Source organism: Sphingomonas sp. Leaf22 (genome assembly GCF_001421715.1).
Taxonomy (GTDB): Bacteria; Pseudomonadota; Alphaproteobacteria; order Sphingomonadales; family Sphingomonadaceae; genus Sphingomonas.
This window is the reverse complement of record NZ_LMKP01000012.1, coordinates 98,745-213,198: the sequence shown is the minus strand read 5'-3', so window position 1 is coordinate 213,198 and position 114,454 is coordinate 98,745. Positions and strand designations below refer to the sequence as shown.

General features: G+C 66.7%; 106 protein-coding genes (2 of these 106 only partly in view). 46 read left to right on the top strand and 60 right to left on the bottom strand.

Features of this window, described 5'->3' with window-relative positions; all coding sequences use genetic code 11:
- Positions 1–676 carry the 3' portion of an aromatic amino acid transaminase gene (locus ASE70_RS07680; protein WP_056503555.1) on the top strand. It extends 512 nt beyond the left edge of the window, so the window shows 676 of its 1,188 coding nt (coding positions 513–1,188); its start codon lies off the left edge, out of view; the stop codon is at positions 674–676.
- Here ASE70_RS07680 and ASE70_RS07675 read toward each other — a convergent pair.
- Positions 673–1,518: a DMT family transporter gene (locus ASE70_RS07675; RefSeq protein ID WP_327196824.1), complete on the bottom strand. Its 846-nt coding sequence runs from the start codon at positions 1,516–1,518 to the stop codon at positions 673–675. The genes ASE70_RS07680 and ASE70_RS07675 overlap by 4 nt on opposite strands.
- A gap of 123 nt (positions 1,519–1,641) precedes the next feature.
- Between ASE70_RS07675 and ASE70_RS07670 the strand changes: the two genes are divergently transcribed.
- Complete coding sequence (locus ASE70_RS07670; RefSeq protein WP_056503120.1) at positions 1,642–2,730, top strand: alkene reductase; 1,089 nt, start codon at positions 1,642–1,644, stop codon at positions 2,728–2,730.
- A 285-nt stretch (positions 2,731–3,015) separates the two neighbouring features.
- Here ASE70_RS07670 and ASE70_RS07665 read toward each other — a convergent pair whose 3' ends face one another.
- From ASE70_RS07665 to ASE70_RS07645, 5 genes are all read right to left on the bottom strand, one after another.
- A complete protein-coding gene (locus tag ASE70_RS07665) occupies positions 3,016–3,711 on the bottom strand; it encodes a head GIN domain-containing protein (protein WP_056503117.1) in 696 nt (231 codons plus the stop codon).
- 120 nt (positions 3,712–3,831) lie between these two features.
- The gene (locus ASE70_RS07660) at positions 3,832–4,365 is read right to left on the bottom strand and encodes a CarD family transcriptional regulator (protein ID WP_055998829.1); all 534 of its coding nucleotides are present in this window, start codon (positions 4,363–4,365) and stop codon (positions 3,832–3,834) included.
- A 266-nt stretch (positions 4,366–4,631) separates the two neighbouring features.
- Entirely contained in the window at positions 4,632–4,970 is a 339-nt protein-coding gene (gene fdxA, locus ASE70_RS07655) for a ferredoxin FdxA (protein WP_055998827.1), read from the bottom strand.
- A gap of 39 nt (positions 4,971–5,009) precedes the next feature.
- Positions 5,010–5,333: a S4 domain-containing protein gene (locus tag ASE70_RS07650; protein WP_235519668.1), complete on the bottom strand. Its 324-nt coding sequence runs from the start codon at positions 5,331–5,333 to the stop codon at positions 5,010–5,012.
- Positions 5,333–7,843 carry a helicase-related protein gene (locus ASE70_RS07645; protein WP_056503549.1) on the bottom strand — a complete coding sequence of 837 codons (2,511 nt, stop codon included), beginning with the start codon at positions 7,841–7,843 and terminating at the stop codon, positions 5,333–5,335. Before ASE70_RS07645 ends, ASE70_RS07650 begins: the two co-directional genes overlap by 1 nt.
- 198 nt (positions 7,844–8,041) lie before the next feature.
- Here ASE70_RS07645 and ASE70_RS07640 point away from each other — a divergent pair, with 198 nt between their 5' ends.
- Positions 8,042–9,496: a M23 family metallopeptidase gene (locus ASE70_RS07640; RefSeq protein WP_056503546.1), complete on the top strand. Its 1,455-nt coding sequence runs from the start codon at positions 8,042–8,044 to the stop codon at positions 9,494–9,496.
- Here ASE70_RS07640 and ASE70_RS07635 read toward each other — a convergent pair whose 3' ends face one another.
- From ASE70_RS07635 to hemE, 10 genes are all read right to left on the bottom strand, one after another.
- Complete coding sequence (locus ASE70_RS07635; protein WP_056503112.1) at positions 9,497–11,146, bottom strand: ATP-binding protein; 1,650 nt, start codon at positions 11,144–11,146, stop codon at positions 9,497–9,499.
- A 193-nt stretch (positions 11,147–11,339) separates the two neighbouring features.
- On the bottom strand, positions 11,340–12,266 hold the full coding sequence (locus tag ASE70_RS07630) for a ParB/RepB/Spo0J family partition protein (protein WP_056503110.1): 927 nt from the start codon (positions 12,264–12,266) through the stop codon (positions 11,340–11,342).
- Complete coding sequence (locus ASE70_RS07625) at positions 12,263–13,042, bottom strand: ParA family protein (RefSeq protein ID WP_055998819.1); 780 nt, start codon at positions 13,040–13,042, stop codon at positions 12,263–12,265. The genes ASE70_RS07630 and ASE70_RS07625 overlap by 4 nt, the downstream gene beginning before the upstream one ends.
- The gene (rsmG, locus tag ASE70_RS07620) at positions 13,039–13,659 is read right to left on the bottom strand and encodes a 16S rRNA (guanine(527)-N(7))-methyltransferase RsmG (RefSeq protein ID WP_056503105.1); all 621 of its coding nucleotides are present in this window, start codon (positions 13,657–13,659) and stop codon (positions 13,039–13,041) included. Before rsmG ends, ASE70_RS07625 begins: the two co-directional genes overlap by 4 nt.
- Positions 13,656–15,482 carry a tRNA uridine-5-carboxymethylaminomethyl(34) synthesis enzyme MnmG gene (gene mnmG / locus ASE70_RS07615; protein WP_056503102.1) on the bottom strand — a complete coding sequence of 609 codons (1,827 nt, stop codon included), beginning with the start codon at positions 15,480–15,482 and terminating at the stop codon, positions 13,656–13,658. Before mnmG ends, rsmG begins: the two co-directional genes overlap by 4 nt.
- 22 nt (positions 15,483–15,504) lie before the next feature.
- Positions 15,505–16,797, bottom strand: coding sequence for a tRNA uridine-5-carboxymethylaminomethyl(34) synthesis GTPase MnmE (gene mnmE, locus ASE70_RS07610; RefSeq protein ID WP_056503099.1), 1,293 nt, complete (start codon positions 16,795–16,797; stop codon positions 15,505–15,507).
- The gene (locus ASE70_RS07605) at positions 16,787–17,017 is read right to left on the bottom strand and encodes a DUF6489 family protein (protein WP_055998811.1); all 231 of its coding nucleotides are present in this window, start codon (positions 17,015–17,017) and stop codon (positions 16,787–16,789) included. Before ASE70_RS07605 ends, mnmE begins: the two co-directional genes overlap by 11 nt.
- A 275-nt stretch (positions 17,018–17,292) precedes the next feature.
- Positions 17,293–18,549 carry a transcription termination factor Rho gene (rho, locus tag ASE70_RS07600; RefSeq protein WP_056503097.1) on the bottom strand — a complete coding sequence of 419 codons (1,257 nt, stop codon included), beginning with the start codon at positions 18,547–18,549 and terminating at the stop codon, positions 17,293–17,295.
- 144 nt (positions 18,550–18,693) lie between these two features.
- Positions 18,694–19,149: a CopD family protein gene (locus tag ASE70_RS07595; protein ID WP_056503095.1), complete on the bottom strand. Its 456-nt coding sequence runs from the start codon at positions 19,147–19,149 to the stop codon at positions 18,694–18,696.
- Positions 19,146–20,180, bottom strand: a complete 1,035-nt coding sequence (hemE, locus tag ASE70_RS07590; RefSeq protein WP_056503091.1) for a uroporphyrinogen decarboxylase — start codon at positions 20,178–20,180, stop codon at positions 19,146–19,148. Before hemE ends, ASE70_RS07595 begins: the two co-directional genes overlap by 4 nt.
- A gap of 307 nt (positions 20,181–20,487) precedes the next feature.
- Here hemE and ASE70_RS07585 point away from each other — a divergent pair, with 307 nt between their 5' ends.
- The 11 genes from ASE70_RS07585 to ASE70_RS07535 all read left to right on the top strand — a co-directional run bounded on the left by ASE70_RS07585 (position 20,488) and on the right by ASE70_RS07535 (position 27,354).
- The gene (locus ASE70_RS07585; RefSeq protein WP_055998804.1) at positions 20,488–21,306 is read left to right on the top strand and encodes a pyruvate, water dikinase regulatory protein; all 819 of its coding nucleotides are present in this window, start codon (positions 20,488–20,490) and stop codon (positions 21,304–21,306) included.
- Positions 21,303–21,899, top strand: coding sequence for a Maf family protein (locus ASE70_RS07580; RefSeq protein WP_082450844.1), 597 nt, complete (start codon positions 21,303–21,305; stop codon positions 21,897–21,899). Before ASE70_RS07585 ends, ASE70_RS07580 begins: the two co-directional genes overlap by 4 nt.
- Positions 21,896–22,705 (top strand): shikimate dehydrogenase family protein, encoded by an 810-nt coding sequence (locus ASE70_RS07575; protein WP_056503088.1) that lies wholly within the window; start codon positions 21,896–21,898, stop codon positions 22,703–22,705. The genes ASE70_RS07580 and ASE70_RS07575 overlap by 4 nt, the downstream gene beginning before the upstream one ends.
- Positions 22,706–22,835: 130 nt before the next feature.
- Positions 22,836–23,432, top strand: coding sequence for a dephospho-CoA kinase (coaE, locus tag ASE70_RS07570; RefSeq protein ID WP_056503085.1), 597 nt, complete (start codon positions 22,836–22,838; stop codon positions 23,430–23,432).
- Positions 23,433–23,439: 7 nt separating this feature from the next.
- Positions 23,440–24,126 carry a DNA polymerase III subunit epsilon gene (gene dnaQ, locus ASE70_RS07565; protein WP_056503083.1) on the top strand — a complete coding sequence of 229 codons (687 nt, stop codon included), beginning with the start codon at positions 23,440–23,442 and terminating at the stop codon, positions 24,124–24,126.
- 58 nt (positions 24,127–24,184) lie between these two features.
- The gene (gene hpf, locus ASE70_RS07560; protein ID WP_055998798.1) at positions 24,185–24,781 is read left to right on the top strand and encodes a ribosome hibernation-promoting factor, HPF/YfiA family; all 597 of its coding nucleotides are present in this window, start codon (positions 24,185–24,187) and stop codon (positions 24,779–24,781) included.
- A 1-nt stretch (position 24,782) separates the two neighbouring features.
- The gene (locus ASE70_RS07555; protein WP_056503080.1) at positions 24,783–25,250 is read left to right on the top strand and encodes a PTS sugar transporter subunit IIA; all 468 of its coding nucleotides are present in this window, start codon (positions 24,783–24,785) and stop codon (positions 25,248–25,250) included.
- Complete coding sequence (locus tag ASE70_RS07550) at positions 25,201–25,701, top strand: PaaI family thioesterase (protein ID WP_082450842.1); 501 nt, start codon at positions 25,201–25,203, stop codon at positions 25,699–25,701. Before ASE70_RS07555 ends, ASE70_RS07550 begins: the two co-directional genes overlap by 50 nt.
- Complete coding sequence (locus tag ASE70_RS07545; RefSeq protein WP_056503073.1) at positions 25,698–26,033, top strand: DUF1491 family protein; 336 nt, start codon at positions 25,698–25,700, stop codon at positions 26,031–26,033. Before ASE70_RS07550 ends, ASE70_RS07545 begins: the two co-directional genes overlap by 4 nt.
- Positions 26,034–26,185: 152 nt before the next feature.
- Positions 26,186–26,794: a cell wall hydrolase gene (locus ASE70_RS07540; RefSeq protein ID WP_082450840.1), complete on the top strand. Its 609-nt coding sequence runs from the start codon at positions 26,186–26,188 to the stop codon at positions 26,792–26,794.
- A gap of 62 nt (positions 26,795–26,856) precedes the next feature.
- Positions 26,857–27,354: an MmcB family DNA repair protein gene (locus ASE70_RS07535; RefSeq protein ID WP_056395745.1), complete on the top strand. Its 498-nt coding sequence runs from the start codon at positions 26,857–26,859 to the stop codon at positions 27,352–27,354.
- 80 nt (positions 27,355–27,434) lie between these two features.
- Here the strand turns inward: ASE70_RS07535 and ASE70_RS07530 are convergent, their stop codons facing one another.
- The 6 genes from ASE70_RS07530 to ASE70_RS07505 all read right to left on the bottom strand — a co-directional run bounded on the left by ASE70_RS07530 (position 27,435) and on the right by ASE70_RS07505 (position 33,009).
- Positions 27,435–28,196 carry a TIGR02186 family protein gene (locus tag ASE70_RS07530; RefSeq protein ID WP_056395742.1) on the bottom strand — a complete coding sequence of 254 codons (762 nt, stop codon included), beginning with the start codon at positions 28,194–28,196 and terminating at the stop codon, positions 27,435–27,437.
- Positions 28,193–29,107 (bottom strand): sulfite exporter TauE/SafE family protein, encoded by a 915-nt coding sequence (locus ASE70_RS07525; RefSeq protein WP_056503069.1) that lies wholly within the window; start codon positions 29,105–29,107, stop codon positions 28,193–28,195. Before ASE70_RS07525 ends, ASE70_RS07530 begins: the two co-directional genes overlap by 4 nt.
- Before the next feature lie 137 nt (positions 29,108–29,244).
- The gene (locus ASE70_RS07520) at positions 29,245–30,231 is read right to left on the bottom strand and encodes a hypothetical protein (protein WP_156356083.1); all 987 of its coding nucleotides are present in this window, start codon (positions 30,229–30,231) and stop codon (positions 29,245–29,247) included.
- Entirely contained in the window at positions 30,228–31,607 is a 1,380-nt protein-coding gene (locus tag ASE70_RS07515; RefSeq protein ID WP_056503061.1) for a glycosyl transferase family protein, read from the bottom strand. The genes ASE70_RS07520 and ASE70_RS07515 overlap by 4 nt, the downstream gene beginning before the upstream one ends.
- Positions 31,608–31,858: 251 nt before the next feature.
- A complete protein-coding gene (locus ASE70_RS07510; RefSeq protein ID WP_056395730.1) occupies positions 31,859–32,359 on the bottom strand; it encodes an RcnB family protein in 501 nt (166 codons plus the stop codon).
- A gap of 173 nt (positions 32,360–32,532) precedes the next feature.
- A complete protein-coding gene (locus ASE70_RS07505; RefSeq protein ID WP_056395727.1) occupies positions 32,533–33,009 on the bottom strand; it encodes an outer membrane protein assembly factor BamE in 477 nt (158 codons plus the stop codon).
- A 116-nt stretch (positions 33,010–33,125) separates the two neighbouring features.
- Here ASE70_RS07505 and ASE70_RS07500 point away from each other — a divergent pair, with 116 nt between their 5' ends.
- Positions 33,126–33,638 (top strand): ubiquinol-cytochrome C chaperone family protein, encoded by a 513-nt coding sequence (locus tag ASE70_RS07500; protein WP_056395724.1) that lies wholly within the window; start codon positions 33,126–33,128, stop codon positions 33,636–33,638.
- Positions 33,635–34,153 carry a YceD family protein gene (locus ASE70_RS07495; protein ID WP_056503058.1) on the top strand — a complete coding sequence of 173 codons (519 nt, stop codon included), beginning with the start codon at positions 33,635–33,637 and terminating at the stop codon, positions 34,151–34,153. The genes ASE70_RS07500 and ASE70_RS07495 overlap by 4 nt, the downstream gene beginning before the upstream one ends.
- Before the next feature lie 268 nt (positions 34,154–34,421).
- On the opposite strand, the gene ASE70_RS07490 is transcribed toward ASE70_RS07495, so the two are convergent.
- Positions 34,422–35,069: a TetR/AcrR family transcriptional regulator gene (locus ASE70_RS07490; protein WP_056503057.1), complete on the bottom strand. Its 648-nt coding sequence runs from the start codon at positions 35,067–35,069 to the stop codon at positions 34,422–34,424.
- Between the two features lie 115 nt (positions 35,070–35,184).
- On the opposite strand from ASE70_RS07490, the gene ASE70_RS07485 reads away from it, so the two are divergent.
- Both ASE70_RS07485 and ASE70_RS07480 read left to right on the top strand, forming a co-directional pair.
- On the top strand, positions 35,185–37,422 hold the full coding sequence (locus ASE70_RS07485) for a TonB-dependent receptor (RefSeq protein WP_056503055.1): 2,238 nt from the start codon (positions 35,185–35,187) through the stop codon (positions 37,420–37,422).
- A gap of 146 nt (positions 37,423–37,568) precedes the next feature.
- The gene (locus ASE70_RS07480; RefSeq protein ID WP_235519666.1) at positions 37,569–38,795 is read left to right on the top strand and encodes a spinster family MFS transporter; all 1,227 of its coding nucleotides are present in this window, start codon (positions 37,569–37,571) and stop codon (positions 38,793–38,795) included.
- A gap of 327 nt (positions 38,796–39,122) precedes the next feature.
- Here the strand turns inward: ASE70_RS07480 and ASE70_RS07475 are convergent, their stop codons facing one another.
- The 7 genes from ASE70_RS07475 to rpmI form a co-directional block, all read right to left on the bottom strand.
- Entirely contained in the window at positions 39,123–40,694 is a 1,572-nt protein-coding gene (locus ASE70_RS07475) for a peptide chain release factor 3 (RefSeq protein WP_056503050.1), read from the bottom strand.
- Between the two features lie 301 nt (positions 40,695–40,995).
- Complete coding sequence (locus ASE70_RS07470) at positions 40,996–41,865, bottom strand: aldose 1-epimerase family protein (RefSeq protein WP_056503047.1); 870 nt, start codon at positions 41,863–41,865, stop codon at positions 40,996–40,998.
- Entirely contained in the window at positions 41,862–44,225 is a 2,364-nt protein-coding gene (gene pheT, locus ASE70_RS07465; RefSeq protein ID WP_056503044.1) for a phenylalanine--tRNA ligase subunit beta, read from the bottom strand. Before pheT ends, ASE70_RS07470 begins: the two co-directional genes overlap by 4 nt.
- On the bottom strand, positions 44,222–45,370 hold the full coding sequence (pheS, locus tag ASE70_RS07460) for a phenylalanine--tRNA ligase subunit alpha (RefSeq protein WP_200925608.1): 1,149 nt from the start codon (positions 45,368–45,370) through the stop codon (positions 44,222–44,224). Before pheS ends, pheT begins: the two co-directional genes overlap by 4 nt.
- A 54-nt stretch (positions 45,371–45,424) precedes the next feature.
- Positions 45,425–45,739 carry a GIY-YIG nuclease family protein gene (locus tag ASE70_RS07455; protein WP_056503038.1) on the bottom strand — a complete coding sequence of 105 codons (315 nt, stop codon included), beginning with the start codon at positions 45,737–45,739 and terminating at the stop codon, positions 45,425–45,427.
- 202 nt (positions 45,740–45,941) lie between these two features.
- Positions 45,942–46,313: a 50S ribosomal protein L20 gene (gene rplT, locus ASE70_RS07450; RefSeq protein WP_055757215.1), complete on the bottom strand. Its 372-nt coding sequence runs from the start codon at positions 46,311–46,313 to the stop codon at positions 45,942–45,944.
- Between the two features lie 13 nt (positions 46,314–46,326).
- Positions 46,327–46,530 carry a 50S ribosomal protein L35 gene (gene rpmI, locus ASE70_RS07445; RefSeq protein ID WP_055757212.1) on the bottom strand — a complete coding sequence of 68 codons (204 nt, stop codon included), beginning with the start codon at positions 46,528–46,530 and terminating at the stop codon, positions 46,327–46,329.
- A 157-nt stretch (positions 46,531–46,687) separates the two neighbouring features.
- Here rpmI and ASE70_RS07440 point away from each other — a divergent pair, with 157 nt between their 5' ends.
- Positions 46,688–48,808, top strand: a complete 2,121-nt coding sequence (locus tag ASE70_RS07440; protein ID WP_056503035.1) for an AsmA family protein — start codon at positions 46,688–46,690, stop codon at positions 48,806–48,808.
- 255 nt (positions 48,809–49,063) lie between these two features.
- On the opposite strand, the gene ASE70_RS07435 is transcribed toward ASE70_RS07440, so the two are convergent.
- The 6 genes from ASE70_RS07435 to ASE70_RS19105 all read right to left on the bottom strand — a co-directional run bounded on the left by ASE70_RS07435 (position 49,064) and on the right by ASE70_RS19105 (position 54,216).
- Positions 49,064–49,843, bottom strand: coding sequence for an SDR family oxidoreductase (locus ASE70_RS07435; RefSeq protein ID WP_056503031.1), 780 nt, complete (start codon positions 49,841–49,843; stop codon positions 49,064–49,066).
- A 10-nt stretch (positions 49,844–49,853) separates the two neighbouring features.
- On the bottom strand, positions 49,854–50,621 hold the full coding sequence (locus ASE70_RS07430) for an ABC transporter permease (RefSeq protein WP_056503029.1): 768 nt from the start codon (positions 50,619–50,621) through the stop codon (positions 49,854–49,856).
- Positions 50,618–51,553 carry an ABC transporter ATP-binding protein gene (locus tag ASE70_RS07425; protein ID WP_056503026.1) on the bottom strand — a complete coding sequence of 312 codons (936 nt, stop codon included), beginning with the start codon at positions 51,551–51,553 and terminating at the stop codon, positions 50,618–50,620. Before ASE70_RS07425 ends, ASE70_RS07430 begins: the two co-directional genes overlap by 4 nt.
- A 55-nt stretch (positions 51,554–51,608) precedes the next feature.
- The gene (locus ASE70_RS07420) at positions 51,609–52,340 is read right to left on the bottom strand and encodes a DsbA family protein (protein WP_056503023.1); all 732 of its coding nucleotides are present in this window, start codon (positions 52,338–52,340) and stop codon (positions 51,609–51,611) included.
- A gap of 2 nt (positions 52,341–52,342) precedes the next feature.
- Entirely contained in the window at positions 52,343–53,698 is a 1,356-nt protein-coding gene (locus tag ASE70_RS07415; RefSeq protein WP_056503022.1) for a M48 family metalloprotease, read from the bottom strand.
- Between the two features lie 71 nt (positions 53,699–53,769).
- Complete coding sequence (locus ASE70_RS19105; RefSeq protein WP_162235943.1) at positions 53,770–54,216, bottom strand: response regulator; 447 nt, start codon at positions 54,214–54,216, stop codon at positions 53,770–53,772.
- A gap of 169 nt (positions 54,217–54,385) precedes the next feature.
- Between ASE70_RS19105 and ASE70_RS07405 the strand changes: the two genes are divergently transcribed.
- The 3 genes from ASE70_RS07405 (at position 54,386) to ASE70_RS07395 (ending at position 58,477) form a co-directional block, all read left to right on the top strand.
- Positions 54,386–55,516: a phosphoserine transaminase gene (locus ASE70_RS07405; RefSeq protein ID WP_056503017.1), complete on the top strand. Its 1,131-nt coding sequence runs from the start codon at positions 54,386–54,388 to the stop codon at positions 55,514–55,516.
- 126 nt (positions 55,517–55,642) lie between these two features.
- Positions 55,643–57,220 carry a phosphoglycerate dehydrogenase gene (gene serA, locus ASE70_RS07400; RefSeq protein ID WP_056503015.1) on the top strand — a complete coding sequence of 526 codons (1,578 nt, stop codon included), beginning with the start codon at positions 55,643–55,645 and terminating at the stop codon, positions 57,218–57,220.
- 153 nt (positions 57,221–57,373) lie between these two features.
- Positions 57,374–58,477 carry an ATP phosphoribosyltransferase regulatory subunit gene (locus ASE70_RS07395; RefSeq protein ID WP_056400110.1) on the top strand — a complete coding sequence of 368 codons (1,104 nt, stop codon included), beginning with the start codon at positions 57,374–57,376 and terminating at the stop codon, positions 58,475–58,477.
- Positions 58,478–58,512: 35 nt separating this feature from the next.
- Here the strand turns inward: ASE70_RS07395 and ASE70_RS07390 are convergent, their stop codons facing one another.
- Positions 58,513–59,022 carry a MucR family transcriptional regulator gene (locus tag ASE70_RS07390; RefSeq protein ID WP_056400106.1) on the bottom strand — a complete coding sequence of 170 codons (510 nt, stop codon included), beginning with the start codon at positions 59,020–59,022 and terminating at the stop codon, positions 58,513–58,515.
- A 329-nt stretch (positions 59,023–59,351) separates the two neighbouring features.
- Here ASE70_RS07390 and ASE70_RS07385 point away from each other — a divergent pair, with 329 nt between their 5' ends.
- A complete protein-coding gene (locus tag ASE70_RS07385; protein ID WP_235519664.1) occupies positions 59,352–60,668 on the top strand; it encodes a sensor histidine kinase in 1,317 nt (438 codons plus the stop codon).
- A gap of 156 nt (positions 60,669–60,824) precedes the next feature.
- Here the strand turns inward: ASE70_RS07385 and ASE70_RS07380 are convergent, their stop codons facing one another.
- The gene (locus ASE70_RS07380) at positions 60,825–63,596 is read right to left on the bottom strand and encodes an Rne/Rng family ribonuclease (RefSeq protein WP_235519661.1); all 2,772 of its coding nucleotides are present in this window, start codon (positions 63,594–63,596) and stop codon (positions 60,825–60,827) included.
- Between the two features lie 462 nt (positions 63,597–64,058).
- On the opposite strand from ASE70_RS07380, the gene ASE70_RS07375 reads away from it, so the two are divergent.
- The gene (locus tag ASE70_RS07375) at positions 64,059–65,345 is read left to right on the top strand and encodes an N-acetylmuramoyl-L-alanine amidase (RefSeq protein WP_056503004.1); all 1,287 of its coding nucleotides are present in this window, start codon (positions 64,059–64,061) and stop codon (positions 65,343–65,345) included.
- Between the two features lie 170 nt (positions 65,346–65,515).
- On the opposite strand, the gene ASE70_RS07370 is transcribed toward ASE70_RS07375, so the two are convergent.
- From ASE70_RS07370 to ASE70_RS07355, 4 genes are all read right to left on the bottom strand, one after another.
- Positions 65,516–66,049: a SixA phosphatase family protein gene (locus ASE70_RS07370; protein WP_056503001.1), complete on the bottom strand. Its 534-nt coding sequence runs from the start codon at positions 66,047–66,049 to the stop codon at positions 65,516–65,518.
- Positions 66,046–68,748, bottom strand: coding sequence for an ATP-dependent DNA helicase (locus tag ASE70_RS07365; RefSeq protein WP_056502998.1), 2,703 nt, complete (start codon positions 68,746–68,748; stop codon positions 66,046–66,048). The genes ASE70_RS07370 and ASE70_RS07365 overlap by 4 nt, the downstream gene beginning before the upstream one ends.
- A gap of 183 nt (positions 68,749–68,931) precedes the next feature.
- The gene (locus ASE70_RS07360; RefSeq protein WP_082450835.1) at positions 68,932–69,258 is read right to left on the bottom strand and encodes a hypothetical protein; all 327 of its coding nucleotides are present in this window, start codon (positions 69,256–69,258) and stop codon (positions 68,932–68,934) included.
- A gap of 43 nt (positions 69,259–69,301) precedes the next feature.
- Positions 69,302–70,195: a bestrophin family protein gene (locus ASE70_RS07355; RefSeq protein WP_056502994.1), complete on the bottom strand. Its 894-nt coding sequence runs from the start codon at positions 70,193–70,195 to the stop codon at positions 69,302–69,304.
- 81 nt (positions 70,196–70,276) lie between these two features.
- On the opposite strand from ASE70_RS07355, the gene ASE70_RS07350 reads away from it, so the two are divergent.
- On the top strand, positions 70,277–71,845 hold the full coding sequence (locus ASE70_RS07350) for a lysine--tRNA ligase (protein ID WP_056503534.1): 1,569 nt from the start codon (positions 70,277–70,279) through the stop codon (positions 71,843–71,845).
- A gap of 175 nt (positions 71,846–72,020) precedes the next feature.
- Here the strand turns inward: ASE70_RS07350 and ASE70_RS07345 are convergent, their stop codons facing one another.
- Positions 72,021–72,884, bottom strand: coding sequence for an LOG family protein (locus tag ASE70_RS07345; RefSeq protein WP_056502991.1), 864 nt, complete (start codon positions 72,882–72,884; stop codon positions 72,021–72,023).
- Positions 72,885–72,932: 48 nt separating this feature from the next.
- Positions 72,933–73,625 carry an extensin family protein gene (locus ASE70_RS07340; protein WP_327196823.1) on the bottom strand — a complete coding sequence of 231 codons (693 nt, stop codon included), beginning with the start codon at positions 73,623–73,625 and terminating at the stop codon, positions 72,933–72,935.
- 203 nt (positions 73,626–73,828) lie between these two features.
- On the opposite strand from ASE70_RS07340, the gene ASE70_RS07335 reads away from it, so the two are divergent.
- Genes ASE70_RS07335 through ASE70_RS07325 form a run of 3 tightly spaced genes read left to right on the top strand, consistent with a single transcriptional unit; the run spans position 73,829 to position 75,821 of the window.
- Complete coding sequence (locus tag ASE70_RS07335; protein ID WP_056395260.1) at positions 73,829–74,488, top strand: GntR family transcriptional regulator; 660 nt, start codon at positions 73,829–73,831, stop codon at positions 74,486–74,488.
- Positions 74,489–74,529: 41 nt separating this feature from the next.
- Positions 74,530–75,384, top strand: coding sequence for a glycosyl transferase family 1 (locus ASE70_RS07330; protein ID WP_056502987.1), 855 nt, complete (start codon positions 74,530–74,532; stop codon positions 75,382–75,384).
- Positions 75,384–75,821 carry a c-type cytochrome gene (locus ASE70_RS07325; RefSeq protein WP_082450884.1) on the top strand — a complete coding sequence of 146 codons (438 nt, stop codon included), beginning with the start codon at positions 75,384–75,386 and terminating at the stop codon, positions 75,819–75,821. The genes ASE70_RS07330 and ASE70_RS07325 overlap by 1 nt, the downstream gene beginning before the upstream one ends.
- A 120-nt stretch (positions 75,822–75,941) precedes the next feature.
- On the opposite strand, the gene ribA is transcribed toward ASE70_RS07325, so the two are convergent.
- From ribA to glpX, 4 genes are all read right to left on the bottom strand, one after another.
- Entirely contained in the window at positions 75,942–77,003 is a 1,062-nt protein-coding gene (gene ribA / locus ASE70_RS07320; RefSeq protein ID WP_056395264.1) for a GTP cyclohydrolase II, read from the bottom strand.
- Entirely contained in the window at positions 77,000–77,794 is a 795-nt protein-coding gene (locus ASE70_RS07315; RefSeq protein WP_056502984.1) for an exodeoxyribonuclease III, read from the bottom strand. The genes ribA and ASE70_RS07315 overlap by 4 nt, the downstream gene beginning before the upstream one ends.
- 340 nt (positions 77,795–78,134) lie before the next feature.
- Entirely contained in the window at positions 78,135–78,755 is a 621-nt protein-coding gene (locus ASE70_RS07310) for a LolA family protein (protein ID WP_156356081.1), read from the bottom strand.
- 193 nt (positions 78,756–78,948) lie between these two features.
- Positions 78,949–79,908 (bottom strand): class II fructose-bisphosphatase, encoded by a 960-nt coding sequence (gene glpX, locus ASE70_RS07305; protein WP_056395276.1) that lies wholly within the window; start codon positions 79,906–79,908, stop codon positions 78,949–78,951.
- Positions 79,909–80,020: 112 nt separating this feature from the next.
- Here glpX and ASE70_RS07300 point away from each other — a divergent pair, with 112 nt between their 5' ends.
- Both ASE70_RS07300 and ASE70_RS07295 read left to right on the top strand, forming a co-directional pair.
- Positions 80,021–80,380 carry a hypothetical protein gene (locus tag ASE70_RS07300; RefSeq protein WP_156356080.1) on the top strand — a complete coding sequence of 120 codons (360 nt, stop codon included), beginning with the start codon at positions 80,021–80,023 and terminating at the stop codon, positions 80,378–80,380.
- Positions 80,381–80,435: 55 nt separating this feature from the next.
- Positions 80,436–80,711: a hypothetical protein gene (locus ASE70_RS07295; RefSeq protein WP_056502980.1), complete on the top strand. Its 276-nt coding sequence runs from the start codon at positions 80,436–80,438 to the stop codon at positions 80,709–80,711.
- Between the two features lie 82 nt (positions 80,712–80,793).
- Here ASE70_RS07295 and ASE70_RS07290 read toward each other — a convergent pair whose 3' ends face one another.
- Complete coding sequence (locus ASE70_RS07290; RefSeq protein WP_056502977.1) at positions 80,794–81,309, bottom strand: YciE/YciF ferroxidase family protein; 516 nt, start codon at positions 81,307–81,309, stop codon at positions 80,794–80,796.
- 73 nt (positions 81,310–81,382) lie between these two features.
- Complete coding sequence (gene hisN / locus ASE70_RS07285; protein WP_056502975.1) at positions 81,383–82,165, bottom strand: histidinol-phosphatase; 783 nt, start codon at positions 82,163–82,165, stop codon at positions 81,383–81,385.
- Positions 82,166–82,263: 98 nt separating this feature from the next.
- On the opposite strand from hisN, the gene ASE70_RS07280 reads away from it, so the two are divergent.
- From ASE70_RS07280 to ASE70_RS07270, 3 genes are all read left to right on the top strand, one after another.
- Positions 82,264–83,274 (top strand): phospholipase A, encoded by a 1,011-nt coding sequence (locus ASE70_RS07280; protein WP_056502972.1) that lies wholly within the window; start codon positions 82,264–82,266, stop codon positions 83,272–83,274.
- A 44-nt stretch (positions 83,275–83,318) separates the two neighbouring features.
- Positions 83,319–83,870: a peroxiredoxin gene (locus ASE70_RS07275; RefSeq protein WP_056395295.1), complete on the top strand. Its 552-nt coding sequence runs from the start codon at positions 83,319–83,321 to the stop codon at positions 83,868–83,870.
- Between the two features lie 142 nt (positions 83,871–84,012).
- Positions 84,013–85,050 (top strand): GGDEF domain-containing protein, encoded by a 1,038-nt coding sequence (locus tag ASE70_RS07270; RefSeq protein WP_162235942.1) that lies wholly within the window; start codon positions 84,013–84,015, stop codon positions 85,048–85,050.
- Between the two features lie 260 nt (positions 85,051–85,310).
- Here the strand turns inward: ASE70_RS07270 and ASE70_RS07265 are convergent, their stop codons facing one another.
- Positions 85,311–86,936: an NAD(P)/FAD-dependent oxidoreductase gene (locus ASE70_RS07265; RefSeq protein ID WP_056502967.1), complete on the bottom strand. Its 1,626-nt coding sequence runs from the start codon at positions 86,934–86,936 to the stop codon at positions 85,311–85,313.
- 78 nt (positions 86,937–87,014) lie between these two features.
- Here ASE70_RS07265 and ASE70_RS07260 point away from each other — a divergent pair, with 78 nt between their 5' ends.
- Positions 87,015–89,405, top strand: a complete 2,391-nt coding sequence (locus ASE70_RS07260; protein WP_056502965.1) for a DUF3772 domain-containing protein — start codon at positions 87,015–87,017, stop codon at positions 89,403–89,405.
- The gene (locus tag ASE70_RS07255) at positions 89,402–90,154 is read left to right on the top strand and encodes a dienelactone hydrolase family protein (RefSeq protein WP_056502961.1); all 753 of its coding nucleotides are present in this window, start codon (positions 89,402–89,404) and stop codon (positions 90,152–90,154) included. Before ASE70_RS07260 ends, ASE70_RS07255 begins: the two co-directional genes overlap by 4 nt.
- Positions 90,155–90,315: 161 nt before the next feature.
- On the opposite strand, the gene ASE70_RS07250 is transcribed toward ASE70_RS07255, so the two are convergent.
- Both ASE70_RS07250 and ASE70_RS07245 read right to left on the bottom strand, forming a co-directional pair.
- Positions 90,316–90,738, bottom strand: a complete 423-nt coding sequence (locus ASE70_RS07250) for a CoA-binding protein (RefSeq protein ID WP_056502958.1) — start codon at positions 90,736–90,738, stop codon at positions 90,316–90,318.
- Between the two features lies 1 nt (position 90,739).
- Positions 90,740–91,711: an Mrp/NBP35 family ATP-binding protein gene (locus ASE70_RS07245; protein ID WP_056502957.1), complete on the bottom strand. Its 972-nt coding sequence runs from the start codon at positions 91,709–91,711 to the stop codon at positions 90,740–90,742.
- Between the two features lie 114 nt (positions 91,712–91,825).
- Here ASE70_RS07245 and hflK point away from each other — a divergent pair, with 114 nt between their 5' ends.
- The 5 genes from hflK (at position 91,826) to ASE70_RS07220 (ending at position 98,171) form a co-directional block, all read left to right on the top strand.
- A complete protein-coding gene (hflK, locus tag ASE70_RS07240; protein WP_235519659.1) occupies positions 91,826–92,899 on the top strand; it encodes a protease modulator HflK in 1,074 nt (357 codons plus the stop codon).
- Positions 92,896–93,765, top strand: a complete 870-nt coding sequence (gene hflC, locus ASE70_RS07235; RefSeq protein ID WP_056395321.1) for a protease modulator HflC — start codon at positions 92,896–92,898, stop codon at positions 93,763–93,765. The genes hflK and hflC overlap by 4 nt, the downstream gene beginning before the upstream one ends.
- Before the next feature lie 93 nt (positions 93,766–93,858).
- The gene (locus ASE70_RS07230; RefSeq protein WP_056502951.1) at positions 93,859–95,388 is read left to right on the top strand and encodes a Do family serine endopeptidase; all 1,530 of its coding nucleotides are present in this window, start codon (positions 93,859–93,861) and stop codon (positions 95,386–95,388) included.
- 183 nt (positions 95,389–95,571) lie between these two features.
- Entirely contained in the window at positions 95,572–97,242 is a 1,671-nt protein-coding gene (locus tag ASE70_RS07225) for a helicase HerA-like domain-containing protein (RefSeq protein ID WP_056502948.1), read from the top strand.
- A 5-nt stretch (positions 97,243–97,247) separates the two neighbouring features.
- A complete protein-coding gene (locus ASE70_RS07220) occupies positions 97,248–98,171 on the top strand; it encodes a hypothetical protein (RefSeq protein ID WP_156347260.1) in 924 nt (307 codons plus the stop codon).
- 125 nt (positions 98,172–98,296) lie between these two features.
- Here the strand turns inward: ASE70_RS07220 and ASE70_RS07215 are convergent, their stop codons facing one another.
- From ASE70_RS07215 to queF, 3 genes are all read right to left on the bottom strand, one after another.
- Positions 98,297–99,577, bottom strand: a complete 1,281-nt coding sequence (locus ASE70_RS07215) for a glycoside hydrolase family 130 protein (protein ID WP_056502946.1) — start codon at positions 99,575–99,577, stop codon at positions 98,297–98,299.
- A gap of 37 nt (positions 99,578–99,614) precedes the next feature.
- Positions 99,615–101,882 (bottom strand): glycosyltransferase family 4 protein, encoded by a 2,268-nt coding sequence (locus tag ASE70_RS07210; protein WP_156356079.1) that lies wholly within the window; start codon positions 101,880–101,882, stop codon positions 99,615–99,617.
- Positions 101,883–102,025: 143 nt separating this feature from the next.
- Positions 102,026–102,469 carry a preQ(1) synthase gene (gene queF, locus ASE70_RS07205; RefSeq protein ID WP_056502937.1) on the bottom strand — a complete coding sequence of 148 codons (444 nt, stop codon included), beginning with the start codon at positions 102,467–102,469 and terminating at the stop codon, positions 102,026–102,028.
- 30 nt (positions 102,470–102,499) lie between these two features.
- Here queF and ASE70_RS07200 point away from each other — a divergent pair, with 30 nt between their 5' ends.
- The 5 genes from ASE70_RS07200 (at position 102,500) to ASE70_RS07180 (ending at position 108,660) form a co-directional block, all read left to right on the top strand.
- Positions 102,500–104,047: a cryptochrome/photolyase family protein gene (locus ASE70_RS07200; protein WP_056502934.1), complete on the top strand. Its 1,548-nt coding sequence runs from the start codon at positions 102,500–102,502 to the stop codon at positions 104,045–104,047.
- A gap of 32 nt (positions 104,048–104,079) precedes the next feature.
- The gene (locus ASE70_RS07195; protein ID WP_056395351.1) at positions 104,080–104,901 is read left to right on the top strand and encodes a sulfurtransferase; all 822 of its coding nucleotides are present in this window, start codon (positions 104,080–104,082) and stop codon (positions 104,899–104,901) included.
- On the top strand, positions 104,898–106,091 hold the full coding sequence (gene metC, locus ASE70_RS07190) for a cystathionine beta-lyase (RefSeq protein WP_056502931.1): 1,194 nt from the start codon (positions 104,898–104,900) through the stop codon (positions 106,089–106,091). Before ASE70_RS07195 ends, metC begins: the two co-directional genes overlap by 4 nt.
- The gene (locus ASE70_RS07185) at positions 106,088–107,368 is read left to right on the top strand and encodes a mechanosensitive ion channel family protein (RefSeq protein ID WP_056502928.1); all 1,281 of its coding nucleotides are present in this window, start codon (positions 106,088–106,090) and stop codon (positions 107,366–107,368) included. Before metC ends, ASE70_RS07185 begins: the two co-directional genes overlap by 4 nt.
- Before the next feature lie 161 nt (positions 107,369–107,529).
- Positions 107,530–108,660 (top strand): GNAT family N-acetyltransferase, encoded by a 1,131-nt coding sequence (locus ASE70_RS07180; protein ID WP_056502924.1) that lies wholly within the window; start codon positions 107,530–107,532, stop codon positions 108,658–108,660.
- A 138-nt stretch (positions 108,661–108,798) separates the two neighbouring features.
- Here ASE70_RS07180 and ASE70_RS07175 read toward each other — a convergent pair whose 3' ends face one another.
- The 3 genes from ASE70_RS07175 to ASE70_RS07165 are packed head-to-tail and all read right to left on the bottom strand — an operon-like array spanning position 108,799 to position 112,569.
- Positions 108,799–109,116, bottom strand: a complete 318-nt coding sequence (locus ASE70_RS07175; RefSeq protein WP_056395360.1) for a hypothetical protein — start codon at positions 109,114–109,116, stop codon at positions 108,799–108,801.
- 12 nt (positions 109,117–109,128) lie between these two features.
- On the bottom strand, positions 109,129–110,769 hold the full coding sequence (locus tag ASE70_RS07170; protein ID WP_056502922.1) for a hypothetical protein: 1,641 nt from the start codon (positions 110,767–110,769) through the stop codon (positions 109,129–109,131).
- A 9-nt stretch (positions 110,770–110,778) separates the two neighbouring features.
- Positions 110,779–112,569, bottom strand: a complete 1,791-nt coding sequence (locus tag ASE70_RS07165; RefSeq protein WP_056502919.1) for a hypothetical protein — start codon at positions 112,567–112,569, stop codon at positions 110,779–110,781.
- Between the two features lie 102 nt (positions 112,570–112,671).
- Between ASE70_RS07165 and ASE70_RS07160 the strand changes: the two genes are divergently transcribed.
- The gene (locus ASE70_RS07160) at positions 112,672–113,886 is read left to right on the top strand and encodes a glycosyltransferase family 2 protein (RefSeq protein ID WP_056503522.1); all 1,215 of its coding nucleotides are present in this window, start codon (positions 112,672–112,674) and stop codon (positions 113,884–113,886) included.
- A gap of 18 nt (positions 113,887–113,904) precedes the next feature.
- Here ASE70_RS07160 and ASE70_RS07155 read toward each other — a convergent pair whose 3' ends face one another.
- Positions 113,905–114,454: the 3' portion of an argininosuccinate synthase gene (locus ASE70_RS07155; RefSeq protein ID WP_055998610.1), read on the bottom strand. It continues 668 nt past the right edge of the window; the window shows 550 of its 1,218 coding nt (coding positions 669–1,218); the start codon falls outside the window, past its right edge; it ends in the stop codon at positions 113,905–113,907.

Genomic DNA, 114,454 nt, shown 5'->3' with positions numbered 1-114,454 from the left:
GATCCTGCTGCACGGTTGCTGTCACAATCCGACCGGCATCGATCCGACCGCCGCCGATTGGCAGGTGATCGCCGCCGCCATCGCCGACAGCCGGATCGTGCCGTTCATCGACCTCGCCTATCAGGGGCTGGGCGACGACATGACCACCGACGCGGCAGGGACCCGGGCGGTGCTGGACGCGGTACCGTTCGCGCTGGTCGCCTATTCCTGCGACAAGAATTTCGGGCTGTACCGCGAACGCACCGGCGCGCTTTGGGCGACCGCACCCGACGCGGAGGCACGCGACATCGTCCTGTCCAACCTGCTGGCGCTGGCCCGCGCCAACTGGTCGATGCCGCCCGATCATGGCGCGGCGGCGGTGCGGATCGTGCTGGAGGACGAACATCTCGCCGCCGACTGGCGACGCGAACTCGATGCGCTGCGCACAAGGTTGCAGGGGCTGCGCAGCGAACTGGCGGCGATCGGGCAAGCAGGTTCGGTCGATCTGGCCCCGCTGGCGCGCGGCAAGGGCATGTTCGCCACGCTGCCGCTGTCGCCGACCCAGATCGAATGGCTGCGCGCGACGCACGGCATATACATGGCGGGATCGGGCCGGATCAACATCGCCGGCTTCGCGCCGGGCGACATCGCCCGCTTCGGCGAGGCGCTGGTCGATCTGGGCCGGGCGGGAGTTTAAGCGCGCGCCGCCGGCCGCTGCGCGCTGACCACTGCCAGCGCGGCGGCGACCAGCACCGCGCCGACCGCGTCGAGCATGGTCAGGCGCTCGCCATAGGCCGCCCAGCCGATCGTCGCGCCGACCAGCGGCTGGACCAGCAGCGCAAGGCCGACGACCAGCGGGCTGAGATGGCCCAGCGCATAGATCATCAGCCCCTGCCCCGCGATCTGGCTGACCAATGCCAGTGCCAACAGTGGTCCCCACTGCGTCGGCAGGATCGTTTCCCCCAATGCCATCGCCAGCAACAGCAGCGGCAGGACGCTGGCGATGCTCGACAGCGCGAGCGCGGGCACGGGTGCCATCGTCTGGCGCACCCGCCGCATCGCGATGAAATACCCCGCATACAGGATGCCGGCGAGCACGCAGAACAGATCGCCGGCCAGATGGCGCGACGACAATTCGGCCGAGCGCCCGAGCAGCAACACGCCGCCGACCGCCGCCAGCAGCAGCGCGGCCCCCTGCCCCCGTGTCGGCCAGCGGCGGATCGCGAAAAAGCCGTAGATCGGGAAGATCAGCACCGCGCAATTACCGAACAGCGTCGCATTGGCGAGCGTCGTGCGCAGGATACCGATATGCCATGCGCCCAGATCGACGGCAAAGGCGATACCCGCGATCAGCAGCGGTGCCAGCATCGACCCCGCCCGCCCGAACGCACGGCGATCGGTCCATAGCGCGGCGACCAGCAGCACCGGCAACGCCAGCGCGATCCGCCAGAATGCGGCCGCGACCGGTCCGGTATCGGCCAGCCGCACGAACCATGGTCCGAACGCCAGCGCGACGTTCGCGACGATGACCGCGGCCACTGCCCGACGGGGTGTTCTATGGGGCGGCATAATTTTTGTTTCAGGCGGTACCGGCTGCATGCCGCCCCCTACCGCCCTATCTCCGCATCGTCGCCTGAATTACAATATCCCGGAGTTTATTGCATGCTGACCCTGTTCGATCCGATCACGCTGGGCGATATCGAAGCGCCCAACCGGGTGCTGATGGCACCGCTGACCCGCGGTCGCGCGACGCGCGAACACGTCCCAACCGCGATCATGGCCGATTATTATGCGCAGCGTGCCTCGGCCGGCCTGCTGATTTCCGAAGGCACCGGGATCAGCCGCGAAGGGCTGGGCTGGCCGTTCGCGCCGGGGCTGTGGACCGACGAACAGGTCGAAGCGTGGAAGCCGGTCACCGCCGCCGTCCATGCCGCCGGTGGCCGGATTGTCACCCAGCTCTGGCATATGGGTCGGGTGGTGCATCCCGATTTTCTGGACGGGGCCGCGCCGCTGTCGGCGTCGGATACCACCGCGCCGGGACAGGCGCACACCTATGACGGCAAGAAGCCCTATGGTGCGGCACGCGCCGCAACGCTGGACGATATCGCCCGCGTGCTCGACGATTATTCGCGTGCCGCCCGCAATGCGAAGGCCGCCGGGTTCGACGGGGTGCAGTTGCACGCCGCCAATGGCTATCTGATCGACCAGTTCCTGCGCGACGGGGCCAACACCCGTGACGACGCCTATGGCGGGTCGCCCGAAAACCGCATCCGGCTGCTCGGCGAGGTCGTCGACCGGCTTATCGCGGAGGTCGGTGCCGGGCGGACGTCGGTGCGCTTCTCGCCCAATGGCGATACGCAGGGGGTGATCGACAGCGATCCGGCATCGGTGTTCGTGCCGGCCGCAAAACTGCTGTCGGACAAGGGCATCGCGTTCCTCGAACTGCGTGAACCCGGCCCCGACGGCACCTTCGGCAGCGCGACCCAGCCCCGCGTCTCGCCCGAGATCCGCAAGGTCTTCACCGGTCCGCTGGTGCTGAACCAAGATTATCGCGGCGACAATGCGCAGGCCGAACTCGACGCCGGCATCGCCGACGCCATCGCCTTCGGTCGGCCGTTCCTCGCCAATCCCGATCTGCCTCAGCGGTTGCAGGCCGGTGCCGAGCTCAATCCTGACAATATGGCAACGTGGTATTCGCGTGGAGCCGAGGGCTATACCGATTACCCGACGCTGGCGCGCGAAGCGGCGTGATCTAGCCGCCTGACCGAAGTTCGTACCTATCGTGATCGTCATCCGCGCTTGACCGGGGATCCCGCTGTTCTTCGTTTGGAGCCAGCAAAAAGCGGGACCCCGGGTCAAGCCGGGGTGACGATGATGAAGCGGACTTCGGTTCCGGGATATTAGGGTCGCTTTCGATCGAACGTGATCGCCCTCACCCTTCCGCGGCTGCGCCGCTTCCTCCCTATCCCGCTGAGAGAGGGAAAGACGCCGAAGGCGGCGAAGGGTGAGGGTAACCAAATGCGGCAGAGTTTGGCTCTAGCCGCAGTCGACGGTTCCGGTGCCGACCCGGTTCACCACGCAGCGCGCGTCGCGGCCCAGCGTCGCCGATCCGGCCCCGACCAGCGACACCTCGACCGGGCCATGGATGTCGGCGCTGACATCGCCGGTACCGGCAATCGATACGCTCGCCTCGCTCGCCTTGACCTGTCGGGCATCGATATCGCCGGTTCCTGCCACCGATAGCGTCAGGTGCCGCACCGCGCCTGCCGCCGCGATCGTGCCGGTGCCGGCGACGGTCAGCGCCGCGCGATCGCCACGCAACTGGCCGATCGTCATGTCGCCCGATCCACTCAGCGTCGCGGCAAAGTCTTCGCCGGTTCGGTCGATACTGATATCGCCCGATCCGGCCAGCACTGCGGCGGCGATCGTCGGCATGGTGACGCGGATGCGCGCGCCGTCGTGGCCCCTTCCCCAGAAATTGCCCTGCTTGCGGCCGATCTTCAGCATGTCGCCGTCGCGTTGGATGTCGAGGCCGTCCTGCGCGGCCTTGCCGCCCTCCACCCACACGGCGAAGGCCGGTCCCTGGACGATCTCGACCCGATCGTCGCTCGCCAGCGCAACGCCGGTAAAGTCACGTAGGGCAGCGTCGTCGCGCGGAGCGGCAACGGTCTGTTCGGTGTTACTCGCGCCGCATCCTGCCAGTCCCAGCGTCATTGCCAACATCCACCGCATCTGCGTTCCCCCTGTATTGCTGATACGATACAGCAAGGCGGTTCGGAACGCCAGCACCTCGAACGAAGAAGGGGCGACCGTTTCCGGCCGCCCCCTCGTTCGATCCGACTGCCTGCCCGGTCAGGCGGCGGTCTTTTCCTTGTTATAGATCGCGGCGGCCTCGCGCAGGATCTCGATGATCCGCTCCAGCGCCTTCGGCTCGTCGACCTGTTCCATCGCCGCCAATTCGCGGGCAAGGCGGCTGGCCGCCGCTTCGAAGATCTGACGCTCGGAATAGCTCTGCTCGGGCTGATCGTCGGCGCGGAACAGGTCACGGACCACTTCGGCGATCGACACGAGGTCGCCCGAATTGATCTTTGCTTCATATTCCTGCGCGCGGCGCGACCACATGGTCCGCTTGACCTTGGGCTTGCCCTTCAGCGTTTCCATCGCTTCGCGCATCGTCTTGTCCGACGACAGCTTGCGCATACCGACGCTTTCCGCCTTGTTGGTCGGAACGCGCAGGGTCATCCGCTCCTTCTCGAAGCGCAGCACATAGAGTTCGAGTTGCATGCCAGCGATTTCACTACGCTGGAGTTCAATCACACGGCCGACGCCGTGTTTCGGGTAAACGACATAGTCGCCGACATCGAAGGACAATGCCTTGGCAGCCATTGGTAACCTTTCCGTGGTCGTCGTTCCGATACCATCGTCCTCCGCCAATCGCTGTTCGAACGGCGGCTGGCGGGGTGGTCAGGGAACGGTGCTAAAGGTGATCTCCGGGCGGGGAGCTAGGTAAATAGCTTCCGTCGCCGCAGTCTATAACATCTTGGTAAGAAAATTACCAGTGCAAAGCCCGACCATCCGGCCGCCCTGTCCGAGCGGCCGCGGTTCCACGTGAAACGATTTGGGACAGCCCCGGTTCGGCCGGAGCGCGCCGGTCAGTCGCCGGCGCCAGGTTCGGCGGAGAAGTGCTCCATCTTGTTCTCGACGCCCTTCCACTTGTCGGCATCGGGCGGGGTCTGGTTGGCGTTGCGCGTAACGTTAGGCCACTGGGCCGAATAGGTATTGTTCAGCTCCAGCCACTGCTCCAACCCGCTTTCGGTGTCGGGCAAGATCGCCTCTGCCGGACATTCCGGTTCGCATACGCCGCAATCGATGCATTCGCTAGGGTTGATGACGAGCATGTTCTCGCCTTCATAGAAGCAGTCGACCGGGCACACTTCGACGCAGTCCATGTATTTGCAGCGGATGCAGGCGTCGGTGACGACGTAGGTCATGGGTCGAACAAGCTCCGGGAAAATCGAATCGTACCCGCGTTATGCCGGGTCTTCGCCTCCGTCAACGGGGGCGGCCCCCGTCGGTTCCAGCCTGGTATAGTGTGTCAGCGCTTCGGCAGGCGGCCCGCGCCGGTGTGGCAGGGCATCGACCCGCAAGATCTGGACGCGTCCGTCGTTCGGAAAGGCGATGACCATGCCGACCCGGACCGGGCAATGAGCACGTTCGATCCGTCGTCCGTCGATGCGCAGCAGCCCGCGGACGGCGATCGCCTGCGCCGCACTGCGCGTTTTCGCCAAGCGCACATACCAGAGGAACAGGTCGATCCGCATCTGCGGAAGCAGTTCGGGCGCGCGTGCCGCCATCAACGGCGAAACGCCAGCTCCGCGAGCGCGGCAAAGGCGTTGCCGGGACGCGGCGGACGAGGAGCGGGCGTCGGCGGCGAGCCGTGGCGACGCGGCGGATGCCAGCGCCATTGCGGTGCTTCGCCCTCAGCGGTGATCGGTCGAAAACCCAGCTGCGCCATCATCCGTGCGATCGTCTCGACCTTCAGCCCGATCGAGGTCGCCAGTGCCGGGTCGGGCGCGAACGGGGCGTTGCCCTGTCGCGCGTCATGCGCCGCGCGGGCGAGTCGCTCGACCAGATCGACACGCACCGCCTGCGGACCGAAGCGGCGATAGCCCCACGCCCCCTGCCCCGCCGGCAATACCGTCGCGGCGTTGGGGGCCAGCGGCTCGACAGGATGCCCGTCGCGCGCCGCCAGCAGCGCTGCCCGCCACCGCGCCGCTGCCGGCTTGAACAGCCGCGCATCGAACAGGTCGAGCGTACCGATCGCGACCCCCGCCTTGCGCAACCGCCGCCGATCGTCACCGCTCAGCGGCAGCAGCATTGCCTCGAACCCGTCGCGCGGCGCGATGCCGCCGACCTCGGTCAATGCCGCCGCCACCGCCCGCAACGCACCGCCCGCCGCCGGGTCCCGCGCCAGCGCCGCCAGCGCGCCGAGTGTCGGCGCTCGCTTCGTCATCTCGCCCTGCAGCCATGCCGTCAGCCGCTCGCGCACCTGCCCCTGCGCAGCCCGGTCGAGTACCTGCAGGCTACGGTCGAGCGTCACCACCGGCCGGTCGAGCGTCGTTCCGCCGGTCAGCGTCGCGACCGGCAGCCCGTTCCACGTCAGCGCCGGCACGCCACCCGGGTCGGCGACCAGCGCCAGTTCGGCATCGCCAGCGACCGCCAGTTCGGCCCCCCGTTTGCGCAACTCGCCTGCAAGCCCCTTTTCGGCAGCGGCGATCAACAGACGTTTGTCGGCAACCCGCGTGTCAGGCGACACGTCGAACCGGAAACCGGTCAGCCGCCCCAGCGCATGGCCGTCGACGCTGACCGCGCCATCGCTGGCGACGTCGACCGGCAGGTCCGCCGCGCCGGCCCCGATCCGACGCAGCAACAGCGTCGTCCGTTGATCGACGAAACGTTGCCGCAACCGGTCGTGGAGCGCGTCGGACAGCTTTTCCTCGACGCCGCGCGTCCGTGCCGCCCAATGTTCGGGATCGAGCAACCAGTCGCTGCGGTGCGCGATATAGGCCCAGCTCCGCGCCGCCGCGATCCGGCCGGCGATCGTCTCGACATCGCCGCTCATCTGATCGAGCCGTTGCAGTTCGTCGGCGAACCACTGGTGCGGGATATGCCCCGCCCCTTCGCTCAGATAACTGAAGATCCGCCCGACGAAGCGGCTGTGCGGATCGGGGCCGAGCTTGCGGAAATCGGGCACGCCGCACGCCGCCCATAACCGCCGTACCATCATCGGCGATCGGGTCCGCGCGCGCACCCAATCCTCCTCGGCCAGTCGCTTGAGCACGATCAGGTCGATCGCCTCCGGCGCGGCGGTCAGCACCGGATCGGTCGGCCGTTCGGACAAGCTGTCGATCAGCGCATCGATGCTGGAGAAATCGGGTTCGCCGCGCCGCCAATAGAGCCGTTCGAGCGGGGGGACATGATGCCCCTCGATCGCCAGCACTTCTTCCGGGGTGAAGGCGTTCGGCCCTTCCTCGACCAGCGCCCCGAACGTCCCGTCACGGTGGTGCCGCCCTGCCCGCCCGGCGATCTGCGCCATTTCGGCGACGGTCAATCGCCGCTGCCGTCGCCCGTCGAACTTGCGTAAGGAAGCAAAGGCGACATGCGCGACGTCGAGGTTCAGCCCCATGCCGATCGCGTCGGTCGCGACCAGATAATCGACCTCGCCCGACTGGAACATCTCGACCTGCGCATTGCGCGTGCGCGGCGACAGCGCCCCCATCACCACCGCCGCCCCGCCACGCATCCGGCGGATCGCCTCCGCCACGGCGTAGACCTCTTCGGAAGAGAAGGCGACGATCGCCGAGCGGCGCGGCAACCGCGACAATTTGCGCGCACCGGCATAGCTGAGCGTCGAGAAGCGCGGGCGTGAGATGATCTCGGCATCCTTCACCAACGCCCGCACCATCGGCCGCAGCGAATCGGAGCCGAGGATCATCGTCTCCTCCCGCCCGCGAGCGCGCAGCAGCCGGTCGGTGAACACATGGCCGCGTTCGGGATCGGCCCCCAATTGCGCCTCGTCCAGCGCGACGAACGCCGTCTCCCGTTCGAGCGGCATCGATTCGGCGGTACACAGGAACCAGCGCGCCTTGGGCGGAACGATGCGTTCCTCACCGGTGACCAGCGCGACATTCTCGACGCCTTTCAGCGCGACGACCCGGTCGTAATTCTCGCGCGCCAGCAGCCGCAGCGGAAAGCCGATCATCCCCGACGCGTGACCGCACATCCGCTCGATCGCGAGATAGGTCTTGCCGGTATTGGTCGGTCCCAGCACAGCGGTGACCGGGCTACGCGCGAACTGGCTCATCCTCCGCAACATCGGGACTGTCGACGCGCGGCGCAACGGCTTTCGGCGGTTCCGCGCACAGCTTTCGTCCCGCCGCTTCCACCCCACGCCCCGGCGCAGCTTCGCCGGCGATATCAGATGGTTCATTTGACTTTAAAACCTTGGCTTCACAGGGGGGAATACCGGGCCGGGTGGGTCGGCCGAAACTGGGGGTTGGGCGTGTTCCTGCGCACCGATGAAGGACTGGAACTGGCCGGCGGCACCAGCGCGCTGCGCTTCGGTCGCGCGCCGATCACCGCCGCTCCCGCCGCCGCCGCGTGGCGCGGCCGGATCGAATCCTTCGACTGGACTCCCGATCTGGGTGCTGACATCGGCTCGCGCACCTGGTGGCGTGGCCTCGCCACCTGCACCGCGATGTGCGGCGCGGTGTGGATGCTGTCGCCCGGCTTCGATCGTCCGATCTACAGCGCCGTCCCCGCCACGCTCGACGGTACCGCCCTCGACGAGGCGCGCAGCCTGTCGTTCGGGGCCAGTGCCCTTGGCGGCACCAGCGGGATGCGCCTTGCCGCGACGTCGCGCGTCCGCCCACTGGCCAACACCCCCGAACGGCCTGTCGTCGAGGCGACGGCGACGCTCGGCAACGGCGTGGCCGGTGCCTTGCAGCGGACCGGCGTCGGGGCCGGCGAAGCGCAGCAGGTCGCAGCGATGATCGCCGGCCGGGTCGATCCCGCCGACCTGACGCCCGGCACCCGGCTCGACATCACGCTCGGCCGGCGTGACGCGCCGACCCAGCCGCGTCCGCTCGAACGCCTTTCCTTCCGCGCCAGATTCGATCTCGCCCTCGACGTCGTGCGCGAAGGCGGCACGCTGCGCCTCGACGCGCGGCCGATCGCGATCGACCACACGCCCTTGCGGATTCGCGGCCGCGTCGGGGCCAGCCTGTACCGTGCCGCGCGCGCTGCGGGTGCCCCGGCCAAGGCGGTCGAATCCTATATCCGCACCGTCTCCGGTCTCGTCCCGATGGGACAGGTCGGGCAGGACGACCGCTTCGACATCATCGTCGAACAGGATCGCGCCGCCACTGGCGAGGTACAGCTCGGCCAGCTGCTCTATGCCGGTCTGGCCGGACGGCGCGACGTCCGCCTCGTCCGCTGGCAGGATGGCAGCCGCACAGAATGGCTCGATCCGGCGGGTGTGGGCGAGCGCAAGGGATCGATGATCTGGCCGGTCGCCGCGCGCATCTCGTCCAACTTCGGCTGGCGCGTGCATCCGGTGCTCGGCTTCCGCCGCCTGCACAAGGGCATGGATTTCGCCGCCACCTATGGCAGCCCGATCCGGGCGACGACCGATGGTCGCGTCGCGATCGCCGGACGACATGGCGGCTATGGCAATTTCGTGAAGCTCGATCATGGCGGCGGTCTTGCCACCGGCTATGGCCATATGAGCCGGATCGTCGTCGCACCCGGTACCCGCGTTTCGCGCGGTCAGGTGATCGGCTATGTCGGATCGACCGGCCTGTCGACCGGGCCGCACCTGCATTACGAACTGTGGAAGAACGGCGTACCGGTCAATCCACGCTCGGTCGCCTTTGCGACGGTGCAGCGGCTGCAGGGTCAAGAGCTGGGCAAGTTCCGGTCGCTGGTCGGCCGGTTGATGGGTGTCGCCGCGCGCTGATCAGCGTCCCGTTCGCCAGCGGCGGATGGTTTGTTCGACCAGCGCATCCGCGCCGCCCGGCTCCTGCCATAGCGAGGTGAACGAGGGCGATCCCGAAGCCGGGCAGCGTTCGGGTTCGAGCGGATCGAAGGCGACGCGGATCGGCGTCGTCACCCCTTCGCCGACGATGATGCATTCGCGATTGCGCAGCGCCGGGATCGAATCGAGAAACCCGCGCGCATCTTCCGGCATCGCCGCGCGCACGAACGCCTGATCGCGTTCGTTGTTCAGCCGCATGGTCAGGATCGTGCCGCACTGCGACAGCACCCCTTCGGCAAGATCGGATGGCCGCTGCGTGATCAGCCCCAGCGACACGCCATATTTGCGCCCCTCCTTGGCGATCCGCCCCAGAATGGTCGCCGCCGACGAATTGGCGCCCGACCGTTCGTTCGGAACATAGCGATGCGCCTCTTCGCAGACGAGCAGGACCGGCCGCGACGCGCCGCCGCGCGACCATAGCGCAAAGTCGAACACCAGCCGGCTGAGCACCGCGACCACGACCGACGTGATTTCCGACGGCACGCCCGATACGTCGATGATCGAGATCGGCTTGCCCTGCGCCGGCAGGCGGAACACGCGTTTGATGAATGCCGCCATCGTATCGGCGACCAGCATGCCGGAAAACATGAAGCTGTAGCGCGGATCGCCGCGCAATTCCTCGATCCGGGCCTTCAGCCGCAGGAACGGGGCATTGTCGCTGGCACGATCGAGCCGGGCCATTTCCGACTGGACGATGTTCGACAGGTCCGTCAGCAGATAGGGGATCGGCGTATCGACGGTCAGCCGGGCGACGTCCTGCGCCATGCGGCTTTTCCCCTTGGCCGCGAGCAGGCACCGGGCGAGGATATCCGCCTCCACCTGTCGCGCCGCGCCGCCCGGCGACAACAGGATGTCGCAATGCTCCTGAAAATTGAGCAGCCAATAGGGCAGTTGGAGATTCGTTACGTCGAGCAATTCGCCGGTATCGGCAAAGGCCGCACCATATTCGCCATGCGGATCGATCACGACGATATGCCCATGCGGACTGGCTTCGCAAATCCGGTGCAGGATCAATGCGGCGCTGGTCGACTTGCCGGTACCGGTCGATCCGACCAGCGCGAAATGCTTGCCGAGTAGCGCATCGACATACAGCGCCGCTCGCATATCGGGTGCCATATGCACCCGACCGATCGTGATATGCGGTCGATCCTGCTTGGCATAAATCTGTCGCAGGGCATCGCGCGATACCGGATAGACCGGGCTGCCGGGTAACGGGTAGCGGGTCACCCCGCGCCGGAACCCCCGCAGTCCCTGCGTCGGATCGGGCTGATACGCCTCCCCCATCAGGTCGACGTCCGCAACCAGGTTGATGCCGTCATCGGCCAACCGGATCGACCGGATGGCGGCGACGATCCACATCCGGCCGACCTGCATCGTCACCAGCGATCCGACCTGCCCCACCTGTCCCGCCGGGTCGTCGGGATCGGTCGCCAATGCCTGTAACGACGGCAGGTCGAGCAACAACCGGCTCGACGCCCCGGCGATATCGAGAAGAACCCCGATCGGTGCCGCCACATCGTGCGAGGCTGCCGTTTCCGGGACGGGCAGTGGCGGGCGGGTCTGGAACGTCATGCCCGCTAACCTACGGGCGACGCGTAAATTTTGGGTGTCAGTGGCTATTTGAAAACTCGCGGAAGAGCGAGTTTTCAGGCAGTGCCGGCCCGCTCCCCCGCCCGGCCACCCACAGCGTATCCTGAATGGGTGGCCGGGAGGGGGAGCGGGCCGGCACCGCAGAACGCGCAACCGCGCGTTTCCAAACGGACCCTCAGATCCGCTCGCCGCTCAACCTCTGACACACCATGTCGAGCTGATCGAGCGTCGAATAGCCGATGGTGATCGTTCCGCCCTTTTCGCTGAAGACGATGTCGACGTTCAGCCCGAGCACGTCGCCCAATTGGCGTTCGAGCGCGCGCAGATCGGCATCGCCTTCACTATCGCCCTCTGTATCGTTCGATGACGGACGCGGCGTCCGCGCCGGCTTGCTGTCGCGCGGTTCGCGGGCATTACGCGCCAGTCGTTCGGCATCGCGCACCGACAGCCCCTTCGCGACGACCTTTTCGGCGATCGTCTCGGCACCCGGCACGTTGATGAGCGCGCGGGCATGGCCCATGCTCAATCGCTGGTCGCCGACCATGTCCTGAATCGGCTTGGGCAGGTCGAGCAGCCGCAACAGGTTGGTGACGTGACTGCGCGACTTGGCGACCAGATTCGCAAGCGCCTCCTGCGTATGACCGAATTCGTCGATCAGCCGGCGATAGCCCTCCGCCTCCTCGATCGCGGTCAGGTCGCGACGCTGGATGTTTTCGACCAGCGCGATTTCCATCGTCTCGGCATCGGTGAAGTCGCGGACGACCACCGGCACCTCATGCAGATGCGCCCGCTGCGCCGCACGCCAGCGACGCTCACCGGCAACGATCTGAAAGCCCTTGCCATGCGGACGGACGACGATCGGCTGGATGACGCCGCGCGCCGAGATCGATTCCGCCAGCTCGTCGAGCGCCGATTCATCGAAGAAGCGACGCGGCTGTCCGGGCAACGGCGATAGGGCGGTCACTGGCATCTGCCGCACCCCGCTCGGCGGACCGGCATGGCGCGGGGTCGAACCCTCGCCATCGGGTTCGCCCAACAGCGAGCTGAGACCGCGGCCGAGTGCGCCCGAGCGTGGGCGGCGCGGAACTGCCTGTTCGCTCATGCCGCCTCCGCCAAACCAGGCAGCCGGGCGATCACTTCGCGGGCCAGCGCGATATATGCCTCCGACCCTGCGCAACGATAATCATAGATCAGCGCCGGCATGCCGTGGCTCGGTGCTTCGGACAGCCGGACGTTGCGCGGGATCACCGTATCGAACACTACTTTCCCCAACACCGCGCGCACATCGTCCGATACCTGGTCGGTCAGCCGGTTGCGGCGGTCATACATTGTCAGCACCACGCCGAGGATCGCCAGCCCCGGATTGAACCGGCCACGGATCCGCTCGACGGTCGTCAGCAACTGGCTGAGCCCTTCCAGCGCGAAGAACTCGCATTGCAGCGGCACCAGCAGCGCGTGGCTCGCCACCATCGCGTTGATCGTCAACAGGCCCAGCGACGGCGGGCAATCGATCAGGATCACGTCCCATTTCCCGCCGCTCGCCTCCACCACCCGGTCGAGCCGGTGGGTGCGCGCTTCGAATTCGATCAGCTCGATTTCGGCACCCGACAGATCGACCGTCGCGGGGACGATCGACAGGCGCGGTACCCGCGTCGGGATCGCCGCTTCATGCAGCATCATGTCGCCGACCAGCAGGTCATAGGTCGAATATTCACGATCGTTGCGACCGATGCCCAACCCGGTCGAGGCATTGCCCTGCGGATCGAGGTCGAGAATCAGCACATCCAACCCGGTCGCGGCCAGTGCCGTACCGACGTTGATCGCCGTGGTGGTCTTGCCGACGCCCCCCTTCTGGTTCGCGATGGCAATGCAAATCATGCTTGGTGCACTCCCCTGGCGACCACGATCGACGATGTCGGATCGGTAATACTGTGTTCCACGTGAAACGTCCCGCGCCATGCGGCGCGCGCTTCGACCAGTTCCTCGGTCGCCGAACGTCCCTTGGGCAACACCCATATCGTATCGCCGTCGCTATGCCGATGGCCGATCGCGAATAAGGCGGCGAGTTTTGCGACGGCGCGCGCACTGATGATCGACGCCGGACGGGTGGTCGGCAGCTTCTCGATCTTCGCCTGATGAACGACGATATTGGCCAGATCGAGATCGTCGGCGATCGCCGCCAGCAGCGCAGCGCGGCGTGCGCGCGGTTCGACCAGCACGACCCGCCGGTCGGTGAGGATCGCGGCAACAATCCCGGGAAAGCCGGCCCCCGATCCGATATCGATCCAGTCGCCGGCATTTGCCGTTTTCGCCAACGGGATCAGCTGCGCCGAATCCAGCACATGCCGTTGCCAGATACGATCGACCGTCGATGCCGCAATGAGGTTCTGGTTCTCGGTCTCGGCAACGACCCGATCGGCAAAGCGCGCCAGCATGGCCGTCCGCTCCGCCCCGAACCGTTCGTCGATCCACGCCCGCGCTTCGGCTTCGGTCATGCCGCCAGCTTGCCCGAACGATGGTGCAGCAGGATCGCGACCAGTGCCGCCGGGGTCACGCCCTGAATGCGCCCGGCCGCCGCCAACGTATCGGGTGCCGCCGACGTCAGACGCTCCACCATTTCATTGGAAAGGCCGGGCACCGCCCGATAGGCGAAGTCGTCCGGCAGCTGCACATGATCGACCTTCGCCGCCGCCAGTTCCGCTGCCTGTCGTTCGAGATACGGGGCATAGCGCGCGTCTTCGATCAATTCACCCAACACGTCATCCTGTCCGTCGATCCCGAGATGGTCCGGCCGAACGCCCGACACCAGCAGCCATTCACCGCCGCTGCGGGTATCGGTCCCTACGACCGGCGCACCATTGGCGGCCAGCGCGGTCGCGGAATGCCGGGCCGACAGCTGCTCCAGCAACGCCGATCGCCGTTCGCTCCGCTCGGCCTGTTGCGCGATCCGCCCGGCCGACAACAGACCCGCAGCAGCACCGATCGCGCCAAGCCGGGTCGCCGCATTGTCCGACCGGAGATGCAGCCGATATTCGGCACGCGCGGTCATCATCCGGTACGGCTCCGACACGCCCTGCAATACCAGATCGTCGATCATCACGCCGATATAGCTGCTCTCCCGCGACAGGATCAGCGGCTCAAGCCCCAGCGCCTCACCAGCGGCATTCGCACCGGCGATCAGCCCCTGCCCGCCCGCCTCTTCATAGCCGGTCGTGCCGTTGATCTGTCCCGCGAAGTACAGCCCGCCCAGCGCCCGCAACGCGAGCGTGGCCCCAAGCGCACGCGGATCGATATAGTCATACTCGACCGCATAGCCCGGCGTAACGATCTCGACGCGTTCCAGTCCGGCGACACTACGCAGCATCGACAACTGCACGTCGGTCGGCAACGAGGTCGACACGCCGTTCGGGTAGACCAGATGTGTGTCCAGGCCCTCGGGTTCGAGGAATATCTGATGCCCGTCACGGTCGCCGAACCGATGCACCTTGTCCTCGATCGACGGGCAATAGCGGGGACCACGCCCCTCGATCGATCCGCCGAACAGCGGCGACCGGTCGAGCCCGGCGCGGATGATATCATGCGTCTCGGCCGTCGTCCGGGCGATCGCGCAAGCCAGTTGCGGCAATCGCTTCGCCGGATCGGACAGCGGCGACATCGTCCATATATCCGCATCGGACGGCTGTTCAGGAAGTGCCGCCCAATCGATCGTCCGGCCATCGAGCCGCGGCGGCGTCCCCGTCTTCAACCGGGCGATCGGCAACGACAGATCGCGCAGCTGCCGACCCAGTCGGGTTGCCGCCTGCTCGCCGACCCGGCCCCCGATCGCCCGCTCTTCGCCCCGGAACATCGTACCGCCAAGGAACGTACCCGTCGCAAGAACGACTGTCCGCGCCGCGATCCGGGTACCGTCAGCCAGTTCGACCCCGGTGACCCGGCCCGCGTCGGTCGTCAGCGCGGTGATATCTCCCGCCAGGATCTTTAGCTTGGGGTGCGCCAGCAATCCCCGCACCGCCTGCGCATAGCGGACCCGATCGGCCTGAACCCGGGGCCCCTGCACCGCCGATCCCTTCGACCGGTTGAGCATACGGTGATGGATCGCCGCAGCATCGGCGGCGCGTCCCATCAGCCCGTCGAGCGCATCGATCTCGCGAACGATATGCCCCTTGCCCAGCCCGCCGATCGCCGGGTTGCACGACATTGCCCCGATCCGCGTCGGATCAAAATCGATCAACAGCGTCGTTGCGCCGCGTCGCGCCGCTGCCGACGCTGCTTCGGTACCGGCATGGCCGCCACCGACGATGATTACATCAAAGGTCATGTACTGGGTTCCACGTGGAACATCATTTGCCGATACAGAAGCGCCCAAACAGATCGTCAAGAACCGCTTCGGTCGCGCGCATTCCGGTCAGCGCCGCGAATGCCTGAACGCCATAGCGCAATTCTTCGGCCAGCAACAGCGGGTCGAGTTGCGTTGCAGCACGTCGCAGCGCCGCCGCCGCTGTCCGGGCGTGGCTTGACTGCCGCTGGTTTAGTGCCAGATCATCGACCTTCGGCAGCATCGTCGACGCCCGATCGGCCAGCGCCTGCCAAAGTTCGGACAGCCCCTCCCCCGTTTCGGCGGAAACCGCGACACGATCCGCCGGAACAGCTTCGCCACGGACGTCGCTGCGTGGATGTAAGGCAAGAACCGATGCGGCTTGCGGCGGCGCGTCGTCGCCCAACCACAGCACGATATCCGCAGTCGCGATCGAGTCCGTCGCACGATCGATTCCGATCCGTTCGACCGGATCGATGGCTTCGTTCCGCAACCCGGCCGTGTCGAGGAACAGCCATGCGATCCCCTCGCGCGTCACCGGAATCTCGATCACATCACGCGTCGTTCCCGCGAGCGGCGACACGATCGCTGCCTCGCGACCGACCAGCGCGTTCAGCAATGTCGACTTGCCGGCATTGGGCGGTCCGGCCAGCACGACGCGAATGCCATCGCGCAGCCGCTCGACCGGTGGCACCGCCAGCACCGCATCGATCGTGTCGGCCAGCATCGCCGCTTCACGCCGGACTCCAGCCAGCACGTCGTCGCCGGCATCGACATCATCCTCATCGGCATGGTCGAGCACCGCCTCGACCATCGCCGACAGCCGCGTCGCAGTGGCCGTCCAGTCCGCCACCGCGCGCCGCAATCGTCCGTCGCTATTGGCCAACGCCATCCGCCGCTGCGCATCGGTTTCGGCCGACAATAGATCGCCAAGCCCTTCGGCTTCGGTCAGGTCGATGCGACCCTGCGCCAGCGCACGCCGGGTGAACTCGCCGGGCTCGGCCACCCGCAGCCCGTCCATGCCGGACAGCGCCCGCTCGACACCGGCGACGACCGCCCGCCCGCCATGCAGATGCAGTTCGACCAGATCTTCGCCGGTCGCGGTCATTGGTCCCTGGAAGACCAGCACCAGCGCACGATCGAGCAACTGGTTATCCGCAGGGTCGCGTAGCGCACGGACGCCGGCATGCCGTGGTCGCGGGAGGTTACCCGCCAACCGGGTGGCCGCACCGATTGCACCGGCACCGGAAATGCGCAGTACGGCGATCGCGGCGGGCGGACGTCCGCTCGACACCGCGAAAATCGTGTCAGCCGCCACGGCCCGCCGTTTCGAACATCTTGCGCCAGAACGTCATGCCCGCCTCGCCCATCGGTGCCCAGCTCTGCATCAACTGGTTGAGCAATTCGGGGCTGGCCCCCTTTTCCATCGTCTCGCCCAGCATGGCGACATAGCGTTCATGGATCGGCGTGAAGTCCGGCAATCCCATCGCGCGCCGGGCTTCCTCCGGGGTGCACTCGACTTCGACGTTGATCTTCATGGCAGCCCTTCGCGTGGGAGTGATACGGGTACGATAGGGGGAAAAGCGGTGGATGGCGATAAGGCGTAACGCCATTACGTCACCCCAGCGCAGGCTGGGGTCTCCGTCCGCACCAGCGCCGGTGCGTGGATACGACAACGCCCGCCTCTTCCGATGGAAAGGCGGGCGGTTCGTTGTTGGCGGACGCGGGCAAAGCCCGCGTCGTCGGTCGGGCTGGCAGCACGCCGGCCGGATCGATGCGACCCCTGCGACGGCATGTCGCAGGGCGCATTCGATCACTGGTTCATGCTGTCGAAGAAGTCCTCGTTGGTCTTCGAATTCTTCATTTTGTCGAGCAGGAACTCCATCGCGTCGATCGTGCCCATCTGCATCAGGATGCGGCGCAGCACCCACATCTTCGACAGCTTGGTCTTGTCGACCAGCAGCTCTTCCTTGCGGGTACCCGACTTGCCGACGTCCAGCGCCGGGAAGATGCGCTTGTCCGCCACCTTGCGGTCGAGGACGATTTCCGAATTGCCGGTGCCCTTGAACTCTTCGAAGATCACTTCGTCCATGCGGCTGCCGGTATCGATCAGCGCGGTGGCGATGATCGACAGCGACCCGCCTTCCTCGATGTTACGCGCCGCACCGAAGAAACGCTTCGGCCGCTGGAGCGCATTGGCGTCGACACCGCCGGTCAGCACCTTGCCCGACGACGGCACGACGGTGTTATAGGCCCGGCCCAGACGCGTGATGCTGTCGAGCAGGATCACGACGTCCTTCTTGTGCTCGACCAGCCGCTTGGCCTTCTCGATCACCATTTCGGCGACCTGGACGTGGCGCTGCGCGGGTTCGTCGAAGGTCGAGGAGACGACCTCGCCCTTCACACTGCGCTGCATGTCGGTGACTTCCTCGGGGCGTTCGTCGATCAGCAGGACGATCAGGAACACCTCGGGGTGGTTGTCGGTGATCGCCTTCGCCATGTTCTGCAACATGACGGTCTTGCCGACGCGCGGCGGCGCGACGATCAACGTGCGCTGGCCCTTGCCCTGCGGGCTGACGATGTCGATCACCCGTGCCGACTTGTCCTTGACCGTCGGGTCGAGCTGATCGAGCGTCAGCTTGGCTTCCGGATAGAGCGGCGTCAGGTTGTCGAAATTGACCCGGTGACGCACCGCATCGGGATCGTCGAAATTGACCGAGACCAGCTTGCTCAGCGCGAAATAGCGTTCGCCATCCTTCGGCGCGCGAACCTCGCCCTCGACGGTATCGCCGGTGCGCAGGCCGTGCTTGCGAACCTGGTTCGGCGAGACATAGATATCGTCCGGCCCGGCCAGATAATTGGCCTCCGGGCTGCGCAGGAAGCCGAAGCCGTCCTGCAACACTTCGATCGTGCCGACGCCCATGATCTGCTCGCCGTTCTCGGCGCGCGCCTTCAGGATCGCGAACATCAGGTCCTGCTTGCGCATCGTCGACGCGCCTTCGACCCCCAGTTCCTCGGCCATCGAGACCAGTTCGGCGGGGGCGTGTTTCTTTAAATCTTTGAGATGCATCGGGGGGTGGTCCAGATCAGCGATGAGGAGGCAAGGTCGGCAGAGAAGGCGGACGCAAGCGGCTGGGACGGGCGCACCGAGGACCGGGCACCACTGCCGGACGGACTAGGTCGCGGCTCGCTGCAAGTCAAGCGTGTCGCCCTGCTAAAACGGCTTCACCACCGCCAGCACCACTACCGCGATCGCCGCCAGCGCCGGCAGTTCGTTCGCCAGCCGCAACTGCTTGGGCGTCAGCGTCGGCCGCCCCGCCGCCAGCTTGCGCGCATAGCCGACCGCCCAGCTATGATAGGCGCTGAGCAGCACAACGACCAGCAGCTTGGCATGGAGCCACCCCAGCCCGGCCCCGCCGTCAAACAACCCGACATTGGCGGCAAGCAGCAGCCCGAGCACCCAGACGATCACCATCGCCGGGGTCAGGATCATCCGCCGGAGCAACGCCTCCCGCCGGATCCAGCGCGGCGGCTCGGCAGGGTCGTTCAACCCCTCCTGATGATGCACCAGATAGCGCGGCAGCATGAACAGCCCCGCCATCCAGAAGATGACGAACACGATATGCGCCGCCTTCACCCAGGGATACGCGCCGCCCAGAAACCCGCTCATGCCCCCCGCACCCGCGCCACCAGCCGTTCGACATGCGCGATCGGCGTGTCCTGCTGGATGCCGTGGCCGAGGTTGAAGACATGCGGCCGGTCGGCGAATGCCGCCAGCACCCGGTCGACCCCGGTATCGAGCGCCTCGCCCCCGGCGATCAGCAACAACGGATCGAGATTGCCTTGCACCGGCAATCTCGCCGGCAATGCCTCGTTCGCCCAGACCGGATCGATGGTCTCGTCCAGACCGATCGCATCGACTCCGGTCTCGCGCGCATAGGCGGCAAGCTTGCCCCCCGCCCCCTTCGGAAAGCCGATGATCGGCACGTCGCAACGCGCGCGCAGCCCCTCGACGATCGCCACGGTCGGCGCGATCACCCAGCGTTCGAACTCGGCCGGGGCGAGACTGCCCGACCAGCTGTCGAACAGCTGCACCGCCTCGACCCCCGCTGCGACCTGCCCCGCCAGATAGTCGATCGTCATCGCGACGATCCGATCGATCAGCGTCTGCACCGCGACAGGATCGCCATAGGCCATGCGCCGCGCCTCGGCCTGCTCGCGACTGCCCTTGCCCACGATCATGTACGTCGCGACCGTCCATGGCGATCCTGCAAAGCCGAGGAAGGTGGTCGTGGCGGGCAGGGAAGCCGCGACGCCACGCACCGTCGCATAGACAGGGTCGAGGATCGTCGCATCGGGCACCAGCGCGTCGATCGCCGCCCGCGTCCGCAATTCAGGCGCCAGCCGCGGCCCCTCGCCCGCTTCGAACCACAGCTTCTGCCCCAGCGCATTCGGCACCATCAGGATGTCACTGAACAGAATCGCGCCGTCGAACGCGAACCGGCGCAGCGGCTGCAACGTCACTTCGGTCGCGGCGGCCGGATCGTTCACCAAGTCGAGGAAACCGCCCTTCTCGGCACGCAGCGCGCGATATTCGGGCAGATACCGCCCGGCCTGCCGCATGAGCCACAGCGGCGGCACGGACGGCTTTTCCCCGGCCAGCACCTGGAGAAGCGGTTTCGGGGATGCAGGACCGGTCAGCGTCGTCGCTCCTCTACCAAGAAGTAGAATCTAATAGGGTTGTTGGAAGTGGTTGGGCGGTGGGTAACGGGGCTTATGGTGGATTGCCCGAAATGCCAACAGATTGACGGGACCAAACCTACGCGAGTCCGCCGATTCCCCGACTGTCATCCCCGTTATCCACAGGCTGTGGACAAAATCGCCGCCTGTGTCGGGATTGTGGATAAGTCGGGACGGATATCGGGCTTTTCCACAGCTTGGCGGCGGGGGCGAGTTACGCTAGCCCCTGCCCCCGAGTTATCCACAGCCTTGTGCAGAAAGGCCCGGTATGCGGCTGCACCTCCACCTTCTGTCCGACTCCACCGGCGAGACGCTGGAGAATATCGCCAAAGCGGCGCTGGCGCAGTTCGACGATGTCGATACGATGCGCCATTTCTGGCCGATGGTGCGATCCGAAGCGCATCTCGAACGCATTCTGACCGAGATCGCGGTCAATCCCGGGCTGGTCCTCTACACGCTGGTCAATCCGGCGATCCGGCGGATGCTGGAGGCACGCTGCGCTGCGCTGGGCCTGCCGATCGTCGCGCCGATGGACGCGGTGAGCCACGCGCTGTCGAGCCTGCTGGGGCAGGAAGCGAAGGCGCGTCCGGGGCGGCAGCACAGCCTCGACGCCGCCTATTTCGCGCGCGTCGATGCGATCCAGTGGACCATCGCCCATGACGACGGCATCGCGTCAGAGGATTGGGAGGAAGCCGATATCGTCCTTGCCGGCGTTTCGCGGTCGTCCAAGACGCCGACGTCGATCTATCTCGCCAATCGCGGCTACAAGACCGCCAATATCCCGATCGTCGTCGAAAGCCCGCCGCCGCCGATCCTGTTCCGGCTGAACAGCCCGCTGGTCGTCGGGCTGACGACCAGCGCCGACCGGCTGATCGCGATCCGCCGCAACCGGCTGTTGTCGCTCAACCAGATGCCCGACACCGATTATGTCGAACAGGATGCGGTGGTGCGCGAGTTGTCGTTCGCGCGGCGGATGTTCGCCGACAATGGCTGGCCGGTCATCGACGTCACCCGCCGTTCGATCGAGGAAACGGCGGCGGCGATCATCACCCTGTGCAACGAACGCCGTATCGAGCCGCGCGCATGAGCTTCGTACTCGCCTCGATGAGTGCGACCCGCCGGGCGATGCTCGACGCCGCCGGCATCCCGCACGACGCGATCCCGAGCGGCCTCGACGAGGAAGCAGCCAAGGCGGCGTTGGCTGGCGAAAATCTGAAACCCCGCGACCTCGCCGATGCGCTGGCCGAGATGAAGGCGATGCGCGCCGCCACCCGCGTCGGTGGGGCAATGGTGCTGGGTGGTGACTCGGTCGTGGCACTGGCCGATGGCACCGTGCTCGACAAGCCGGTCGACCGCGCCGATGCTGCCGCGCATCTCCGCGCCTTGTCCGGCGGACGCCACGACCTGTTCAGCGCGGCGGTGTTCGTCGAGGGTGGTCGTCCGGTCTGGCGCCATATCGGCCATGCGAAGCTGACCGTCCGGCCGCTGTCCGACGCCTTTATCGAAACCTATCTCGACGCCGAGTGGCCGGCGATCGCCGGATGCGTCGGCTGTTTCCGGATCGAGGGGCCGGGGGTGCAGTTGTTCGACCGGATCGACGGCGATCACTGGACGATCCTCGGCATGCCCTTGCTCGAAATCGCGCGCTATCTGCGCCAACGGGGAATGTTGCCCGCATGAAACCCTATGCCGAAGTGATCGGCGATCCGATCGCCCAGTCCAAATCGCCACTGATCCACGGTTTCTGGCTCGACCAGCTTGGCATCGATGCCGAGTATAAAAGGTTCCACGTGAAACCGGAGGCGCTGGCCGATTTTTTCGCCACGCGCCGGGCCGATCCGAACTGGCGCGGCTGCAACGTTACCGTGCCCCACAAGCTGGCCGCGCTCGATCATGTCGCCGATCCCGGCGATGTGCGTGGGTCGATCGGTGCGATCAACACCGTGTTCCGCGGCGAAGGCGGCGACTGGATCGGCACCAACACCGACGCCGCCGGTTTCCACGCTCCGATCGCCGGTCTCGACCTGACGAAGCAGCCGGTCGCGGTGATCGGTGCCGGCGGGGCCGCGCGCGCGATCCTGTTTGCACTGTCGAAACTGGGCGTCGGCCGGGTGACCGTCCTGAACCGTAATCCGCTCAAGGCCGCCGCGCTGTTGGCGACCTTCGGGTTGAAGGGCGACGCGCTGCCGCTCACCGCCCCCTTGCCGGCGGTAAAGCTGCTGGTGAATGCCAGCACGCTCGGCATGACCGGCCAGCCGCCGCTCGATATCGATCTCGCCCCGCTACCGCACGATGCGGTCGTCTATGACGCGGTCTATGCGCCGATCGAAACGCCGCTGCTGGCGCAGGCGCATGATCGCGGGCTCGACACCGTCGATGGCCTCGAAATGCTGGTCGGACAGGCGGCGCTGGCGTTCGAGCTGTTCTTCGGTGCCGCCCCGCCCCGCGATCGCGACGACGAACTGCGCGAACGACTGGTGGCGTGAAGCGCACTACCCTGCCTCGACCACACCGTACCCCCGCGCAGGCGGGGGGCCAGGGTTGCCAAACGCAACTGTCGGTCTGTAAAACCCTGGACCCCCGCCTGCGCGGGGGTACGCCGATGTCAGCGACACCATGACCCATATCCTCGGCCTGACCGGCTCGATCGGCATGGGCAAATCGACCGTCGCTGGCATGTTCCGCGACCTCGGCGTGCCGGTATTCGACGCCGATGCCACCGTCCACGCGCTGCAAGGACCCGGCGGCGCGTTGCTTCCGGTCATCGAAGCCGCCTTCCCCGGCACCACCGGCCCGGCCGGGGTCGACCGCAGGGCGCTGCGCGACCGGATTTTCGCTGACCCCGCAGCGCGCCATCGACTCGAAGCGATCGTCCATCCCGCCGTCGCGGCGGAACGGCAACGCTTCCTCGACACCCATGCCGACGCGCCGTTGGTCGTGCTCGACGTCCCGCTATTGTTTGAAACCGGCGGCGACGCGCGATGCGACTCGGTCGCCGTCGTCACCGCCGCCCCGGAGGTTCAGCGCGCGCGCGTTCTGGCGCGCCCGACCATGACCGAGTCGGCTTTCGCCGCGATCCTCGCCTCGCAACTGCCCGACGCCGAAAAACGGCAGCGCGCGACGCATCTTATCCGCACCGACACGACACTCGCCGCGACCAGGGCGCAGGTCGCCGCGCTCGTCGCTTGCATGGGGGGCGGCGAAGGCGGATAAGGTCGCAATGCGCGAGATCGTGTTCGATACCGAAACCACCGGCTTCAAATTTTCGGAAGGCGACCGGCTGGTCGAAATCGGCTGCGTCGAACTGGTCAACCGGGTCGAGACGGGCAATGTCTATCATGCCTATTTCAACCCCGGCCGGTCGATGCCGAAGGAAGCGGAAGCGGTCCATGGCCTGTCCGATGCGTTCCTTGCCGACAAACCTGCCTTCCATACCGCGATCGACGATCTGTTGGCATTCATCGGCGACAGTCCGCTGATCGCGCACAATGCGACGTTCGATTTCAGCTTTCTGAACGGCGAACTGGGCGGGTGCGGACGCGATCCGATCTGCCTTTCCCGCATGGTCGATACGCTGGCGATGGCGCGCAGCCGCCATCCCGGGGCCAAGCATACGCTCGACGCGCTGTGCGTCCGCTTCGGCATCGACCGCAGCCGTCGCGTGCTGCACGGCGCATTGCTCGACGCCCAGTTGCTCGCACAGGTCTATGTCGAGCTGATGGGCGGTCGCCAGATCGGCTTCGGCCTCGATACGTCGCCGACGATCCTCGTCGAGACGGTCGGCATCACTACGCCGGCAACGGCGCGGCCGCCGCGGCATTTCGCGCCGAGTGCCGACGAACGTGCGGTTCACGCCGCCTTCGTCGCAACGTTGAAGGACCCGTTATGGGGCCAGTTGCCGACGTGAGGCGTTGACACTCCCCGCTTTCAGCGGCTCACACGATTTCACAATGACGGAGGATTACATGGACATCCGGGTTTCGGGGCACCAGGTCGACACTGGGGACGCACTGAAGGAGATGGTCCAGGAGCGTCTCCAGGGCATCGCCGACAAATATTTCCAGCGCGCGATTTCGGCGAACGCGACCTTCAGTAAGGGGCCGCACGATAACGGCTTCGTGTGCGACATCGTCTGCCACGTGACGCAGGGTCTCGTCCTGAAGGGGCATAATAGCGGACAGGAGGCGCAGGGTGCGTTCGTCGGTGCCGCCGACAAGATCGAAAAGCAGCTGCGCCGCTACACCCGCCGCCTCAAGGATCGCAACGCCGCACAGGTCGTCGCGATGAACGAGGCCGGCGGCTATGACAACGGTTTCGACAATGCCGGCTACACCGTCTTCGGCGGCGAGCAGGAGGAAGAGGAGGTGCCCGACGCCCCCCTCATCATTGCCGAAACCCGGGTCGACGTGCCCGATGCCAGCGTGTCCGACGCGGTAATGATGCTCGACCTGCGCAATACCAACGCGCTGCTGTTCAAGAATAGCGGCACGGGATCGTTCAACATGGTCTATCGCCGCCATGACGGCACGATCGGCTGGGTCGAGCCCAATCGCGCAGCCTGATTTGTACGATTTCCATGACCTTTTGACGCCCGAAACGGTGCTGGCGGATAGCTCTGCCGGCACCCGCAAGGCGTTATTTACCCACATCGCCTCCGTCGCCGCACCGGCGACGGGGATCGATGCGAAGCTGCTTGCCGATCGCATGGCCGATCGGGAGAAGCTGGGCACGACCGCCTTTGGCGGCGGCATCGCCATCCCGCATGTCCGGTTCGACCCGCCGGGCGCGGTGCGCGGCGTCTTCGTACGGCTGGCACGCCCGATCGATTTCAGCGCGGTCGACGAACTGCCGGTCGATCTGATTTTCGCATTATTCTCCCCGGCCGATGCCGGCGGTGACCATCTCAAGGCACTGGCCCGCGTCTCGCGCGCGCTGCGCGATGCGACGTTCCGGGCAAAACTGCGCGGGGCCGGTTCGGCCGATGCGCTCTACGCATTGTTGTCGGGTGTCGAGGCGCGTGACGCTGCCTGACACGCCCGCCGGCGAAGCGGCGCATTTCCGGGCGTTGGAGGCACTCTATGCCGTCGCGCCGATTAACCGCCTGTTCGATTCCCGGCTGGAGATCGTCGAGGCCGGCGTGGCCCGCATCCACTTCACCATCGACGAACGCCATTTCCATGCCGCCGGCGCGGCGCATGGCACGACCTATTTCAAGATGCTCGACGATGCGGCCTTTTATGCCGCCAACAGTCTGGTGACTGACCGCTTCCTGCTGACCACCGCGTTCAACCTGTTGCTGCAACGGCCGCTGGGGCCCGGACGGGTCGTTGCGGAAGGACGCTGGGTCAGCGGCAGGCGGCGCGTGTTCATCGCCGATGCGCATCTGATCGATGGTGAGGGTGAGGAGGCGGCGCGCGGTACCGGCACCTTCATGAAAAGCCGCATCCCGCTCGCCACCCTGCCCGGCTACGCGCAGGCATGAGCGACTGGCCGACGGCGCTCCGCGTCAACGCCTTTGCGCGCGCCGTGGAGAATGCCGGCGGCAGCGCGATGGTACTGGCCCGGGGCGATCGGGATTCCGGCGTCGTCCTGCTGCTCGCCATCGACCGCGACGGGACCGTCCGCCTGTTCGAGCGCGAACGCGATCTCGACGGGCGATCACGGATCGTCCAGCGCAAACCGGAGTTGGGGGGTGAAGCGGCGCTGACCAACTATTGGCAGGCACGTCGCATCCGCGACCCGGATCTATGGGTGGTCGAGGCGATCGTCGCAGCAGTCGAACCGTTGGCCGCTGAAACGCTGTGGACGAATTGACCTGTTAACCTTTGGGACCGTACCCGCCTTGCAACGAAGACAAGCGCCGGTCCGGTCAGGATTTCGATCGGTGGCGCAGTCGGGGGGCAGGCGCACAGGTTCCACGTGGAACGGGTTTGAAGTGCCGGTTCACCGCATGAAGCGGACGACGGATGAAGCTGCGCTTCCCCATGGCGGTTCTTGCCGCCATGACCTTTTTCGCCGGAACGGGCGCACCACTATCGGCCGAGGAAACCGCCTCGCCCGGACACGTCACCAACCTGTCGATCCCGGCAAAGGTTCCGGTGCATTTTGCCGCTCCCGCTGAAATCGTGCAAGAGATGGCACCCGCAACCGACACCGACGCCGATTTCTCGACGCTTGACGCCGCAGTCGCTGCGCAGACCGCCACGATCGACGACGCGGAACTCAACTGCCTCGCCATCGGCGTCTATTATGAGTCCAAGGGTGAACCACTCGCCGGCCAACTCGCCGTCGCCGACGTAATCCTCAACCGCACCACGTCGGGTCGTTTCCCGGCCTCGGTCTGCGGCGTCTTGACCCAGCGCGGCCAGTTTTCGTTCGTGAAGGGCGGCCGCCTGCCCGACGTCGACACCAGCCGCGCCGCATGGAAGACCGCCGTCGCCATCGCCCGCATCGCCACGCAGGATCTGTGGGACAGCCCGGCCGAAGGTGCCCTGTTCTTCCACGCCCGTCGGGTCAGCCCGAAATGGAGCCGCACCCGCGTCGCGTCGCTCGGGAACCACATCTTTTATCGCTGAATTGCCGGGACGATTACCGGAAGGTGCTTCCATCGTTCGCACAATGTTCTTATGATCGGCCGATGGCCAGTCTTGCCCTTGGTGCCCTGCCGCCCGCACCCGACCCCTATCCGCTGATCGCTGCCGAGGTTGCACGCGGCGTCACCCGCATGTTGCTGGCCCATGATCTGACCGCGATGGCCGAAGTCCCGCTGGATGGCGGACGTCGCGCCGACCTGATGGCGATCGATGCCCGCGGACAGATTGTCATCGTCGAGATCAAGGTTTCGCGCGCCGACCTGCTCGGTGACGGCAAATGGACCGACTATCTCGGCTCCTGCGACCGCTATTTCTGGGCGGTCCCGGCCGGTTTCGATGTCGCACCGCTGCGCGGCGAGGCGTTCCTGCCCGATCGCACCGGCATCATCGTCGCCGACCGCTACGAAGCGACGATCCTGCGCGAGGCATCGACGACCCCCCTGCCCGCCCATGTCCGCAAACGCTGCACCCTCGCCTTCGCCCGCCGCGCCGCGCGCCGCCTGATCGGTGCGATCGACCCGGACGCGATTCAGGGGTTCTAGTTTCACCATATCCGTCCAGTTCGAGCAGCTTCGAGCGCAGTCGAGAAGCGTCCGTTGAGAACGGCCAGTGGAGGAACGCGTCAAAACCGCCGCCACAGTGCTCCCGCCGCCCAGCCGAACCCGACCGACAGCAGCACCGCTGCCAGCCCGTACAGCACCGACGCCTGCTGCGCCGCCATCGCCACGAACCGCTCGAACCCCGATTTGCGGATATCGATCTCGCGCACGGCGGCGGCCAGCACGCGCCCGTCGCGGATCAGAAACGTTTCCGCCGTGAATGTCCCCACCGGCACCCGTGCCGGAATGGTGATGTTGGCGCGGTACAGCACGTCGTCGGTGATCTCGACCGCGTTCGGTGCCTCGACATACAGCCCGGCACGCTGCCGCACCGTCACGAACCCCTTGGCAAAGCGTGCCTGATCCTCGGCGGACGTGCCCGCGCTGGGCGATAACTGCAGGCTGTCGAGCCCCAGTTCGTAGATCGCCCGCGTCCGTTCGTCGACGATCCGCTCGATCGGGCGCGCCGATGCGATCGCGTAGAAGGATGGGGCGGAGCGATACCGCATCTGGTCGGCGTTGACCCAGATGCCGGCGACCTTTTCCTTTTCGCGCACCACGATCGATTCGGGGGGGCCCTTCACCACCACCACGACCTCGGCCGGGGTATCGCCCTGCGGCACCCGCCCGCCAGGATAGAGGATCGCGCCGAACAGCAGCAGTTCGGCCCCGGTAAAGCTGTACGCGATCCGCACGTCGCGGGTCGACACGTCGGGGACCAGCACCGGTGCCGCCGCCGCCATCGTCAGCGGGGCCAGCAGCGCCAGCGTCAGCGCGCGCTTCATACCGGTTGCACCGAAAAGATATCGTCGGGCCGCCACCCGAGCCCCAGCGCCATGCGAAACGCCACCGCCAGCACGATGATCGCCAGCGCGAGCCGCAGATATTCGGGCTTGGCCTTTTGCGCGAACCGCGCGCCGATCTGCGCACCGGTCACCGATCCGATCAGCAACAGCACCGCCAGCACGATATCGACCGCCTTGGTCGTCAGCGCATGGATCATCGTCGCCGCCGCGGTGACGAACAGGATCTGGAACAGCGACGTGCCGACCACCACCCGCGTCCCCATGCCGAGCAGATACAGCATCGCCGGCACGAGGATGAACCCGCCGCCGACCCCCAGCAGCACGGTCAGGATGCCGGTCGCGAACCCCAGCAGCAGCGGCGCGAACGGCGAGATATACAGCCCCGACGCATAGAATCGCCACCGCAGCGGCAGCGCCGCGACCAGCGGATGGTGGCGCCGCCGCGCCGGTCGGGGCGGAATCGCGCCACGCAGCACCCGTACCGCGACGATCGCCTCCTTGAGCATCAGCGCGCCGATCGACCCGAGCATCACCACGTACAGGATGGCGATGACGGTATCGATCTGCCCGCTCGATTGCAGCAGCCGGAAGATGCCCGCGCCCGCGATCGATCCCAGCACGCCGCCGGCGACCAACACCCATCCCATGCGGAAATCGACGCCGTCGCGCCGCAGATGCGCGAACACGCCCGACACGCTGGCCCCGGTCACCTGGCTGGCGGCCGACGCGGCGGCGACGGTCGGCGGAATGCCGTAGAAGATCAGCAGCGGCGTGGTCAGGAACCCGCCACCGACGCCGAACATCCCCGACAGGAACCCCACCCCGCCGCCCAGCAGGACGATGACCAGCGCATTGACCGACAGGTTGGCGATGGGAAGGTAGAGATCCATGGTCGCCCCGGTTACCGCGTTCGTGGCGCTTCGGCCAGCCAGACGCCTTAGACCCTGTCTGAAAACGCGCGGATGCGCGTTTTGCGGTACCGGTACCGCCTTGAAACTCGCTCTACCGCGAGTTTCCAAACGCGCCCTTAAAAGTCGCTGCCGAGCGTCAGGGCCAGCCCCGATCCCGGCGCGGCGCGTCCCGCCACGCGTTGCCGCCAGTCGAGCGACAGCCGCACCGCCTGCTTCGCCACCGGCAGTACGACGACCGCCGATGGCCCGACATCGACCCGCGCGCCTTCGCGTTGCGCCACGCCCCAGCTGCCGACGCCGATCCGCAACCGCCCCGATCCAACCCGGTACAGCGCGCGCGCCGCGCCATCGGCGTAGGGCTGCGTCCCCGCGCGCAGGACGACACCTGCCTGGCCGTAGCCTTCGATGACGATCCGCTCGCCGATCATGCGGTCGAGTCCGGCGATCACCCCCAGCCCGGTGCCGCTCGCGCCGCGATCGAGCGCGACCCGCCGTTCGGCGACGATCGCCACCGGCCCCCCGCCCGGCCGCCATTCGACGCCGAGTACCGCTTCGCTCCCCTGCCCTGCCAGCGGCGCGGCGACACGCCCGACGACCGCAAGCCGATCGTTCGGGGCAACCGGCAGCCGCAGCCGCACCCCGGCCTGTCCGCCGCCCAGTTGCACCGGTCCGCCCGTCGCCGACCCGCCGCGCACCGCCAGCCACGCGCTACCGGTCAGTCCCGGCCGGACAACTGTCGGCGGCAGATCGGGTCGCGGCAGGATAAGAGGGTCCGAAACCGCATTACCGGGCAATGCGACCGCTGCTGCGACCGGCGAGACCAACGCGAAATCCACCCGGCCGAGCGGCGCGGCGGCGACCATGGTGCGACCCGGCTGTGGATGAAACCGGGGATAAAGGGACTCGGAGACCTGTGGATAACTCGTGGGGAACCCCTGCACAGTCGTCACCGGTGCCGCCACGACGCGGGGCACCCCCAGCACCGCCGCTCCCCGTGTCACCGACTCCACCGCATCGGGCAGCAACAGCACCACCCGCATACCGATCCAACCGGCGGTGACGACCGCCAGAAATCGCACCGGTCGCCCCCGCCCCGGTGTCATCGGGCGGCCAGATCGGTTGGAAAATGATGCGCGGTCTTGTCCCAGCGGACCGGCTGCCCGCGCAGCAGCGCGGCATAGCGGACCATCGCCCGCCGCGCCGCGAACAGCGCGACGAAATTGCCGACGAAGACGCGCGGAATCGACCGCAGCGCCTCGCCCCGGCCATAGGCGCGCCGCACCATTTCGAACCGGACCGCCATCCGCCACCCGAACAGCGCGACATTGGCGAACAACACCCACAACATGCCCGTTTCGACCGACGCCGGTTCGCTGCCGCGCCACCAATGCAGCGCTTTGTCGATGCCCCATGTCACCAGCGCGATATAGGCGATCGCCAATACCGGGATCGCGAGGATGGTGCGCCGGTCGCGCATCCGCATCCAGTGATCGCGCCATCCGCGATGCCAGCCGGTACGGTCCCATTCCGCCAGCGCGATCCCGGTCATCCAGCGCGCCTTCTGCCGGATCGCGGTGCCAAGCGTCGCCGGAAAATAGGCCCGCACCGCGACCGGTGGCCCGTCCGGCGTTTCGAGCGCGCGGACGAACACCCCCCGCCCGCCCAGTGCGCGCACGGTCAGGCCCAGCTCGTAATCCTCGGTCAGGCTGGCATCGTCGAACGGGACCCCACCGCGCGATTCGGCGATCCGCGCCAGCATCGCGATCGAGATCGCGCAGCCGACCCCGGCGAACGGCAATCCCGCGCCCAGCGCATCGCGCACCGGCAATTGCCGGCCATGCGATTCGGCGAATTCGTCGATATAATGGCCCGATACCCAGCGCGATGCCGGATCGGGCAGCGGCAGCACCGGGATCTGCACCGCATCGGCGCGGCGCAGCAGATGATCGTACAGCCGCAGCTCGCCGGGATGCACCACATCCTCCGCATCGTGCAGGACGATCGCGGTGAACGCCCTGCCCTCCGCCGCGCTATCGGCCAGCACCGCCCGCCACAGCGCGTTGAGGCAATCGGCCTTAGTGGTCGGGCCGGGATGCGGGTTCAGGACCAGCCGGACGCGCGCGTCCTGTGCCGCCACCGCCGTGATCGCATCGATCGTCGCCCGGTCGTTGGGATAGGCACCGGCATAGAGCCGCCAGTCGGGATGCTCGAATCGGCCGAGCGTCGCGCGCAGCATCGCGCCGATGACCGCCGCCTCGTCCCATGCCGGCACCAGCACCGCGATCCGCCCGCAACAGGTCGCGACCGGGAAATCGGCCATGACCGGCACACCCGATCGACGCCACCGCATCCGGATCGCCCGCACGATATAGGCGAGGTCGACCGCCAGATCGTCGATCCCGCCGATCATAAATCCGATCGCGGCAAACAACATGGTTTCGCGCGCGATCCCGTCGATCCACGCGATCGCCGCGTCCATGACAGCCCCCGATATGCCCCGGCCGCGACGCTAGTCGGCGGCGTGGCGGATCGGCAAGCGGGCTCAGACTAAGGCATGAGTGGGATGGTCAACTATTTGTGCACTGCAATTGAACCCTTGCGAGTCCCGGACGTTCGCAAAAACGGTCCTAAATCCCCTTTCGGGACTGGTGCCCCTGCGCACCGGCCGCGCCGAGCGTACCGACGGCGCGGCCGAACCGCGGGCCGGGCATAAGGCCCAGCCCGTTGTTTTTACCGATAGAAATTACGGACTACGTCGATTACCCGCCCACGCCGGGCATCGACCAGCACGACGTCGTCATAGTGACGGACCCAGCGCTGATACCCGCGCGCGGGCGGCAGGCGATAACGGCCGGGATCGTTCACCCAATAACGCTGTCCATAAAAGGGACGCCCGATCGCCGCGCCGGGGCGAAATGCCTGATAGCGGAACGGCGCGTTCCAGTTGCCGCGCGCATATGACCGGCGATGTGCGCCGTGCCCCGCGTCGCGCCGCCATTGCCGCTCGCGCAGCGTCTGGCGATAATCGGCACGGGCGCGTTCCAGATCGCGGCGCTCGTCGCGAATGTCGCGGCGGTCGCCATGGCGCAACGCCTGTCGATATTCGTGCCGGGCATCCTGATAGTCGGCCCGGTCGCGCCGCAATTCGCGCGTCGATTGTGCAGCGGCTGGTGCTGCCATGGTCGGTACGGCGACCGTCGCGGCCAGCACGGCCAGAATCATCTTACGCATATACGCTCTCCCGTCATCGGTTGATGACGACGGGATGGGCGATTCGCGCTGAACGATCGGCGAATGCGGTTGTCAGCGTTCCGAAAGGCTTGGGCGGAAGCGATCGTCCACGCCCCGTACCGTCATCCCCGCCTGCGCGGGGATCAGGAAGAGAGCAACTCGGCCTTCAGCCCTTATTGCTGGCCCGGTCCCGGCCCACCCGTGCCCGGCGCACCGACCGTGCCGATATTGCCGAACAGGTCGCTGAAGAAGTTCGATTCTCGGCCCAGCGTCGGCGTCTTCTTGTCCGACGGGCTGATGCCGACGACCTGATCGACGCCGGTCCGGTCGATCTTGGACACGTTGCCGGCCTGATCGAAGGTGATCTTCAACGTCGTCTGGTCGACGGCGCGCGGGCGGTTGAACGCCAGATTGCGGCTATCGCGCGACAGATAGAACCATTCGCGGTCCGAAAACTGCCCGACGAAGGTCGGCGTGCCCAGCGTCTGCAACACCGACTGGCGGGTATCGACGCCCGGCTGCACCGCGTTGACCAGATCGGGATCGATGACATAGCCCTGATGGCTGCGCAGCTTCGTGCAGCCTCCCAGGCCCGCCGCGGCACAGGCGATCATCAGCGCCACTGCGCCACGGGTGGGGAAGCGAACCATAAAATCTCCGTCCAGCGAACGCGCGACCGGGCCACACCCGATTGCATCGCGCGGCCACGCGTTCAATATGACGGACCCGCGCCATCCACAAGCGCGCCCTTGCCTTCCGGAGAACCATGCGTCTGCCTCGCCTGTTCCGTCGTGCGCCGCCCCCGCGGGTCGCCGCCTCCCTGTACGACGCGGTCGTCGCGCGCGGGCGGCAACCTGCATGGTATCTCGACGGACAGGTGCCCGACACGCTCGACGGGCGGTTCGACATGATCGCCGCCATCCTGTCGATGGTCATGCTCCGGCTGGAGGGCGAGGGGGCAGGGGCCGCACCCGCCGCGTCGCTCGCCGAATGTTTCGTCGACGACATGGATGGACAGCTTCGCCAGATCGGCTTTGGCGACATGGTCGTCGGCAAGCATATTGGGCGGATGATGGCGATGCTCGGCGGGCGGATCGGCGCGTATCGCGACGGGCTGGTCGACGGAACGTTCGAATCGGCGCTGGTCCGCAACCTCTATCGCGGTGTCGAACCCGATGCCCATGCGCTCGTATATGTCGCCGCGCATCTGCGGCGGCTGCGCGCCGCGCTCGACGCCGTGTCCGTCGACGATCTTCTTGCCGGAAAGCTGCCCGAATGACCCCCGAATTCCACCGCCCCGTCCGCATCGACCAGATCGGCGAGGGCGAAACCCGCCAGCATATCACCGCCGATGCCGACGAACGTCGCCGGCTGATGGGGCGATTCGGCCTGCTCGCGCTCGATTCGCTGGAGGCAGACTATAGCCTGCACCGCGATGCCGCCGGCATCGTCGCCACCGGCCGTCTGAAGGCGCAGGTCGCGCAGCCCTGCGTCGCCAGCGGCGAACCGGTCCCCGAATCGGTCGACGAACCCTTTACCCTGCGCTTCCTGCCCGAAGGCAGCGTCGATGGCGGTGAGTTCGAGCTCGACGACGAAGCGATGGACACGATGTTCTATGCCGGCGCGTCGATCGATCTGGGCGAGGCGGCGGCCGAAACGCTGGCACTGGCGCTCGATCCGTACCCGCGCAGCCCCCGTGCCGAGGAAGTGTTACGCACGGCCGGCGTGCTGAAGGAGGAAGAGGCGGGGCCGTTGCCGGCGCTGGGTGCGCTGAAGGATCTGCTAAAGAAATAGGGGCGGGAAGGGCGCGAAGGAAAAATTTCGCGCAGAGACGCGGAGCCGCAGAGAGCGAGCCTCCCGTCACCCCGGGCTCGACCCGGGGTCCCGCTTCTTCTTTCAGCGGGCAGTGAAAGAAGCGGGGCCCCGGATCAGGTCCGGGGCGACGACGTTGCGCCCGAAGCGCTCGAAAACAGCCGCCACGCCAGCGTCCACATCGCGAAACAAGGCCACCCGGCCCACCCAAAGCAAAACCCTCCGCGCCTCCGCGCCTCCGCGCGAACCCCTAATCTTCCTTCGCGCCCTTCGAGCCGTCGCGCGAATCAACCATCCCCCGCGCCAGCAACGAAGCAATCGCGTCCGCCACCGCCTCCGGCGTCCGATCCTCGTCCCACACCCCGTAGCGTAGCCCCAGAAACACGTTCATGCCCATGATCGCCCAGGCATGGACCTCCGACACGTCCGCCGACACCTCGCCCCGACCCGCCGCCGCGCGCAGCCGGGCGGCGATCCGGTCCGCCGTCGTCGAATAATGAAGCCGAAAGCTGGCCGGATCGACGAACTCGGCTTCGTCGATGATGCGGTAGATTTCCTTGTGCGCGCGAACGAAGCGGATGAATTCCAGCAACCTGGCCCGCTCCGCCGCGATCTGCCCATCGGCCTGCGCGATCGCCGGTGCGACATGATCGCGCACCTGTGACGACATATCGGCGACCAACGCACGGAACACCGCGTCCTTCGAATCGAAATAGGTGTAGAAACTGCCGAGCGCCACGCCGGCCCGCCGCGTGATCGCGCTGATCGATCCTTCGTGAAATCCCTTTTCCCCGAATTCGGCGGCGGCGGCGTCGAGGATCGCGCGGCGGGTGCGGCGGCCGCGTTCGGTGCGCGGCGTCTTGTCGTCGCCGCCGCTGCTCGCGCCCGTGTCGGCCATAAAACATGCTCTCCCGGTCCGGGGAAAAGTTGAAACCCGGTTCAGCTTTCAGTATAGCCAAGCACAACGACGTACAACCCGGCCAACGGGTGGCGTCCATGACAGGGAGAGGTCGATGCGTCGCACGTTCGGAATCCGCGCGGGTTTGTTGCTGGGGGCGGCGCTGGTCGCATCGCCGGGACTGGCGCAAACCACCGAAACGCCACCCGAAACCCCTGCCGAATCGGCATCGGTGGTCGCGGATCAGGGCGATGGCGACATCGTCGTCACCGCCCGCCGTCGTGCCGAAAGCGTCATCGACGTGCCCATCGCCATGTCGGTGGTGACCGGCGACCAGCTGACCCGCAGCGGCGCGGTCGACATCACCGCGTTGCAGGACAAGACGCCCAATCTGACGCTGCAGATCGCGCGCGGGTCGAACTCGACGCTGATCGCGTTCAGCCGCGGCGTCGGGCAGCAGGACCCGCTCTGGGGCTTCGAACCGGGCGTCGGCCTCTATCTCGACGATGTCTATGTCGCCCGGCCGCAGGGCGCGGTGCTCGACATCTTCGACGTGGAGCGGGTCGAGGTGCTGCGCGGGCCGCAGGGCACGCTCTATGGCCGCAACACCATCGGCGGTGCGATCAAATATGTGACCCGGCGGCTGGGTCACGACTTCGCCGGTACCGCGCGCGCCTCCTATGGCGCGTACAACCAGCTCGACCTGGTCGGGCAGGTGACGGTGCCGATCGGCGATACGCTGTCGATCGGTGGCGCGGTCGCGCGGTACAAGCGCGACGGGTACGGCCGCAACCTGACCACCGGTGCCGACCAATATGACAAGGATGTGCTGGCCGCGCGCGTCTCGGCCGAATGGACGCCGAGCGACAGCATCTTCGTGCGCGTCGCCGGCGACCGGACGCTCGACTGGTCGAACCCGCGCCACGGCACCCGGCTGCTGGGGAACGGCACCGATCCGCGCTATGCGCCGACCGCCAGCGTGTACGACACCCGTGCCGGGGTCGGCGATCGCAACCGGGTGGTGGCGCAGGGGCTGTCGCTGACCGGCGAGTTCCGGCTGTCCGACCTGCTCACCTTCAAATCGATCAGCGCCTACCGCGAAGGGGCGACCAACACCGTCATCGATTTCGACAATACCGCGCTGCCGACGCTCGACGTGCCCGCCGAATATGACGACTGGCAATTCACCCAGGAACTGCAACTGCTGATCGAGGGGGAGCGGGTGCAGGGCGTGGTCGGCCTCTATTACCTGAACGCCGACGCGTCGGGCGCGTTCGACACCGTGCTCGGCGGCCTCAACCTGACCACGCTGACCTCGGGGCAGGTCAGGACCAAGAGCTATGCCGCGTTCGGCGACGTCAGCTACGACCTGACCGACCGGCTGAAAATCTCGGCGGGCCTGCGCTATACCAGGGACGACAAGACCGGCACGGTCTTCCGCCGCAACTATACCGGCATCCGCAGCCCGGCGTTCGGCGATGCCGCCGCGGTGCCGGGGCTGATCCGCACCGATTACACCAACGACCGCAGTTTCGACCAGTTCACCCCGCGCGTCTCGATCGCGTACGAACCGCGGCAGGACCTGAACCTGTATGCGTCGTGGGGCAGGGGGTTCAAATCGGGCGGGTTCGACATGCGCGGCGACGCGGTGTTCACCCCGACCACCGTCAATGGCTATGACCCCGAAAAGATCACCAGCTACGAAGTCGGCATGAAGGGCGCGTTCCTCGAACGCACCCTGTTCCTCAACATGGCCGGCTATTATTCGCGCTACACCGACCAGCAGGTCACGATTCAGGTGCCCAATGTGAATGGCGGCATCGCCAGCTTCGTCGACAATGCCGGCAAGGCGGATATCTATGGGCTGGAGATCGAGGGGCGGATGGTCCCGTCGCGCAATTTCTCGGCTCAGGTGTCGTTCGGCTATACCAATGCCGATTATAAGCAGTTCCTGACCTTTATCGGCGGCGGCACCACGCCGGTCGATGTGTCGAACCAGCGCGTATTTCAGAATACGCCCGAATTCACCGCCGCCGCATCGTTCACCGCCTCGACCGACCTTGCCGGTGGTTCGCTGTCGGTGACGCCCGAAGTCACGCTGCGCAGCGATTACGCGCTGTTCGAAATCCCGACCCCCGCGCTCGATCAGGACGGCTATGCGCTGGTCAACGCCTCTGCCAACTGGATTTCGGGCGGGGGCAGCTACCGGGTCGGCGTCGCGCTGCGCAACCTGACCGATCAGCGTTACCGGGTCGGGGGGTATAATTTTCCCGGCGCGCTCTTCGGCAATTCGATCATCGGCTATTACGGCCCGCCACGGACGGCGACCGCAACGTTCGAGGTCCGCTTCTAACTCCTCCCCGCTTCGCGGGGAGGGGGACCAGCGAAGCTGGTGGAGGGGGCTGTCCCCAATCGCAACGCTGGTGGAGGTGGCGACCCCCCTCCACCATGCTACGCATGGTCCCCCTCCCCGTGCCGGGGAGGAATTTGAGTAACCGCATGAAAAATCCCCGCATCACCCTCGCCATGTTGCTGCTGGTCTACAGCTTCAACTTCCTCGACCGGCAGATTCTCGCGATTCTCGCCCAACCGGTGCAGCGCGACCTCGGCCTCGACGACGGGCAGATGGGGATGCTCGGCGGCCTCGCCTTCGCCGCGCTCTATTCGACGCTCGCGATTCCGTTGGCGCTGATCGCCGACCGCACCAGCCGCACATGGATCATCACGATCAGCCTCACCGTGTGGAGCGCCTTCACCATCCTGTGCGGCACGGCGCAGAATTTCACGCAGATGTTCCTGTTCCGGCTGGGCGTCGGGGTGGGGGAGGCGGGGGGCGTCGCCCCGTCCTATGCGCTGATCGCCGACACCTTTCCCCCCGAACGCCGTGCCCGTGCGCTCGCCATCTATTCGCTCGGCATTCCGCTGGGCGCGGCGGGCGGCGTCCTGCTCGGCGGCTATATCGCGCAGGCGGTCGAATGGCGCACCGCCTTCTACGCGGTCGGGCTGGCGGGCATCGTCATCGCGCCGTTCTTTCGCCTGTTGGTGAAGGACCCGCCGCGCGCCGCCGTCGCCGTCGATCACATGCCGGTCGGCCGAGTCTTCGGCATTCTCGCGCGCAAACCCAGTTTCTGGCTGCTCGCCTTCGGCGCGGCGGCGGGGTCGATGTGCGGCTATGGCGTCGGCTTCTGGATGCCCAGCCTGATGATGCGCAGCTTCGGCCTCAATCTGGTCCAGACCGGCCAGTTCTTCGGCGCGCTGCTTTTGAGCGGCGGGGTGGCGGGCATCCTGATCGGCGGCTGGCTCGGCGACCGGCTGGGGGCGCGGGACAGGCGCTGGTACGCGCTGATGCCCGCGCTGTGCTACACGCTCGGCACGCCGCTGTTCATCGCCGGGGTGCTGTCGAACGGCTGGCTCGCGGCGTTCGCCCTGTTCGTGGTGCCGCAGGCGCTGGTCTATGTCTGGCTTGGGCCCGTGCTGACCGCCGTCCAGCATCTCGTGCCCTCGCATATGCGCGCGACCGCATCGGCCAGTTTCCTGCTCATCAACAATCTGATCGGCATCGGCCTTGGCAGCTGGGTCGTGGGGCAGCTGTCGAAGGGGCTGGCCCCGACCTACGGCACCGAATCGCTGCGCTACGCCATCGCTGCGGCGCTGTGCCTGTATCTGGTCGCGGGTGCGCTGATGGCGCTCGCGAGCCGTCGTTTGGAGCGTGACTGGGTCGCGTGACCCGGTCGCAGGAAGAAGGGTAGATTTCGCGCAGAGGCGCAGAGGCGCAGAGCACCTCCCCACCCGTCACCCCGGGATCGACCCGGGGTCCCGCTTCTTTCTTCTTCGTCCGGGCAAAGGAAGAAGCGGGGCCCCGGATCAAGTCCGGGGCGACGAGGGTGGTCGGGGTGGAGGCCTTTACGATTCGCTCCGCCAGCGGCGCGTATCGAACGTTCGGCTTGTGGAGCGCAGCCGGTCCTCACGACCACAACGTCCTCCGCGCCTCTGCGCCTCTGCGCGAACCAATTCCTTCTTTTTCGCGCCCTTCGCGCCTTCGCGAGAAACCCTCTACCGCTCCCGCGTCGCCGCGAACGTCACCTTCGAATAGCGATCGGCGATATACCCGACCTCCCACGCACTCTTCGCCAGAAACACCGGGTTCCCGTCGCGATCCTTCGCCATCGCGCTCCGGTGCAGATCGGTGAACGCTTTCAAATCCACCGGATCGCCCGCCGAAATCCAGCGCGCCGTCTCGAACGGCGCCATTTCCAGCCCCGCCGCGACCTTGTATTCGACCTCCAGCCGGCTCAGCAGCACTTCCAACTGCAACTGCCCGACCACGCCGATGACCCAGTTCGACCCGATATCGGGATAGAAGACCTGCGTGACGCCTTCCTCGGCCATGTCGTCCAAGGCTTTGCGCAACTGCTTGGTCTTGGTCGGGTCCTTCAGCACCACGCGCCGCAGGATTTCCGGCGCGAAGTTCGGCAGCCCGGTGAAGCGCACGTCAGCCCGCTCCGACAGCGTATCGCCGACCCGAAGCGTCCCGTGGTTGGGGATACCGATGATGTCGCCCGGATAGGCCTCGTCGGCCAGTTCGCGTTCGCGCGCGAAGAACAGGATCGGCGAATGGATCGCGATCGGCTTGCCATGGCCGGTCGGGGTCAGTTTCATGCCGCGTTTGAAAATGCCCGAACACAGCCGCATGAACGCGATCCGGTCGCGGTGATTGGGGTCCATGTTCGCCTGCACCTTGAACACGAATCCCGTCACGCGGTCGTCGGTCGGATCGACCGGGGCGGGTTCGGCGGGCTGCGGGCGGGGCGGGGGGGCGTGGCGCGCGATCGCGTCGATCAGCGAATCGACGCCGAACTCCTTCAATGCCGACCCGAAATAGACCGGGGTCAGGTCGCCCGCGCGATACGCCCCGACGTCGAAGCTGGCATAGCCGCCGGTCGCCAGTTCGGCCTCTTCGCGCAGCCGCTCGGCCCCTTCCGGGGACAGCACCGTATCGATGCGATCGTCGTCCAGCCCGGTGAACTGTTCGACCTTGCCCTGAAAATCCTTGGTCCCGACCTCGGGCTGCAACAGCCGATTGTCGACCAGGTCGTAGATGCCCTCGAACTGGCCGCCCATGCCCGCCGGCCATGTCATGGGACACACGTCCAATTGCAGCATGTCGGCGACTTCATCGAGCAGCGCGAACGGATCGCGCCCTTCGCGATCGACCTTGTTGACGAAGGTGATGATCGGCACGCTGCGCAGCCGGCATACTTCGAACAGCTTGCGCGTCTGCGGCTCGATGCCCTTCGCCGCGTCGATCACCATCACCGCCGAATCGACCGCGGTCAGCGTGCGATAGGTGTCTTCGCTGAAATCCTCATGGCCCGGCGTGTCGAGCAGGTTGAAGGTCAGGCCGTTGCGTTCGAACGTCATCACCGACGACGTGACCGAAATCCCGCGCTGCTGCTCGATCTTCATCCAGTCCGACCGCGCCCGCCGCGCGGCCCCGCGTGCCTTGACCTCGCCCGCCAAATGGATCGCACCGCCGAACAGCAGCAGCTTTTCGGTCAGCGTGGTCTTGCCGGCGTCGGGGTGGGAAATGATCGCAAAGGTGCGGCGATCGGAAATATGGTCCATCGCCGGCCTTTAGTGTGGGGCGGGGGAGGCGGCAAGTTTGGCTTCGTGCGAGGGGGGAAGAGGAAGGCGGGTTCACGCGAAGGCGCGAAGGAAGAAACAAGGCAGATTTCGCGCAGAGGCGCAGAGGCGCAGAGAGGTTGCGTTTGCAGCGACCGGGTGCGTCCGGCAGACCCTTTATTCGCTGCAACGGGCAAGAAAGCCGCTGTCGCGGCGAAGCCTCACCGCGGACGCGACCCCTCTGCGCCTCCGCGCCTCTGCGCGAAATCTACCTTCCTAGCGTCCTCGCGCCTTCGCGTGAAAATCAACCTTCCAACGTCACCGACATCGCCGCCCGATGCGACTGCCCCGGCGAGACCCGGTTGATCCCCGGCTTGTCGAAGATATCGCCCGCAAACCCCTCCGGGTCGGCAATCCCGTCCCACGGCTCGATACACACGAAGCTGGCACCCGGCTTCGTCCAGATGCCCAGCTTCGGCATCCCCGGAAAATCGACCCGCAACTGCGGACCGTCCTCGGCCCCATACCGCACCCAACTGCTTCGAACCGGATCGAAAACCAGCGCATCGCGCGCGAACAGATCGTCGGTCAGCGTCAACACCCGGTCCACGACCGGATCGGGCCGCCGCTCCGCCGCGATCGTGCCATTATCGGCAATCGCGGCGACCGTGCCAACTTCGGCATTCGAAAATACCATCCGATGGTCCGCGCGGGGCCGCCCGTACGGCAGCGGCCATGCGAATGCCGGATGAAAGCCGATGCTCGCCGGCAGGTCGCGGTCGCCGCTATTGGTCACCGTCACCTCGGTATGGAGCGTCGCCCCCTCCAGCCGATGTTCCACGTGGAGCATGAACGCGAACGGATAGACGGCGCGCGTCTCTTCATCGTCGGTCAGCTCGAACCGCACGAATGTGTCGCTATGTGCAACCTTCGTAAACTTCCGCCGCCGCGCAAAGCCGTGCTTGGCCATCGGATAGGTCGTTCCGTCGACGCGATATTCATCGCCCTGCACCGCGCCGATGATCGGGAACAGAATAGGCGCATGGCCGGTCCAGTACGCCGGATCGGCATTGGTCATCAGCTCGCGGCCTTGCCGGTCCTTGATCGAATGCAGTTCGGCCCCCAGCGGTTCGACCGCCACGGTCAGCGTGCCATTGGTCAGAATCACGGTCATGCGCGCAGGCTCCCGCCGATCTTGGTCGCCGCAGCGACGATCTTGTCCGAAATCGCCTTCAACTCCGCATCGGTGAAGCTCTTCGCCCCCGGCTGCAACGTCACCTCGATGGCAAGGCTCTTGTGCCCCGGCTCGACGCCAGCGCCTGCGAACACGTCGAACAGCCGCGCATCGACGATCGCCGCCTTGTCCGCGCCGCGCACCGCCCGCACCAGCTGGTCGCCGGTCACACTGTCGGCCACCACGAACGCGAAGTCGCGCGTCACCGCCTGCAACGCCGGTGGCGCATAGGCCGAGCGCATCGCGCCGCCACCGCGCTTGGCCGGCAGCGCGTCGAGATACAGCTCGCCCGCGACCGTCCCCGCGGGCAGGTCGAACGCCTTGGCGATGGTCGGATGCAGCACGCCGAAGCTCGCTAGCACCGTCTTCGGCCCCAGCCGAAGCGTCGCCGATTGTCCGGGATGATAGACGTCGCCCGGCGCGTCCATCACCTGCAGATTGCCGACCGGCGCACCCGCCGCTTCCAGCAGCGCCAGCAACTCACCCTTGGCATCGAACGCGTCGAAACCCTGCGCCTTGCCGCCGCGCCAGCCACGCGGGGCACGCTCGCCCGCGAACACGATGCCCAGCGTCATCCGCTCGGCATCGGCCAGATAGCGCCGGCCGATCTCGAACAGCTTCACGCTCGACTGGCCGCGCTTCAGGTTGCGACCCGCCGCACTCAGCAGACCGGGCAACAGCGACGGCCGCATGATCCGCATGTCGTTGGCGATCGGATTGACGACCTCCCACGCGCCGCCGCCGAACGGTGCGGCCTCGTCCTCGGCAATGAAGCTCCACGTAATCGCCTCGGCCAGCCCGCGCGCGGCGGCTGCACGCCGGATGCGACGCTCCAGCTTCTGCTCGGGGGTCGCGGTCGGCACCGCCACGCCTGCGGGCCGATCGAGCGGCGTCGAGGGGACCTTGTCGAGCCCTTCGATCCGGATCACTTCCTCGACCAGATCGGCGGTCCCGTCGATATCGCGCCGCCACGACGGCACGGTCACCTGCCAGCCGTCACCGACCGTGAAGCCCAGCCGTTCGAGAATCTCGCGCTGCCGGTCCTCGGCCACATCCAGCCCGCCCAGCGTCGCCACCCGCTGCGGTTGATGCGTGATGGTGCGCGGCGCGACCGGCGGCGATCCCGCCTTCGTCACGCCGCTGGCGGTCCCGCCGCACAGTTGCAGCACATAATCGGTCGCGATGGCCAGCCCGTCGTCGAGGAACGCCGGATCGACCCCGCGTTCGAACCGCGTCCGCGCATCGCTGGTCAGCGCCAGTTTCTGCCCCGTCCGCGCGATCGCCTCGGGGGTGAAATACGCGCATTCGATCAGCACGTCGGTGGTCGTCGCCGACACGCCCGAATGCTCGCCGCCCATGATCCCGCCGATATCGTGCACCGCTGAATCGTCGGCGATTACCGTCTCGCCGCCGGCCAGCGTGTACGACTTGCCGTTGAGCGCCACGACGCTCTCGCCGGCAACCGCCTGCCGCGCGACCAGCCCGCCGTTCAGCTTGGTCAGATCATAGACGTGCAGCGGCCGCCCCAGATCGAACATCACATAATTGGTAATGTCGACCAGCGTCGAGATCGGCTTCTGCCCGATCGCGTTCAGCCGCTTGCGCATCCAGTCGGGCGATTCGCCATTGGTGAGGCCGCGCACCGCCTGCGCATAGAAAGCCGGACAGCCATCGGCGTCCTCGACCCGCACGTCGGGGCCGTTACCCTCGCCCGCGACCGCCGGCACCGCCAGCGGCCTCAACGTGCCATAGCCCGCCGCCGCCAGATCGCGTGCAATCCCGCGCACCCCCATGCAATCCTGTCGGTTCGGGGTGATGCTGACGTCGATGACCGGGTCGTCCAGTCCGGCATAGGCGGGGAAGGGGGTGCCGACCGGCGCATCGTCCGGCAGTTCGATGATCCCGTCATGATCCTCGCCCAGTTCCAACTCGCGGGTCGAACACATCATGCCGTTCGATTCGACGCCGCGGATCGCCGCGACCTTCAGCACCATGCCGTTGGCCGGCACCGTCGCGCCCGGCATCCCGAACACGCCGACCAGTCCCGCGCGGGCATTGGGCGCGCCGCATACGACCTGCAACGGGCCGTCGCCGGCATCAACCGACAGCACCTGCAACTTGTCCGCCTGCGGATGCCGCTCGGCACTCAACACACGCGCAACGCGGAACGCGGCGAGCTTCTCGCCCGGATTCTCGACGCCCTCGACCTCCAGCCCGATCCGGGTCAGCCCATCGAGGATCGTGTCGAGCGAAGCTTCGGTGTCGAGATGCTGCTTCAGCCAGCCAAAGGTGAACTTCATGCCGTCACTCCCCCCGACAGCGTGGGCACGTCCAGCGCCGAGAATCCATAATGTTTCAGCCAGCGCAGATCGCCGTCAAAGAACGGACGCAGGTCGTCCATGCCGTATTTCAGCATCGCCAGCCGGTCGACGCCGGTGCCGAACGCGAAACCCTGCCACTCGTTCGGGTCCAGCCCGCACGCCTCAATGACTTTCGGGTGGACCATGCCGCTGCCCAGCACTTCCATCCAGCCACCATTGCCCTTGGCCGGATCACCACCGACGACGCGCCGGCCCTTTTCCAGCGTGTAGCCGATATCGACCTCCGCCGACGGTTCGGTGAACGGGAAATAGCTGGGCCGCAGCCGCAGCACGATGTCGTCGCGCTCGAAATAGGCTTTCAGGAACGTCTCCAGCGTCCATTTGAGATGCCCCATATGGATGCCGCGATCGATCACCAGCCCTTCGATCTGGTGGAACATCGGCGTGTGGGTGGCATCCGAATCGCTGCGATAGACCCGGCCCGGCGCGATGATGCGGATCGGGGGTTGCTGTGCCATCATCGTGCGGATCTGGACCGGACTCGTATGCGTTCTCAGAACGTAGCGTTCGGGCGCGCCGGTGGCGGAGCCACCGTCGTCGGACGCTGCTTGGGCAGCGCCGGCCGCGCTCGCGGTTTCCTCGCCCTGCGGGCTTCGGCGCTGCGCGTAGAACGTGTCATGCATCGCTCGCGCCGGATGCGTCTCCGGGATATTGAGCGCGGTGAAGTTGTGCCAGTCGTCCTCGATCTCGGGACCCGTCGCGACCGCGAAGCCCAGATCGGCAAAAATCTCGGCTAGTTCGTCCATGACCTGCGCGACCGGATGCACCCCGCCCGCCGCAGGCCGGTCGACCGGAAGCGTCAGGTCGACGCGCTCGCTCGCCAGCCTGGCGGCCAGCGCCCGCGCTTCCAGATCGGCCTTGCGCGCGCCGATCGCATGCGTCACCGCCTCGCGCAGGGCGTGGATGCCGGGCGCCACGGTCTGGCGTTCCTCGGGCGACAGGGCACCGAGTGTCTTGAGCAGGCCGGTGATCGCCCCCTGCTTGCCCAGCGCATGCACCCGCACCGCCTCCAGCGCATCGATCCCTGCGGAAGCATCGATGGCGGCGAGCAGGTCGGCACGCATTTGGTCGAGATCGGGGGTCACGGTCGCTCCGGGTGTCGGGATAGGCGACCGGCTTTATTGCGGAACGGCGACGAAGCCTAGCCCCGTGGCGAGGTCGGACCAGTGGGGGTTGGTAGTTTCGATCAGCGTGAGCTTCCAGTTATGCTGCCATTCCTTGATCCGCTTTTCCCGCTGGATGGCGGTTTCCATGGTTTCGTGCCGTTCGAACCAGACGAGACGGTGGCAGTTGTTCCGCCGGGAGAAACCGTTGAACGTACCGGCCCGGTGTTGATAGACGTGCTGGATCAGGTCGCTGGTAACGCCGGTGTAGAGGGTGCCGTGCCGTCCGCTGGCGACGATATAGACGCAGGGTTCGCGGACGGATTTCACGAACGTTACACTAACCCAACCGTCATCCCGACGAAAGTCGGGATCCATGGACGGGGTGCGGCTAACGGATCGCGCCATCGCTGGCGTCGCGTATCCATGGATCCCGGCCTCCGCCGGGATGACGAGGTTTGCACCAAACAAAAAAACGCCGGCGGGTTACCCCACCGGCGTCTTTCATCCCGCAAACCGGAACCGCAGCGTGTTACGCGGCGGCCTGTTCCGGCAGGGCGGCCTTCGCCTGCGCGACAATCGCCTTGAAGGCGGCTTCCTCGTGCATCGCGATATCGGCCAGGACCTTTCGGTCCAGTTCGATCCCCGCCAGTTTGCAGCCGTGCATGAACTGCGAATAGGTGATGCCTTCCGCCCGGACACCGGCGTTGATACGCTGGATCCACAGGCCGCGGAACGTGCGCTTCTTAACCTTGCGGTCGCGATAGGCGTACTGGCCGGCCTTTTCGACGGCCTGGCGCGCGATGCGGATGGTGTTCTTGCGACGGCCATAATAGCCCTTCGCCTGATCCAAAATCCGCTTGTGCTTCGCCTTGGTGGTCGTGCCGCGTTTGATGCGTGCCATTGCTCAGTACTCCTTAACGAAGGCCGTAGGGCGCCCACGCCTTGACACGGGCGGTGTCGGCGTCGGCCAGGACCGAAGTCCCGCGATTCTGGCGGATATACTTCGCGTTGTGCGAGATCAGGCGGTGGCGCTTGCCTGCGACACCGTGCTTGATCTTGCCGGTGGCGGTGAGCTTGAAGCGCTTCTTGACGCCGCTCTTGGTCTTGAGCTTGGGCATTTTGGTCTCCTCAAAAATCACGACGTGCGGATTGCCGCGGCAGCCCCAGATGGCCGGGCGAATCCCTTCGGAGTCGTGGAAAGAGCGCGCCCCTAACCCGGATAGGGGCCGAACGCAACCACCGGAACTCGTTACGCACCCGAACGGTTGAGGAGCGATGGCCGAAGTTTCCCCGACTGCCGGCGCATCCGACGCCCCCCGCCGCCGCCGCGACTGGCGGCGTATCGCGCTGCGGACGGTCGTCGGGATCGTCGGCGCGCTGTTTCTCGCCTGGCTCATCCTGTTCGTGACCAAGGGCCGGTTCCTGAAGGGGACGTTCGAACGGATCGCAACGTCAGGCAGCGGCCGCACGGTCCGGGTCGCCGGCGATTTCCAGTTCTATTTCAACCCCGTCGACCTGAAGTTCCTTGCCGAAGGATTGTCGGTATCGAACCCCGACTGGGCGGGCGGCGGCAATCTGTTCGAGGCGAAGAAGCTCGACAGTTCGACCGCAACGCTGACCTTCCTGTTCGGGCGGCGGCGGGTCAACTGGCTCGAGCTCGACGGCGCGCGTGCCGACCTGCACTGGGACGCCGCGCGCAAGCGCAACACCTGGACCTTCGGCGATCCGGACAAGCCGGGCAAGAAGCTCGATTTGCCGATCGTCCGCGCGGGCACGTTCCGCGATACGCGCATCCGCTACCGTGACCCGCAATTCCTGCTCGACGGCAATTTCACGCTCGACACGGTCGAAACCAGCGACGCGCAATTCGCCGGGGCGATCCGTGCGGCGGGGCAGGGGACGGTGCGCGGTCGTCCGTTCCGGCTGACCGGCCAGTTGCAGTCGCCCGACGCGACGATCCGTGGGGGACAGAATCGACTGACCGCACGGATCGAAGTGGCGCGTTCGGTCACGATCCTTGCTGGCACCTTGCCGGGGCCGACCGAGCTCGACGGATCGAACCTTGCCGTCCGTCTGCGCGGGCGCAACCTGTCGGACGTGTTCGCGGTGCTGGGCATCGTCACGCCCGATACCCGTACCTATCGCCTGACCGGGCGGATGACCAAGGACGGTGCCGACTGGAAGTTCATGCGGCTGCGCGGGCGGTTCGGCGACAGCGATCTGGCCGGCAGCCTGACCGTCACCCAGCGCGAACCGCGCCTGCTGCTGACCGCCGACCTGACCTCGCGCACGCTCGACATCGTCGATATGTCGGCGTTCGTCGGCTACGACCTCGAACGCGTCGAGGCACAGGGCGCTGCGGGCGTGATCCAGCGCGAGGGCGGGGCCCCGCGCCTGCTCCCCGATGCAAAGCTCAATGTCGAGGCGCTGCGTAATTTTGATGCGAAGGTCCATTACAAGGTCGCCACCGTCCGCGCCCGCAGCCTGCCGGTGTCCGACGTCAACCTGACACTCGATCTGAACGACCGCCTGCTGAAGCTGTCACCGCTGACCTTTGTGATGGCGCGCGGCAATGTCGCGTCGGACGTGGTGATCGACGCCCGCCGCCGTCCGGCCGTCACCGATTACGACATACGCCTGTCGCCGACGCCAATGGGCCGGTTGCTGGCCGGCTGGGGCGTCGAGGAGGCGGGAACGTCGGGCACGGTCAAGGCGCGGGTGAAACTGACCGGCTCCGGAGACACCGTGCAGGAGTCGCTGGCTACGTCGAATGGGCGGATCGCGATCATCCTGCCCGGCGGCAGCTTCTGGACGCGCAACGTGCAGTTGTCGGAACTCGACCTCGGCACCTTCGCGCAGAAGATGTTCGAGGGCCGGTTAAAGGAGCCGGTCCGGATCAATTGTGGGCTGATCGGCTTTACCGTGCGCGGCGGCGTCGCGGCGGCGGACCCGATCCTGATCGATACGCAGAAGAACGTGATGATCGGGCGCGGCGGTTTCAGCTTCTGCAACGAATCGATCGATCTGGCCTTCCGCGCCGATTCCAAACGCTTCTCGTTTCTGGCGGGCCAGTCGCCGGTCGGCATCGGCGGCTATTTCGCGCAGCCGCGCTATTCGGTCATCAGCCCCGAATTGCTCGGACGCGCCGGTGCGGGCCTCGGCCTCGCACTGGTGGCGACGCCGCTTGCCGGCGTGCTGGCGTTCGTCGATCCGGGCGATGCGAAGGGCGCGGCCTGCGGCCCGATCCTCGCCGGCGCGACGGCGCGGGCGCAGCGGACCAAGGATGGTGAGGTGCGGGATGACGTGGGGCGGGGGACGACCGCCAAGGCCGAGGACGGCCGCTCGAACCGCGGCGAGCGCAAGGAACAGCGGAAGAAGTTTCTCGGGATTTTCTGAGAAAAAAGAATGGGGTTCACGCGGAGCCGCGGAGGCGCGGAGAAGAAGTAGCAGATGGATTTTCGCGCGAAGGCGCAAAGGGCGCAGAGAGGGAGTGTCTGCCGCAACAGCGGCTCTCCAACTTGACCGCGACGAGCGAAGGGCTTCGCCGGAGCGGCAGCGGTCGTCCCGGACGTAAGCCCTTTGCGTCCTTTGCGCCTTCGCGCGAACAACCCTTCTACTTCTCCTCCGCGTCTCCGCGCCTCCGCGTGAACCTCACAAAATCCCCGGAAACGCCCCGCCATCGATCAACAGGCTCTGCCCGGTAATAAACCCGGCCTTGTCCGAACAAAGAAACGCACACGCTGCACCGAATTCGGCAGGGTCACCGATCCGCTTTGCCGGGATCGCCTCGGCCCGCTTCGCCTTTTCCTCGGCCAGGGTGGTGCCGTTCTTCTGCGCCGCCGCCTCGCTCATTGATGCGATGCGCGCGGTGTCGAACGATCCCGGCAACAGGCCGTTGATCGTCACGTTCGATCCCGCCACCTGTCGCGCGATCCCCGCGACGAAGCCGGTCAGCCCCGCCCGTGCGCCGCTCGACAGGTCGAGTCCCGGCAGCGGCATCTTGACCGATCCCGAGGTGATGTTGACCACCCGTCCGAATCCACGCGCGACCATGCCGGGCAGCACTGCCTGCAACAGCAGCGCTGGGGTCACGAAATTGCTCTCCAGCCCGGCACGGATGCCGTCGGCCGCCAATTCGGTATAAGGTTTGACCGGCGGCCCGCCATTATTGTTGACTAGAATATCGGGCTCGGGACAGGCGGCGAGCAACGCGGCGCGGCCTTTGTCGGTCGACAGGTCGCCAACAACCTCGATCACCGTCACGCCGGTCTCTTCGCGGATTGCCGCCGCCGTCGCCGCCAGTTTCGCCGCATCGCGCCCATTGACGACGACATCGACCCCCGCCCGCGCCAGTTCCAGCGCGCAGGCACGGCCCAGTCCGGCGCTCGATGCACACACGATCGCCTTGCGGCCGGCAATTCCCAGATCCATCGCTCGCCCCTTACTTCTTCAGTCGCCACCCGGTGCGAAAGATCACCGTGATGACGGTGACGCAAATGCAGAGAAACGCGAAGGTCGCACCGAGACTCGCCGCCACCGAAACATCGCCCGCCCCGAAAAAGGTCCAGCGAAACCCGCTGATCAGATAGACGATCGGGTTGAACAGGCTGATCGTCCGCCAAATGCCGGGCAGCATGTCGATCGAATAGAATGCCCCGCCAAGGAACGTCAGCGGCGTGACGACCAGCAGCGGAACGACCTGCAACTGTTCGAACCCTTTGGCCCATAGCCCGAGGATGAAGCCGAACAGGCAAAAGGTGATCGCGACCAGCAACAGATAGCACAGCGCCCAGAACGGGTGCGCGACCTGCACGTCGACGAACAGATGCGCGGTGGCAAAGATCACCAGCGCCACGATCACCGACTTGCTCGCCGCCGCCCCGACATAGCCGACCAGCGTTTCCAACGTGGAAACCGGCGCCGACAGCAATTCATAGATGGTGCCCGACCATTTCGGCATGAAGATGCCGAAACTGGCGTTGAAAATGCTTTCGGTCAGCATCGTCAGCATCATCAATCCGGGGACGATGAACGCGCCATAGGGCACGCCGCCGACCTCGTTCATCCGGCTGCCGATCGCGGTGCCGAACACCACGAAATACAGCGATGTGGTGATGACTGGCGTCGCCAGCGACGTCCACAGCGTCCGTCCGAACCGCGCCAGTTCGAAGCGATAGATGGCCAGTACGCCATGCCAGTTGAAGGTCATGCCCGGCCCTCCTGTTCATGCACCAGCCCGACGAAGATGTCCTCAAGGCTCGATTGTTTCGTCGCGATATCCTTCCAAGCGATCCCGGCTTCATCGGCGGCACGCAGCAGCGCGCGCACGCCATTGTCCTCGGCATTGGCGTCGAAGGCGAAGGTCAGCGCATGCCCTTCGTCGGACAGGGTCAGCGGCCAGCGCGCCAGTGCCGCGGGTATGTCGGCGATCGGTTCGGGCAGCGTCAGCGTCAGTGTCTTCTTGCCCAGCTTGCGCATCAGCGCCGCCTTCTCCTCGACCAGGATCAGCCGACCCTTGGCGATCACCCCCACCCGGTCAGCCATCTCCTCGGCCTCCTCGATATAATGGGTGGTCAGGATGATGGTGACGCCGCGCGACCGCAGGTCGTGGACCAGCCGCCACATGTCGCGGCGCAGTTCGACATCGACGCCCGCGGTCGGTTCGTCGAGGAACAGGATATCTGGTTCGTGGGACAGCGCCTTGGCGATCATCACCCGGCGTTTCATACCGCCCGACAACTCGGTCATCTTGGCATCGCGCTTGTCCCACAGCGTCAGGTCGCGCAGCAGCTTTTCGATGAACGCCGGATCGCCGTGCCGTCCGAACAGCCGCCGTGAAAAGGTGACCGTCGCCATCACCGTTTCGAACGCGTCGGTCAGCAATTCCTGCGGCACCAGCCCGATCCGGGTCCGCGTCTCGCGATAGTCGTGGACCGTGTCGAACCCGGCGGCGGTGATCGTCCCCGCGCTCGGCGTGACGATGCCGCACACGATGCTGATCAGCGTCGTCTTGCCCGCCCCGTTCGGCCCCAGCAGCGCAAAGATTTCGCCCTTGCCGATGTCGAGATCGGTCGGCTGCAACGCGACCGTGCCGGACTTGTACGTCTTGGCGACGCCCCGGATCGAAAGAATGGTGTCCATGGAGCGGCTTGTCCCATGGTTTGATGACGGAGAAAAGGCTGGGTTCGGTTCTGTGCTAGACGGCGGATGCCGATTTTGCCTTGCGCGCTTCCGCGACCGCTGCCTGCAACGCCGGAAGCGTCTGCGCACCGCCCAGCACCTGGTCACCCACCACCCACGACGGCGTACCGCTGAAGCCGAGCAGGCTCATGACCTTCATATTGCGTTCGATTTCTCCCGCGATCTGCGGCGATGCGATCGCGGCGCGCGCGGCGTTCATGTCGAGCTTCGCGGTCCCCGCCGCCGCCTCGATCGATTCGGCATCGACCCGGCCGGCGGCGTAGAGCGCGTCGTGGAACGGTTTGAACTTGCCCTGCAACGCCGCGGCCAATGCCCATTCGGCGGCGGTGCGGCTGCCCTGCGACAGGATCGGCAATTCGCGGTAGACGATCCGGACGTTCGGGTCGCTCGCGATCAGGCCGGTAATCGCGGGCAGGCTGGCGCGGCAGAAGCCGCAGGCATAATCGAGATAGGCGACGACGCTGACATCGCCGTTCGGATTGCCCGCGACCGCCCCCGGAAAGGGTTCGACGATCGCCGCGCGGTTGGCCGCGACTGCCAGCCCGGCCTGCTTCGCCTGCAACCGCCGCAGTGCTTCGGGCAGAATTTCGGGATTGGCGAGGATATAGTCGCGCACCACCGTCTCGGTCGCCGCGCGATCGGTCGCGACCCGTTGCGCGACGATCGCGCCGCCCGCACCCGCCAGCGCTGCTGCCGCCAGCATCGCGATATTGCCCGACCGGCCCATGGTCAGCCCCGCCGCCTGCGATTGCGCTTCTCTTCCTCGAACGCGGTCTGCGACGTCATCTGTATATCCTGTGCCCTGATCCAGTCGCGCGACCCCTGCGGCAACAGCGCCATCGCCCGCCGCGCACTGGCCAGCGCCATGCCGGTGTCGCCGATCAGCGACGTATATTCCGCCATCGCCAGCGCGACGCGCGCCGGATCGCCGCGTCGTTCGTACAGGATGCTCAGCTGGTACCAGGCGAACGGGTTCTGGTTGTCGCGCGCCACCGCCTGTTTCAGCACCCGTTCGGCTTCGTCCAGCAGCGCCGGGTCCTCCGCCGCGATCAGCGCATGGCCGAAACTGGCGGCGATCAGCGGCGACGACCGTGTCCGCTCGGTCGCCTCGCGCAGCGCCGACAATGCTTCCTTGGGTTTGCCCGATTCGAGCAGGATCTGCCCTTCGAGTTCAAGGAAATAGGGGTCGTCGGGCGCCGATTTGACCAGCGCCAGCGTCTCGTCCGCCGCCTGCTCGGGATAGCCCGATTTGTGATAGGCATAGGCGCGGGCATAATGCGCATAGATGCTCTGGTCGGTGGCCGGATAGCGGCGCAGCGTATCCTTGGGATCGCTGACATAGCCGCGCAGCTTCGCCTGCACCCGCTTGAACCGGATTTCCAGCGCGGGGTCGGTCTTAACCTTGAACGACGGCGAAGATTGAACATCCTGCGTCAGATTGGCGATCCGCTCCCCACTCAGCGGATGGGTGCGCTGGTAGCTGTTGTCCTGCGGGATCGCGAGGCGATATTCGAGGTTCTGGAGCTTCTTGAAGAAGTCCAGCATCCCCTCGCCCGAAATGTTCGCACTCCGCAGGAACCGCGTGCCGGCGGCGTCGGCCGAGCTTTCCTGCGTCCGGCTGAACGCCAGATAGCTGCCCATCGCCGCTTGTTGGCCGGCGGCGAGGATGCCTGCACCCGCCTCTCCCGCACCCGCCGCCATCGCCGCGACGCCCAGCAACAGGCTCAAGACGGTGATGCCGGTCGCAGGTGCCATGCCGCGCCCGGCCAGCGGCACGTGCCCGCCGACGATATGGCCGATTTCATGGGCGATTACGCCCTGTACCTCGTTCGCGTCGTCGGCCGCGTCGATCAGTCCCGAATGGACATAGACCGTCTGACCACCCGCGACGAAGGCGTTGATCGACTTGTCCTGCAGCAACACGACGTTGAAATTGCGCGGATCGAGTCCCGCCGCCACCGCGATCGGCCGCGACATATCGTTCAGCAACGCCTCGGTCTCGGCATCGCGCAGCACTGATTGCGCGGCGGCCGGCTGTACGAACAGGAGAATGGCGGCAGCGATGCCGCCCAGCGCGCGCTTCATGGATGTCCTTATCGGCGAAGGGCCGGACGCGGGTCAACGCCGCGTGTGGGCGCGGCGCGCTGAACTGGAGGTTAAGCGCTCGCCACCATCTCACGATGATTGCCGAACAGCTTGATCCCCGTCGGCGGCGCGGAAAGGTCGCCGGCACGCGCACGCACCGCGAAATCGACGATCCGACCGACTGATTCGTAACCGCATGGCTTGGAGACGACGCCCAACGCGCCTTCGATATCGTCGTTCAGCAAATTCGGGTTGGCGGTCAGGAAGATGACCGTCGTGCCATAATTGCAGCCCAGCAATCGTCCGATCATCGGGCCGGTCGGTCCGTCGCGCAGATTGCAGTCGACCAGAGCGACGTCGGGCCGTGCCACGGCCAATTCCATCGCCCCGATCATATCGGCGGCGATGCCGACCGGCCGATAGCCATGCTCTTCCAGCGACGCTTCCAGATCGATCGCGACCAGCATTTCATCCTCGACGATGAGAACGGTGGCCGAGGATGGGTACGCTATGGACATATCAACAGAACGCAACGCGGCGAGTCGCGGACGGTTCCCGCAAAGATCGTGCGTCTTTGGTCGCATCGGCGCAACAACATGGGTTGTATCGGACAAGACACGCCGGTAATGGCCGCGGCGGGCCACGCTGTCCCAACGCAGCGCGTGCTCTCTGTGAGGAGAGACTGACATGACTGATCTTCCGCCTAAGCCGGCTACGACTCCCGCTCGCCCGTATTTCTCGTCCGGGCCTTGTGCCAAGCCGCCGGGCTGGTCCGCCGACCGCCTCAACCCCGTCAGCCTCGGCCGGTCGCACCGTTCGAAGATCGGCAAGCAGCGTCTGCAAGTTTGCATCGACCTGATGCGCGAACTGCTCAAGCTGCCCGACACCCATCGCATCGGCATCGTCCCCGGTTCCGACACCGGCGCGTTCGAAATGGCGATGTGGACGATGCTCGGCGCACGTCCGGTCACCGCGCTCGCATGGGAAAGCTTCGGCGAAGGCTGGGTGACCGACGCGGTCAAGCAGTTGAAGATCGATCCGACCGTCGTGCGCGCCGACTATGGCCAGCTGCCCGATCTGGCCGCGATCGACTGGACCAGCGACGTCCTGTTCACGTGGAACGGCACCACCAGCGGCGTGCGCGTGCCGAACGCCGATTTCATTCCGGCCGACCGCGAAGGTCTGTCGTTCGCCGATGCGACGTCGGGCGTGTTCGCCTATGACATCGACTGGGCGAAGATCGACGTCGCGACCTTCTCCTGGCAGAAGGTACTGGGCGGCGAGGGCGCGCATGGCGTCCTGATCCTCGGCCCGCGCGCCGTCGAACGGCTCGAAACCTATACCCCCGCCTGGCCGCTGCCGAAGGTTTTTCGCCTCGTGTCGAAGGGCAAGCTGACCGAAGGCGTGTTCAAGGGCGAGACGATCAACACGCCGTCGATGCTGGCGGTCGAGGATGCGATCTTCAGCCTCGAATGGGCGAAGTCGCTGGGCACCGATGGCTTGATCGCACGCAGCGATGCCAATGCCTCCGCGCTCGACAAGATCGTCGCCGAGCGTGACTGGCTCGGCCATCTCGCCGCCGATCCGGCGACCCGGTCGAAGACCAGCGTCTGCTTGACCGTCGAGGGGGCCGACGAGGCGCTCATCAAGAAGATGGCGTCGCTGCTCGAAGCCGAAAATGCGGCTTATGACGTCGCGGGATATCGCGATGCGCCGGCCGGCCTGCGCATCTGGTGCGGCGCGACCGTCGATACGGCGGATATCGAGGCGCTCGGGCCGTGGCTCGACTGGGCCTATGCCACCGCCAAGGCGGGCTAAAGCCCTCTCCCCTTCAGGGGAGAGGGTTGGGAGAGGGGCAGTCATGCCGTCCTCTCGATCCGTTCCCCGACTTCCCCTCTCCCCGGCCCTCTCCCCTGAAGGGGAGAGGGAGGTAAGGAACCGACCATGCCCAAGGTACTGATTTCCGACAAGATGGACCCGAAAGCCGCCCAGATCTTCCGCGAACGCGGGGTCGAGGTGGACGAGATCACCGGCAAGACGCCCGAAGAACTGATCGCGATCATCGGCGACTATGACGGTCTCGCCATTCGCAGCTCGACCAAGGTGACCAAGGCGATCCTCGACGCGGCCAAGAACCTGAAAGTCGTCGGCCGCGCCGGTATCGGTGTCGATAACGTCGATATCCCCGCCGCCTCGGCTGCCGGTGTCGTCGTGATGAACACGCCGTTCGGCAACTCGATCACCACCGCCGAACACGCCATCGCGCTGATGTTCGCGCTCGCGCGTCAGCTGCCCGAGGCCGATGCCTCGACGCAGGCCGGCAAGTGGGAAAAGAACCGCTTCATGGGCGTCGAGCTGACGGCCAAGACGCTGGGTCTGATCGGAGCCGGCAATATCGGGTCGATCGTCGCCGATCGCGCGCAGGGGCTGAAGATGAAGGTCATCGCCTTCGACCCGTTCCTGTCGCCCGAACGCGCGATCGAGATCGGCGTGGAGAAGGTCGAGTTGGACCAGCTGCTGGCGCGTGCCGACTTCATCACGCTGCACACGCCGCTGACCGACCAGACCCGCAACATCCTGTCGGCGGAGAACATCGCCAAGACCAAGAAGGGCGTGCGCATCATCAACTGCGCGCGCGGCGGTCTGGTCGACGAGGTCGCGTTGAAGGCGGCACTCGACAGCGGTCATGTCGGGGGTGCGGCGCTGGATGTGTTCGTGCAGGAACCGGCGAAGGAGTCGCCGTTGTTCAACACGCCGAACTTCGTCTCGACCCCGCATCTGGGCGCGTCTACCAGCGAAGCGCAGGTCAACGTCGCGATTCAGGTCGCCGAACAGATGGCCGATTTCCTGGTATCGGGCGGCGTCACCAACGCGCTGAACATGCCGTCGCTGTCGGCCGAAGAGGCACCGCGCCTGAAACCCTATATGGCGCTTGCCGAAAAGCTGGGCAGCCTCGTCGGGCAGCTGACCACTGGCGCGATCGCCCGCGTATCGGTGCACAGCGAAGGTGCCGCCGCCGAACTGAACCAGAAGCCGATCGTCGGCGCGGTGCTGGCCGGGTTCCTGCGCGTCCAGTCGGACACGGTGAACATGGTCAACGCCCCGTTCCTCGCCAAGGAACGCGGCATCGAGGTGCGCGAAGTCCGCAACGACCGCGAGGGTGATTACCACACGCTGATCCGCGTCAGCCTCAAGACCGAAGCAGGCGAGCGTTCGGTCGCCGGCACGTTGTTCGGCAACGCCCAGCCGCGGCTGGTCGAACTGTTCGGCATCAAGGTCGAGGCCGATCTGGCCGGCCATATGCTCTATGTCGTCAACGAAGACGCGCCCGGTTTCATCGGCCGCATCGGCACGACGCTGGGCGAAGCGGGCGTGAACATCGGTACCTTCCACCTCGGCCGCCGCGATGCCGGTGGCGAAGCGGTGGTGCTGTTGTCGGTCGACGAAGCGGTGGCGCCGGAACTGGTGGCGAAGGTCCGCGCGCTTCCGGGCGTCAAGACGGTGATGCCGCTGACGTTCTGATCGGTTCGTTGTTGTGAGCGGACGGGCTGTCGGAGCGATCCGGCAGCCCGTTTGCGTTGGCACGACCACATTATGCCCCCGAGGTGACGTGGTTGGCTGGGCGGATGTAGTCCCCGGTTCCACCGCTCGCCGACTCGCGCTAGGGGAAACTCCATGAACGATACCGGCCTCCTGCCCGAAGGGTTTCACGACCGCCTGCCCCCCGCCGCCGACGGCCTGCGCCGGTTCGAAGGGGCGGTGCTCGGCGTCGCGCATGGCTATGGCTATGAACAGGTCGATCCGCCGCTCGCCGAGTTCGAGGCGGGGCTGGCCGGGCGGTTGAAGGGCACGGCGGCGACCGATGCGGTGCGCTTCGTCGATCCGGTCAGCCAGCGGACGCTGGCGATCCGTCCCGACATCACCGCACAGGTCGCACGGATCGCCGCGACGCGGATGGGCCACCACCCACGCCCGGTGCGGCTGTCCTATGCCGGTCCGGTGCTGAAATTGCGCGCGGGCGAACTGGCTCCCCGGCGGGCATCGCGACAGATGGGGGCCGAACTGATCGGCCGCGACAGCGTGGCGGCAGCGACCGAGATCGTGACCGTCGCGGTCGAGGCGCTGGCGGCGGCGGGCGTCACCGGCATCTCGATCGACTTCACGCTGCCCGATCTGGTCGCGACCTTGGCCGGCGATCCGCCGGGGCCACAGCATGCCGCGCTGATCGCGGCGCTGGATGCGAAGGATGCCGGTCGCGTCGCCGCGATCGATCCGGCCTATCTGCCGCTGGTCGAGGCAGCGGGGCCGTTCAACACCGCGCTCGCCCGGTTGCGCGCGACCGATCAGGCCGGACGGCTGGCGTCCCGGCTCGACGCGATCGAGGCGGTGGCGGCGACGCTGGCCGGCCGCGTCGCGGTGACGCTCGATCCGACCGAGCGGCACGGCTTCGAATACCAGAGCTGGCTCGGCTTCTCGCTGTTCGCGCAGGGGGTGCTGGGCGAGATCGGCCGGGGCGGCAGCTATATGGTGTGCCATGCCGACGGCCGCGAGGAACCGGCGGTCGGCTTCTCGCTCTACGCCGATGCGCTGCTCGATGCCGGTTTGGCTGCAAAGGATCGGCGGCGGCTGTTCCTGCCGATCGGTATCGATCCGGCGGCGGCGGCGCGCCTGCGCAGCGAAGGCTGGGTGACGGTCTCGGCGCTCGACGCCGACGACACGCCCGAGGCACAACTGTGCACCCATCGCTGGTCCGACGGCGCGATCGTGCCGCGCACATAAGGGACGGGGCGGCACGATGGCCGCCCCGTTCCTGTTTATTCGGCAGCCTTGGGCTTGCGACCACGACGGCGCGGCGCGTCGCCGGCATCACCCTCGGCGGCGGCTTCACCGGTGTCGGCATTGCGCGCCTTGCGACCCAGCCCGATGCGCTTGGCCATGTCGCGGCGGCTCTGCGAATAGGTTTCGGCGACCATCGGATAGTCGGGACGCAGGCCATAGCGTTCGCGATAGGTTTCCGGGGTCAGACCGTGTCCGGCCAGATGACGGCGCAGCGTCTTGTACGGCTTGCCGTCGATCATCGAAATGATGTGGTCTTTCGACGCCAGCGACTTGCGCACCGAGACGGCGGCAACATGGTCCTGCTGCGGCGCGGCCTCTTCCGGTTCGACATTGCCCGAAGCCAGGCCCAGAACCGTCGCGTGCATGGTTTGCAGGAACGCCGGAACATCCTCGGCGGCGACACGGTTATTGCCGTTGTTCAACCAGGCGATGGTCAGTTCGGTGGCTAGTTCGATCGCGTTCAGTTCGGAACCGTCTTCGGACATGGAGTTCTCCTTTTCTGGACTGGCCTTTGCGTTGCCTGAACCTTCGGGTCAATAGGTCCGATCTGGATCAAAGGAAGATTTAGCCAGAGTATGAGAAATATTCTGCCGCTTTCAACCCGTCGTCGTCAATTGTTTAACCCAGGTTGATCTGAAACCGCCGGTCGCATCGGGGATCGAACAACCGGAACACGAATATTCGCAGTGGATTATGCCGGACCGGACAATGTTCGAACGACGATGGTGCGCCGCAAAAACAGAGAGGCAAATAGGTAATGGAGTTGCCGGTATCGGACGCGAACGATCCTGTCTGGCAAGACATCGTGGAAAGAATGCCGGTACTGGCGTGGATCGCCGATCGCGATGGACGGCTCCTATGGGGCAATCGTCGCTGGCATGCGGAGATCGATACGGTATCGATCGGTGATCTTTGGACCGGATCCTTGCCACCGGAGACGCGCGACGCGGCCATGACGGCATGGGCCGCCGGCACGGCCGCCGGGGGAGCGTTTCCGCTGATTATCGGCTGCTGCGATCGGACCGGTAACGGCACTATCGACTTCATGGTCACGCCCACCACGCCTGACCCACAAGGCCGCCCCCGCTGGTTCGTCACGGCCGGCGACGCCGTTCGGCAACGCCATGCGGACAGCGCGCAGGTCGCGGCGCAGGCCGAACTGGATACGCTGACCAATGCCATGCCGCAGATGGTGTGGGCGACCCGGCCGGACGGCTTTCACGATTTCTACAACGCCCAATGGTATCGCTTCACCGGCATGCCCGCCGGCTCGACCGATGGCGAGGAATGGAACGGCATGTTCCATCCTGATGACCAGGAACGGGCATGGGAACGGTGGCGGCACAGCCTGCGGACCGGCGAAGCCTATGAGATCGAATATCGGCTGCGCCACCGCAGCGGCACCTTTCGCTGGGTGCTGGGCCGTGCCTTGCCGGTGCGGGACGGCGATGGACGGATCGTGCGCTGGATCGGAACCTGTACCGACATCGATTCGGCCAAGCGCGCCGCCGAACAGAATGATATCCTCAGCCGTGAACTCAGCCACCGCATCAGGAACATCTTCGCGATCATCAGCGGACTGATCCGCATGTCGGCGCGGCAGATGCCGGCGATGCGCGGGTTTGCCGACGATCTTGCCAAGCGGATCGCGGCACTGGGCGCGGCGCATAATTTGGCCCGGCCGCACAGCGATGTTTCGCGGCCGACTGTCGGCGACGCGACCCTGCATCATGTGCTGCGCGAACTCCTGTCGCCCTATGCCGACCGCCAGTGGCGGGTGAGCGGCGATGACGTCCCGCTCGATGATCGCGGGGCGACGCCGATCGCGCTGATGTTCCACGAACTGGCGACCAACGCCGCCAAATATGGCGCATTGTCGACACCCGAGGGTGCGGTGACGATCGAGACCCGGCGCGACGGGGAACAGGTGACGATAGACTGGCGCGAAACGGGTGGGCCGGCGATCGATCACGTGCCGGACACTGCCGGTTTCGGCACGCGGTTGGCGACGCTCAGCATCGAACAGCAATTGGCAGGGACGATCACGCGCGACTGGCGGCGGGACGGGCTGTCGGTACGCATCGACGTGCGATGTGACGCGCTGGTTCGCGCGCCGTTGGCCAAGCGGTAGCGCAGTTGTCGATCCTGTCGCATCGCCGTCTCTGCCCGATACGCTACCGGTGACGCGGCGGGCCAATCCTCCAACCTGACCGGAAACCGCTTCAGGCGTAAAAAAAAGGGCGGCCCGTTGAGGCCGCCCTTTCGTCACTGGCAAGGATCGTCGCGATCAGTTGCCGAAGGTGCGCTGCCACCAGCCACGACGGGGCGACGGGTTTTCGCCATCGGCGGCCGCTTCCTCGTTCGCAGGCGTTTCTTCGGGTTCCGGTTCGGCAGCGACTGTTTCGGGTTCCGCCGTAGCAGCCGCTTCGGTCACGTCCGCCGTTTCGGCAGGCTTGCGACGCGGTGCACGGCGCTTCTTGGGGGCAGGGGTTGCTTCCGCTTCGGCCTCGACCGGAGCTGGTGCTTCCTCGACCACGGCCGGCTCGGCATCGGCCTTGCGACGACGCGTCCGCTTCGGCTTGGGGGCTTCGGCGGCCGGCTCGACCTCGGCGACCGGGGGCTCGACCGGTGCGGGCACCACGAACGGCGCGGCATCGCCTGCCTCGATGGTCACCGGTTCGGCCGGCGTCGGCTCGGCATTGGTCTCGACCTTGGCACGTGCGCTCGGGCGGCGACGTGTCCGCTTGGGCGCGGGCGTCGGTTCGGCTTCGACCAGGTCGGGTTCGACGACCGGTTCCGCTGCGGCGGGTTCGGCAACCACGGCCGGTTCGGCAACATCGTCCTCGACCGGGAGGTCGGCGACCGCCCCCGCACCGTCGGCGGCATCGAACGCACCATCGCCACGACGACCACCGCGGCGACCACGCCGGCGACGCTTGCGCCGGCTACCGTCATCGGCGGTTTCGGTTTCGGGCGCGGCATCGTCGGCGACGTCGCCTTCATCCGTCTCGGCGTCGACGACAGCGGCATCGACCGTCTCGTCTTCGGCGTCGACCGCGTCGTCACCATACGATTCGATGTCGGCATCGTCGCCGGCTTCGCCCTCGACGTCGCCTTCCTCACGGTTGCGACCGCGACGGCCGCGACGGCGGCGGCGGCGCTTGCCACGACCTTCGCCCTCGTCATCGCTGCGCGGCGGACGGGCGGTTTCCTCGACCGCGTCCTCCTCGATCTCCTCGTCGATCTCGTCCTCGATATCCTCATAGGCATCGTCTTCGTCGTCGACGATGACCAGCGGTTCGATCTTGGGCGGGTGCGCTGGCGGCGGGCCAGAGGCTTCGACAGCCATCCGTGCGCCCTCGATTTCGGCATCGGGCACGATCTCGACCGTCACGCCGTACCGGTCCTCGACCTCTGCGATGTCGGCACGCTTCTTGTTGAGGACATAGAAGGCCGCTTCCTGGCTGGCGCGCAACGCGATCAGCGAACCGCGACCGCGGGCGGCCTCGTCCTCGATCAGACGCAGCGCCGACAGGCCGGCCGACGATGCGGTCCGGACCAGCCCGGTGCCATCGCAATGCGGGCACTGGCGGGTCGATGCCTCCAGCACGCCGGTGCGCAGCCGCTGGCGGCTCATTTCCATGAGGCCAAAGGCAGAGATGCGGCCGACCTGGATGCGGGCGCGATCGTTCTTCAGCGCCTCCTTCATCGCCTTCTCGACCTTACGGACGTTCGATCCGTGATCCATGTCGATGAAGTCGATGACGACCAGACCGGCCATGTCGCGCAGGCGGAGCTGGCGCGCGATTTCCTGCGCCGCTTCGAGGTTGGTCGCGGTCGCGGTCTGTTCGATATTGTGTTCGCGGGTCGACCGGCCTGAGTTGATGTCGATCGACACCAGTGCCTCGGTCGGGTTGATGACCAGATAGCCACCCGATTTCAGCTGCACGACCGGATTGTACATCGCGGCCAGCTGATCCTCGACATGCGCGCGCTGGAACAGCGGCACGGCGTCGGCATATTGCTTCACCCGGCGGGCATGCGCGGGCATCAGCAACCGCATATATTCCTTGGCGTGGCGGAATCCGTCCTCACCCTCGACGATCACCTCGTCGATATCCTTGTTGTAGATATCGCGGATCGCACGCTTGATCAGGTCGCTGTCGCCATAGACGAGCGCCGGGGCCGACGACGTCAGCGTCTGGTCGCGAATCCCGTCCCACAGCCGGGCGAGGTAATCGAAGTCGCGCTTGATCTCCTGCCGCGACCGCTGAAGGCCGGCGGTGCGGACGATGCAGCCCATCGACGCCGGCAGCGTCAGTTCGGCCATGATCGACTTCAACCGCTTGCGATCGGCGGCCGAATTGATCTTGCGCGAAATACCGCCGCCATGCGCGGTGTTGGGCATCAGCACGCAATAGCGGCCGGCGAGCGACAGATAGGTGGTCAGCGCCGCACCCTTGTTGCCGCGCTCTTCCTTCACGACCTGCACCAGCAGCACCTGTCGCCTACGGATCACGTCCTGGATCTTGTAGCGGCGACGCAGGTTCAGCCGGCGCTGGCGCAGCGCCTCGACCGCGGCATCGTCGCCACCGCTCTTGCGCGGGCGCGGCGCGGGGGCGTTCTCGCCGTCCTCGTCGTCGTGGATGTCGTCGTCCTCGTCACGCTCGACGACCTCGACGCCGCCCTCGACATCGTCGTCATGGTCGTGATCGTCGTAATCGACGTCGTCGTCATGATCGCCGGCACGCAGCGCAGCTTCCTCGGCGGCGTGCTCGGCTTCCTCGGCCAGCAGCGCGTCGCGGTCTTCCTTCGGAATCTGGTAATAATCCGGGTGGATTTCGGAAAAAGCGAGGAAGCCGTGACGGTTGCCGCCGTAATCGACGAACGCCGCCTGCAACGACGGTTCGACACGCGTCACCTTGGCAAGATAGATATTGCCCTTGAGCTGCTTGCGCTCGGCCGATTCGAAATCGAATTCCTCGATCCGGTTACCCTTGACGACGGCGACCCGGGTTTCCTCCCGGTGGCGAGCGTCGATCAACATCCGCGTGGTCATGATAGTGTCTCCGGGCGCGCGGGACGGCTGTGCCAGTCGGCGCGCCTAAACGCGCGGCGGGGTTCAAGCCCGGTGCCTGCGCGCGATTGCTGGGATATGCGTCTGCTCGCACGGGCAGTCCGGGAATTTCCGGGCGGACAACCGTCGCCCCGACGCCGACCGCGACAGCGGCACAGGCGGTACGGGACGGAAATTGCCACATGCGAACATCAACCTGAATAAATCCCGCAGGCGGTTGCGCGCGGGATGTCGCATCGGTTCCGCTGGGACAGGCCCGGGACCGACGTGGCCACAGGCGTAGCATTCGTCATCGTGAACGGCAACAGCGCGGGCATGCTTCCTTACACGGTTATCTTTGCCGGTGATTTAGGTTAAATTAAGTTTTACCAGGGTTATTAGGGGCCGTTTGAACCACGTGCCGATACGGCATGGTTCGCGAACAGGGGGAAGAGGCGCTTCGTCATGGCTTTGCGCTGGACCATCTTCGGGATTGGACGGGCAGGCGCGCTGCATGCGGCCGCGCTGATCCTGTCGTGCGCGACGCTCGCATCGCCTGCCGCCGCGCAGCGCGTCGATGCGGTCGAGGTGGCGAACGACCGCATCGTCCTGCGCTTCGACGCCCCGGCGCATGGTGCCAGCAGCTTCACCATGGCCGGTCCCGATCGTATCGTCGTCGACCTCGACGGTATCCGCCCCGGTGGCCGCAGCAATGCCGGTGGATCGGTACGCGCGATCCGGCAGGGCGTGCGCGGCGATGGCGGCAGCCGGATCGTGCTCGACCTGACCGAATCGGCGATGGTTACCGGCGGCAGTTTTTCCGACGGCGGACGTCGCCTGACGCTGGACCTGCGGCCGGTGACCGTACAGCGTTTCGCGCGGGCGGCGGGGGGCGGGCGGATGCGGTTCGCGCCGCAGCCGGTGGTCGGCGCGATCGTGCCGGTGGCATCGTCGGCGGCGATGGTCGTCGACCGGCGGCAACGAGCGACCGCCAGTGTCGCCGTACCCGTCGCACGCCCGCGCCGTGGCCTGCCATTGCCACGGGTAGAGGGCGACGCCGATCGGCCGCTGGTCGTGATCGACGCCGGCCATGGCGGCCATGATCCCGGCGCGATCTCGCCGCATGGCGGCCTGCGGGAAAAGGATCTGACGCTCAAAACCGCGCGGGCGATTCGCGACGCGCTGCTCGCCGGGGGGCGCGTCCGTATCGCGATGACGCGCGACCGCGACCAGTTTCTGGTGTTGCAGGAACGCTATGCCATCGCCCGTCGACTGGGCGGCAGCCTGTTCATCTCGGTCCATTGCGACAGCGCGGATAACCCCGACGCCAGCGGAGCCAGCATCTACACCCTGTCCGAAGTCGCATCGGACCGCGAAGCCGCCCGGCTGGCCGCGCGCGAGAACAAGGCCGATATCCTCGCCGGGGTCGATCTCGGCCGGCAACCGGCCGACATCTCGTCGATCCTGATCGACCTGACGCAGCGCGAGACGATGAATGAATCGGCGGGCTTCGCGCGGTTGCTCGGGCGTGAAGCGAAGGGCGTGATCCCGCTCAAATCTAATTACCACCGCATGGCGTCGCTGATGGTGCTCAAGGCACCCGACCTGCCCTCGATCCTGTTCGAAACCGGCTATCTGTCGAACGAGGGGGATGCGAAGCGGCTCGATTCGGTCGAAGGGCGCAAGGCGATCGCGAAGAGCGTAACGCAGGCGGTGGAAATCCACTTCGCCCGGCGAATGGCGGCGCGCTGAACCTTTGTTACTGGCGTCGCCCCAGCAAAGGCTGGCGTCTCATCCAGCCACATCGAACCGGGCGTCATCCCAGCGAAGGCTGGGATCTCCCGATGACAGCACGCGGCAGGAGCCGCTTGAGACCCCAGCCTTCGCTGGGGTGACGCTGTCGACCGACCGACGCGAACGCCTCAATCGTGCCCCGGTCCCAGACTCGGGTCCAGATCGCGGGGCCGCACGAACGTCACCAGATGCCCGCAGCCATCACCGGCGCTGGCCCAATCGCCGTCCAGCTCCAGCACCGCGACGCTGGCGGTCGGAAACTTCTCCTCGACCGTGCCGCGCAGCGGGTTGCTCTCGGCCGACAGCAGCAGGACCAGATCCTCCAGCCCCGGATTATGCCCGACCAGCAGCGCGCGATCGACAGTGGCGGGCAACGCTCGGACGGTGTCGAGCAACGTCCCTTCCGAAGCCAGATACAGCGTGCGATTGCTCTGTTCGTCGGGCAACGTGCCATAGCCGCGCCGGAAATGATCGAGCGTCTCGACGACGCGGGTCGCGGGGCTGGCGACCAGATGATCGAATTTGAGGCCCAGTTGCCGCACATGCGCCCCCATCGCCGTCGCGGCCCGTGCGCCCTTGGCGTTCAGCGGCCGGTCGAAATCGCGCAGGATGGCATCGTCCGAGCTCGACTTGGCGTGGCGCAGCAGCGTCAGCGTCTTCATAGCAAGGGCTCCATCGGCAGGGCATGCGCCCCATGCCCCACTTCGGCGCTCAAGGAAAGGGCACGCGCGACCGCTTCGTCCAGCGTGCAGCGCGTGACCGGTGTCCCATCGGGGAACGCCCCCAACAGCCGCGACGGCATCGCCGCCGACAGCAGTACGAACAGCCCGCGATCGTCCGCCCGACGGATCAGCCGCCCGAACGCCTGCGCCAGCCGGGCGCGCACCATCCGGTCGTCATAGGCGCTGCCACCGCCCGCCAGTCGCCGCGCGGCGTGAAGCACGCCCGGCTTCACCCACGGCACCCCCTCCATCACTACCATCCGCAGCGAATGGCCGGGGACGTCGACCCCGTCGCGCAGCGCGTCGGTGCCGATCAGCGAGGCGCGCGGATCGTCGCGGAAGATGTCGACCAACGTACCGGTGTCGATCGGGTCGACATGCTGCGCGTAGAGCGGCAATCCGTCGCGCGCGAGGCGGTCGGCGATGCGCGCATGGACGCCGCGCAGCCGCCGGATCGCGGTGAACAGCCCCAGCGTGCCGCCCCCCGCCGCGACGATTAACCGGCCGTAGGCATTGGCGAGCGCGGGCAGGTCGCCACGCTTCACATCGGTGACGATCAGCACCTCGGCTTGGGTCGCATAGGCAAACGGGCTGGTCGCGGCGAAATGGGTCGACTGTCGCATCAGGTGCGGTGCGCCGACCCGCGCATCGGCCACGTCCCAGTCGCCGCCCGCACGCAGCGTCGCCGACGTCACCAACACGCCATGCGCGGGTTTCAGCACCGTTTCGGCGAACGGCCGGCTGGGGTCGAGCCAGTGGCGGTGCAGCCCCATGTCGTACTCGCGCCCCTCGACCCGGTCGACCGTCAGCCAGTCGACGAAATCGGGATCGACCGGACCGCCGACCCGCGCCAGCAGCCGCCCCCATGCCGCGACCGTTTCCGCGCGCCAGCCGAGCGAGGCGATCGCCCCCTCGATCCGGGCGCGCGCCGGGCCGTCCATCCAGTCCGGCCCCTCGGTCAGCACCGCTTCCAGCCGCTTGCCAAGCGCAATCAGCGGGCGCAGCAGCGCATCCAGTGCCTGCGCGGCCGGCCCTGCGGCATCGACCAGTTCGGGCGGCGGTTCGGTCAGTTCGGTTTCCAGGCCATAGCCCGCCTCGCCATCCCTGGCGCGCGCGAACACCGCGCCGCGCGCACAGGCCAGCAATTCCTCGACTGGGCCGGACGGATCGCCCTCCTGCACGCGCGCCAGCCAGCCATCGGCGGGCAGCAGCCGCGCGGCATCGACCGCCGCCGCCACTGCCTCGCCGCCCGCCGCGTCATAGCTGGCGACATCGGACAGCCGCGCCGCCAGACCCCGCCGCCGTCCGCGCCCGCCGCCCTCCGGCCCCAATACCCAGCGGCGGATCTCGATCGCCTCCATGCCGGTGAGCGCGGCGGAGAACATCGCATCGGCGGCATCGAACAGGTGATGGCCTTCGTCGAAGACATAGCGGGTCGGGCGCGTGCCGGTCTCACGCCCGCGCGCGGCGTTGACCATCACCAGCGCATGGTTGGCGATGACGATATCGGCCTGTGCTGACGCCCGCGCCGCACGTTCGATGAAGCATTTCCGGTAATGAGGGCAACCGGCATAGATGCATTCACCGCGCCGGTCGGTCAGCGCAGTCGATCCGTTGCGCCGGAACAGCGTCGGCAGCCAGCCGGGCAGGTCGCCGCCGACCATGTCGCCATCGGCGCTGTATGCCGCCCAGCGCGCGACGAGATGCGCCAGCACCGCCGCCCGCCCCTGAAACCCGCCCTGCAACGCGTCTTCGAGATTGAGCAGGCACAGATAATTCTCACGCCCCTTGCGCGTCACGACGCGGGCGCGGCGTTCGGCGGGATCGGGAAAGACGCGTTCGCTTTCCTGTGCGAGCTGGCGTTGTAACGCCTTGGTAAAGGTTGATACCCACACCGCGCCATCGGCGGCCTCCGACCACAGCGACGCGGGCGAGAGATAGCCGAGCGTCTTGCCGATGCCGGTCCCAGCTTCCGCCAGTACCAGATTGGGCGTGTCGCGGGCGACGCGCGGGGCGAAAGCGTCGGCGGCGGCTGCTGCGAAGGCGCGCTGGCCGGGGCGCGGCTCGGCACCCTGACCGGTCAGCCTAGCCAGCCGTTCGGCGACGGCATCGGGGGACAGCGTCACCGTCCGCGGCGCACCCCGCGGCGGCGCTTCCTCCCATTCGGGCAGCTTCGAAAACAGCCAGCGTTCGGCGGTGGCGGGTTTCGGCAGCACCTGTCCCAGGGCCGGTGCCCATGGCCAGCGCAGGCGGAACAGCGATTGCGCGGCGGTCCACGCCCCTTCCTGTTCGGGCCATGGCGCAGACGCCGTCGAGATCAGTTCCGCCGCCGCATCGCGCAGCAGCGCCGCGACGCCCGCTTCGTCGGCCGGCAGCGTCAGCTTCAGCGCCTGCGCGATCCCCTTCGGCGTCGGCACCGCGAACCGCGCCGGATGCACGAACGCGAACAGTTCGAGCAGGTCGAGCCCCGACAGTTCGGCATAGCTCAGCCGCTGGCCGATCAACGGTGCGTTGAGGACGATGGTCGGGGTATCGGCGACCAGCGCGATCGCCTCCCCCCGGCTGACCTCGCGCGTGCCCGTGGCATCGGCGATCCAGACGCCCGAATGGCTGGCGTGCAGGGCGGGGTAGGGGAGCATTCTGCTCTACATAGCGCGATGGGCGGAGAACGGAAGTCGAACGCGCAAATCCTCGCCGGCACGGGGAGGGTGACCGTCCGCAGGGCGGTGGAGGGGGATCGCCGCGCAATGCAACCGCTCCGTACGAGGACACCCCTCTCTACCATGCTGCGCATGGTCCCCCTCCCCGTGCCGGGGAGGATGTCAGGTGTCGATCTTCTCGCGCTGGCGGTCGGCCCATTCCTTGCCTTCGTCACCGCCCCATAGCAGCCACGCGATATAGCCCGCCGACGGATCGTCATCGTCGCCCCAGCGATGCGCCCCGGTATCCTTGTCGACGCCGTGGCGCGCGAAATAGCTGTGCATCGATTTGACGTCGTCGTCGGACATCGGGCCGCCGTCGACGATCTGCTTCGCCCGCTTCACCCCGACCTCGGTCCCGCCGCGATCGAAGGTCTCGTGCAGCTTCAGGCCCTTTTCGGCGTTCGCCGCCATCTTCTTCGTCGGTTTGTGCTCGTCGGCCATCGTCATCCTCCGTCGATGGCCCAACCCGTTCAGCCGGCGGCGCGTTCCGTCACCACAACACACCCTTGTCCGGGGTCAGCGGTTGCGGGGCCGGATCGCCGATCGCCTGCAACAGGTCGATCTCGATCGTCCGGCACATCGCGGTCAGCGGCAGGTCGTGGATGGTGTTGGCGAACGGATCGGCCAGATCCTCGCCGATCTGCAACACCGCAAGGAACATCAGCCCGGCCAGACCCGACCCCAGCGGCGTGGCGACGCCCAGCGTCTCGACCAGCCCGATCGGCAGCACGATGCAGAACAGCTTCGTAAACAGCGACGGCAGGAACCGGTATTGCACCGGCAGCGGCGTGTTCTTGATCCGCTCCATGCCGCCCTGCGCGTTGGCGATGTCGATCAGCACGCTTTCGAGGCCGGTCTGCTGGATACTGTCGATCCATCCGCGGCGCTGCGCCTCGGCGATGCGTGAACCGGTACCGTCGAGCAGCCCGTTGGCAACGTTGGTGCGCCCCAGCGGCTCGCCCGCCTCGTCACGCGACAGCAGGCGATGCACCTCGTCCTTCGAATCCAGCTTGCGCAACTGGCAGCGCAGCGCGTGAACATAGGCGATATGCCGCAGCACGATCGACCGTTTCAGATCGCGCTTCTGCCCTTCGTTTTCCGGCCCGATATACGAGATCGCGCCGCGCGCGAGGTTGCGCGACGCGTTGATCATCAACCCCCAGAGCGATCGCGCCTCCCACCACCGGGCATAGGCCGAGTTCACCCGGAAGCCGAGAAACAGCGCCAGCGCCGAACCGAAGATCGTCAGCGGCAGCGACGGGGCCTTGAACGGCAACACGAAGTACACGACGGTGACGATCACGTCCCAGACGAACAGGGCGAGCGCCGGTTTCCACACTTCGGCGACGATACGGGGCAGGCGGGGTGCGTCGGAAACGATCATCGCTCCACGCTACGCCCAACCGGCGGCATGGTTGCATCGCAACAGGTGGAAATATTGCGGCCGAGCGCGTATCGGGATCGGATGACCAACCCAGACATCCGCAATGCAGCATTGGTTTCAAAAGCTTGGCCGTATGAAGAGGCACGCAAGCTGTTGAAGCGCTATCCGGACGGAAAGCCGGGTGGCGAACCGGTCCTGTTCGAAACCGGCTATGGTCCGTCGGGGTTGCCGCATATCGGTACGTTCAACGAAGTGCTGCGCACGACGATGGTCCGCAAGGCATTCATGGAATTGTCGGATCAGCCGACCCGCCTGATCGCGTTTTCGGACGACATGGACGGCCTGCGCAAGGTGCCGGACAATGTGCCCAATGGCGACCTGCTGCGCGAGCATCTGGGCAAGCCGCTGAGCGAAATTCCCGATCCGTTCGGGACGCATGCCAGCTTCGCCGCGCACAACAACGCCCGGCTGCGCAGCTTCCTCGACCAATATGGGTTCGATTATGAATTCGCGTCGTCGACCGATTATTATCGCGGTGGCAGGTTCGACGCGGCGCTGAAGGGCATTCTGCGCCACTATCAGGCGATCCTCGACATCATGCTGCCGACGCTGGGGGCCGAACGTCGTGCGACCTATTCGCCGGTGCTGCCGATCTCACCGACCAGCGGCATCGTGTTGCAGGTCCCGGTCGAGGTGCTCGACGCGGAGACCGGCATGGTCGCGTTCCTGGACGGCGACACCCGCGTCGAACAATCGATCCTGTCGGGCGGCGCGAAGCTGCAGTGGAAGGTCGACTGGGCGATGCGCTGGGTCGCACTGGGCGTCGATTACGAGATGGCGGGCAAGGACCTGATCGATTCGGTGACCCAGTCGTCGAAGATCGCGCGCGTGCTGGGTGCCCGTCCGCCCGAGGGCTTCAATTACGAGATGTTCCTCGACGAACATGGCCAGAAGATTTCGAAGTCGAAGGGCAATGGCCTCAGCCTCGAACAATGGCTGACCTATGGCCCGCCCGAAAGCGTCGCCTTCTACGCCTATCGCGAGCCGAAAAAGGCCAAGCAACTGCATCTGGGCGTGATCCCGCGCGCGATCGACGAATATTGGCAGTTTCGCGCCAACTATGCCGATCAGCCGGTCGAACAGCGGCTGGGTAATCCGGTCCACCACATCCATGGCGGTCCGCCGCCGGCCGAGACGCTGCCGGTGACCTTCGGGTTGCTGCTCAACCTGGTCGGCGTGATGGGCGATGCGACCAAGCCGCAGGTGTGGGGGTATCTGGCGAACTATGTCGAGGATGCGTCGGCGGAGCGCTATCCGGCGCTCGACGCGCTGATCGACCATGCGCTGGCGTTCACCCGCGACGTGGCGGAAAAACCCGAACGCCGCGCCCCGACCGACATCGAACGCGCCGCGCTCGAACGGCTCGATGCCGAATTGGCGGCGATGCCCGCCGATGCCGGGGCGGAGCAGATCCAGAACGCGGTGTACGAAATCGGCAAGACCGCCGGGTTCGAATCGCTGCGCGACTGGTTCAGGGCCTGTTACGAAACGCTGCTCGGTACGGCGCAGGGGCCGCGCATGGGCAGCTTCATCGCGCTGTACGGCATTGGCAATACGCGCAAGCTGATCGCCGACGCGCTGGCGAGGTAGGACATTTCCGACGTCACCCCGAGCTTGACCGGGGTCCCGCTTCTTCTTCCACGGCGATTGGAGAGCGGGACCCCGGATCAAGTCCGGGGTGACGTGGAAGTCTGGGAAAGGTCCTGCTTTCACCACGAGACCCCAGCCTTCGCTGGGGTGACGACTAGAGCAGGAAGAGGACCTCCTATTTCCGGTCCTCGTAGAACTTCTTCACGACATTCCACCCTTCCTCCGCCGTTTCGACGAAGGTGATGAGGTCGAGATCGCGTTCCGAGATCACGCCTTCCTCGACCAGCGCGTCCCAGTTGACGACCCGGTTCCAGAATTCGCGACCGTAGAACAGCACCGGGATCGGCTCGATCTTGCCGGTCTGGATCAGCGTCAGCAGCTCGAAGCTCTCGTCGAACGTGCCGAAGCCGCCGGGGAACACCGCGACCGCGCGGGCGCGCAGCAGGAAGTGCATCTTGCGCAGCGCGAAATAGTGGAACTGCATCGACAGCGCCGGGGTGACGTAGGGATTCGGAGCCTGTTCGTGCGGCAGGACGATGTTGAGGCCGATCGATTCGGCCCCCGCTTCGTTCGCGCCGCGATTGGCCGCCTCCATGATCGACGGGCCGCCGCCCGAACAGACGACGAAGTGCCGCTTGCCGTTGACGTCGTTGGGAAACTGGCTGGCGTTCAACGCCAGTTCGCGCGCCACGTCGTAATAGTGCGCCTTGGCCACGATCCGCTCGGCAATCGCGCGCGCCTTGTCGTCCTGCGCGAGGTCGAGCAGCATTTCGGCCTTGTCCGGTTCGGGAATGCGGGCCGAGCCGTAGATGACGAAGGTCGAGGCGATGTTCGCTTCATCGAGCAGCAGCGATGGTTTCAGCAGTTCCAGCTGGAATCGCACCGGCCGCAGATCGTCGCGCAACAGGAACTCCATGTCCTGAAACGCCAGTCGATAGGCGGGATGCTCGGTCTGCGGGGTGGAAAGCTGGGCGCGGGCCGCCTCGGCCTCCTGCTTGGCCCCGCGGAACACGCGGGACGGTACTTTGGTATCAGTCATAGGGGAGTGAATTTAGGCACGTCGGCAAACAGCGGCAAGCGGGTTGCGTCACCGGCACAGCGGTCGCCCGCCCATGTCGAAATGAAAATGGTTGGTATGCGCCGCGTTATACTCGGGGCCGAGCGTGGTGACGAAACGCTTGCAGGCCGAGCGATGGACGATGCGCAGGAATTCGCGGATCTGTGGGTCGGGGCTGTTCCAGTCGCGCTCGATCGAAATGCGGCGGCCGTCCGCCAGCACGAAACTGCCGATATCGACCGCGTTGGCAAGGCCGTGTTCGGACACGCGCCCCGCCGCGCGACTGCCGCCACCGACGATACCCCGACAGACATAGGTGCCATAGCTGTCGATCCGCGTCACGTCGCTGCCCAGCAGGTGCCGGGCGGCCGGGCGGACGCCGTGGCGGACCCAGCCGGTCAGCGCCCGCGCCGCCGGACAGCGTATCGCCTTCAGCCCGTTCACCGGCGTACCGATGTCGAGCAACTGCACCGCACCCAGCACGACGCAGCCCGATCCATAGTCGCGATCGGGCAGCGGGCTGAACCGGACCTCGGCACGCGACAGGTCAGCGAAGCATTGCTGCGTGTCGCGCGGCGTCTGCCCCGACAAGGTGATCGGGCCCGACGGGCGCGGCGCGATCGGTCGTGCCGGCGGCGCGGGTTCGGGACGGTCGCCACCGATACAGGCCGACAGGAACAGGATCGCAAGCAACAGGGTGAAACGCGAAGGGGCCATCGCCATCGTGGTTCCACGTCGCCGGCGGCTTCACAAGCGGCGATGCGACCGGCCGTGCCGCCCGGTCGGGAATCGGATCGAACGGTAACCGTTGTCACGAAAAGATTGATTACCGGGCACATTTTTGAATATGTACGACTTTTGGCTGCCCGGATGACGGGAAGTCCACCCGCCCTCCGGCAACGGACCGCATTGCAAAGGAATGCAGCGTGACTATCGTCGTCCGAACCCTGTCCGATCGCGTGTTCGAAATCGTCCGCGAACGGATCGTCAGCGGTGCGCTGCCCGAAACCTTTGCGATTCGCCAGGATGCGCTGGCCAGCGAACTGGGCGTCAGCAAGATCCCGCTGCGTGAGGCACTCGCCCGGCTGGAACAGGAAGGGCTGGTCGCCGGACAGGCCAATCGCGGCTATACTGTGCGGCCGATGTCGGCGTTGCAGGCGGAGGAAATCTACGAACTGCGTCTGGCGGTGGAGCCGGGTGCCGCCGCCTATGCCGCGATCCATGCCGACGAACTGCGGCGCGCGGCGGTGATCGACGCGTTCGAGCGGCTGGACGGCGCGCCGGCCCGCGACCTGCTGGAAGCGGCGGCGCGCAACCGCGCGTTTCACGCCGCGCTGGTGGCGGCGAACGGGCGCGACCTGACCATCGATCTGGTGCAGCGTTTGTCGGTGTTGGCCGAACGCTATGTCGTCGCCCATCTGCGTCCCGCCGGGCGTGGCGACCGCGCCTATGTCGAGCATCGTTCGCTGCTCGACGCATGGCTGGCGCGCGACGGGGTGGCGGTGCGCAATGTGCTCACCCGCCATCTCGAAGCGACGATCGAGGATTTGCGGACCGAATTCGCCGCAGCGGTCGCGCTGGCCTGACGCGGGGTGGGCCGGGGCCGGCGGCTGGGGTAGGAAGCGGTATGCTCCGTCTGCTCCTGACCCTGACCGCCGTGTCGCTGGCGGCTGCCCCGGCATCCGCCCGCGACATCCTGTTCATCGGCAACAGCTTTACCTTCGGTGCCGGATCGCCGGTCGAACGCTATCGCCCCGACAGCGTCACCGACCTGAACGACGACGGGATCGGCGGCGTGCCCGCGCTGTTCCGTGCCTTTGCCGAACAGGCGGGGCTGGACTGGAGCGTCTCGCTCGAAACCTCGCCGGGCAAGGATCTGGCCTATCACTATGCCAACCGGCGGGGTGCGATCGACCGGCGCTGGGACGTGGTGATCCTGCAGGGCTATTCGACGCTCGACGCCCGGCGGCCGGGGGACGCCACCCGTCATGGCGAGGCGGCGGGCAAGCTGGCGGCGTTGGTCCACGCCCGCAACCGCCAGGCGCAGGTGACGCTGGTCGAAACCTGGTCGCGCGCCGACCTGACCTATCGCCCCGGCAGCCGCTGGTCGGGCAAGCCGATCGCGGCGATGGCGAACGATCTGGCGGCGGCGAACCGGCAGGTGGCAAGGACGGTGCCGGGCATCGCCGGCACGATCCCGGTCGGCAGCGCGTGGAACGACGCGATCGCCACCGGGCTGGCCGACGCCAACCCCTATGACGGAATCGATCCGGGCAGGATCGGACTATGGGCCGACGATCACTATCATGGCAGCACCGCCGGCTATTATCTGGAGGCGCTGACCATCTTCGGCCGGGTCACCGGCTTTGACGTGCGCCGGCTGGGCCCCGACGAGCGCGCCGCCCGCGATCTCGGCCTGACGCCCGCCATTGCCAAGGCGTTGCAGCGGGTCGCGTGGCGGACCTTGCGTCGGAATCGTTGATGCGCTGGCGGTTCCTTGCCCTGTCCCTCACCACGTTTCTGACGGCATGCGGCGGCGGCGATGCCGACCGTGCCGGGCGGCTGCGCGCGGCAGGGCCGAACGCCGGGCTGGCGGGGTTGCTGGCCCATGCCGATGCCGGTGCGGGGCGTCGCGCCTTTGGCCGATGCGCCGCCTGCCATACGATCGGGGCGGGGCGGCAGGCGCTGGCCGGACCCAATCTCCATGGCATCATGGGGCGCAAGGTCGCCGGCGACGCGCGCTTCGGCTATACCCAGGCGCTGATCGACCATGGCGGTAGCTGGGACGCGGCGCGCATGGACGCGTGGCTCGCCGCGCCGTCGCGGGTGGTGCCGGGGACGCAGATGGCGTTTGCCGGCGTCCGCGACCCGATGGAGCGCGCCGACCTGATCGCCTATCTGACCGAGGAAAGCCGGTGATTCTCCCCTCCCTGGCAAGGGAGGGGCGGGGGTGGGTTGGCCTGCGTGGGACGGTGACCGTGCGACAACCGGCCAACCCACCCCCAACCCCTCCCTTCCAGGGCGGGGAGCTGTCGCGCCCTATAGCTGATGCCCGGTACGATCGCGCTTCGTTGCCAGATAGCGTTCGTTATGCGGATTAGCCGGCAGGTGATGCGCGACCCGTTCGATGACAGTAATACCCGTTGCTTCCAGCCCGGCGACCTTGGCCGGGTTGTTGGTCAGCAACCGGATCTGCCGCTGGCCGAGCAGCGCCAGCATCCGCCCGGCGACGCCGAAATCGCGCGCATCGATGGCGAAGCCGAGCCGGGTATTGGCGTCGACCGTGTCGAACCCCTGATCCTGCAGCGCATAGGCGCGCAGCTTGTTGACCAGCCCGATCCCGCGTCCTTCCTGCCGCAGATACAGCAGGATGCCCCAGTTCGCATCGGCGATGGCGTGGATCGCGGCATGGAGCTGCGGCCCGCAATCGCATTTCAGGCTGCCGAGCACATCCCCGGTCAGGCATTCGCTGTGCAGCCGGACCAGCGGCGGGTGCCCGTCGGGCTGACCGATGACCAGTGCGACATGCTCGCCCGCCGCATCGGGCGTGCGGAACGCGACGATCTCGCTGTCCTCGGCCCCCGCCACCGGCAGTCGCGCGCGGGTGACGATCGCGAGCCGATTGGCATCCTCATGCGCATCGATCGCTTGCGGGGTGATCGTCACCTCCGCATCGGTGCCGTCCGCGACGAAGGCGGGCAGCAGGCCGGCCACCCGGGCGAGGCGCAGCGCGGCGGTCGCGGCGACCGGAGCTGCCACGTCGATGCTGCGAAACGGCCCCTTCATCGGCGTGGCGAGGTCGAGTTGCGGGTCGGCCAGCGCCGTCGCGGCGGCGAAGTCGGTCCATGCCTCGCGCCGGATCGCCACCGGATGATCGGGTTGGGCGGCGGCGCGCTGGTTGACGATCCGCAGCGTTTCGGCCCGGCCGAACGACAACAGGATATGGCCGGTACCATCGGGATCGAACCGCGCCAGCCGTTCGGGATCGGCGGTCTCGATCGGCAGCAGCGTCAGCACCGGCTCGCCCGGCGCGGCGATGGCGATCGGCCAGCCGCGGCGCAGCGCATCGATCGCGCGGGCGACGTCGCGGGTCTCGCTCAAAACGCGAACTCGGTGACGATCGGGATATGGTCGCTCGGCTTCAGCCAGCTGCGGCACGGTTCATGGACGCGGTGCGCGACCGCCTTTGCCGCGACGTCGCGGCTGGCCCACATATGGTCGAGCCGCCGTCCGCGATCCGACACCGCCCAATCCTTCGCGCGGTAGCTCCACCACGTATAGAGCCGCTGCGGTGCCGGCACGAAATGACGGCCCAGATCGACCCAGTCGTTCGCCGCCTGCAACCGCGCCAGCGTCGCGACCTCGATCGGCGTATGGCTGACCACGTCGAGCAATTGCTTGTGGCTCCACACATCGCTTTCGAGCGGGGCGACGTTGAAATCGCCGACCAGCAGCGTCGGAATGCTCGACAGGCCGTGCGACCATTCGATCATGCGTTCGAGGAAATCGAGCTTCTGCCCGAATTTCGGGTTCACCTCCCGGTCGGGCACGTCGCCGCCGGCGGGGATATAGACGTTCTCGATCCTGAGGCCGTTGGCCAGCCGCACGCCCAGATGCCGCGCCTCGCCATTGGCCTGCCAGTCGAGCCGGTCATCCTCGGCCAGCGGCACTTTCGAGATCACCGCGACGCCGTGGTGCATCCGCTGCCCGTTGATCGCGATATGGGTATAGCCCAGCCGCCGCAGCGGTTCGTACGGGAAATCGCGATTTTCGACCTTCGTTTCCTGAAGGCAGAGCACATCGGGCTGCGCCTCGCGCAGGAATTGTTCGACGATGTCCATGCGGAAGCGGACCGAGTTGATGTTCCACGAAGCGACCGAAAGCGTGTCCATGCAGCGCCTGTATCGTCGGAGCAGCGCCTGCGCCAGACATGGAAAGGCCCCCGCTCCGGGGGCATGGAGCGAGGGCCGACCTGGCGTTCGTTACGCAGGCGGGCGTTGAAGACCCGGGCAACAGGGGGGAAAATCCCGGACGCGCTCCAACACCGCGAGATCAGCCTTAGGGCTGCGAACCTGTCGCCAACATGAACGCTTTCTGTAATTTTCTAAAAATACCGGACATATGCGTTGAACCGCGACAAATGCAGCGGGCCGCGTGTCATTCGCCGGTATCGGCATCGCCGGCCACTCGCGAATCGGTTTGCGCTGAAACAGGTCGGCCGCGACGGTGCGCCTATCGCCGCGGACGGCTGGGTTCGTTGAACCGGAACGCATTGTCGGCGACCGGGACGTTGAACTTCTGGTTGGTCAGGCGGACCGTGGTCCGGTTCGCCTGCGCATCGAGCGCGACCCAACCCTGCAGCATCAGCCCGGCGGGGGCGGAGGGCTGGCGCGCGAACACCATCGTGATCCGGCCATATTCGGGACGTTTCGGGTCATAGGCCTCGACGCTGACGATACGCGGATCGTTCGACGGCACGACCCGCGCGAATTTCGATGCGTCGCGTTCGGGGTTCAGCAGGATACCGAGCGGCGAGTTGCCGATCGGCCAGCGTTGCTTCTGCCCGACCTGATAGTCGAGGAAGTAGAGTGATTTGCCATCCGACACGAGCAGGATCGGCACGCCCTTTTGATACTGGAAGCGGATCTTGCCCGGCTTCTTGAGCGTCAGTTGCCCGGTCAGCACGCGGCCGTTGCGATCGGTCTGGCTGAAATCGGCGGTCATCGTCTGCGTCGCCGACAGATGCCGCTGAACCGAGGCGAGATCGTTCCGCGGTGCCTGCGCAGATAGCGCGACCGGGGCGGCAAGGGCGACGGCGAAAGCGAGCGGGCGGATGGGGAATCTCCGTATCATGGTGCCGGGGTAGGATCGGCGCATTGAACGCGGCGTGAACCCATGGGTTGCGAGATAACTCCCCTCCCTGACAAGGGAGGGGGCGGGGGTGGGTCGGCCAGCGAGGAACGGTCAGCGCGCCGCAACGAACCGACCCACCCCCAGCCCCTCCCTTGTCAGGGAGGGGAGTAGAAAGCGGGTGCCGCCCGCCCGCTTACAGCCGGTGTTCGCCCTTCACCCAGCGGACCGTGCCCGAACTGGCGCGCATCACGACGCTTTCGGTGGTCATCTTGCCCTTCAGCCGCTTCACCCCGGCGAGCAGCGAACCGTCGGTCACGCCGGTCGCCGCGAAGATGCAGTCGCCGCGCGCCAGTTCGGTCAGGTCGTACTGCTTGTCGAGGTCGGTGACGCCCCATTTGGCGGCACGCGCGCGTTCGTCGTCGTTGCGGAACAGCAGCCGGCCCTTGAACTGCCCGCCGACGCAGCGCAGCGCCGCTGCCGCCAGCACGCCCTCCGGTGCGCCGCCCGACCCCATATACAGGTCGATGGTGGTGTCGGGATCGCTGGTCGCGATCACGCCCGCCACGTCGCCATCGCCGATCAGCATCACGCCGCAGCCGACCGACCGCAATTCGGCGATCAGCGCGCCATGACGCGGGCGGTCGAGGACGCAGACGATGATGTCGCGCGGATCGACGCCCTTGGCCGTGGCCACCGCCGTCACATTCTCGGTCGGCGACCGGTCGAGGTCGATGACGCCGTCGGGATAGCCCGGACCGCACGCGATCTTGTCCATATAGACGTCGGGCGCGTTCAGCAGCCCACCCTTTTCCGCGATCGCCAGCACGGCCAGGCTGTTCGGACCGGCGGTGGCGCAGATCGTGGTCCCTTCCAGCGGGTCGAGCGCGATGTCGATTTCGGGGCCGTTGCCGGTGCCGACCTTCTCGCCGATGAACAGCATCGGCGCTTCGTCGCGCTCGCCCTCGCCGATCACGACGGTGCCGTCCATGTCGAGTTCGTTCAGCGCGGCGCGCATCGCTTCGACGGCGGCGGCGTCGGCAGCCTTTTCATCGCCCCGCCCGACCAGCGTCGACGCGGCGATCGCCGCAGCTTCGGTGACGCGCACCATTTCGAGAACGAGGACGCGGTCGAGCGTGTTGCTGACAGGCTGCATATGGTGAGGCTCCGGGCTGTTAAACATATTAAACAAGCGATAGGCGACCGACCCTTGCCCGGCAAGCCGCATCGTTCGATACCTGTGTCGTTCGCTTCGGGGAGGCATGGGCATGACGGCATGGGTGGCGTTGCTGGCGATGGTGCAGGACGAAGGCCGGGCGGCGGCGATGATCGCGCGGGCGCGCAGCCTGACGCAGGTCGCGCAGGCGTGCCACGCCGATGCCGATGCCGACGAAATCGTGGTGTGTGCGCGGCGCAACGCCGACCGGTTCCGCGTACCGCTGTCGACGCCGCCGGCCGACGGCGACCCCCGTGCGGTCGATGCGCTGGGCGAGCGCGAACGGTTGCTGGCGGTACCGCAACCGTCCTGCGGGACGGCTGCGTTTCTGCAGGGCTGCGGGTTCGTCGGCGTAACTGCGTCCACCCGGCGCGGCGGCAGTATCGCCGCGCCCCGGCCGCTGGCGAAATAGGCAACCAAAGCGCTGACAACGGGTTCGGAAGCGTAGGTTTTTCGGGGAGCGTGCCATGTCGATGACGCTGTTGTTCGCGCTGGTCCTGCAATCGGCGCCGGTGGTGACGAAACTGAACGTGGCCGAACCCGTCGATTGTGCGGTCACGCCGCGCGCGCTGGGCTGTCCGGAACGGCGCAACGAGCGCTTCCGGCTGGGCGACAGCGACGAACCGGCGTTCGACCGCAAGGCCGATGGATTGAAGCAGGATGGGCGGCAATGCGGGCTGCTGGGATCGCAGCAATATTGCACCCGCAAGCCGCGCACCATCCTGTCGGCACCGACCAACTGACACTCCGCTTCGAAACGCGCCCTTCCGCGCGTTCCAAACGGGTCTTCAACGATCGGGGCGGCACGATGCCGCCCCGCGCGCATCATGCCTCGGCGAGTTCGGCCTGCGCGTTGACCTTGTGCTCGGCCATCGACGTCAGCTTCTCGTCGGTAGCGCGTTCTTCCGCCAGCGTTTCGGCGAGCAGCGCGGCGATATCCTCTCGTCCCAGCTGCCGTGCCCATGCGATCAGCGTGCCATAGCGGGTGATCTCATAATGCTCGACCGCCTGTGCCGATGCGATAAGGGCGGCGTCGAGCACCTTTTTGTCGGCAATCTCGCCGGCGACCTCGTTCGCTTCCTTGATGATGCCGTCGATCGCCGGGCAGGTCACCGCCTTCTTGGTTGCGCCGTGCAGCTCGAACACCTGTTCCAGCCGGCGGATCTGCCCTTCGGTTTCGGCCAAATGGCGTTCGAATCCGGCCTTCAGTTCGGGATCGGTCGCCTTGGCGATCATCTTCGGCAGCGCCTTGGTAATCTGGTTCTCGGCGTAGAAAATGTCCTGAAGCTGGTGGACGAACAGGTCGTCGAGCGTCGCGATATCCTTTGAAAACAGACCCATGACAATTTCCTTCGCTGGCGGGGTGATGCCACCTTCAACGATGCGGTCCGCCGCGGGTTGCGTGGAAAGCGCGTTACCTGCCGCGACAGGCGAGCAGTTCGACGACATCCTCCAGCCGCGCAGCATCGCCCAGCGCGATCACCTCGCCGATGCTGCCGGCATGGAGCGGATCGCCCGACCAGTCGCTCATCGTGCCGCCCGCGCCCTCGACCACCGGTACCAGCGCGGCGAAATCGTGCAGCTTCAGCCCCGCTTCGACCACCACGTCGATATGCCCCGACGCCAGCGTGCCATAGGAATAGCAATCGCCGCCCAGCACGGTCGAGCGCACCTTTGCCTCGACATGTTCGAAGCCGTGCAACTGCCCGTCGTCGAACAGGGCCGGACTGGTCGTCGCCAGCAATGCGTCGGCCAGATCGCGGCAGCGACGGGTCCGGGCCGGTTGCCCGTTGAAGGTCGTGCCGCGCCCGATCGCCCCGACCCAGCGTTCGCCGATGATCGGCTGGTCGATGACCCCCAGCACCGGCCAGCCATCCTCGACCAGCGCGATCAGCGTACCGAAGATCGGCCGTCCGGCGATGAACGACCGGGTGCCGTCGATCGGGTCGAGCACCCATATCCGCCCGCTGGTCCCGTCGCGGACACCATATTCCTCGCCCTGAATACCGTCCGAGGGTCGTTCGCGCTCGATCAGAACCCGCATCGCCGCCTCCGCCTCGCGATCGGCGAGCGTCACCGGCGAGGCGTCGTCCTTGATTTCGAGGCCATAGTCGCTGCGGAAGCGCGGGCGGATCGCGGCACCGGCGGCGTCGGCCAGGTGCGCGGCAAGGGTCAGGTCGGCGGCGGTGACGGGCATGATGGGCCTTTGCATTGCGAACCGTCAGATAGGCGGTGGAGCGGGCAAAGCGCAAACGATGCTCGCGGTTGTCGCAAATGGCTGGCACAGATGGGGCCATGATCGCGCTCGCCCTGCTGCTCGCCGCCCCGCCACAAGTTCGGATCGTCGCCGAACCGCCCGCTTCGGTCGCCGCGGCGGAGGCGGGGGTACAGGTATTCGCGCTCAACGAAGGCGGCGAAGCGGTCAAAGTGGTACCGGCCGAGATGACGGTCGTTACCGGCGACGGTGCGCGGTTGCGGATCGTGCCGGCCGAACCGATGGCGGCCACCGTCGCGCCGGGCGGGTTTCGGGCGCTGCGTTACCGGGTCGCCCCGTCGGCGGTCGCGCAGGTCGCGCCAGCCGCGCCGGTGACCGTGCCGGGCGGCGAATCGACCGTCGCAACGGCGGCAGGTGCCACATCGGGCTTTCTCGACCGGTTCGAACCGCATGCGCCGATCTACGGCGTGTTCGGCCTCGGATCGGACGGAGCGAAGCTGCAATTCAGCCTCGCGGTCCGCCCGTTCGACGGTGCCGGCGCGCTCGACGGGGTGCGCGTTGCATGGACGCAGACGATGTTCTGGGCGATCGACCAGCCGTCCGGGCCGTTCCGGTCCACCACCTACAGCCCCGAAGTCTATTATCAGCGCGCGCTGCGCGACGATGTCGTCGGTGCGGTCGGCTATGCCCATGATTCGAACGGGCGCGATGCCGGATCGATCGACGTGAACCGCCTGTTCGTCTCGGCCGGCTATACGGTGCCGATCGGCGGCGACTGGCGCGGCGAGGTGACGCCGAAGCTGTGGACCTATGTCGGTACCGGCTATCGCGATCTCGACCGCTATTGGGGCAATTGGTCGCTGGGGGCCGCGATCGGGCAGACCGATGGCTTGCGCATCGCCGCCTCACTGCGCAATCCGGCGGGCAGCCGGCGCGCGGGCGAGGTGTTCGCTTCCTACCCGCTCACCCGGATCGGTGGCGGCACCGGACTGTACGTTTTCGGACAGGCGTTCAGCGGTTACGGCGAGGCGATCGACGATTATCGTCTGCGCAGTTCGAGCGCGCGTCTGGGCATCGCCTTCACGCGTTAGCATACTCCGTTCTCACGACGACCTTTCGACCAAGGAACCGCCCGATGCGTATCGCCCTGCTTGCCGCCGCCCTGACCCTGCCCTTCGCCGCGCCGCTGTCCGCCGCGCTCGCGCCCGGTGCGAAGGCACCCGATTTCACCACACAGGCGGCGATCGCGGGCAAGGCGTTCACGCTCAACCTGCGGTCGCAGCTGCGCAAGGGGCCGGTGGTTCTGTACTTCTTCCCCGCGGCATTCACCGGTGGCTGCAATGCCGAGGCGAAGGCGTTTGCCGATTCGGTCGACCAGTTCAAGGCGGCGGGCGCGACCGTGATCGGCATGTCGGCCGACCCGATCGACAAGCTGCAGGCATTTTCGAACGAACATTGCGCAGGGCGTTTCGCCGTCGCCAGCGCCGGTCCGCGCGTGATCCAGGGGTTCGACGTCGCGCTCAACCGCCCCGCCGCCGCCGATGGCAAGGCGCGTACGATGACCACGCGCACCAGCTATGTCATTGGACGCGATGGCCGGATCGCCTTCGTCCATTCGGACATGAACCCCGCCGACCATGTCCGCACCACGCTGGCGGCGGTACGCGGCCTCGCCGCGCCGCGCTGAGGCGAACCGTGACCGGTGCGGTAATCGTGCATCAATCGTGAATCGCCGGGCAACCCGATCTTAGCAAAGCCAGCCTATCCCTCCTGCTCACGGTTTGGTGGGCGGAGGGACATGCGCGGTGTATATGGAAAGAATCGGTAGCGTGACCCCGGCCGGCAACGGCCTGGTTCGTGCGATCCTCACTTTCCTCGAAGACCAGCGGCTCGAACCCACGCCCGTCAACTACACCTTTGCCTACCGGGTCATGAGCGATCCGGCGGGCGCGCTTGCCCGCGAAGTCGCGCGGCGGACCGATGGCGGCTTTCGTCTGAGCAGCGGCGAGGTCGAGATGCTCGGCAACGCCATCGAGGCCGGTATTCGGTCGCCCGGTCCCGCCGACCCGGTTCCGCCGCCGTCCGGATCGGCCCCTGCCGCTGCCCCCGACGCCGAACGGGCCGCCGAAACCCAGCGGCAGGTCGCCGGGTTCGAATCGATGGTGTCGGCGATCCACAACGAAACCCGCGATTTCGGTCGCGATCTGGCGGCCAGTGCCGATGCGCTGAGCGCCGTGCCGGGGACCGACGTCGTCTCGGCGATCGCCGAACTCGCGCGAATCACCGCGTCGATGCGGGCACGGGTCGATATCGCCGAAACGCGGCTGGCACAGGCGACGCGCGAGGCGAGCGCGTTGCGGCAGGAACTGGCCGTCGCGCACGAGGATGCCCGGCGCGATCCGCTGACCGAACTGCCCAATCGTCGTGCGTTCGAATCGGCGTCGACCGATCGCGACGACGGCCCGTTCCATGTCGCGCTGTGCGACGTCGATCACTTCAAGTCGGTCAACGATCAATACGGCCATCCGGTCGGCGACCGCGTGCTGAAGGCGATTGCGGCGACGCTGGACCGCGAATGTGCCGGGCATCTGGTCGCGCGCTATGGCGGCGAGGAATTCGCATTGCTGATCGGCGGCGTCGACCGGGCGACGGCATTCGACATGCTCGAACGGGCGCGCCGTGCGGTCGGTGCGCGCCGCTACCGCCTGCGCGAGACCGATACGGTGATCGAGGGCGTCACCATGTCGGCCGGTCTGGTGACGTTGCGGCCCGGCGAGACGATCGTCGACGGCGTCGGCCGGGCGGACCAGCTGCTCTATGCGGCGAAGCGTGGTGGCCGGGACCAAATGGTTGGCGAAACCGGCTAACTGCTGGCGGAAATTGCGCCAATATCGCGACGCAACTCCGACAGTTTCCAGTAAAATCTATATAAAACAATACGTTAAAGAATTGGCACGGCCCCTGCAAAGCTGTTGGCATCGCCGGCGAGATGGTTCGCACGGCAAGCAGGGAGTTACCACCATGATCCGCCTCGACCTTCGCCAGCAGTTCGCCGCCGCCTTCGCCGCGTTCTTCGTCTCCGCCCTGTTGCTGTCGGCCGCCGCGCCGGTCGTGCCGATCGCCTGATCTATTTACCGGTCAGGGCGCGGCCGACCGCCTCCGCGACCTTGATGCCATCGACCGCCGCCGACAGGATGCCACCGGCATAGCCGGCCCCTTCGCCGGCAGGGAACAGGTTGGCGGTGTTGAGGCTTTGAAAGTCATCACCCCGCGTGATCCGCACCGGCGACGAGGTCCGGGTCTCCACCCCCGTCATCACCGCATCGGGATGGTCATATCCCGGAATCGTGCGGCCGAACGCGACCAGCGCCTCGCGCATCGCCGCCACGACGAAATCGGGCAGGCATTCGGCCAGATCGGTCAGCTGCACCCCCGGACGATAGGACGGAACGACGCTGCGCAACTCGGTCGACGGCCGGCCCGCGAGGAAGTCGCCGATCAGCTGTGCCGGCGCGCGATAGTCGCCGCCGCCCGCCGCATAGGCGCGTTCCTCCCAATGGCGTTGCAGCGCGATTCCCGCCAGCGGATGACCCGGATAATCGCGCGCCGGATCGATGCCGACGACGATGCCCGAATTGGCGTTGCGTTCGTTGCGCGAATATTGGCTCATGCCGTTGGTCGCGACGCGCCCGGGTTCGGAGGTCGCGGCGACGACGGTGCCGCCCGGACACATGCAGAAACTGTAGACGGTGCGCGCATTGGTGCAGTGGTGCGACAGCGTATAGGCGGCGGCACCCAGATCGGGATGGCCGGCGCAGGCACCGAAGCGCGCCTGATCGATCCAGCTTTGCGGATGTTCCACGCGTACGCCGATCGAAAACGGCTTGGGTTCGAGGAACACGCCGCGATCGTACAGCATGTGAAAGGTGTCGCGGGCACTGTGGCCGAGGGCGAACACGACGGGGGCGTCGGTCGACAGCGTCTCGCCGGTCGACAGCGTCAGGCCGGTCAGCCGCCGGGTGCCGTCGGCCGCTTCCTCCACTTCGATATCGTCGACCCGGTGCGAGAATCGATATTCGCCGCCCAGTTCCTCGACGGTCGCGCGCATCGATTCGACCATCTGCACGAGGCGGAAGGTGCCGATATGCGGATGCGCCTCGGTCAGGATTTCCTCGGGCGCGCCAGCCTTGACGAATTCGATCAGCACCTTGCGACCCAGATGGCGCGGGTCCTTGATCTGGCTCCACAATTTGCCGTCGGAAAAGGTGCCGGCACCCCCTTCGCCGAACTGCACGTTCGATTCGGGGTTCAGTTCGCTGCGCCGCCACAGGCCCCAGGTATCCTGCGTCCGCTGCCGAACGACCTTGCCGCGTTCGAGGATGATCGGACGGAACCCCATCTGCGCAAGGATCAGCCCGGCGAACAGCCCGCACGGCCCGGCGCCGACGACGATCGGGCGGGGGCCGGCATAGTCGGCGGGTGCCTTCGCGACGAAGCGGTAGCCGGTATCAGGCGTGGGGCCGATATTGCGGTCGCGGCGAACGCGCGCCAGCACCGGCGCTTCGTTGCGGACCGTCACGTCGACCGAATAGACGAGCTGGATATCGTCCTTGTCGCGCGCATCATGCGCCTTGCGCGCGACGGTGTACCGGATCAGGTCGCGCGGGGTGATCCGCAACCGGTCGCGGATCGCGGCCGTCAGCGCCTCTTCCGGGTGATTGAGGGGCAGTTTGAGTTCGGTGATGCGGAGCATCCGGCCATCTACCGCCTGTCCGCGAACGGGGGAAGCGTCGCGATTGTCCCGGCGGCGCGATGGCGATAGGCCGGGGGCATGATGGCAATGTTACGAACCCTGCTGTCGTTGCTGCTGATGGTGACGGCGATCCCGGCGCTGGCGCAGGCGGCCGGCGATGTGACCACCCGGCTCGACGGTGCGGCCAGCGAATTGGGGCTGGTCGACGGGGCGCTCGACACGAAGCTGGAACAGGGCGACCGTACCGCGCTGCGGGCGCGGGCGCAGGTCGTGCGGGCGACGACCCTCGACGCCGCGCAGCAACTGACCGGCGATCTGGCGCGGATCGACGCACGGCTGGCGCAGCTGGGTCCGGCGGCATCGGGCGAGGACCCGGCGATCCGCAGCGAGCGGACCGCACTGGCACGGCAGCGGACCACGATCGATTCGGCGACGAAGCGCGCCAAACTGTTGTCGGTCGAGGCACAGCAGTTGATCGACGAGATCCAGGAAGGACAGGCGGCGGAGATCAGCCAGAAATGGTTCGGTCGCGGTGCTTCGCCGCTGACCCCGGCCTTCTGGAGCGCGATATTCCGGGCGGTGCCGCGCGATGCGCACCGGATCGAGCGGTTCGTCGCTGCCGAGGTCGGCACCGTCGCCGCCGCCGCGCCGGGGCGGATGTGGCTGGCGTTGCTGGGGCTGGCCATCGCCATCCTGTTGTTGGGACCGGCGCGGCTGGCGGCCGGGCGGGTCGGGCAGCGACTGCTGATCGAGGGTGCGCCGGGGCGGCGGGTGCGGCGATCGGCCAATGCGCTGGGCCGGGTATTTGTCGGGACGCTCGCGCCCCTGCTCGCCGCCGTTGCGGTGCTGACGGGGCTGCGCTGGGCCGGGCTGGTCGCGCCGGGCTGGAGCACGATGCTCGACCAGTGGCTGGTCGCGATCGGCTTTACCGGCTTCACCAGTTCGGTGCTGGGCGCGGTGCTGATGCGGGGCAGCCCGAGCTGGCGGATCGCACCGATCGGCGATGCGGTCGCGGCGCGGCTGCGACCCTATTCGTTTCTGCTGGCGCTGCTCGCCGGCTTCGCGATCGCGATCGATGCCGGGCACAGCGCGATCGGGACCACTGCCGCCGCGCGGACCGCGACCGCCGCCGTGCTGGCGCTGGTGCATATCCTGCTGATCGCGGGGGCATTGTTCGCGATCGGCCGGTTGCGGGCGGAGGCGAGCGCGGGCGAGGATGCGCCGGCGCGCACCGGGCTGGCCGCCGTCACGTTGTTCGCATGGTGCGTCGCCGGCGTCGCGCTGCTGGCGCTGGCGGCGGGGTATATCGGGTTCGGCCTGTCGGTCGGACAGATGGCGGCGTGGACGCTGGTGCTGGGTGCGGCGGTCTATCTGGCGCTGGCCGCGATCGACGATGTCGCGACGACGGTGTTCGAACGATCGAGCCCGCTCGGCCTTGCGCTGACCCGCGGACTGGGCCTGCGCGGCGGCACGGTCGATCAGTTCGGGGTGTTGCTGTCGGGGGTGCTGCGGGTGCTGCTGGCGGTGCTGGCGCTGGCGCTCTGGCTGTTGCCGTTCGGCGGCAGCGGGGTAGCCGATATCCTGACGCGGCTGGGCGATCTGGCGCGCGGGGTGCAGGTCGGCGGGGTGACGATCTCCCCCGGCGCGATCCTGCGATCGGTGCTGGTACTCGCGATCGGGCTGACGCTGGTGCGCGCCTTCATGCGCTGGCTGGAGGGGCGATACCTGCCCGCCACCGAGCTGGATGGCAGCGGACGCAATTCGGTCAGCCTCGTCGCACGCTATGTCGGCATTGCGCTGGCGGTGATCTGGGCGCTGGCGTCGCTGGGCATCGGGGTCGAACGGATCGCGCTGCTGCTATCGGCGCTGTCGGTCGGCATCGGGTTCGGCTTGCAGGCGATCACCCAGAATTTCGTGTCGGGCCTGATCCTGCTCGCCGAACGACCGATCAAGATCGGTGACCTGATCCGCGTCGGTACCGACGAAGGCGATGTGAAGCGGATCAGCGTGCGGTCGACCGAAATCACGCTCGCCGATCATTCGACGCTGATCGTGCCCAATTCCGAACTCATCACCAAATCGGTGCTCAACAAGACGCTGGCCAGCCCGCTGGGGCGGATACAGGTGCAGTTTTCGGTCCCGATCACCGTCGATGCGGCGGCGGTCCAGCAACTGGTGATGGACGCGTTCGCCCGGGAAGCGGCGGTGCTGACCGATCCGGCTCCCGCCGCGTTCATCGATGCGATCGTCAACGACCGGATCGCGTTCAACTGTTTCGGGCATGTTGAATCGCCGCGGGCCGCGTATCGGGCGCGCAGCAACATCCTGCTCGACCTGCTCACCCGCTTCCGTGCGGAGGGGATCGAGATGGGCACGGTGCCGCAGCGGCTGGAACTGGTGGCGGCCTCGCCGGGCGATCCTATTCCCCCCTTGCCAGCCGATCCCGCCGGCGGCACGGCGCGGTCATGATCCTGCGCAGCGACGAATTTGCCGACCTTCCCACCGCCGATGGCGGGGTGATGCGGACCCATGTCTTTCGCCCAGTGGCGGAAGGACGGTTTCCGGGCGTGATACTCTATTCCGAAATCTATCAGGTGACTGCGCCGATCCGGCGGCTGGCGGCGTTCATCGCCGGGCACGGCTATGTGGTCGCGGTGCCGGAGGTATATCATGAATATGAGGCGCCCGGCACGGTGCTGGCGTATGACAAGCCGGGCACCGATCGCGGCAACGACCTGAAGTTCGCCAAGCCGGTTGGCGGCTTCGATGCCGATGCGACGCGGGTCCTCGATTTTCTCGGCAGCCATCCGGCGTGTTCGGGGCGGATCGGGGTGGCGGGCGTGTGCCTTGGCGGGCATCTCGCCTATCGCGCCGCGCTCGACGCCCGCGTGGCGGCGGCGGCGTGTTTCTATCCGACCGATATCCATTCCGCGACGCTGGGCGCGGGGCGCTGCGACGACAGTCTGTCGCGGATCGGCGAGATCGCGGGCGAGATGCTGTTCGTGTGGGGGCGGCAGGACCCGCATGTGCCCTATGCCGGGCGGCAGGCGATCCGCGAGGCGCTGGAAGCGGCAGGCCCGGCCTATGAATGGCATGAGGTGAATGCGCAGCATGCGTTCCTGCGCGATGAGGGGCCGCGCTATGATCCGGCATTGTTCGTGACGGCGACGGGGTGGATGCTGGGGCTGTTCGCGCGGGTTTTGGGCGGGCGGGTTTGAGATTGCCCTGATCTCTTCCTCCACCCGTTTGCTTCGAGCGGAGGTTCGAGGTTGTCGAGAACCGTAGTCGAGCAAGGTGTGCCCCAAGCGACCTGTTCTCGACAGACGCTTCTCGACACGCTCGAAGCTGCTCGAACCGAACGGATTGAGGGTGAGATAGCCTACCCGACCGCCGCGACCCCCAACCGAGGAATCTCGATCTTCGGACAGCGATCCATGACGACCTGCAAGCCCGCCGCCTCCGCACGTTCGGCGGCAGCTTCGTTGACGACCCCCAGTTGCATCCACACCGCCTTCGCGCCGCCTGCGATCGCCGCGTCGACCACCTCCCCAGCCGCGGCCGAGTTGCGGAAGATGTCGACGATATCGATCGGCTCCCCGATCTGGTCGAGATCGCGGAACACGAATTCGCCGTGGAGATGTTCGCCGGTGATTTGCGGATTGACCGGGATCACGCGATATCCCTGCCGCTGGAGATACGCCATCACGCCGTAGGACGCCCGATCGGGCCGGTCGGACGCACCGACGAGCGCGATGGTTCGTGCTTCGGTCAGCAGGGTGCGGATGCCGTTGTCGTCGAGCATGTCAGTTTCTCGTCAGCCAGTCGCCGACCCGTGCGGCGATATCCCTGAACGGATCGGCTTCGGCACCGTTCCCGGCCGCAGGCGGCGTGCCGGCGTCGGACGCACTGCGAATCGCGAGCGTCAATGGGATGCGGCCGAGGAACGGGATGCCGAGCGCCTTTGCCTGCGCCTCCGCACCACCGTTGCCGAACGGGTCCGATGTCTCGCCGCAATGCGGACAGACATAGCCGGCCATGTTTTCAACGAGGCCGATGATCGGCACGCCGGCCTTGACGAACAGGTCGATCGCGCGCGTGGCGTCGATCAGCGCGAGGTCCTGCGGCGTCGAGACGATGACCGCGCCCGCCGGCTTGTGCTTCTGGATCATGGTCAGTTGCACGTCGCCGGTACCCGGCGGCATGTCGACGACCAGCGTGTCGGCCATGTCCCAGTGCGCGTCGACCAGCTGGGTCAACGCGCCGGCCGCCATCGGCCCGCGCCATGCGATCGCCTGTCCGGCCGGCACCAACTGTCCCATCGACAGCAGCGGTACGCCCAGCTTCGTCGCGACCGGCACCAGTTTCTTGTCGTGCGCCTCGGCCTTGATCCCGTCGACGCCGAGCAGGCGCGGCTGCGACGGGCCATAGATGTCGGCGTCGACCATGCCCACCTTGCGCCCCGAACGGGCGAGCGCGATGGCGAGATTGGCGGCGAGGGTCGATTTGCCGACCCCGCCCTTGCCGCTGGCCACCGCGACGATGCGCTGCGCGACGCGCTCGCTGGTCTGCGCCACGCGGACGCCGGCGATGCCGGGCGCGGTCAGCGCCACTGTGCGGACATCCGCCTCCAGCGCGTCGCGCGCCGCCGGGGGCAGGCCGGTCACGTCGAGGATGATGCTCGCCTGATCGCCGGTCACTCGCACGGTCGCCCGCCCGGCGGCGACGGGGGCGAGCAACGCGTCGAGCGCGGCGGCGGGGGTCGAAGATACGGTCATGGGCGCGATGTAGCGTCGCCCAAGCGCGTTACCACTGTAAAAGGGAGGGCGGCCCCCTATAAAGGAAGGATGCGATGGATCATGGGGTGGCGCCGACGCGCGCAGGTGCTGGGGATGAGCGACAAGGGCCCATGGGGCGGCGGCGGCGATTCCGGCAACGGATCGGGCGGCGGCGGCGATGACGGTCCGCGCAATCCCTGGTCGCTGCCGCCCACGGGCAAGCGCAGCCGGATCGGCGGATCGACCTCGCTCGACGAATTTCTGAAGCGCGCGCGCAGCGGCGGGCCGGGTGGCGGACCGTCCTTTCCGGCCAATGCCGGGCGGCTGTGGCTGGCGGCGGTGGCGGCGCTGGTGCTGGTGTGGATCGGTTTCACCAGCTTCCATTCGATCGGGCCGCAGGAACGTGGCGTCGTGACCATGTTCGGCAAATATACCAGCACGCTCAACCCCGGCATCCAGTTCACCCTGCCCGCGCCGATCATGCGCGTGCAGGTCGAGGATGTGCAGAATACCCGCACCGAATCTTTCCCCGAAGGCAGCCAGCCCAATCTGATGCTGACCGGTGACCAGAATATCGTCGATCTGGCCTATTCGGTGCGCTGGAACATCAAGTCGCCCGAAGATTACGTCTTCGAGATCAAGAATCCGAAGGAAACGGTGCGTGCCGTCGCCGAGAGCGCGATGCGTGCCGCGGTAGCGGGCAAGAACCTGACGCAGGCGATCGGTTCGGGCCGCGGCGAGATCGAGGCCGAGGTGCAGACGCGGATGCAGGGTCTGCTCGACGAATATCAGTCGGGCGTGCGCGTGCTGGGCATCAGCATCCAGAAGGCGGCCGCCCCCGCCGAAGTCGACGACGCGTTCAAGGCGGTGACGGCGGCGCAACAGGAAGCGCAGTCGAACCTCAACCGCTCGCGCGCCTATGCGCAGCAGGTGATCGCGCGGGCGCAGGGTGATGCGACCGAGTTCGACAAGATCTACGAACAATATCGGCTGTCGCCCGACGTGACCCGGCGGCGGCTCTATTACGAGACCATGGAGCAGGTGTTGAACCGCGCCGACAAGACGATCGTCCAGCCGGGCGTGCAGGCCTATCTGCCGCTGCCCGAAGTGCGCCGCCAGCAACAGGCGACGCCCGAACCGCAGGCACCCGCGACGCCGCAGGCGCAGCCGACGGGAGCCGCACGATGAGCCGTATGCTGCGCAATCCGATGGCGGCGGGCATCGCGCTGCTGGTGCTGGTCATCCTGTTCTTCAGCACGATCGTAATCGTGCCGGAGACGCGGCAGGCAGTGATCCTGCGCTTCCAGCAGCCGGTCGGCACGCTCAATCCGTATCGCGCCGATCAGCCGTTCGGGCGGACCGGGGCCGGGCTGGTCGCCAAGATCCCGTTTTTCGACCGGGTGGTGTGGATCGACAAGCGGGTGCTGGACATCGAGCTGAACAACCAGCCGGTGCTGTCGACCGATCAGCTGCGGCTGGAGGTCGATGCCTTTGCCCGGTTCCGCATCGTCGATCCGTTGCAGGCGGTGATTTCGACCGGGTCGACCGCCAACACCGAAGAGCGGGTCGCCAACCAGCTGGAACCGTTGCTGTCATCCGCGTTGCGAGCCGAACTGGGGCGTCGTCCGTTCGCATCGCTGCTCAGCCCGGAGCGCGGCGCGGTGATGGACAATATCCAGAACGCGCTGCAACGCACCGCGCGCCAGTACGGCGCGGAGATCGTCGACGTTCGGATCAAGCACGCCGACCTGCCCGATGGCAGCCCGCTCGAATCGGCGCTGGCGCGGATGCGCTCGGCCCGGGAACAGGAAGCGGCGACGATCGCGGCACAGGGACAGCGTGATGCGCAGGTCGTCCGCGCCAATGCCGAGGCGGAGGCCGCGCGCATCTATGCGGCAAGCTTTGGCAAGGACGCCGATTTCTACGCGTTCTGGCGGGCGATGCAGTCCTATCGCACCACCTTTGCCGGGGCACCGAATCAGAGCGGCAGCACGTCGATCATCCTGTCGCCCGAAAACGGGTATCTTCGCGAATTCGGTGGTCGGGAACGCTAGAACCCCGCCGAACATTCAAACCGCGTTCAGCAAGGCAATGGCAGGTTCATCCCCAAAGGGATCGTGAGCCAAATTCGAGAGGACCATCCAAACGTGCGTTACGCCTACGCCATTACTTCCGCTCTGTTGCTGGGCGGTGCCGCCGCGACCCTGACGCTCAACCCGTCGGGGGCGCAGACCGCGCAGAATGAACCCGGTGCGATCAACGCCATGTCCGCACCGCGCCCCGGTGCGCCGATGAGCTTTGCCGACATGGTGACCCGGCTTTCGCCCGCGGTCGTCAACATCTCGACCACGCAGCGTATCACCGTGCAGCAGCAGGCGAACCCGTTCCAGGGTACGCCGCTGGAGCAGTTCTTCGGTGGGCGCGGCGGCGGCGGTGGCGGCCGGACGCAGGAGGCGCAGTCGCTCGGCTCGGGCTTCCTGATTTCGAACGACGGCTATATCGTCACCAACAACCATGTCGTCTCGGCCGGAGCGGAAGGCGCGACGGTCGAATCGATCACCGTGACGCTGGCCGATCAGAAGGAATATAAGGCGAAGCTGATCGGTCGCGATGCGCTGTCCGACCTGGCAGTGCTGAAGATCGACGGTCCGAATTTCCCGTTCGTCCGCTTCGGTGATTCGCGACAGGCGCGGGTCGGCGACTGGGTACTGACGATCGGCAACCCGCTCGGCCAGTCGGGCACGGTGACCGCCGGCATCATCTCGGCACTGAACCGCGTGGGTCAGGGACCCTATGATCGCTTCATCCAGACCGATGCCGCGATCAACCGCGGCAATTCGGGCGGACCGATGTTCGACATGCAGGGCAATGTCATCGGCATCAATTCGCAGATCCTGTCGCCGACCGGCGGCAATATCGGCATCGGCTTCGCGATTCCCGCCGAGCAGGCCAAGCCGATCGTCGACAAGCTGATGAAGGGCCAGTCGGTCGCGCGCGGCTATCTGGGCCTCGGGCCGCAGGACGTGAGCGAGGATATCGCCAACGCGCTGGGCATCAGCAAGGATCGTGGCGCATTGGTGCGCAGCGTTTCGCCGGGCGAGCCGGCGGCACGGGCCGGCATCCGCGTCGGCGACGTGGTGCTTGCGATCAACGGCAAGGAAATCACGCCGCAACAGTCGCTGACCTACCTGGTCGGGCTGGAAGCGCCGGGCAGCCGCGTCACGCTCGACGTCCTGCGCGATGGCCGTCGCCAGCAGATCCCGGTGACGCTGGGCACGCGTCCGTCGGAAGAGCAGTTGCAGGCGCAGGACGAACGTTTCGACCCGAACGAGGCACCGAACAATCCGCCGGCGAACGACAGCCTGTCGGCGACCGCGGGCATGGCGGTGCAACCGCTCAACCCGTCGATCGCACGGCAGCTCGGGCTGGAAGCATCGACGCGTGGTGTCGTGATCGTTGCGGTCGATCCGAACAGCGATGCGGCGGCCAAACAGTTGCGGCGCGGCTTCGTCATCCTGTCGGCCGATCGCCAGCCGGTGACGTCGTCGGCAGAACTCGCCCGCGCGGTCGCGGCGGCACGTGTGGCGAAGCGCAAGCTGTTGCTGCAGATCCAGCCGATCGGACCCGGCGGATCGGTCCCGCCGGCCTTCGTCGCGATCGCGGTGGACAACCGGTAAGAGGCCGGTTGAAAACTCGCGGTAAGGCGAGTGTCGTAGAAATGCGCCACGGCGCACTTTCAACGGACTCTCAAGATAAGGGGGCGGCGGTCATGGGGATCGCCGCCCCTTTTTTCTTGGAAAACACGTGATTTACGTGGACGTCAAACTGGGTAAATATCCTGCCACGACAGGGGGCAGGGCATGACCGACACCACCGAACTCTTCATAGGCGCGACCGCGGCCGGTGTCCGCCAATCGCTCGTCCTGAAACGCGCCAATCGCCATGGGCTGATCGCAGGCGCAACCGGCACCGGCAAGACGGTGACGTTGCAGGGTCTGGCCGAAAACTTTTCCGCCGCCGGCGTTCCGGTCTTCGTTGCCGATGTGAAGGGCGACCTGTCGGGTATCGCCATGGCGGGCAGCGCGACCGCCAGGCCGCACGCCGCCTTTGCCGAACGCGCCGCCGCGATCGGCGACAGCGACTGGCAATATCGCGACACGCCGGTCGTGTTCTGGGACCTGTTCGGTGAGGCCGGCCATCCGATCCGCGCGACGGTGTCGGAGATGGGGCCGCTGCTGCTCGGCCGGATGCTGAACCTGAACGACGTGCAGGAAGGGGTGCTGACCATCGCCTTCCACGTCGCCGACGAGGACGGCTTGCTGCTGCTCGACCTCGACGATCTCCAGGCGATGCTGGTGCATGTCGCCGGACGCGCCGACGAACTGACCACCCGCTATGGCAATGTCGGCAAGCAATCGGTCGGCGCGATCCAGCGTGCACTGCTGCAATTGCGGACCCAGGGCGGCGACCGGTTCTTCGGCGAACCCGCACTCGACCTCGCTGACTTCCGGCGAATGAGCGACGATGGGCGCGGCATCGTATCGGTGCTGGCCGCCGACAAACTGATGGCATCGCCGCGTCTGTATGCGACGTTCCTGCGGTGGCTGTTGTCCGAATTGTTCGAGACGCTTCCCGAGATCGGCGACCCCGACAAACCGGTGCTCGTGTTCTTCTTCGACGAAGCGCATCTGTTGTTCGACGATGCGTCCGACGCGCTGGTCGACAAGGTCGAACAGGTCGTGCGGCTGATCCGGTCGAAGGGCGTCGGCATCTATTTCGTGACGCAGAACCCGGTCGATATTCCCGATGCGGTGGCGGCCCAGTTGGGCAACCGGGTGCAACATGCGCTGCGGGCGTTCACGCCCAAGGAAGCACGGGCGATCCGGGCCGCGGCGGAAACGTTCCGTGCCAATCCCGGCGTCGACGTGGCGCGGGCGATCACCGAACTGAAGACCGGCGAGGCGCTGGTGTCGGTGTTGCAGGCGGATGGATCGCCCAGCCCGGTCGAGCGAACGCTGATCCGGCCGCCGCGATCGCGGGTCGGGCCGGTGACCCCGGTCGAACGCGGCGTGCTGATGGAAACCGATATCATCGGCGACCGCTACGACACCGCGATCGACCGCGAATCGGCAGCAGAACTGTTGGGAGCCAAGGCCGGCGAAGCTGCCGCCGCCGCTGCCGCCGCAAAGGCACAGGTCGCCGCCGACAAGGAAACAGCGTTGCAGGCAAAGGAAGACGCGCGCGCGGCGAAAGAGGCCGAACGCCGGCGCATCGCCGAACAGCGTGCGGCGGACCGCGCGGCGCGTGCGGAAGAGAAGGCGGCGCGTACGGTCGAGCGCGAGGCGGCGAACAATCCATGGAGCCGCGCCACGCAATCGGCGACCCGGTCGGCCGGGTCGGCGGTGGGGCGGATCGTCGTCAACGAAATCGGCAAGCAGGTGTTCGGCACGACCCGCGGCGGGCGTGCGAAAAGCGGCGGCGTCGTCGGCGGTTTGCTGCGCGGTGTTCTGGGCGGGTTGTTCCGCGGTTGACCGGGATGCGGCCGGTCGTCGGCGGGACCGAGACGCCCGACATTCCTCCCGCACTGTTCGCGATGCCGCCCGGCATGGCGATCCGCTACGAACGGCCCGATCCGGCCCTGGCCGATTATACGACCGGTTATCACCTCTATGCCGCCAGCGGGCCGGCATCGATCGGGATGGAGAACTGGTTCCTGCCCGGCACCGCCAATGTCCGGGTGACGTTGAAGGCGGGGCCGATTGCGGTGTCGATCGGGCGGCGGATATTCAACCCGATGCCGCAGGCCAGCCTGTGCGGGCCGAGCAGCCATGCGCTGCATACGCTGACCAATGGCGGAATCATGATCGGCTTCGGGGTCAGTGCGCTCGGCTGGTCGCGGTTCTTTGTGGAAGGAGCCGACCGCTATGCCGACCGGATCGTGCCGCTGGACGATGCCGCGTCGCCGGGGTTCGCCGATCGGCTGGTCGCGACGCTGTCGGCGGTCGAGGACGAACATGGCGTGAAGGCCGCCCTCGACCGGTTCCTGCTCGCCGAGATCGGGCCGCCCAGTCCCGACGAGGAACTGATCCGGCGGATCGCCCGGCTGGTCGTCGACGATGCGCCGGGCGGGCTGGCGCAGGCGGCGCGCGAATGGGATATCTCGCCCGAAGTGCTGCGGCGGATATGCCGGCGGCATTTCGGTTTCCTGCCCAAGACGCTGCTGATCCGGTCGCGTTTCCTGCGGTCGTTGATCCCGTTGATCGAGTCGCGCGGCGAGATCGATTATTCGAGCATCGATCCGGCCTATTTCAGCGCGTCGCATTTCCTGCGCGATTCGCACGCGGTGCTCGGCACCACGCCGCGCCGGTTCCTGCACGAACAGATCGATTTTCTGGTCGCCAGCCTGCGCGCACGGGCGGCGGTGCTGGGGACCGCGACACAGGCGCTGCACCGGTTGTGAACCGGTCTCGACGTAGCGGCGGGCACGCCGTTCGGTGAGACGGATCGCCAAGCCCTTCGACGGCCGCCAAGGGCGGTCGAAGGGATTGGCGGGCCGAACGGGTTCACTACGCTACCGACGGCGCGTTACATCGCGCCGAGCAGCGCCTCGATCGTCACGAACGCGAAGGCGACCGAGCTGTCGGCGACGCCATATGGAATGAAGATCCGGTCGCCATGGCGGATCGCGCCACACGAATAGACGACGTTGGGGACATAGCCCTCGCGGTCCTCGTTCGCCGCTGCAAGGATCGGGTCGCGGGTGCGGCCGATGACCTTCGACGGATCGTCCTTATCGAGCAGGACCGCACCGATCGCATATTTGCGCATCGCCCCGACGCCGTGGGTCAGCAGCAGCCAGCCTTCGTCGATCTCGATCGGCGGACCACAATTGCCGATCTGCACCAGTTCCCATGGATAGACGGGCTTGAGCAGCAGCTCGCCCTCGTCCCAATGGGTCAGCTCGTCGGATTTGATGAGGAACAGGTTCTCGCCGTCCTGCCGGCCGATCATCATATATTGCCCGCCGATCTTGCGCGGGAACAGGCCCATGCCCTTGTTCCGGGCGGCGCTGCCGGTCATCGGCACAAGATCGAACGCGCGGAAATCGCGGGTGCGCAGCAATTCGGACTGGATCATCGATCCGTTATAGGCGGTGTAGGTGCCGAGCCATTCGAAGCTGCCGTCGTCATGCTGGAAGCGGACGAGGCGCATGTCCTCCAGCCCCTTCGACTGGGCCTGCGTGATCGGGAAGATGACCGTGCCCGACAGCGTCGAATCGCGGTGGCGGAACACCGTGACCTCACCCTCGGGCGCTTCGTCCTCTTCACCGATCGCGTCGGCGGCGGTGGCGAAGGGCGGCTCGGGCGCGAGGGTCAGTTCGTTTTCGTCGGTGATGATGCCTTCGCGAAACGCGACCGACGAAATATGGCCTTCGCCGACCGCACGCAGCGACATCAGGATGCGCAGCGACCCGTCGGGCATTCCGGTCTGGTCGAAATGCGGCACCGCGCTCGGGTTCATCAGCGCGGCGGCGGCGTAGCTATATTCGTGACAGAAATAGGCACCGATCAACTGACGCTTTTCATCGCCGATCTCTGCGCCGTTCAGGCCCAGCACCGTCTCGATCTCGTCATAGCGGGTCATGAACACGCGGCGCGTCTGCCAATGCCGCGCCTCGAAATCCTTGAGCACGGTTTCGAGTTGCGCGCGCGTTTCCTGCGCCGACATCGCCAGCACTTCGCCGACCAACCGTTCGGTCCGGCTGGGGGCGGAGCCATTGCGCTGCCACGCAATATGAAACGGGCGCACCACCACGCGCGAGGGATCGGCGTACAGCCGCATGGGGTGGTTGTAGATATCCAGCATTCGCGCGTCCAATAGTCCCGGCCGAAACCGTAGCCGGTCAGGCTACGGCGCGGCGCGGGTCTGCCACGGATGCGCGGCCCTTTGAAAGGGCAGAAATGGCACAGGACGCCAATTGCAGCGCGAGAATCGACTCCGCCCCCTGGTTGCGGTTCAATCCGGTCGGCATCAGCCCGTCGAAACAGCCGCCATCGGCGACGGTCGCCAGCGGCAGGTCGAGGTCGTTGGCCCCGAGATACCAGTTATACGCCTTGACCGCTTCGTTCATCCAGCGCTGGTCGCCGGTGGCTTCGAAGGCGGCGGCGCAGGCCTCGACCGTCGCCTGCGCTTCCAGCGGCTGCTGGTCGAAGGGGAGCGGATCAGCATAGGCCCGGCTGAAACTCTCGGTTCCGATCGCCCGGAAGCGACCTTCGGGCGAGGTTTGCTGGCCGACGATCCAGTCGAGCGTTTCCAGCCCGACCTTCAGGTAATCGTCGCGCTGCAATGCCTTGCCGGCGCGGATCATCGCTTCGGGCAGGCGGGCATTGTCATAGGCCAGCACGATTTCGAACCACTGCCATTCGGGCCGGCGCGACGCGTCGAGCAGGGTGACCAGTTCGGCACCGAAGCGGGTCGCGATCTCGGTCGCGAGCGCATGGCCGGGGGTCACCTCCAGCATCGCGACCGCCGCGAGCATCGCGAAGGCCCGCGCGCGGGGCGAGCCGAGGTCGAGCGCGATCGAGGTGGTCTGTTCGTACAGCGCGGTTGCCCAGTCGCGATGCTTGCGCGAATGCGCATCACGGGCGGTGATTGCCAATGCCCACAAAGCGCGACCGTTCGAATCCTCCGACCCTTCATCCTCGCACCAGGTCCGGTCGAAATTCATGAAGTTGCGGAAGCGACGCTTGTCGGGGTTCCACGCATATTGGACGAACGATGCGTAGATCGTAGTCCATTTGTCGCGCTGCACCGGATCGAGATCGTCGATCTGCGACATCAGGATCAGCGCGCGCGCATTGTCGTCGATGCAATAGCCGTGGCGGCGATCGGGCACCGAATAGATCGAATGCTGCAACATGCCGGTCGCATCGCTCATCCGCTCGACCGCGGCGAAGTCGGGCGTCAGCGCGGTCAGATCGGTGCTGGGCCGCACCCGACTGGGACGGGCGGCGACGGCGCGCTCGATCTCGACCATCGCCGCTTCGGCAAGGCACGGGAACAGCATCGTCCGACCGCGGGCATAGGCCCGCAGCGCCAGCGTGTCGCGGCGCAGGTCGTTGTCGAGCAGGTCGTTGATTTCACGCGCGAACGCATCGGCGTCGCCGAAATCGACGATCACGCCGTGTTCGTCGGCAAGGATCTCGGTGGCATGGACATAGGGGGTCGACACCACGACCTTGCCGACGCCCACCGCATAGGACAGCGTGCCCGACGTGATCTGCGCCGGATTACTGTACGGGGTGACGTACAGGTCGGCCGCCTGGAGATAGTCGAGCAGTTCGTCCTGTTCGACGAAGCCGTCGAGGAAGCAGACATTGTCGGACACGCCCAGCCGGGCGGCCTGCGCCTTCAGCCGGTCGCGATAGGCCTCGCCCTCATGCGCCACCAGATGCGGATGGGTCGCGCCCAGCACGACGTACAGCGCATCGGGATGCTTCGCCGCGACCTGCGGCATCGCATCGATCATCGTTTCGATGCCCTTGTTGGGCGCCAGCAGGCCGAAAGTCAGGATCACGGGACGCCCGGTCCAGCCGAAGCGGCCCTTCATCGTGTCGGGCACGACGAACGGACGGTCATGAACACCGTGCGGGATCGTCACGATCTTGCGCGCATCGGTGCCATGGACGCGCATCAGGATCTCGCGACCCTTGTCGGCCATCACCACCACCTTGGCAGCGCGGCGCAGCAGTGCTTCGAGCACGCGGCGCTCATCGGCATTGGGCGTTTCGAGAATGGTGTGCAGCGTGATGACGACGGGTACGTTCACCCGGTCGAGCAGGCCGACGATATATTCGCCGGCCGAACCCCCATAGATGCCGTATTCGTGCTGGACCCACACCGCCTGTGCCCCGCTCGCCTCGATCCGGCGGGCGGCATCGAAATAGGCGATACGGTCGTTCTGATCGATCGCATGGGTTACTTCGGGGGGATAGTCATAGGCACCGGGCCGGTCGTCCATCGCATAGACATCGACCGCCAGATCGGGAAACCGATCGCGCAACGCATTGTAGGTGTCGGTCGTAAAGGTCGCGAGCCCGCATTTGCGCGGCAGGAAGTTACCGATCAGCGCGATACGATCGAGCGGCTTCGTGGCGACCATTCGGTCCATCTGCGTTCCTCTTTGCGATGCGGTGAGCCACTCCCCAAAGGGGCGGTGTCCACAAACAGAAACATTCCGATACGTATAAAAGTTGCATGATTTGTGCGTTGCGGCAGGATTCGACCGTCGAAACGTTGCCGCAATGCGACGAATCATCCGCGTCCGCGATATCCGGGCACGTCCTGTTCAGGAATCCACACGCCGGCGGGTTTTTCCCCCGATTGCCAGAACACGTCGATCGGAATGCCGCCGCGCGGATACCAATAGCCGCCGATGCGCAGCCACACCGGGTTCATTTCATGGAACAGGCGCTCGCCGATACCGACGGTGCAATCCTCGTGAAACGCCGCATGGTTGCGAAACGCGCCGAGGAACAGTTTCAGCGATTTCGATTCGACGATCGTCTCGCCCGGCACATAATCGATCACCAGATGCGCGAAATCGGGCTGTCCGGTGACCGGGCACAGCGAGGTGAATTCGGGCGAGGTGAAGCGCACCAGATACGGCGTGCCGCGCGGGTTCGGAACATAATCGAGTTCGGCGGCTTCCGGGTTGGCGGGAAGCGGGCTGGCCTGGCCAAGGAATTTCGGGTCCATGGCCGCACATGTAGGAAAAGGCGGGCGCGAATGGAACGGGTGCTGATCCCGGTGCTGGGCGACCAGTTGTCGATGGGCCTGTCGTCGTTGCGCGACGCCGATCCCGGCTGCACCACGATCCTGATGATGGAGGTGGTCGAGGAAGCGACCTATGTCCGCCATCACCCCAAGAAGATCGCGTTCCTGTTCGCTGCGATGCGGCATCATGCCGCCGCGCTGCGGGAGGCGGGTTGGCGCGTCGACTATGTGACGCTCGACGATCCCGACAATGCCGGCAGCTTCACCGGCGAGGTCGCGCGGGCGGTCGAACGGCATGATCCGACGCGGATCGTCGTTACCGAAGCCGGCGAATGGCGGGTGCAGGCGATGCTGGAGGCGTGGGAGACGGTCTTCGGCATACCCGTCGATGTCCGCGCCGACACGCGGTTCCTGTGTTCGCACGACCGGTTCGCCGCATGGGCCGCGGGTCGGCGCGAATTGCGCATGGAATATTTCTATCGCGACATGCGCCGTGAGACCGGTCTGCTGATGGACGGTGACAAGCCGGTCGGCGGCAAATGGAATTTCGACCACGACAATCGCAAGCCCGCCCAGCGCGACATGCTGATGCCGCGACCGCTGTCGTTCGCACCGGACGATATGACGCGAACGGTGCTGGCGTTGGTCGGCGAACGCTTCGGCGATCATGCCGGGACGCTCGACGGGTTCGATTTCGCCGTCACCCGCAAGGACGCCCTGCGCCAGCAACGCGCCTTCCTGACCCATGCGTTGCCGGGGTTCGGCGACAATCAGGATGCGATGCTGACCGACGAACCGTATCTGTGGCACGCGGTGCTGTCGCCCTATCTCAATGCCGGGCTGCTCGATCCGCTCGACCTGTGCAAGGCGGTCGAGAAGCAGTTCGTGGCCGGCAAGGTGCCGATCAACGCCGCCGAGGGCTTTATCCGGCAGGTCATCGGCTGGCGCGAATATGTCCGCGGCATCTATTGGCGCGAGGGACCGGACTATGTGACGCGCAATTTCCTGAACGCGAAGCGCGACTTGCCCGGCTTCTACTGGACCGGCGAGACCAACATGCACTGCCTTTCGCAGGCCATCGGGCAGACGCTGTCGAATGCCTATGCGCATCATATCCAGCGATTGATGATCACCGGCAACTTCGCGCTGCTGATCGGGGCCGAGCCGCAACAGGTGCATCGCTGGTATCTGGAGGTCTATGCCGACGCCTATGAATGGGTCGAGCTGCCCAACACGCTGGGGATGAGCCAGTTCGGCGATGGCGGGCTGCTGGGGTCGAAGCCCTATGCATCGTCGGGTGCCTATATCGACCGGATGTCCGATTATTGCAGGTCGTGCCGCTATGACGTGAAGCAGCGCACCGGGCCAGATGCGTGCCCATTCAACGCACTGTATTGGGACTTCGTCGTCCGCAACCGCGACAAGTTCGGCAACAATCCCCGGATGGCGATGCCGTATCGCAGCTGGGACAAGATGGCCGACGAAACGCAGCAGGCGCTCCGTAACCAGGCGGCGGGGTTTTTGAAGGCGCTCGACACGCTTCCGCGGTACGGGGATTGACCGGCGGGACCGCTCGCCTAAGCCTCTCCCTTATGCAATCGCTCCTTTCCACCGCAGGGCTGGCCGACCGGATCGGTACCCCCGGCCTGATCGTCCTCGACGCGACGTTCTTGGCCGTTCAGCCCGATCCGCCGCGCGACGAAGCCGCCGAATATGCCGCCGCGCATGTGCCCGGCGCGCGCTTTCTCGATCTGCGTAGCCTGTCGACGGGCCAGGCGACGTCGCTGCCGACGGCGGACAGATTCGCCGGGCGGCTGGGTGCGCTGGGCGTAGGGCAGGATGCACAGGTCGTGCTGTACGACCATTCGCCGCACCATACGGCGGCGCGGGCGTGGTGGCTGTTCCGGCGGTTCGCGCCGACGCTGCCGGTCGCTATCCTCGATGGCGGCCTGCCGAAATGGCGCAGCGAAGGACGCCCGGTCGAGAGCGGCATCGCAGCGTCCGAACCGACCCGCTTCGTCGCCGATCCCGACCTGGCGGCGGTACGGACCAAGGCGATGATGCTCGCTGGCGACGGGGGACAACTCATTGATGCCCGCTCGCCGGCGCGGTTCGACGGGAGCGAGGCCGATCCGCGCGGGCTGCCGTCGGGGCATATTCCGGGCAGCCGCAACCTGCATTATGCGCGCTTCTTTCGGGACGACGGGACGTGGCGGTCCCCCAAGGAACTGGCGGCACTGTTCGCGAGCGAGGGCGTCGATCTCGACCGGCCGGTGACGACCACCTGCGGGTCGGGCATCACCGCCGCGATCCCTGCCTTTGCACTGCATCTGCTAGGGCGCAGCGCCGCTTTATATGACGGCAGCTGGACCGAATGGGCCGCCGATCCGCAGACGCCGAAGGTGACCGCATGAGCAAGCACGACACCCCGCAATCGCCCGCGACGCACGTCGTCACCGGCGGGCGGCGCGACGAATGGACCGGCGGCGTGGTCAACGTCCCCGTCTGGCGTGCATCGACGATCCTGTACGACGATGTCGCCGGCCTGCGCGCAGCGGCGGGCAGCGATACCCATCATCGCCTGTTCTACGGCCGGCGCGGCACCCCGACCCAATGGTCGCTGGCCGAGGCGTTGACAGGACTGGAGCCGGGGGCGGAGGGCACGTTGCTCTATCCATCGGGGGTCGCGGCGATCACGACGGCGCTGCTTGCCTATCTCAAGCCCGGCGATCACCTGTTGCTGCCCGACAGTGCCTATGATCCGACGCGCGCCTTCGCGCTGGGAATGCTGCGGACGATCGGGGTCGAGACGACGCTGTACGATCCGATGATCGGGGCGGGCATCGCCGACCTGATGACGTCGCGGACGAAGGTTCTGTTCCTCGAAAGTCCCGGCAGCCTGACGTTCGAGGTACAGGACGTGCCGGCGATGACCGCCCTCGCGCGCGCGCGCGGCATCACCACCATTCTCGACAATACCTGGGCGACGCCGCTGTTGTTCCCGGCAATGGCGCACGGGGTCGACGTGACGATCATGGCCTGCACCAAATATGTCGTCGGCCATTCGGATGCGATGCTGGGATCGGCGACGGCGGTGGCATCGCACTGGCAGGCACTGCGCGACGCGACCTATCAACTGGGCCAGCATGTCGGGCCGGACGATGCCGCGCTCGGCGCACGTGGCCTGCGGACGATGGCGGTGCGGCTGAAACAGCATGGCGAATCGTCGATCCGCATCGCGAAATGGTTGGCGCAGCAGCCCGGCGTCGCGCGGGTACTGCACCCGGCGCTGCCCGGCTGTCCGGGGCACGACCTGTTCGTCCGCGATTTCCGGGGAAGCGCCGGGCTGTTCGCGTTCGTCCTCGACGGCGGCAGCGACGATGCGCGGGCGGCGCTGATCGACGGCCTCGCGCTGTTCGGCATCGGCTATAGCTGGGGCGGGTTCGAAAGCCTCGCGCTGCCGATCGATCCGCACCGCTATCGCAGCGTCACCCGCACGCCGGCGGAGGGGCCGATGATCCGGTTGCAGATCGGGCTGGAGGACGTGGACGACCTGATCGCCGATCTCGACGCCGGTCTGGCGCGGTTCCGGGCGACGCGGTGAACGGGATCGCCGGCTGGCTGACGGCGCGCGGCCTGCCGGTCGGGGATGGCGCGCAATTGGCCGAGGCGGGGGTGGCACTCGGTTTCGTGCTGTTGTCGCTTGCGCTCGGCTGGTTTGTCGGGCGCTGGGCCGGGCCGGGGCTGACCGGCCTGTGGCGTGAGCGGGTGGGCGACCATGCCACCGGCATCGTCGGGCGGCTGTGCGACATCCTCCGCCACCTGGTCGCGGTACTGGCGCTGGCGGTGGTCGGGCAGGTGCACTACTGGGGTGCGTTGGCCGACATCGTCGTCGGACTGGCGCTGGGCGCGGCGGTCGCGCGGCTGGCGGTGCAGCTGTTGCGCGGCGTCCATCTGGCACGGTGGATGGCGTGGACGGTCGGGTTCATCCTGTTCGTCGCCGCGCTGTCGGGCGCGATCGGCGGGCTGGAGCCGATCACCGACACGCTCGACGCGATCGGTTTCTCGATCGGGCGACGGCGGCTGTCGCTGCTGGCGCTGGTCAGTACCCTGCTGACCGCGGTGGTGCTGTATGCGGTCGTGCGGATCGTCAACAAGGTCGTCGCGCATGGCGTGGCGCAGGCCAAGGGGCTGGACCCGGCGCAGAAATTGCTGGCGCAGAAGCTGGCATCGATCGCGGTGGTCATCACCGCGTTCTTCTTCGGGATCGATCTGCTCGGCATCGACCTGACGACCTTTGCGATCTTTTCCGGCGGCCTTGGCCTGGCGGTCGGATTCGGGTTGCAGAAGACGGTCGGCAATCTGATCGCGGGCATCATCCTGTTGATGGACCGCTCGATCAAGCCGGGCGACGTGATCGTCGTCGGCGACAGCTTCGGCTGGGTCAACAAGATCGGCGTGCGCGCGGTGTCGGTCATCACCCGCGACGGCAAGGAGCATTTGATCCCCAACGAAAACCTGATGACGCAGGAGGTCGAGAACTGGTCCTTTTCCGACCGCAACGTCCGGGTCCGCATTCCGGTGGGCGTGGGATACGAGACCGACTTGCGGCTGGCGCAAAAGCTGATGTTGCAGGCCGCGACCGAAAGCCCGCGCGTATTGCGCAGCCCCAAGCCCAATGTCTGGCTGATCTCCTACGGCGACTATGCGGTCGAGCATGAGATACTGGCGTGGATCAGCGACCCCGAACAGGGGGTGGGCAATGTCCGGTCGGATGTGCTCAACCGGTTGTGGGATCTGTTCAAGGAGAACGGAATCGAAATTCCGGTCCCGCGCCGCGAGTTGCTGTTCCGGGATGGATTGAAGGTGACGAAGGCGTAGGCCTTGTTCGTCGTTCCCGCGCAGGCGGGGGTCCAGATACGCTGTCGTGTCGATCGATCCGACAGATTGCGGCTATGGATTCCCGCCTGCGCGGGAATGACGATTGCGGGCGAAGACGTTCGACCTTTCGCTGCAACGTCCCGCCCCCTATCTTTGCCCATGTGACGACCATCACCGCCCGCATCGCCGAGGGCGTCCGCGCCGTTCCCGCCGACCAGTGGGACGCCTGCGCGGGCAAGGGCAATCCGTTCCTGTCCCACGCCTTTCTGTCGGCGCTCGAACAATCGGGCAGCGTCGGCGGACGGTCGGGGTGGCAGCCGCTGCCGATCATCGTCGACGATGCCGACGGCGTGCCGGTCGCGATCGCGCCGGCCTATGCCAAGTCGCACAGCCAGGGCGAATATGTGTTCGATCACGCATGGGCCGATGCGTGGGAGCGGGCCGGCGGCGATTATTATCCCAAGCTGCAGATTGCGGTGCCCTTCACCCCGGTGCCCGGCCCCCGGCTGCTGCTGCGCGATCCGGCGCAGGCATCGGCGCTGATCGCCGCGGTTGAGGCGGTGGTGCGGCAGAACGGGCTGTCGTCGGCGCACGCGACGTTCGTCGACGAAGCGCAATTGCCGGCGTTTCAGGCAGCGGGCTGGCTGACGCGGGCGGGCACGCAGTTTCACTGGGCCAACCGCGGCTATGACGGCTTCGACGATTTCCTGAACGACCTTGCCAGCCGCAAGCGCAAGGCGATCCGCAAGGAACGCGCGGCGGCGCTCGACGGGCTGACCGTGCGGCACCTGACCGGGCGTGACATCCGGCCGGAGCATTGGGATGCGTTCTGGGCGTTCTATCAGGACACCGGGAACCGCAAATGGGGACGGCCGTACCTGACGCGCAGCTTCTTTCCACTGTTGTCGGAGGTAATGGGCGACGACGTCCTGCTGATCCTCGCCGAACGCGACGGACGGCCGATCGCGGGCGCGCTGAACCTGATCGGCGGCGATGCGCTGTACGGGCGCTATTGGGGCGCGGTGGAGGAGGTGCCGTTCCTCCATTTCGAGCTATGCTATTATCAGGCGATCGACGCCGCGATCGCGCGGCGGTTGCAGCGGGTCGAGGCGGGGGCGCAGGGCGAGCACAAGCTGGCGCGTGGCTATGTTCCGGTTACGACGTGGTCGGCGCATTTCCTGCCCGACCCCGGTTTCCACCGCGCGGTCGCCGAATTCGTCGAGCGCGAGCGCGCGGCGATCGGGCAGGAACAGGAATATCTGGGCGAGATGACCCCGTTCAAGCGGGGGTAAGCCTGATCTACCAACATTGGATCGGACGTCATCCCAGCGCAGGCTGGGATCTCCCGGTGACGGCACGCGGCAGGAGCCGCAAGAGGCCCCGGCCTGCGCTGGGGCAACGTGTTCAGTCGGATGAATCGGGCTTTGAGTTTACTTCCGCCCGAACATCCCGCCGAGATTGCCGAGCACATCACCGGCACCGCCCTTTGCATCGATGTCGAACCCGAATGCCTGCGCGACCTGTCCCAGCGCGTCGGCTCCGCCGATTTCGGACAGGATCGCCTCGATCTGATGACGCGATACGCCGCTATGGTCGGCGGCGTCCTGTGCCGGGTCGACATGGCCGGCGAACTTGCCGAGCAGGCCGATGACCGTCTGCACCTGTTCGGGGGTGATGCCGGCCTTTTCGGCAATGGCGGGCAGGTCGAAGCGACCGGCAAGGTTCAGCGCGTTGTTGAGAAAGTCCATGAAGCGTCTCCTTTACCGGACGATGGTGTCGCGCGCCGCCATCTGGCGCGACGGGCGGCGGCGGGGTTTGGCAAACGGCCGATTGCCCAGATCGCTCCATGTCAGCACCGGCGGCGGGATGCGGTGGTCGATCCGGAACAGCGCGCTGCTGCCATTGCGCCAGACCGGGATCAAGCCCTGTTCCAGCCGCCGGTCATAGGTGGGCGGGCGGATCAGCCAGACATAGTCGAACGCGTCGCGCGGGAATTTGTAGAGCGCGCCGGCGATCGGCCGCCAATATTCGCGCGGGCATTTGACGTCGGTGACCAGTTCGGACGGATCGTGCGAAAAGCCGCGCGCCGGGAAATAGCGCACCGTCAGCAACTGCCCGCCGGCCATCGACCATTGATCGTTGGCATAGGCCAGCCGCCGGGTCAGCGCCATGCCAGGGAGATGTTGCAGCCGGGTCATGCGCCATTCGTTGTAGCAGGTCTCCCCGACGAAAGTGACCAGCCGCGCACCGATCGGCACATGGTCGAGCGCGGCCAGTTCGCGGTCGTACGCGCGGTCGTACAGCCAGAAGCTCGCGGTGGTCGCGCCGATCCGGGCGACGAAGATGGCCAGCCCGATCGCCGCCAGCACCCCGGCACGGCGGATCGACAGGCCCGGCTTGGGCCGGAGCGCGATCAGGCAGATACCGAACAGATACGGGACCAGCCGCATGTCGGCATAGGCCGACCCGAACACGATGCGCGGCAACAGGACATAGACCGCGATCAGGAACAGCGCCGACAGGCCCAGATTGCGCGAATAGCCGATATTGGGATCGCGCACCCCCTTGAACAGCACGAGATAGAAGACCGCGACCGAGGCAAGGTCGTAGAGCTGCCACCGGTCGCGCAACGTCATGGTCAGCCACAACATCTTCGCGCGCCAGTTGAACCAGTCGGCGGTCTGCCCGCCGACATGCCCGCCCGACCGCCACAACAGCATCAGCAGCGCCGGGGGCGCGAGGACGAGGCAGTGGAGTCCGGCATGGAAGGCGGCGGCGAACCAGTTGCGCCGCTTGTCATGCTCGCGGATCAGTTCGGCCGATGCGGCGAGCACGCCCAATGTCCCCCAGCCGAACGTATGGGTCAGCCAGACCAGTCCGGCGATCGGCACGAACACGATCCCGCGCAGCAGCAGCCGCCCCTGCCGCCCCAGCCGCAGCCACAGTGCGAAGGCGTTGAGCGCCAGCGCCATTGACAGCGCGAAATTGGCGAATCCGAAATGCAGCGGAAAGCTGTAGACGATCGGCAGCGCGAACAGCGCGGTGGCCGGAATGCGGCCATGCACCTCGCGCGCGATCCACAACAGCCCGATGGCGGTCAGTGGCGGGATGGCGAGGATGATGAGCTTGACGGTCGGTTCGAGGCCGAGCAGCGGTTCGAACAGCCAGACGAGCAGGTCGACGCCGAGATTGCCGATCAGGCTCCAGTCGAAATTATACCAGTCGTGAAACCAGGGTGCCTGTCCGGTGTCCCACAGTTGCTGGACGCGATATCGCCCCATATGACCGGGCAGGTCGACCATCGGCGGAACATCGGGCCACAGCAGCGGCACCGCCGCCAGCACCGCCATGAGCGCGACGAACCACCGCGTCTGCCACCAGTAAAGTCGATCCCCCTGCATCGCCCGCTTTTAGGCGTGGCCGGCCCCTTTCGACAAGCGTTGCGGTGGCCGCACGCGAAAGGCGCGCAGCGACCCGCCGGTCGCGATTGGGACCAGCCAGTCGGGCGTGCCGCCGCGCTGCAATGCGTCGATCAGGCTGCCGGTGCGGAGCGCCTCGATATTGCGCTCGCGCAGGTCGCCTGGGCAGACCGCGACGTAATCGACCGCCCATTGCCGCGCGATCGCCTGTGCCCGTTCGGGCGTCGCGAGGAAGAAGCGATAGGAGGCCAGATTGCCGGCGTTGTTGCGGTGATAGGGCGCGGCCACGACGTGGTGCGGCGTCAATCCGATGAAATAGGCACCGTCGTTGATCGGTGCCATGAGCGTCCCGGTTGGTTGTCGGCCGACCGCCATGAACGGTGCCGCGCGGATGCAATCGGCATAGACGCGCCGTGCCGCCTTCTCCGACTGGCCAAGGCCGGTATCGACCACGCTGCCGACGAGATACCAGACCATGCCGGCACCCAGCGCCCACCATCGCAGCCGCCGCAGCGCCTGTGTCGCAGGATCGAGGGCGGCGATGCGTAGCGCGATCGGCACCGTCGCCATGCCGGCGAGAATATAAGTGACGCGAACCTGTGCGACTGCCGCGACGAGGCTGATGCCGAGGACCATCGCCAGCGCGATGCGTGATCGATCGCGCGTGCGGACCGCGTCGATCGCGGCGACGACGGTCCCGATGGCCGACAGCATGCCGAACGCGACGACGATGCCGGGCGAATTCTGGTCGAAGAACAGCCCGCGCGCCTCAGCGACATTCGCCATCCATGCCTGTTTCAGGAACGGGTGGAGCGCGTCATAGGGGCCGGCGATGCAGACCAGCGAGGTCTGGGAGGCCGACAAGGCGATGGCCCCACCGACCGCCGCTGCCGCGATCAGGCGCGACCGGTACGATTGCAGGCGCGCTCCCATCACTCCCAGCGCGACCCAGCCCGCGCCCAACGCAAGGGTCGCGCTGGTCGAGGCGGCGGTGAAGCCGTCGCACCACGCCCGCGGCCAAGCGTCGGGATGCAGGAAGGAGAGCATGAACCCCGTCGTTGCCAGCAGGCCGACGCCAAACCCCGCCGCCCGCGCATTCTCGCGTCGCTCGCCGCCCATCCAGCACCAGCCGAGCGCGACCATGACCGCGATGAGTTCGGGGGCCGCTTCGAGACCGATCGCGAGGCTCAGTGCCGCCAGCACCCCCATCGCCGCGCCGACCGCCCCGGACGGCGCGCGTACCAGTCCGGCGACCAGTGCGAACAGCAGCACGATCTGCAACGCATGGTGATCGATCCGGCCCGGTATGAACAGGCTGATCGTCGGAAAGGCGAGCGCGGCAAGAATGATCGCGACGGGTGTCACCCGGCCGCCGCCGACAATGTCGGCGATCCGCCCGGCGAGCAGCAGGTAGAGGAAGAACAGCAGCGCCGGCGACGCCACGACCGCCGCCAGTTCGGCGGCATGGGTTCCCAGCCGAGGCGTCAGCATGAGGACGATGCCCGCTGGTACCGCATCGGCCAGCCGCGACCAGTGCATCGGCGCGCCGCCCGGCGGACCCAGCCGATATTGCATCAGGTCGTTGAGCGACTGCCCACCGATCCAGTCGCGTATCTCAGCCAGCCGCATCATGTCGTCATTGTCGGGCAGGCGCAGCAGCCGCAACGCCGCCCAATCGTTCACCGTCCAGACCGCGGTCAGGATCACGGCAAGGCCAGCGGCCAGCAGGGTCGGCAGCCACGCCGGCGCAGGGCGTAACGATGGTGAGGCGACGGACGTCATGTCCCGCCAATGCCCCGAACATGCTTAATTTAGCGTGTAGCGTTAACGGACTCTTCGTTCCTGCCGGCGCATCGTCGGGCAACTCGCCGCATGGAGCGCCCGATGTCCGCCGTCCGCCTTGCCCAATTCGATCACGAACCGGAACCGCCCGCCGGGCGCGTCGAACTGTCGATCGTCATGCCCTGTCTCAACGAGGCGGAAACGCTCGGCATCTGCATCAAGAAGGCGCGGGCGTTCCTCGACCGGCACGGCATTGCCGGCGAAGTGATCGTCGCCGACAACGGGTCGACCGACGGGTCGCAGCAAATCGCCAACGCGCTGGGCGCTCGCATCGTCGCCATTCCGGTACGCGGCTATGGCGCGGCGCTGGCCGGTGGCATTGAAGCGGCGCGGGGGCAATATGTTGCCATGGGCGATGCCGATGACAGTTATGACTTCGGCAGTTTGTTGCCGTTCGTCGAGCGGCTGCGCGAGGGTGCCGATCTGGTGATGGGCAACCGGTTCCAGGGCGGGATCGCGCCAGGGGCGATGCCGGTGCTGCACCGTTTCCTAGGCAATCCGGTGCTGAGCCTGCTCGGTCGCGCGTTCTTCGGGACGCCGGTCGGCGATTTTCATTGCGGGCTGCGGGCGTTCCGCCGCGATCGTGCGCTGGCACTGGGCCTGACCGCGCCGGGCATGGAGTTCGCCAGCGAGATGGTCGTCAAGGCATCGATCGCGCGCCTCGTCATCGCCGAGGTGCCGACGACGCTGGTCCCCGACGGGCGGTCGCGTCCGCCGCATCTGCGCACGTGGCGCGACGGGTGGCGGCATCTGCGCTTCCTGCTGCTCTATGCGCCGCGTTTTCTGTTCTTCTATCCCGGGATGGCGCTGTTGCTGACCGGACTTGCCGTAACCGCGCAGCTCGCCACCGGCGACGTGTCGGTGAATGGCGTCGAATTCGGCGCGCACACCATGATCTTTGCGACGATGGCGGCGCTGATCGGGGCACAGATGGTCGGGCTGGCGGTGCTGGCGCGGCTGTTCGGTATCCGTACCGGCATGTGGCCGGAAAGCCGCGCCATGGCGCGCGTGCGCGGCTGGTTCACCGTCGAGCGCGGCTGCATCCTGGGCGGCCTGTCGCTGCTCGCCGGACTTGGCGGCGGGGTCGCTGCGACGCTGGTCTGGGCGCAGGCCGGGTTCGGGCCGCTGGTGCCCGGCGAACTGATGCGGTTGACGATCCCGTCGATGCTGCTCGGCTGTCTGGGCGTGCAGGTGGCGGCGACGTCGTTCTTCGCCGGCTTGCTCGACCAGCCGCAGGGCATCCGCCCCACGGCCTGATCGAGCAAGCGCGCAGACTTACCGGTCGCGCCGGCCCAGCAGGCGCAGGCGCAGCGCGTTCAGCTTGATGAAGCCGGCGGCGTCGCGCTGGTCATAGGCACCCTGATCGTCCTCGAACGTCACGACCTTTTCGCTGTACAGCGAATTGGGCGAACGGCGGCCGGTAACATGGACGCCGCCCTTGTACAGCTTCAGCCGGACTTCGCCCGACACCTTGTGCTGGCTGTGGTCGATCGCGGCCTGCAGCATCTCGCGCTCCGGCGAGAACCAGAAACCGTTATAGACCAGCTCGGCATAGCGCGGGGCCAGTTCGTCCTTCAGATGCGCGGCACCGCGGTCGAGCGTGATCTGTTCGATCGCGCGGTGCGCGGCGTGCAGGATCGTGCCGCCGGGCGTTTCGTACATGCCCCGCGACTTCATGCCGACGAAGCGGTTTTCCACGAGATCGAGCCGGCCGATGCCGTGCGCCCGGCCGAGGTCGTTCAGCTTGGCGAGCAGCGTCGCAGGGCTCATTCCTTCGCCATCGACCGCCACCGCATCGCCGCGTTCGAACGCGATGGTGACGACC

Coding starts and splice junctions, on each gene's coding strand:
- hpf (WP_055998798.1), top strand. CDS start 24,185: ATGGACATCCGGGTTTCGGGGCACCAGGTCGACACTGGGGACGCACTG.
- ASE70_RS07420 (WP_056503023.1), bottom strand. CDS start 52,340: ATGGGCCGGTCGGGCAATATCGCGATGCTGGCGGCAGCAGCGCTGGCG.
- ASE70_RS07160 (WP_056503522.1), top strand. CDS start 112,672: ATGTCCGCCGTCCGCCTTGCCCAATTCGATCACGAACCGGAACCGCCC.
- ASE70_RS07225 (WP_056502948.1), top strand. CDS start 95,572: ATGACCGACACCACCGAACTCTTCATAGGCGCGACCGCGGCCGGTGTC.
- glpX (WP_056395276.1), bottom strand. CDS start 79,908: ATGCAGCCTGTCAGCAACACGCTCGACCGCGTCCTCGTTCTCGAAATG.
- ASE70_RS07480 (WP_235519666.1), top strand. CDS start 37,569: ATGAAAAATCCCCGCATCACCCTCGCCATGTTGCTGCTGGTCTACAGC.
- ASE70_RS07380 (WP_235519661.1), bottom strand. CDS start 63,596: ATGACCACGCGGATGTTGATCGACGCTCGCCACCGGGAGGAAACCCGG.
- rplT (WP_055757215.1), bottom strand. CDS start 46,313: ATGGCACGCATCAAACGCGGCACGACCACCAAGGCGAAGCACAAGCGG.
- ASE70_RS07370 (WP_056503001.1), bottom strand. CDS start 66,049: ATGAAGACGCTGACGCTGCTGCGCCACGCCAAGTCGAGCTCGGACGAT.
- hflK (WP_235519659.1), top strand. CDS start 91,826: ATGAGCGACAAGGGCCCATGGGGCGGCGGCGGCGATTCCGGCAACGGA.
- ASE70_RS07170 (WP_056502922.1), bottom strand. CDS start 110,769: ATGCAGGGGGATCGACTTTACTGGTGGCAGACGCGGTGGTTCGTCGCG.
- ASE70_RS07355 (WP_056502994.1), bottom strand. CDS start 70,195: ATGATCGTTTCCGACGCACCCCGCCTGCCCCGTATCGTCGCCGAAGTG.
- ASE70_RS07585 (WP_055998804.1), top strand. CDS start 20,488: ATGCGGCTGCACCTCCACCTTCTGTCCGACTCCACCGGCGAGACGCTG.
- ASE70_RS07470 (WP_056503047.1), bottom strand. CDS start 41,865: ATGACCGTGATTCTGACCAATGGCACGCTGACCGTGGCGGTCGAACCG.
- queF (WP_056502937.1), bottom strand. CDS start 102,469: ATGGACCCGAAATTCCTTGGCCAGGCCAGCCCGCTTCCCGCCAACCCG.
- ASE70_RS07435 (WP_056503031.1), bottom strand. CDS start 49,843: ATGGATCTGGGAATTGCCGGCCGCAAGGCGATCGTGTGTGCATCGAGC.
- ASE70_RS07475 (WP_056503050.1), bottom strand. CDS start 40,694: ATGGACCATATTTCCGATCGCCGCACCTTTGCGATCATTTCCCACCCC.
- ASE70_RS07515 (WP_056503061.1), bottom strand. CDS start 31,607: ATGGACGCGGCGATCGCGTGGATCGACGGGATCGCGCGCGAAACCATG.
- pheS (WP_200925608.1), bottom strand. CDS start 45,370: ATGCGTGCCGACCTGCTCGCCGCCATCGATGCTTCCGCAGGGATCGAT.
- ASE70_RS07405 (WP_056503017.1), top strand. CDS start 54,386: ATGACTGATCTTCCGCCTAAGCCGGCTACGACTCCCGCTCGCCCGTAT.
- hflC (WP_056395321.1), top strand. CDS start 92,896: ATGAGCCGTATGCTGCGCAATCCGATGGCGGCGGGCATCGCGCTGCTG.
- ASE70_RS07165 (WP_056502919.1), bottom strand. CDS start 112,569: ATGACGTCCGTCGCCTCACCATCGTTACGCCCTGCGCCGGCGTGGCTG.
- ASE70_RS07630 (WP_056503110.1), bottom strand. CDS start 12,266: ATGAGCGAACAGGCAGTTCCGCGCCGCCCACGCTCGGGCGCACTCGGC.
- ASE70_RS07635 (WP_056503112.1), bottom strand. CDS start 11,146: ATGACGTTCCAGACCCGCCCGCCACTGCCCGTCCCGGAAACGGCAGCC.
- ASE70_RS07345 (WP_056502991.1), bottom strand. CDS start 72,884: ATGACTGATACCAAAGTACCGTCCCGCGTGTTCCGCGGGGCCAAGCAG.
- ASE70_RS07360 (WP_082450835.1), bottom strand. CDS start 69,258: ATGACGATGGCCGACGAGCACAAACCGACGAAGAAGATGGCGGCGAAC.
- ASE70_RS07430 (WP_056503029.1), bottom strand. CDS start 50,621: ATGACCTTCAACTGGCATGGCGTACTGGCCATCTATCGCTTCGAACTG.
- rpmI (WP_055757212.1), bottom strand. CDS start 46,530: ATGCCCAAGCTCAAGACCAAGAGCGGCGTCAAGAAGCGCTTCAAGCTC.
- ASE70_RS07485 (WP_056503055.1), top strand. CDS start 35,185: ATGCGTCGCACGTTCGGAATCCGCGCGGGTTTGTTGCTGGGGGCGGCG.
- ASE70_RS07580 (WP_082450844.1), top strand. CDS start 21,303: ATGAGCTTCGTACTCGCCTCGATGAGTGCGACCCGCCGGGCGATGCTC.
- ASE70_RS07310 (WP_156356081.1), bottom strand. CDS start 78,755: ATGATACGGAGATTCCCCATCCGCCCGCTCGCTTTCGCCGTCGCCCTT.
- ASE70_RS07575 (WP_056503088.1), top strand. CDS start 21,896: ATGAAACCCTATGCCGAAGTGATCGGCGATCCGATCGCCCAGTCCAAA.
- ASE70_RS07540 (WP_082450840.1), top strand. CDS start 26,186: ATGAAGCTGCGCTTCCCCATGGCGGTTCTTGCCGCCATGACCTTTTTC.
- ASE70_RS19105 (WP_162235943.1), bottom strand. CDS start 54,216: ATGTCCATAGCGTACCCATCCTCGGCCACCGTTCTCATCGTCGAGGAT.
- ASE70_RS07275 (WP_056395295.1), top strand. CDS start 83,319: ATGCGTATCGCCCTGCTTGCCGCCGCCCTGACCCTGCCCTTCGCCGCG.
- ASE70_RS07530 (WP_056395742.1), bottom strand. CDS start 28,196: ATGAAGCGCGCGCTGACGCTGGCGCTGCTGGCCCCGCTGACGATGGCG.
- ASE70_RS07605 (WP_055998811.1), bottom strand. CDS start 17,017: ATGAAGATCAACGTCGAAGTCGAGTGCACCCCGGAGGAAGCCCGGCGC.
- ASE70_RS07490 (WP_056503057.1), bottom strand. CDS start 35,069: ATGGCCGACACGGGCGCGAGCAGCGGCGGCGACGACAAGACGCCGCGC.
- ASE70_RS07495 (WP_056503058.1), top strand. CDS start 33,635: ATGACCCCCGAATTCCACCGCCCCGTCCGCATCGACCAGATCGGCGAG.
- ASE70_RS07200 (WP_056502934.1), top strand. CDS start 102,500: ATGGAACGGGTGCTGATCCCGGTGCTGGGCGACCAGTTGTCGATGGGC.
- ASE70_RS07325 (WP_082450884.1), top strand. CDS start 75,384: ATGCGCTGGCGGTTCCTTGCCCTGTCCCTCACCACGTTTCTGACGGCA.
- ASE70_RS07650 (WP_235519668.1), bottom strand. CDS start 5,333: ATGGCGGCACGCGCGCCCGAACTGCTTCCGCAGATGCGGATCGACCTG.
- ASE70_RS07535 (WP_056395745.1), top strand. CDS start 26,857: ATGGCCAGTCTTGCCCTTGGTGCCCTGCCGCCCGCACCCGACCCCTAT.
- ASE70_RS07440 (WP_056503035.1), top strand. CDS start 46,688: ATGGCCGAAGTTTCCCCGACTGCCGGCGCATCCGACGCCCCCCGCCGC.
- ASE70_RS07670 (WP_056503120.1), top strand. CDS start 1,642: ATGCTGACCCTGTTCGATCCGATCACGCTGGGCGATATCGAAGCGCCC.
- dnaQ (WP_056503083.1), top strand. CDS start 23,440: ATGCGCGAGATCGTGTTCGATACCGAAACCACCGGCTTCAAATTTTCG.
- ASE70_RS07260 (WP_056502965.1), top strand. CDS start 87,015: ATGATGGCAATGTTACGAACCCTGCTGTCGTTGCTGCTGATGGTGACG.
- ASE70_RS07295 (WP_056502980.1), top strand. CDS start 80,436: ATGTCGATGACGCTGTTGTTCGCGCTGGTCCTGCAATCGGCGCCGGTG.
- ASE70_RS07175 (WP_056395360.1), bottom strand. CDS start 109,116: ATGGACTTTCTCAACAACGCGCTGAACCTTGCCGGTCGCTTCGACCTG.
- ASE70_RS07215 (WP_056502946.1), bottom strand. CDS start 99,577: ATGCTGGATATCTACAACCACCCCATGCGGCTGTACGCCGATCCCTCG.
- ASE70_RS07255 (WP_056502961.1), top strand. CDS start 89,402: ATGATCCTGCGCAGCGACGAATTTGCCGACCTTCCCACCGCCGATGGC.
- coaE (WP_056503085.1), top strand. CDS start 22,836: ATGACCCATATCCTCGGCCTGACCGGCTCGATCGGCATGGGCAAATCG.
- ASE70_RS07340 (WP_327196823.1), bottom strand. CDS start 73,625: ATGGCGATGGCCCCTTCGCGTTTCACCCTGTTGCTTGCGATCCTGTTC.
- ASE70_RS07365 (WP_056502998.1), bottom strand. CDS start 68,748: ATGCTCCCCTACCCCGCCCTGCACGCCAGCCATTCGGGCGTCTGGATC.
- pheT (WP_056503044.1), bottom strand. CDS start 44,225: ATGAAGTTCACCTTTGGCTGGCTGAAGCAGCATCTCGACACCGAAGCT.
- ASE70_RS07245 (WP_056502957.1), bottom strand. CDS start 91,711: ATGACCGTATCTTCGACCCCCGCCGCCGCGCTCGACGCGTTGCTCGCC.
- rho (WP_056503097.1), bottom strand. CDS start 18,549: ATGCATCTCAAAGATTTAAAGAAACACGCCCCCGCCGAACTGGTCTCG.
- ASE70_RS07550 (WP_082450842.1), top strand. CDS start 25,201: ATGCGCTCTACGCATTGTTGTCGGGTGTCGAGGCGCGTGACGCTGCCT.
- ASE70_RS07510 (WP_056395730.1), bottom strand. CDS start 32,359: ATGCGTAAGATGATTCTGGCCGTGCTGGCCGCGACGGTCGCCGTACCG.
- fdxA (WP_055998827.1), bottom strand. CDS start 4,970: ATGACCTACGTCGTCACCGACGCCTGCATCCGCTGCAAATACATGGAC.
- ASE70_RS07525 (WP_056503069.1), bottom strand. CDS start 29,107: ATGGATCTCTACCTTCCCATCGCCAACCTGTCGGTCAATGCGCTGGTC.
- mnmG (WP_056503102.1), bottom strand. CDS start 15,482: ATGACCTTTGATGTAATCATCGTCGGTGGCGGCCATGCCGGTACCGAA.
- ASE70_RS07645 (WP_056503549.1), bottom strand. CDS start 7,843: ATGAGCCAGTTCGCGCGTAGCCCGGTCACCGCTGTGCTGGGACCGACC.
- ASE70_RS07195 (WP_056395351.1), top strand. CDS start 104,080: ATGCAATCGCTCCTTTCCACCGCAGGGCTGGCCGACCGGATCGGTACC.
- ASE70_RS07375 (WP_056503004.1), top strand. CDS start 64,059: ATGGCTTTGCGCTGGACCATCTTCGGGATTGGACGGGCAGGCGCGCTG.
- ASE70_RS07300 (WP_156356080.1), top strand. CDS start 80,021: ATGACGGCATGGGTGGCGTTGCTGGCGATGGTGCAGGACGAAGGCCGG.
- ASE70_RS07350 (WP_056503534.1), top strand. CDS start 70,277: ATGACCAACCCAGACATCCGCAATGCAGCATTGGTTTCAAAAGCTTGG.
- ASE70_RS07330 (WP_056502987.1), top strand. CDS start 74,530: ATGCTCCGTCTGCTCCTGACCCTGACCGCCGTGTCGCTGGCGGCTGCC.
- metC (WP_056502931.1), top strand. CDS start 104,898: ATGAGCAAGCACGACACCCCGCAATCGCCCGCGACGCACGTCGTCACC.
- hisN (WP_056502975.1), bottom strand. CDS start 82,165: ATGCCCGTCACCGCCGCCGACCTGACCCTTGCCGCGCACCTGGCCGAC.
- ASE70_RS07390 (WP_056400106.1), bottom strand. CDS start 59,022: ATGTCCGAAGACGGTTCCGAACTGAACGCGATCGAACTAGCCACCGAA.
- ASE70_RS07625 (WP_055998819.1), bottom strand. CDS start 13,042: ATGATTTGCATTGCCATCGCGAACCAGAAGGGGGGCGTCGGCAAGACC.
- rsmG (WP_056503105.1), bottom strand. CDS start 13,659: ATGACCGAAGCCGAAGCGCGGGCGTGGATCGACGAACGGTTCGGGGCG.
- ASE70_RS07505 (WP_056395727.1), bottom strand. CDS start 33,009: ATGGTTCGCTTCCCCACCCGTGGCGCAGTGGCGCTGATGATCGCCTGT.
- ASE70_RS07415 (WP_056503022.1), bottom strand. CDS start 53,698: ATGAAGCGCGCGCTGGGCGGCATCGCTGCCGCCATTCTCCTGTTCGTA.
- ASE70_RS07220 (WP_156347260.1), top strand. CDS start 97,248: ATGCGGCCGGTCGTCGGCGGGACCGAGACGCCCGACATTCCTCCCGCA.
- ASE70_RS07545 (WP_056503073.1), top strand. CDS start 25,698: ATGAGCGACTGGCCGACGGCGCTCCGCGTCAACGCCTTTGCGCGCGCC.
- ASE70_RS07385 (WP_235519664.1), top strand. CDS start 59,352: ATGCCGGTACTGGCGTGGATCGCCGATCGCGATGGACGGCTCCTATGG.
- ASE70_RS07500 (WP_056395724.1), top strand. CDS start 33,126: ATGCGTCTGCCTCGCCTGTTCCGTCGTGCGCCGCCCCCGCGGGTCGCC.
- ASE70_RS07210 (WP_156356079.1), bottom strand. CDS start 101,882: ATGGACCGAATGGTCGCCACGAAGCCGCTCGATCGTATCGCGCTGATC.
- ASE70_RS07265 (WP_056502967.1), bottom strand. CDS start 86,936: ATGCTCCGCATCACCGAACTCAAACTGCCCCTCAATCACCCGGAAGAG.
- ASE70_RS07315 (WP_056502984.1), bottom strand. CDS start 77,794: ATGGACACGCTTTCGGTCGCTTCGTGGAACATCAACTCGGTCCGCTTC.
- ASE70_RS07280 (WP_056502972.1), top strand. CDS start 82,264: ATGATCGCGCTCGCCCTGCTGCTCGCCGCCCCGCCACAAGTTCGGATC.
- ASE70_RS07290 (WP_056502977.1), bottom strand. CDS start 81,309: ATGGGTCTGTTTTCAAAGGATATCGCGACGCTCGACGACCTGTTCGTC.
- ASE70_RS07520 (WP_156356083.1), bottom strand. CDS start 30,231: ATGACACCGGGGCGGGGGCGACCGGTGCGATTTCTGGCGGTCGTCACC.
- ASE70_RS07595 (WP_056503095.1), bottom strand. CDS start 19,149: ATGAGCGGGTTTCTGGGCGGCGCGTATCCCTGGGTGAAGGCGGCGCAT.
- serA (WP_056503015.1), top strand. CDS start 55,643: ATGCCCAAGGTACTGATTTCCGACAAGATGGACCCGAAAGCCGCCCAG.
- ASE70_RS07660 (WP_055998829.1), bottom strand. CDS start 4,365: ATGGCTGCCAAGGCATTGTCCTTCGATGTCGGCGACTATGTCGTTTAC.
- ASE70_RS07395 (WP_056400110.1), top strand. CDS start 57,374: ATGAACGATACCGGCCTCCTGCCCGAAGGGTTTCACGACCGCCTGCCC.
- ASE70_RS07665 (WP_056503117.1), bottom strand. CDS start 3,711: ATGCGGTGGATGTTGGCAATGACGCTGGGACTGGCAGGATGCGGCGCG.
- ASE70_RS07425 (WP_056503026.1), bottom strand. CDS start 51,553: ATGGACACCATTCTTTCGATCCGGGGCGTCGCCAAGACGTACAAGTCC.
- ASE70_RS07250 (WP_056502958.1), bottom strand. CDS start 90,738: ATGCTCGACGACAACGGCATCCGCACCCTGCTGACCGAAGCACGAACC.